The sequence below is a fragment of the Marinobacterium rhizophilum DSM 18822 genome, assembly GCF_000378045.1.
Taxonomy (GTDB): domain Bacteria; phylum Pseudomonadota; class Gammaproteobacteria; order Pseudomonadales; family Balneatricaceae; genus Marinobacterium_A; species Marinobacterium_A rhizophilum.
Map to the genome: position 1 here is coordinate 1 of NZ_KB899106.1, position 115,343 is coordinate 115,343.

Annotated in this window: 97 protein-coding genes (1 of these 97 running past the window's edge); 46 read left to right on the top strand and 51 right to left on the bottom strand. The window is 58.5% G+C overall.

Annotated features, from left to right (window positions below; genetic code table 11):
• Window positions 1-889: Re/Si-specific NAD(P)(+) transhydrogenase subunit alpha (locus F451_RS0117585; RefSeq protein ID WP_020682715.1), on the bottom strand; the 889-nt coding region annotated here is incomplete at its 3' end.
• Between the two features lie 918 nt (window positions 890-1,807).
• Here F451_RS0117585 and F451_RS0117590 point away from each other — a divergent pair.
• The 3 genes from F451_RS0117590 to F451_RS26850 all read left to right on the top strand — a co-directional run bounded on the left by F451_RS0117590 (window position 1,808) and on the right by F451_RS26850 (window position 4,566).
• A complete protein-coding gene (locus tag F451_RS0117590) occupies window positions 1,808-3,565 on the top strand; it encodes an adenylate/guanylate cyclase domain-containing protein (protein WP_020682716.1) in 1,758 nt (585 codons plus the stop codon).
• 268 nt (window positions 3,566-3,833) lie between these two features.
• Window positions 3,834-4,043, top strand: a complete 210-nt coding sequence (locus F451_RS0117595; protein ID WP_020682717.1) for a DUF6726 family protein — start codon at window positions 3,834-3,836, stop codon at window positions 4,041-4,043.
• Window positions 4,044-4,212: 169 nt separating this feature from the next.
• Window positions 4,213-4,566, top strand: a complete 354-nt coding sequence (locus tag F451_RS26850; protein WP_020682718.1) for a c-type cytochrome — start codon at window positions 4,213-4,215, stop codon at window positions 4,564-4,566.
• Between the two features lie 43 nt (window positions 4,567-4,609).
• On the opposite strand, the gene F451_RS0117605 is transcribed toward F451_RS26850, so the two are convergent.
• The 8 genes from F451_RS0117605 to F451_RS0117645 all read right to left on the bottom strand — a co-directional run bounded on the left by F451_RS0117605 (window position 4,610) and on the right by F451_RS0117645 (window position 16,869).
• Window positions 4,610-5,482: a GNAT family N-acetyltransferase gene (locus F451_RS0117605; RefSeq protein WP_020682719.1), complete on the bottom strand. Its 873-nt coding sequence runs from the start codon at window positions 5,480-5,482 to the stop codon at window positions 4,610-4,612.
• 43 nt (window positions 5,483-5,525) lie between these two features.
• Window positions 5,526-6,011 carry a VOC family protein gene (locus tag F451_RS0117610; RefSeq protein ID WP_020682720.1) on the bottom strand — a complete coding sequence of 162 codons (486 nt, stop codon included), beginning with the start codon at window positions 6,009-6,011 and terminating at the stop codon, window positions 5,526-5,528.
• A 445-nt stretch (window positions 6,012-6,456) separates the two neighbouring features.
• Window positions 6,457-10,413 (bottom strand): S8 family peptidase, encoded by a 3,957-nt coding sequence (locus F451_RS0117620; protein ID WP_156826546.1) that lies wholly within the window; start codon window positions 10,411-10,413, stop codon window positions 6,457-6,459.
• Window positions 10,392-11,336, bottom strand: a complete 945-nt coding sequence (locus F451_RS0117625) for a fibronectin type III domain-containing protein (RefSeq protein WP_156826547.1) — start codon at window positions 11,334-11,336, stop codon at window positions 10,392-10,394. The genes F451_RS0117620 and F451_RS0117625 overlap by 22 nt, the downstream gene beginning before the upstream one ends.
• A 675-nt stretch (window positions 11,337-12,011) precedes the next feature.
• Complete coding sequence (locus tag F451_RS0117630; protein ID WP_020682724.1) at window positions 12,012-13,103, bottom strand: XdhC family protein; 1,092 nt, start codon at window positions 13,101-13,103, stop codon at window positions 12,012-12,014.
• A gap of 234 nt (window positions 13,104-13,337) precedes the next feature.
• Window positions 13,338-14,858, bottom strand: a complete 1,521-nt coding sequence (gene exaC / locus F451_RS0117635) for an acetaldehyde dehydrogenase ExaC (protein WP_020682725.1) — start codon at window positions 14,856-14,858, stop codon at window positions 13,338-13,340.
• A gap of 140 nt (window positions 14,859-14,998) precedes the next feature.
• A complete protein-coding gene (gene yddG, locus F451_RS0117640; RefSeq protein ID WP_020682726.1) occupies window positions 14,999-15,955 on the bottom strand; it encodes an aromatic amino acid exporter YddG in 957 nt (318 codons plus the stop codon).
• A 155-nt stretch (window positions 15,956-16,110) separates the two neighbouring features.
• Complete coding sequence (locus F451_RS0117645) at window positions 16,111-16,869, bottom strand: AraC family transcriptional regulator (protein WP_020682727.1); 759 nt, start codon at window positions 16,867-16,869, stop codon at window positions 16,111-16,113.
• Window positions 16,870-17,244: 375 nt separating this feature from the next.
• On the opposite strand from F451_RS0117645, the gene F451_RS0117650 reads away from it, so the two are divergent.
• Both F451_RS0117650 and F451_RS25910 read left to right on the top strand, forming a co-directional pair.
• A complete protein-coding gene (locus F451_RS0117650) occupies window positions 17,245-18,519 on the top strand; it encodes a sugar MFS transporter (RefSeq protein ID WP_020682728.1) in 1,275 nt (424 codons plus the stop codon).
• Window positions 18,520-18,699: 180 nt separating this feature from the next.
• Entirely contained in the window at window positions 18,700-19,236 is a 537-nt protein-coding gene (locus tag F451_RS25910; protein ID WP_020682729.1) for a mechanosensitive ion channel domain-containing protein, read from the top strand.
• Between the two features lie 125 nt (window positions 19,237-19,361).
• Here the strand turns inward: F451_RS25910 and F451_RS0117660 are convergent, their stop codons facing one another.
• The 7 genes from F451_RS0117660 to F451_RS0117690 all read right to left on the bottom strand — a co-directional run bounded on the left by F451_RS0117660 (window position 19,362) and on the right by F451_RS0117690 (window position 26,320).
• Window positions 19,362-21,146 (bottom strand): PQQ-dependent methanol/ethanol family dehydrogenase, encoded by a 1,785-nt coding sequence (locus F451_RS0117660; protein ID WP_020682730.1) that lies wholly within the window; start codon window positions 21,144-21,146, stop codon window positions 19,362-19,364.
• A 178-nt stretch (window positions 21,147-21,324) separates the two neighbouring features.
• A complete protein-coding gene (locus F451_RS26855) occupies window positions 21,325-21,690 on the bottom strand; it encodes a hypothetical protein (RefSeq protein WP_020682731.1) in 366 nt (121 codons plus the stop codon).
• Between the two features lie 146 nt (window positions 21,691-21,836).
• A complete protein-coding gene (locus F451_RS0117670) occupies window positions 21,837-22,829 on the bottom strand; it encodes a quinoprotein relay system zinc metallohydrolase 1 (RefSeq protein WP_083928472.1) in 993 nt (330 codons plus the stop codon).
• A gap of 4 nt (window positions 22,830-22,833) precedes the next feature.
• Window positions 22,834-23,733: a quinoprotein dehydrogenase-associated SoxYZ-like carrier gene (locus F451_RS25920; protein ID WP_020682733.1), complete on the bottom strand. Its 900-nt coding sequence runs from the start codon at window positions 23,731-23,733 to the stop codon at window positions 22,834-22,836.
• A gap of 60 nt (window positions 23,734-23,793) precedes the next feature.
• Window positions 23,794-24,711 carry a substrate-binding periplasmic protein gene (locus tag F451_RS0117680; protein WP_020682734.1) on the bottom strand — a complete coding sequence of 306 codons (918 nt, stop codon included), beginning with the start codon at window positions 24,709-24,711 and terminating at the stop codon, window positions 23,794-23,796.
• Window positions 24,698-25,141: a cytochrome c-550 PedF gene (gene pedF, locus F451_RS0117685; RefSeq protein ID WP_020682735.1), complete on the bottom strand. Its 444-nt coding sequence runs from the start codon at window positions 25,139-25,141 to the stop codon at window positions 24,698-24,700. Before pedF ends, F451_RS0117680 begins: the two co-directional genes overlap by 14 nt.
• Window positions 25,142-25,483: 342 nt before the next feature.
• Entirely contained in the window at window positions 25,484-26,320 is an 837-nt protein-coding gene (locus F451_RS0117690; RefSeq protein WP_020682736.1) for an ion transporter, read from the bottom strand.
• A gap of 265 nt (window positions 26,321-26,585) precedes the next feature.
• On the opposite strand from F451_RS0117690, the gene F451_RS0117700 reads away from it, so the two are divergent.
• The 10 genes from F451_RS0117700 to F451_RS0117745 all read left to right on the top strand — a co-directional run bounded on the left by F451_RS0117700 (window position 26,586) and on the right by F451_RS0117745 (window position 41,176).
• Entirely contained in the window at window positions 26,586-27,854 is a 1,269-nt protein-coding gene (locus F451_RS0117700; RefSeq protein ID WP_020682738.1) for an ABC transporter substrate-binding protein, read from the top strand.
• Complete coding sequence (locus F451_RS0117705; protein ID WP_020682739.1) at window positions 27,851-28,828, top strand: YVTN family beta-propeller repeat protein; 978 nt, start codon at window positions 27,851-27,853, stop codon at window positions 28,826-28,828. The genes F451_RS0117700 and F451_RS0117705 overlap by 4 nt, the downstream gene beginning before the upstream one ends.
• Window positions 28,828-29,565 (top strand): ABC transporter ATP-binding protein, encoded by a 738-nt coding sequence (locus F451_RS0117710; protein ID WP_020682740.1) that lies wholly within the window; start codon window positions 28,828-28,830, stop codon window positions 29,563-29,565. The genes F451_RS0117705 and F451_RS0117710 overlap by 1 nt, the downstream gene beginning before the upstream one ends.
• The gene (locus F451_RS0117715) at window positions 29,562-30,470 is read left to right on the top strand and encodes an ABC transporter permease (protein WP_020682741.1); all 909 of its coding nucleotides are present in this window, start codon (window positions 29,562-29,564) and stop codon (window positions 30,468-30,470) included. Before F451_RS0117710 ends, F451_RS0117715 begins: the two co-directional genes overlap by 4 nt.
• 83 nt (window positions 30,471-30,553) lie before the next feature.
• Entirely contained in the window at window positions 30,554-31,954 is a 1,401-nt protein-coding gene (locus F451_RS0117720) for an efflux transporter outer membrane subunit (protein ID WP_020682742.1), read from the top strand.
• A 9-nt stretch (window positions 31,955-31,963) separates the two neighbouring features.
• Window positions 31,964-34,363, top strand: a complete 2,400-nt coding sequence (locus tag F451_RS0117725; protein ID WP_020682743.1) for an FHA domain-containing protein — start codon at window positions 31,964-31,966, stop codon at window positions 34,361-34,363.
• Window positions 34,360-35,730, top strand: a complete 1,371-nt coding sequence (locus F451_RS0117730) for a beta-barrel domain-containing protein (protein ID WP_020682744.1) — start codon at window positions 34,360-34,362, stop codon at window positions 35,728-35,730. Before F451_RS0117725 ends, F451_RS0117730 begins: the two co-directional genes overlap by 4 nt.
• A gap of 193 nt (window positions 35,731-35,923) precedes the next feature.
• Window positions 35,924-36,679 carry a peptidylprolyl isomerase gene (locus F451_RS0117735; protein ID WP_020682745.1) on the top strand — a complete coding sequence of 252 codons (756 nt, stop codon included), beginning with the start codon at window positions 35,924-35,926 and terminating at the stop codon, window positions 36,677-36,679.
• Between the two features lie 58 nt (window positions 36,680-36,737).
• The gene (locus F451_RS0117740) at window positions 36,738-39,797 is read left to right on the top strand and encodes a peptidase domain-containing ABC transporter (protein WP_020682746.1); all 3,060 of its coding nucleotides are present in this window, start codon (window positions 36,738-36,740) and stop codon (window positions 39,795-39,797) included.
• 101 nt (window positions 39,798-39,898) lie between these two features.
• On the top strand, window positions 39,899-41,176 hold the full coding sequence (locus tag F451_RS0117745) for a sigma-54 interaction domain-containing protein (protein ID WP_020682747.1): 1,278 nt from the start codon (window positions 39,899-39,901) through the stop codon (window positions 41,174-41,176).
• Window positions 41,177-41,401: 225 nt separating this feature from the next.
• On the opposite strand, the gene F451_RS0117750 is transcribed toward F451_RS0117745, so the two are convergent.
• From F451_RS0117750 to F451_RS25930, 8 genes are all read right to left on the bottom strand, one after another.
• A complete protein-coding gene (locus F451_RS0117750) occupies window positions 41,402-41,668 on the bottom strand; it encodes a hypothetical protein (protein ID WP_020682748.1) in 267 nt (88 codons plus the stop codon).
• Window positions 41,669-42,449: 781 nt separating this feature from the next.
• On the bottom strand, window positions 42,450-42,704 hold the full coding sequence (locus tag F451_RS0117755) for a hypothetical protein (RefSeq protein ID WP_020682749.1): 255 nt from the start codon (window positions 42,702-42,704) through the stop codon (window positions 42,450-42,452).
• A gap of 54 nt (window positions 42,705-42,758) precedes the next feature.
• A complete protein-coding gene (locus F451_RS0117760; protein WP_020682750.1) occupies window positions 42,759-42,989 on the bottom strand; it encodes a hypothetical protein in 231 nt (76 codons plus the stop codon).
• Between the two features lie 901 nt (window positions 42,990-43,890).
• Window positions 43,891-44,058 carry a hypothetical protein gene (locus tag F451_RS27835; protein WP_020682751.1) on the bottom strand — a complete coding sequence of 56 codons (168 nt, stop codon included), beginning with the start codon at window positions 44,056-44,058 and terminating at the stop codon, window positions 43,891-43,893.
• 60 nt (window positions 44,059-44,118) lie between these two features.
• A complete protein-coding gene (locus F451_RS0117770; protein ID WP_020682752.1) occupies window positions 44,119-44,379 on the bottom strand; it encodes a hypothetical protein in 261 nt (86 codons plus the stop codon).
• Window positions 44,380-44,453: 74 nt separating this feature from the next.
• The gene (locus tag F451_RS0117775; protein WP_020682753.1) at window positions 44,454-44,687 is read right to left on the bottom strand and encodes a hypothetical protein; all 234 of its coding nucleotides are present in this window, start codon (window positions 44,685-44,687) and stop codon (window positions 44,454-44,456) included.
• Between the two features lie 792 nt (window positions 44,688-45,479).
• The gene (locus F451_RS26860; protein WP_020682755.1) at window positions 45,480-46,364 is read right to left on the bottom strand and encodes an FHA domain-containing protein; all 885 of its coding nucleotides are present in this window, start codon (window positions 46,362-46,364) and stop codon (window positions 45,480-45,482) included.
• A gap of 23 nt (window positions 46,365-46,387) precedes the next feature.
• The gene (locus tag F451_RS25930; protein WP_020682756.1) at window positions 46,388-47,260 is read right to left on the bottom strand and encodes a PP2C family protein-serine/threonine phosphatase; all 873 of its coding nucleotides are present in this window, start codon (window positions 47,258-47,260) and stop codon (window positions 46,388-46,390) included.
• 171 nt (window positions 47,261-47,431) lie between these two features.
• Here F451_RS25930 and F451_RS0117795 point away from each other — a divergent pair, with 171 nt between their 5' ends.
• A complete protein-coding gene (locus F451_RS0117795; RefSeq protein ID WP_020682757.1) occupies window positions 47,432-48,118 on the top strand; it encodes a hypothetical protein in 687 nt (228 codons plus the stop codon).
• On the opposite strand, the gene F451_RS26865 is transcribed toward F451_RS0117795, so the two are convergent.
• Both F451_RS26865 and F451_RS26870 read right to left on the bottom strand, forming a co-directional pair.
• On the bottom strand, window positions 48,115-49,482 hold the full coding sequence (locus F451_RS26865) for a serine/threonine-protein kinase (RefSeq protein WP_083928473.1): 1,368 nt from the start codon (window positions 49,480-49,482) through the stop codon (window positions 48,115-48,117). The two genes, F451_RS0117795 and F451_RS26865, sit on opposite strands and share 4 nt — an antisense overlap.
• 73 nt (window positions 49,483-49,555) lie before the next feature.
• Window positions 49,556-52,186, bottom strand: a complete 2,631-nt coding sequence (locus F451_RS26870; protein WP_205624035.1) for a caspase family protein — start codon at window positions 52,184-52,186, stop codon at window positions 49,556-49,558.
• Between the two features lie 309 nt (window positions 52,187-52,495).
• Between F451_RS26870 and F451_RS0117810 the strand changes: the two genes are divergently transcribed.
• Window positions 52,496-53,338, top strand: coding sequence for an alpha/beta fold hydrolase (locus F451_RS0117810; RefSeq protein ID WP_020682760.1), 843 nt, complete (start codon window positions 52,496-52,498; stop codon window positions 53,336-53,338).
• A gap of 48 nt (window positions 53,339-53,386) precedes the next feature.
• Here the strand turns inward: F451_RS0117810 and F451_RS0117815 are convergent, their stop codons facing one another.
• Window positions 53,387-54,295: an adenylate/guanylate cyclase domain-containing protein gene (locus F451_RS0117815; RefSeq protein WP_020682761.1), complete on the bottom strand. Its 909-nt coding sequence runs from the start codon at window positions 54,293-54,295 to the stop codon at window positions 53,387-53,389.
• Window positions 54,296-54,559: 264 nt separating this feature from the next.
• Between F451_RS0117815 and F451_RS0117820 the strand changes: the two genes are divergently transcribed.
• On the top strand, window positions 54,560-55,819 hold the full coding sequence (locus tag F451_RS0117820; RefSeq protein ID WP_020682762.1) for an autotransporter outer membrane beta-barrel domain-containing protein: 1,260 nt from the start codon (window positions 54,560-54,562) through the stop codon (window positions 55,817-55,819).
• A gap of 417 nt (window positions 55,820-56,236) precedes the next feature.
• On the opposite strand, the gene F451_RS0117825 is transcribed toward F451_RS0117820, so the two are convergent.
• Window positions 56,237-56,617, bottom strand: coding sequence for an MmcQ/YjbR family DNA-binding protein (locus F451_RS0117825; RefSeq protein WP_020682763.1), 381 nt, complete (start codon window positions 56,615-56,617; stop codon window positions 56,237-56,239).
• A 14-nt stretch (window positions 56,618-56,631) separates the two neighbouring features.
• Window positions 56,632-57,219: a hypothetical protein gene (locus F451_RS0117830; protein ID WP_020682764.1), complete on the bottom strand. Its 588-nt coding sequence runs from the start codon at window positions 57,217-57,219 to the stop codon at window positions 56,632-56,634.
• A 114-nt stretch (window positions 57,220-57,333) separates the two neighbouring features.
• On the opposite strand from F451_RS0117830, the gene F451_RS0117835 reads away from it, so the two are divergent.
• The 3 genes from F451_RS0117835 to F451_RS0117845 all read left to right on the top strand — a co-directional run bounded on the left by F451_RS0117835 (window position 57,334) and on the right by F451_RS0117845 (window position 59,121).
• Complete coding sequence (locus F451_RS0117835) at window positions 57,334-57,708, top strand: thiol-disulfide oxidoreductase DCC family protein (RefSeq protein ID WP_020682765.1); 375 nt, start codon at window positions 57,334-57,336, stop codon at window positions 57,706-57,708.
• A 77-nt stretch (window positions 57,709-57,785) separates the two neighbouring features.
• Window positions 57,786-58,370 (top strand): rhodanese-like domain-containing protein, encoded by a 585-nt coding sequence (locus F451_RS0117840; RefSeq protein WP_020682766.1) that lies wholly within the window; start codon window positions 57,786-57,788, stop codon window positions 58,368-58,370.
• 85 nt (window positions 58,371-58,455) lie between these two features.
• Complete coding sequence (locus tag F451_RS0117845) at window positions 58,456-59,121, top strand: response regulator (protein ID WP_020682767.1); 666 nt, start codon at window positions 58,456-58,458, stop codon at window positions 59,119-59,121.
• Window positions 59,122-59,256: 135 nt separating this feature from the next.
• On the opposite strand, the gene F451_RS0117850 is transcribed toward F451_RS0117845, so the two are convergent.
• The 4 genes from F451_RS0117850 to F451_RS28635 form a co-directional block, all read right to left on the bottom strand.
• Complete coding sequence (locus F451_RS0117850; RefSeq protein ID WP_020682768.1) at window positions 59,257-61,860, bottom strand: hybrid sensor histidine kinase/response regulator; 2,604 nt, start codon at window positions 61,858-61,860, stop codon at window positions 59,257-59,259.
• A gap of 57 nt (window positions 61,861-61,917) precedes the next feature.
• Window positions 61,918-63,081 carry a nitric oxide-sensing protein NosP gene (nosP, locus tag F451_RS0117855; protein WP_020682769.1) on the bottom strand — a complete coding sequence of 388 codons (1,164 nt, stop codon included), beginning with the start codon at window positions 63,079-63,081 and terminating at the stop codon, window positions 61,918-61,920.
• 279 nt (window positions 63,082-63,360) lie between these two features.
• The gene (locus F451_RS25950; protein WP_020682770.1) at window positions 63,361-64,389 is read right to left on the bottom strand and encodes a porin; all 1,029 of its coding nucleotides are present in this window, start codon (window positions 64,387-64,389) and stop codon (window positions 63,361-63,363) included.
• Complete coding sequence (locus tag F451_RS28635; protein WP_020682771.1) at window positions 64,390-64,512, bottom strand: hypothetical protein; 123 nt, start codon at window positions 64,510-64,512, stop codon at window positions 64,390-64,392.
• Window positions 64,513-64,843: 331 nt separating this feature from the next.
• On the opposite strand from F451_RS28635, the gene F451_RS0117865 reads away from it, so the two are divergent.
• Window positions 64,844-65,293, top strand: a complete 450-nt coding sequence (locus tag F451_RS0117865; protein ID WP_156826548.1) for a hypothetical protein — start codon at window positions 64,844-64,846, stop codon at window positions 65,291-65,293.
• Window positions 65,294-65,667: 374 nt separating this feature from the next.
• Here the strand turns inward: F451_RS0117865 and F451_RS26875 are convergent, their stop codons facing one another.
• Window positions 65,668-66,378 carry a M48 family metallopeptidase gene (locus F451_RS26875; protein ID WP_020682773.1) on the bottom strand — a complete coding sequence of 237 codons (711 nt, stop codon included), beginning with the start codon at window positions 66,376-66,378 and terminating at the stop codon, window positions 65,668-65,670.
• 157 nt (window positions 66,379-66,535) lie between these two features.
• Here F451_RS26875 and F451_RS0117875 point away from each other — a divergent pair, with 157 nt between their 5' ends.
• A complete protein-coding gene (locus F451_RS0117875) occupies window positions 66,536-67,126 on the top strand; it encodes a uracil-DNA glycosylase family protein (protein ID WP_026291866.1) in 591 nt (196 codons plus the stop codon).
• Between the two features lie 37 nt (window positions 67,127-67,163).
• Here F451_RS0117875 and F451_RS0117880 read toward each other — a convergent pair whose 3' ends face one another.
• The 8 genes from F451_RS0117880 to F451_RS0117915 all read right to left on the bottom strand — a co-directional run bounded on the left by F451_RS0117880 (window position 67,164) and on the right by F451_RS0117915 (window position 77,030).
• Window positions 67,164-69,143: a transglutaminase TgpA family protein gene (locus F451_RS0117880; RefSeq protein WP_020682776.1), complete on the bottom strand. Its 1,980-nt coding sequence runs from the start codon at window positions 69,141-69,143 to the stop codon at window positions 67,164-67,166.
• Entirely contained in the window at window positions 69,140-70,108 is a 969-nt protein-coding gene (locus F451_RS0117885; RefSeq protein WP_026291867.1) for a DUF58 domain-containing protein, read from the bottom strand. The genes F451_RS0117880 and F451_RS0117885 overlap by 4 nt, the downstream gene beginning before the upstream one ends.
• Window positions 70,109-70,393: 285 nt before the next feature.
• Entirely contained in the window at window positions 70,394-71,353 is a 960-nt protein-coding gene (locus tag F451_RS0117890) for an AAA family ATPase (RefSeq protein ID WP_020682778.1), read from the bottom strand.
• Window positions 71,354-71,634: 281 nt separating this feature from the next.
• On the bottom strand, window positions 71,635-71,928 hold the full coding sequence (locus tag F451_RS0117895) for a DUF6482 family protein (protein ID WP_020682779.1): 294 nt from the start codon (window positions 71,926-71,928) through the stop codon (window positions 71,635-71,637).
• 199 nt (window positions 71,929-72,127) lie between these two features.
• Window positions 72,128-74,320: a bifunctional diguanylate cyclase/phosphodiesterase gene (locus tag F451_RS0117900; RefSeq protein ID WP_020682780.1), complete on the bottom strand. Its 2,193-nt coding sequence runs from the start codon at window positions 74,318-74,320 to the stop codon at window positions 72,128-72,130.
• 252 nt (window positions 74,321-74,572) lie between these two features.
• Complete coding sequence (locus tag F451_RS0117905) at window positions 74,573-75,055, bottom strand: FKBP-type peptidyl-prolyl cis-trans isomerase (protein WP_020682781.1); 483 nt, start codon at window positions 75,053-75,055, stop codon at window positions 74,573-74,575.
• A 222-nt stretch (window positions 75,056-75,277) separates the two neighbouring features.
• Entirely contained in the window at window positions 75,278-76,279 is a 1,002-nt protein-coding gene (locus F451_RS25960) for a hypothetical protein (protein WP_020682782.1), read from the bottom strand.
• Between the two features lie 49 nt (window positions 76,280-76,328).
• On the bottom strand, window positions 76,329-77,030 hold the full coding sequence (locus tag F451_RS0117915) for an endonuclease (RefSeq protein WP_020682783.1): 702 nt from the start codon (window positions 77,028-77,030) through the stop codon (window positions 76,329-76,331).
• A 270-nt stretch (window positions 77,031-77,300) separates the two neighbouring features.
• Here F451_RS0117915 and F451_RS0117920 point away from each other — a divergent pair, with 270 nt between their 5' ends.
• Window positions 77,301-77,576, top strand: coding sequence for a hypothetical protein (locus F451_RS0117920; protein ID WP_156826549.1), 276 nt, complete (start codon window positions 77,301-77,303; stop codon window positions 77,574-77,576).
• A gap of 297 nt (window positions 77,577-77,873) precedes the next feature.
• Window positions 77,874-78,077, top strand: coding sequence for a hypothetical protein (locus F451_RS0117925; protein ID WP_020682785.1), 204 nt, complete (start codon window positions 77,874-77,876; stop codon window positions 78,075-78,077).
• 302 nt (window positions 78,078-78,379) lie between these two features.
• Here the strand turns inward: F451_RS0117925 and F451_RS0117935 are convergent, their stop codons facing one another.
• A complete protein-coding gene (locus F451_RS0117935; protein ID WP_020682787.1) occupies window positions 78,380-80,860 on the bottom strand; it encodes a cation:proton antiporter domain-containing protein in 2,481 nt (826 codons plus the stop codon).
• Between the two features lie 425 nt (window positions 80,861-81,285).
• On the opposite strand from F451_RS0117935, the gene hmgA reads away from it, so the two are divergent.
• From hmgA to maiA, 3 genes are all read left to right on the top strand, one after another.
• The gene (gene hmgA, locus F451_RS0117940; protein WP_020682788.1) at window positions 81,286-82,590 is read left to right on the top strand and encodes a homogentisate 1,2-dioxygenase; all 1,305 of its coding nucleotides are present in this window, start codon (window positions 81,286-81,288) and stop codon (window positions 82,588-82,590) included.
• 11 nt (window positions 82,591-82,601) lie between these two features.
• Complete coding sequence (gene fahA, locus F451_RS0117945) at window positions 82,602-83,918, top strand: fumarylacetoacetase (RefSeq protein ID WP_020682789.1); 1,317 nt, start codon at window positions 82,602-82,604, stop codon at window positions 83,916-83,918.
• Between the two features lie 82 nt (window positions 83,919-84,000).
• Window positions 84,001-84,633: a maleylacetoacetate isomerase gene (gene maiA, locus F451_RS0117950; RefSeq protein WP_020682790.1), complete on the top strand. Its 633-nt coding sequence runs from the start codon at window positions 84,001-84,003 to the stop codon at window positions 84,631-84,633.
• Between the two features lie 149 nt (window positions 84,634-84,782).
• Here the strand turns inward: maiA and F451_RS0117955 are convergent, their stop codons facing one another.
• Window positions 84,783-85,319, bottom strand: a complete 537-nt coding sequence (locus F451_RS0117955) for a VOC family protein (RefSeq protein ID WP_020682791.1) — start codon at window positions 85,317-85,319, stop codon at window positions 84,783-84,785.
• A 272-nt stretch (window positions 85,320-85,591) separates the two neighbouring features.
• Here F451_RS0117955 and F451_RS0117960 point away from each other — a divergent pair, with 272 nt between their 5' ends.
• From F451_RS0117960 to F451_RS0117980, 5 genes are all read left to right on the top strand, one after another.
• On the top strand, window positions 85,592-86,053 hold the full coding sequence (locus F451_RS0117960) for a MarR family winged helix-turn-helix transcriptional regulator (protein WP_020682792.1): 462 nt from the start codon (window positions 85,592-85,594) through the stop codon (window positions 86,051-86,053).
• A 468-nt stretch (window positions 86,054-86,521) separates the two neighbouring features.
• Window positions 86,522-87,736 carry a M24 family metallopeptidase gene (locus tag F451_RS0117965; protein WP_020682793.1) on the top strand — a complete coding sequence of 405 codons (1,215 nt, stop codon included), beginning with the start codon at window positions 86,522-86,524 and terminating at the stop codon, window positions 87,734-87,736.
• Between the two features lie 148 nt (window positions 87,737-87,884).
• Entirely contained in the window at window positions 87,885-89,492 is a 1,608-nt protein-coding gene (locus F451_RS0117970) for a BCCT family transporter (protein ID WP_020682794.1), read from the top strand.
• Window positions 89,489-90,256, top strand: a complete 768-nt coding sequence (locus F451_RS0117975) for a creatininase (protein ID WP_026291870.1) — start codon at window positions 89,489-89,491, stop codon at window positions 90,254-90,256. The genes F451_RS0117970 and F451_RS0117975 overlap by 4 nt, the downstream gene beginning before the upstream one ends.
• Before the next feature lie 485 nt (window positions 90,257-90,741).
• A complete protein-coding gene (locus tag F451_RS0117980) occupies window positions 90,742-91,269 on the top strand; it encodes an ACT domain-containing protein (RefSeq protein ID WP_020682796.1) in 528 nt (175 codons plus the stop codon).
• 17 nt (window positions 91,270-91,286) lie between these two features.
• Here the strand turns inward: F451_RS0117980 and F451_RS0117985 are convergent, their stop codons facing one another.
• The 4 genes from F451_RS0117985 to F451_RS0118000 form a co-directional block, all read right to left on the bottom strand.
• Window positions 91,287-92,171: a LysR substrate-binding domain-containing protein gene (locus F451_RS0117985; RefSeq protein ID WP_020682797.1), complete on the bottom strand. Its 885-nt coding sequence runs from the start codon at window positions 92,169-92,171 to the stop codon at window positions 91,287-91,289.
• A 339-nt stretch (window positions 92,172-92,510) separates the two neighbouring features.
• Window positions 92,511-94,046: a tripartite tricarboxylate transporter permease gene (locus F451_RS0117990; RefSeq protein ID WP_020682798.1), complete on the bottom strand. Its 1,536-nt coding sequence runs from the start codon at window positions 94,044-94,046 to the stop codon at window positions 92,511-92,513.
• A gap of 3 nt (window positions 94,047-94,049) precedes the next feature.
• Complete coding sequence (locus F451_RS0117995; protein ID WP_020682799.1) at window positions 94,050-94,484, bottom strand: tripartite tricarboxylate transporter TctB family protein; 435 nt, start codon at window positions 94,482-94,484, stop codon at window positions 94,050-94,052.
• A gap of 9 nt (window positions 94,485-94,493) precedes the next feature.
• Entirely contained in the window at window positions 94,494-95,474 is a 981-nt protein-coding gene (locus tag F451_RS0118000) for a Bug family tripartite tricarboxylate transporter substrate binding protein (protein ID WP_240476510.1), read from the bottom strand.
• A 145-nt stretch (window positions 95,475-95,619) separates the two neighbouring features.
• Between F451_RS0118000 and F451_RS0118005 the strand changes: the two genes are divergently transcribed.
• The 4 genes from F451_RS0118005 to F451_RS28475 are packed head-to-tail and all read left to right on the top strand — an operon-like array spanning window position 95,620 to window position 98,762.
• A complete protein-coding gene (locus F451_RS0118005; RefSeq protein WP_020682801.1) occupies window positions 95,620-96,288 on the top strand; it encodes a response regulator transcription factor in 669 nt (222 codons plus the stop codon).
• On the top strand, window positions 96,275-97,663 hold the full coding sequence (locus F451_RS0118010; RefSeq protein ID WP_020682802.1) for a sensor histidine kinase: 1,389 nt from the start codon (window positions 96,275-96,277) through the stop codon (window positions 97,661-97,663). The genes F451_RS0118005 and F451_RS0118010 overlap by 14 nt, the downstream gene beginning before the upstream one ends.
• The gene (locus F451_RS27840) at window positions 97,660-98,421 is read left to right on the top strand and encodes an ABC transporter substrate-binding protein (RefSeq protein ID WP_240476511.1); all 762 of its coding nucleotides are present in this window, start codon (window positions 97,660-97,662) and stop codon (window positions 98,419-98,421) included. Before F451_RS0118010 ends, F451_RS27840 begins: the two co-directional genes overlap by 4 nt.
• The gene (locus F451_RS28475; protein WP_240476512.1) at window positions 98,367-98,762 is read left to right on the top strand and encodes a hypothetical protein; all 396 of its coding nucleotides are present in this window, start codon (window positions 98,367-98,369) and stop codon (window positions 98,760-98,762) included. The genes F451_RS27840 and F451_RS28475 overlap by 55 nt, the downstream gene beginning before the upstream one ends.
• A gap of 60 nt (window positions 98,763-98,822) precedes the next feature.
• Here the strand turns inward: F451_RS28475 and F451_RS0118020 are convergent, their stop codons facing one another.
• Window positions 98,823-102,266, bottom strand: coding sequence for an adenylate/guanylate cyclase domain-containing protein (locus F451_RS0118020; RefSeq protein WP_026291871.1), 3,444 nt, complete (start codon window positions 102,264-102,266; stop codon window positions 98,823-98,825).
• A gap of 610 nt (window positions 102,267-102,876) precedes the next feature.
• Here F451_RS0118020 and F451_RS0118025 point away from each other — a divergent pair.
• The 8 genes from F451_RS0118025 (at window position 102,877) to F451_RS0118055 (ending at window position 110,564) form a co-directional block, all read left to right on the top strand.
• Window positions 102,877-104,058: an acetyl-CoA C-acyltransferase family protein gene (locus tag F451_RS0118025; RefSeq protein ID WP_020682806.1), complete on the top strand. Its 1,182-nt coding sequence runs from the start codon at window positions 102,877-102,879 to the stop codon at window positions 104,056-104,058.
• 38 nt (window positions 104,059-104,096) lie between these two features.
• The gene (locus tag F451_RS27320; RefSeq protein ID WP_083928481.1) at window positions 104,097-104,252 is read left to right on the top strand and encodes a hypothetical protein; all 156 of its coding nucleotides are present in this window, start codon (window positions 104,097-104,099) and stop codon (window positions 104,250-104,252) included.
• Between the two features lie 475 nt (window positions 104,253-104,727).
• Window positions 104,728-105,903, top strand: coding sequence for an ABC transporter substrate-binding protein (locus F451_RS0118030; protein WP_020682807.1), 1,176 nt, complete (start codon window positions 104,728-104,730; stop codon window positions 105,901-105,903).
• Between the two features lie 117 nt (window positions 105,904-106,020).
• Window positions 106,021-106,884, top strand: coding sequence for a branched-chain amino acid ABC transporter permease (locus F451_RS0118035; RefSeq protein WP_020682808.1), 864 nt, complete (start codon window positions 106,021-106,023; stop codon window positions 106,882-106,884).
• Window positions 106,885-106,926: 42 nt separating this feature from the next.
• Window positions 106,927-107,886 carry a branched-chain amino acid ABC transporter permease gene (locus F451_RS0118040; RefSeq protein WP_020682809.1) on the top strand — a complete coding sequence of 320 codons (960 nt, stop codon included), beginning with the start codon at window positions 106,927-106,929 and terminating at the stop codon, window positions 107,884-107,886.
• Window positions 107,883-108,710 (top strand): ABC transporter ATP-binding protein, encoded by an 828-nt coding sequence (locus F451_RS0118045; RefSeq protein WP_020682810.1) that lies wholly within the window; start codon window positions 107,883-107,885, stop codon window positions 108,708-108,710. The genes F451_RS0118040 and F451_RS0118045 overlap by 4 nt, the downstream gene beginning before the upstream one ends.
• Window positions 108,711-108,794: 84 nt before the next feature.
• Window positions 108,795-109,505 carry an ABC transporter ATP-binding protein gene (locus F451_RS0118050; protein WP_020682811.1) on the top strand — a complete coding sequence of 237 codons (711 nt, stop codon included), beginning with the start codon at window positions 108,795-108,797 and terminating at the stop codon, window positions 109,503-109,505.
• 258 nt (window positions 109,506-109,763) lie between these two features.
• Window positions 109,764-110,564, top strand: a complete 801-nt coding sequence (locus F451_RS0118055) for an IclR family transcriptional regulator (RefSeq protein WP_169434534.1) — start codon at window positions 109,764-109,766, stop codon at window positions 110,562-110,564.
• Between the two features lie 28 nt (window positions 110,565-110,592).
• Here the strand turns inward: F451_RS0118055 and F451_RS0118060 are convergent, their stop codons facing one another.
• Window positions 110,593-111,549, bottom strand: a complete 957-nt coding sequence (locus F451_RS0118060; RefSeq protein ID WP_020682813.1) for an AraC family transcriptional regulator — start codon at window positions 111,547-111,549, stop codon at window positions 110,593-110,595.
• Between the two features lie 824 nt (window positions 111,550-112,373).
• Window positions 112,374-114,095, bottom strand: coding sequence for a peptidoglycan-binding protein (locus F451_RS0118070; protein WP_205624036.1), 1,722 nt, complete (start codon window positions 114,093-114,095; stop codon window positions 112,374-112,376).
• A 679-nt stretch (window positions 114,096-114,774) separates the two neighbouring features.
• Between F451_RS0118070 and F451_RS0118080 the strand changes: the two genes are divergently transcribed.
• Window positions 114,775-115,343, top strand: the 5' portion of a protein-coding gene (locus F451_RS0118080) for a ferritin-like domain-containing protein (RefSeq protein WP_020682817.1). The gene runs 19 nt beyond the window's last position; 569 of the gene's 588 nt are visible here — the first part of the coding sequence; its start codon is at window positions 114,775-114,777; its stop codon lies off the right edge, out of view.

Sequence of the window (115,343 nt, forward strand, 5' to 3'; positions counted from 1 at the left end):
CTTCGGCGGCCAGGTCAACGATAACGCTGCCCGGCTTCATGCTGGCAACCATGCGCTCGGTAATCAGTTCAGGGGCCGGCTTGCCCGGGATCAGTGCGGTGGTAATGATGATATCCACTTCGGCAGCCTGGGCCGCGAACAGATCCATCTCCGCCTTGATGAACTCGGGGCTCATGGTCTTGGCGTAACCGCCCTGACCGCTGCCGTCCTCATCCTTGAAGTCGAGCATCAGGAACTCGCCGTCCATGCTCTCGACCTGCTCCTTCACTTCCGGGCGGGTATCGAAGGCACGCACGATGGCGCCCATGCTCTTGGCCGCACCGATGGCCGCGAGACCCGCTACGCCGGCGCCGATCACCAGCACCTTGGCGGGCGGAATCTTGCCGGCCGCGGTGATCTGGCCGGTGAAGAAGCGGCCGAAATGCTGTGCCGCCTCAACCACGGCGCGGTAACCGGCAATGTTGGCCATGGAGCTCAGTGCATCCATTTTCTGGGCGCGGGAAATACGCGGTACGGAGTCCATCGACAGCGCCGTAACACCACGATCCGACAGTTCCTGCAGCATTTCCGGATTCTGCGCCGGGTAGAGGAAACTGATCAGGGTCTGGCCCTTGCCCAGCAACTCGATGCCGTAAAAACCCAGTTCCGGATGTGGGCTGGGCGGACGCACCTTCATGACGATATCGCACGAGTGCCACAGCTCCTTTGGATCTTCGACGATCTCGACCCCGGCGGCGCGGTATTGGTCGTCATCGAAACTCGCCTCCAGGCCGGCACCGGTCTCAATCGCCAGACTGAAGCCAAGCTTCTGCAACTGAACAGCGACTTCGGGGGTGAGCGCGACGCGCTTTTCCCCTTCGTCGATCTCCTTGGGCACACCTATTCGCATGGTAATTATTCTCCGTAATACAAATGGCTTTATTTAAAACTTATAACGAAGCCCGTCCTGGAGCTCCCCTGGAATTCCTAATGCAGCTCACCGACAGGCGTGCAAGGCGAATGCCGCGTGACTATGCCCTTTTGCTGGCACATGCACCTCACCAATAACGACACCTGGTTGTCTGTCGACGAGGCCATGCCGACGACTGCATGCCGACGACTGTCTGGCCAGTTCCTGCACTTAACTGCGCTTAATGTATTTGTTTCAATTGTTTCAGTCGAGGGGCGGAAGGTACATATTTTACATATTTTTGGTATTAAACCTATGGCTATAGTGAATTGCTTATGGATACGACAATGCACGCCTTTCTTCTCACCAGGTATTTTTCATTCTGCAGCCAGCTGGCCCGATTGATAGCGGCGTCGACACATTCGTTCATTGTGGGGGCGTTACATGACGTTATTTTTAATTGACCTTTCGATCAAGAAAAGTAATTAAAAGGGAGTGTGACTGTGATGTGTGCACATATTTTTTAACAAGGGACTACCCGTTACGAAATTACCCACCAGCGGCCAGATCAAGCCTCTGACCCTTTGCACTGCGATAACGCGATTGGCATCGCCGCATCCATGGCAAGCGACGCCGATCGGCGCACTGCACCACGGATAGTCGAAAATCTTCGATCCGTAGGCTTAACCATGAGTGTCGCGCCTATTATCTGAACTCCCGATAATCCGTGTCTTCTGTCCAGTGGGGTTCAGAGAAGTTGCCAAAAGCCGCTACCCTCTAGTAGACAACGTGCAGATTGCCTGGATACAGAAGGCGCCAGCATTGCGGCACCCAGACCACAAGTACAGCAATGAAGACCTGAACATATAGGCAGAGGTCCGTGCAATGAGGTTCTTGAAGAAAAGCCTGAAAGCCAGAATGACCGCCTATTTTCTGCTGGTATCGATGTCGGTCGTTATCGTTATGGCAGGTGCCACGTACCTGCTGTCGGCGAACAGGCTGGAAGCGATGGCGATCACCCGCTTCGAGGTCATCGCCGAATACAAGGAACAGGAAATCCAGAGCTTTATCACCGGCCAGGTCGAGACCGTTACCCAGATAGCCGCCCTCGAAGAGTTGCGCCAGGCGGGACTCTTGCTTGCTGAACAGCAGGCCGATACGCCGGAATATCAGAGTGCCTACCTGAACCTTGCAAATACCCTGTTCAATTCGACATATCGAGGTTCATGGGCCGTCATGGCCACGGACCTGATCGATATTCTGCTGCTCGATGTGACAACCGGTCGAGTGTTTTTTTCCACCAACCCGACCGACGAAAACAGCAACCGTAAAAATGTGGGTTATTTCCACTCGGGCCGCCAGGAAACCCATGTGCAGCCCGTATACCCGTCACCGGATACCGGCAAACCGACACTCACCGTAGCAGCACCTCTCTTGGATATGGAAGGAGACCCCTACGCGGTGCTCGCCGCCCATATTCGGCTTCCGATTCTGGTCGAGATCGTCAGCCGACGCACCGGCCTCGGCAGCACCGGCCAGTCTTATCTTGTCGACAGTCGCCATCAGCTCATCGCCGAGGCGCCCTTTACCAATATCGACGAGACCGGCGAAGTGCGAAGCCTGGGCATTGATAGCGCCGTTGCCGGCACCGCTGGCGCTGGGCTCTATCAAAGCTATACCGGAGAGCCTGTGATTGGCAGCTACCGCTGGTTACCCAACCTGCAACTGGCACTGCTGACGGAAATCAGCGTATCCGAGGCACTGGCACCGGCGACCCGCCTGGGCTGGTCGCTCGTCAGCCTGGGCATGCTTGCAGTACTCCTGCTCGCCATTGGCATCTATCTGATTACACGAACGATCACGCGACCTATTCTGGCGATATCATCGACAGCCCACGAGATCGCACTGGGCAACCTGACATTGCACGCGCCGGTACTGACCCGTGACGAGACCGGCGCCCTGGCAAGCAACTTCAATGAAATGATCGACCGGCTCAACGAAACCCTGAGCGCACTGTCGGACGAAAAACAAAAGTCCGAACAGCTTCTGCTGAATATTCTGCCCGCGCCGATCGCAGAACGGCTCAAACAGGGTGAAGGCACCATCGCCGACAGTTTTGCCAACGTGACCATTATGTTTGCCGATATCGTCAACTTTACGCCGCTGGCTTCGACGCTATCCCCGACCCAACTGGTCCGCTATCTAAACGAAATTTTCACCGAGTTTGATGAAATCTGCGAAATCAGGGGGCTGGAAAAGATCAAAACCATCGGTGACGCCTACATGGTGGTCGCCGGTTTGCCCACAGTGCGCGATAACCATGCAGAGGTCGTCGCGGATATGGCACTGGATATGCTGGCCGTCATTGTCGACTTTAACCACCGCCACCACATGGATCTGAAACTACGCATCGGCATCAACAGCGGTCCGGTCGTTGCCGGTGTGATTGGCGCCAAGAAGTTTATCTACGATATCTGGGGCGATGCCGTAAACATAGCATCGCGCATGGAATCCATGGGTCTGAGCGGGCGTATCCATGTTTCAGATGAGACTTATAAATACCTGCAACACGACTATACATTCGAGGACCGTGGCCTTATACGTGTGCGCGGCAAAGGCGAGATGCACACCTACCTGATGACGGGCAAAAGACCCAGAGCCCTGGTCAGTGCCTGAAAAGCCTTACTTGGACCACTGAGCCACCGGGGCACGTGCGCTGCCGGCACGTGCCATTGCGGCCAGGCTTCAGCTGCTGCGGGCTCAGCACGACGTGAGAGCCTTGCGCTTTGCTTTCGCCCGCTTCGAACGTGCAGCGAAGACAGAATAGCGGTGCATGTGCCCCATCTGCGCGCGAGATCCGTTATGCTCCATAGTTCTCGAGCATCGGCATCCGCTGCCAGTTACCCGCGTAATCCTGAAACTCCGACAATCAAGGGACTGAAGTTTGAAAACATCAAAGAAAACCGGAACTTTACCGAAACTGGCTGTTACCGCCGCGCTGGCGTTGGCGCTGAGCGGCTGTGTCTTGACCAAAATCGTGACGGTACCGATGCGCATCGGCGGCGCTGTGATTTCGATCGTGCCGGTGGTTGGCAATAGCGTCGATGAAGCCATCGATACGGCGGCGGATACCATTGACCTGGTGCCGATTTGATCAGGGGCGGCCCCTGCTGACTGGCTATCCTGCCGGAATAAGCGGTTTCGCGGCTATACTCTGAACGTTGCACTGCCGGTATCGCACAAGAACCACGTTTCAAGCTTTAGGAACCTGACCCAATAAAACGCCAATGAAACACCCAATGGAATCTCTAATGGAGCCTCCGATGGTAAGCAAAACGAAAATCGCCCTGCTGTGCCTGCTGGGTGCCGTTGGCGGCAACGGTGCAGGGGCAGAAGACGAAACCGAGGTGCCGCAGGTGGCGCAAGGCTGCGCCGCCTGCCACCAGCGGGAAGGCGTGCCCGCAATGCCCGGCTGGCCTTACCTGGCAGGCATGGAAAAAACGCGGCTTGTGGACATCCTGCGAGGTCACAGGGACAACCTGGTGCCGGGCAGTACCATGGACCAGGTGGCGACCATGCTGACAGACAGAGAAATCGATGCGGTGGCGGACTATTTCTCGAAACTCGACCGTACCGACCCGCCGCCATTTCCGGCTCTGCAGCCGGCACCGGAGTAAACAGAACCTGAATCGCACTGCGCTCTCCACGTACAGCCGCTAACTATCCAACCTCGAACGAAGTCACACCGAAAATCCGCTCCAGCGGCAGATCCGGCGCATCCCCCGTATACATTCGAGCGGTTTCGAACGATATGCTCATTCCATAGCGTTGCGCCATTGCCACCGCAGCAGGGTTCACTTCGGGCGTATCCAGATACACCTTTTCGACCGGCCCGACGCGGGATTTCAGCGCCACAAACAGTGACTCTGCCAGCTGCGGGGTGTCGGCAAACAGCGGGCCTATCTTGTAGCCGCTGCGACAGGGCCGGATAACACCGTATCCCACCAGCACGCCGGCATCGAGGATGCCGAGCGCATGGCAGTCAGGCTGTTTCACCCAGCCACGGATAAAACGGCCACGATCATCCGGGAAGAAGGGCCGGTCATAGGCCTCAAGCACATCCAGCGGCAACCGGGACAGGTTCACCACCGCCTCCGTGCCAATATCAGCCGCCGGCATGGCATCAGAAATCGCGCCGCCGATACCCTCAAAGCGAATATTACGATACGCCAGAGTAAACCCGGAGCGCCGGTAGTTGTCCTGCTGGTCCACCACGCCATCCAGACCAATATTGCGGTCCGCCAGGTAGTTCAGTCCCGCCCTCCAGATCTGGATGCCATAGCCCTGCCCCCGATACTCGGGATGAACGATATAAAATCCCAGGAAGCCGAATGTCTCGCCGTAGCGGATCACGGAGATGGCAGCGATGGGCGTGTCATCGAGCAACCCCACCAGGAAGCCATTTGGGTCGGCAGCGTAATAGCAGTCGGCATCGTGCAGGCCTGGATTCCAGCCCTCCTGCGCCGCCCAGTCGATGGCGATATCCACCTCGCTGCGGACCATGGTGCGAATGCTGTAATTGTGTGGCTGCATGGGAACCTCCGCCGAGTCTGTCTATGTATTGCCGAATTCACGGCTAGTTCGTCTGCTTGCTGGCCTGCCAGCGATCGAGAATGGCGCGGGCTTCATTGCGGGACGGGTCCATCGCCGTTGCGTGATCGGGCATTCGGGCCGCCAGTTCGATGACGTAACCGTTGGGGTCTCGAAGATAAATTGAATGAATAAAGCCATGATCGGTAATACCACGCACTTCGAGACCGGCCTTGCGGCCCTTTTCAAGCATGGGTTCAAGCTGTGCTTCATCCACCTCGAGCGCGAGATGCAGATCGAAGTCCCGCTGCGGACTGAAATCAAATGGCGTGGCGGGGTCTTCGAAAAAAGCGATATAGGAGCCGTCGTCGAGTTCGTAGAACGTATGCAGCACCGCTGTTTCGCGCCCGGTTTTGGTTTGTTGGATCCAGAGTGAACCGGCCAGCGGCAGGCCGAGGAAATCCTCGTAAAACCGTCGCGTTTGCTCAGAGTCACGGCAGCGATAAGCGCTGTGGTGAAGTTTTTGAATCACTGCTAGGTCTCCAGTACTTGCCTGCTAATTTAAGATCGACTCGAACCTTTCGTGCTGCAGCGACACGGCGAATCCATCGGTCATCTCGTACACTTCGGCTCCGTGCGCCAGCGATTTTATTCGGCTAGCCAGCACCGCATCATGGAACAATCCTCGCACCTGAAGTGTACCAGTTTCCGAAGAGCCGACATCTCAACCCACACGCAACTCGCGCATTGTCTTGTACGCAATCAGTCCCGGAAGAACATATCCGCGAACGTCCGCAGCCCCTGAGCAATAGATTCAAAAAAGAGAGGGCGGTGTCCAAAGACACCGCCCTTTCCTTAAACGGGAGCGAATGCTGCGAATATGCGGGTCCTTCCGGAGCTCGTTGCCTGCGACGAATGTTTCAGCGTCCCTGCTGTATGTATAAACCCGCCGGATTAAGAGCTTGCGGCGTGGTCATTTATTGAATCCTGTTTTTAAGATTCTTCACTTCAGTGATACAGGCCCCTGCTGTGCCTGGCTGGACTGCGCCAGGATGGTTTTTCGCATAGCGTGATCCCGCCTTAGTCCAAATTCCGGCAGTACGCCGCTCGCATGCGCCAGCACTGTTCCTGGCACTCCACCGGCACAGATCACTTCGTTTACCGTTGGTCGCCGTGACTACCTCACAACTGGCGCCGTAGCCCTTGCACAGGTTGGTGCTGGCGGCCCCGCAACTCAGGTTTGGTTTGGGTCTGCGACCCCCTTTGCCTGGATCAAAGACGGTACCGGTGTTGCCAGCTGGGCTTGGCGGAACTCTATTAACGCTGGCTTTTTTCAGGGTAAATGTATCGGCTATCGCGTTGAGTTCATTGCCGTGCATATCCCGAAGGTTGGACACTATGACTGCATATGACCTGACATTGCGTTTCCTTGTGTGGCTGTTGGCATCCCAATCGGCACCAGGACATGCAATTTCTGATTTGTTATCACCCACCAGATTGGCATCTGCGATTTTCTTAAAGCCCGGACCCGACAAGTTATTGGCGAACCAGCGCGGTTTCAAGCTGACACCGTTGCCAATACTTTGGCCAGAACCATCCAGCGGGTAAACCTTGATTGTTGGACCCTGGTAATTCGCCTGCCCACCAGCTGCCGGTGCAAGGCAGTTGCCCCCCGCGCATCGATCACTCAATGTACTGTCCATTGATACACCGAAACTGATGGAAACGCGGAGTTCTCCAGGCTTGATTGAACACTCGCTCGGTGCCGCAGGATAGGAAAACTTCACCGGAATGGCCCATACGGGATTGGTGATGCAGGCGGCGCCACTTTCCGCAGAACCCAAATCTCCCCGCAGCATCAAAGCGGATGGCGAATAATCCCGATGCTCGGTAATCCCCTGCATCATGTCTGGCGCCAGAGCAACATACTGGACCTGACCTCTGGGCCCTCCGTCCATGACCTTGGCGACGCTAGGCCCGTTTGAATAATGCGCAGACAACGTGAACTCAATATTGTCCGGCTGTCCATTGACGATAGGAATGTAGTCATTTCTGCCATCCCAAAGGGTGCTTAGCAGGGCATTCGAACCGCGGCTGATCAGCGCAGAGCCGCCACCGTCAAAATCCCCTTCACCGCCAATTCGGCCATCGGCGTTTTCCCAGGCACAAAGACCGTCATGCCATTGCGGATTTTCTGTATTCGAGTCAAATCGGCATTCGCTGTCCACGCTAAATTTGCAAATAGGTCCATCGGTAAGAATCGTATTACCTTCGCGATAGGCGCTGACGGAGGCACGCAACGCACTGACCGTTGTTATGGATCCGCCTCCCGGCCTGCTGTCATCTATTGCGACCTGGCTGCCGGTGCCGGCAAGCGCGACTTGCGCGGTACGCGTGCGACTTGCGTTGAATGCTCCTGTGGTGCGTTGCGGCTGCAGAAACCTTCCCTGTTTTTCGCCGCTTAAGGTGTAAGTGCGCACGCGGCCAAACGCGTTGCTTGACGCCGCAGCACTTTTCACGGATGCATTAAAATAGTCATAGATTTCAGCGACGGCGGTGCTTTCCAGGCTGGTGAGATAATTAAAATCGCCGTGGGCGTCTGTTCCCGCGCTCATGTAAAGCTTGCGAATAAACCTGGAATCGGGCTGTTGCTGGAAGTTATATTTCAGACCCTGTTTAAGAAACCCGACATATTCACCAACCGCGCCATTTACATCCTTGACCCAACTTGGGTTAGACACAAATCGCTGTGATGTTCCAGAGGGTGTAAATGGGTCGAAATGGTTAAGGTCACGCACCGCCAAATGACCGCCCAGCATTTCTGCGGTCGATTTGAAGTCATGTTTCTCATTCCAGACCTGTGATCCTTTAAATATAAAATCCCTGGCGTCTTTCTGCAGAATCCTGCTATTTTTTCCGCCAACGTTGTGATGGGGAGGCAAGCCGATTGCCTGTTCAAAGTACTGCTTGCTCCATCCGCTAGCAGAACTGAACGGGTGGGCGGCGTAGCCAAAGGCATCGGTATGGCTTAATCGTTCCAGAACGGGGATCAGTTCGTTCGGATTTTTAACACCGACCTGATCAGTCAGCGTTGTAAGGTCAAAACCAAGCCCTTCCGCATCCGGATCAGCCGTAAAGTGTCCGCCATGCCAGGGGCCCTCAAAGTGTGGGCCACCATACACCAAAAAGTGACTCCCTATGGCCTTCGTCATGTCTGAATGCACAGTCCGGCCTGTTCCGCGCAGCGTAACTTCCTCGCCACTTAATTCGCCAAAATGATCACGATACCATTTGAACTCATTGCCCTTGGTATTGGCCGTTGGACCGTATCCCGGAGAGGTTCCAGCATCATAGGGGTTGCGGGAGTAAAAGACGTTGTGATCGGTCGTTGCAAGCTGGTCACGAAAGGCTGTCCAATTGCCGTTTTTCAATCGTGTCTCTATGAGGCCAAGGGCATAGGCGCTCTCCGTGAGCATGGCCAGTGGCCCGCCATACGCTTTTGCCGCGGCATCTACGTTGGTCACGCCATGCCACCCCGTCTGCTCAGCGATGGTATGAACATGTGCGTCGTAGTAATGATCCGCAGAATCGAATCGTGGAAAGCCGTTGCTGCCTACCAGAACGCGCAAGACAGCATGCACATTATAATTGTGCGTTATGGACTTATCTTCGGTTTTAATAACCGTTGTCCAGTAAACACGCGCCAGCAGAAAATGCTCCCCCGCAACCCCCTTTCGGGATCCGACACCAATGCAATCAACCGGAACTTTGGCTATGTAGTGCCAGAAATCGACGATGGGCTCGTCAGTCCCAACCGTATCGCGGGCACGGCCCTCTGAATCAATGATTTCAATTTTCTTGCCGGCGCAGCTTGTCTGATCGACTCCATGAGGGACATCCTGAAAGATAAGATCCTTTTCAGCGCCGGACATTCTGTCGTAATTATGCAGCTCGATTTTCTGCAGGGTTCTTTTCTCGTTTCCTGTTTGTTCAAATTCAGGGATAAACACCAGAAAAGGCAAGTAATCCCGTATGGTTCGCCAGGGGGCATCCAGTATGATGTCCGTATCATCCGTGTCTGCATATTGCAGCCTGGCGGTGAGCTGAGGGTCCAAAGGGCTTTCTAGACCCGGTACTGTGTGGTTGATGATGGCGAGGCTTCGCTGCGTAACAGCCAGCCTTGGGTGTTGATCAATTGCTTGCGCCTGTTGACCCGCAATAACGGCTGCTGCAGGTGAACTCCCGCTCACACGGCGATAGCCCCCGCTGACATTGGCAACGTTGACGTCTTGACCCATTGCAAAGAGCGACCCGTTACCCGGGTTATTGCTGGCGTTAAGCAATTGTCCGTCTCGATCCAGTGCCGCCACCGCAATAACAGACGGAAAGGCGGCTGGATACAGTGGAGCTGCAAGCCCTTGAGTGCCCACCGGAGCGACAATGGTTACACCTGCCGCATGGGCGTTTTCGATCGCGCGCGTCAGGCTGTCATCCGTCTCGACGGCACCCGCACCAACGTAGATCAGCGACACGCCTTCCTGAACAGCGATATCAATGGCAGCAGCCACCTTGCCCAGATCGACGGTCATGCTGTCGGTTATCTTCAAGGGCATGATTTTGCAGTGGCCGCATGCTCCCGATAAATCTCCAGCAATCAGGCTCGCCATCGCCGTGCCATGACCCACTCTGTCGGCATTGGGATCGTTGCCATTCGTCAGATCGAAGCCAGGTACGAGCTTTCCCTTGAGGTCTCGATGGCCCGCATCCACCCCACTATCAACGACCGCGACAATGGTAGTGGATTGGTTCGTGGCATGTGCCTCGCCCATGTCGAGCATGAAGCTGCACGCGACCAAAACAGCCAGCGTCGTTGAGATTGCACAACGGAATTTATTGAGCACGCTGCCACCGCCTATGGTTTTGTTTTGGTGCAAACCGTTTCCGAGTAGTCGGAGACTTTCGACCGGTCAAACCCGATAAAAGCGCGCAGTCGATAACAGTAGTTGGTATTCGGGTTGAGATCGTAATCCTCGTCCGACCGTGTTCCTGTCCCCTTCACATTGGCGTCGACCCGCTCCTCGAACAGCCCGATAAATTCCCAGCTATTTGCCGGGTTACGGCGCGCTTCAACCGGATCCACCCGATACAACTCCACGCCATATTCCTGATCGGAGTTATCTATCCATGTGAGTGTCAATGTGGTTCGAGCCACGTTAGCCACTTTCAGACCCGATGGTGGAACCAAGCCTGATTCCCTGGTGCTGGGCGACTTGCCCGTTTTCAAGACATGAGGGTCACCATTCGCGACTTTACCGGGCGTCTTGCTACTGATGTTCTTAACCTCAGTGATACAGGCTCCAGCGTTTCCGGCAACGACCGCGCCGGGATGGCTTTTGGCGTACTTCGAATTTGCTGCTGTCCAAATCCCGCCAGTGCGCTTGCAGGCGTTCGCACTCGTTGTGGACGACCAGCGGCACACCTCAGTGTTTGCGCCATTTGCAGCCTTTATCACGTCACAGGTGGCACCATTTTTAGAACACATTGCTGTATTTCTGGCATCACAGCCTTGGGTTGGAATAACGACCAACTCGGACGTGAAAGAGCGCGGCCTGATTCCACTTGCCGGGGTCTGGCCGGATTGCGGAGCGAGCTCGGTGGGGGCGTCGTGGGCAACGTCGTCGTTGGTGATAGGTGTGAAGGTTGACGCTTTTTCGGTACAGACCGATGATGTCTTGGTCCCGGCGAGCCCGCCTTCCCCGCCGTCTTTGCACAGTGCCTGTTTGCAGTCGTAACAACTGTAGACCGATCCTCCGATCGTTTTGTCATACAGCGTGTCCTTGGTGCATTTTTCAGACACGCCTTTGCACGCTTCAGGCTTTGCACTAGCGATAACCGAGAATGTGAATAAAACGAATAGGATTAGGAGTTTGCTTAATTTTGATCGACAAAAGCCCATTTGAGATACCTGTTTTGTTATCGAAACGCCAGACGACATTAATGCAGGGCCAGTATGACTGCCGACTGGCTCTGAATTGCTATCCTCAAATGAATTGCCGTAATGCGACCTGGACACCGTATTGAATCCTGGTGTTGTCGCACACAGTTGTTATTTCTGTTGAGACTTGCACGCAAACGAACGTGCTGCGCGATTTCCGGCAAATTCCCATTTACCATGATGACCTCTACCGGTTACCGGTAATAATTTATCGCCGAATTAGCGCTTCACAATATTTACAGAATAAATAAAGCATAGAGTATAGGAGGCGTAAGCGCCCTTTGCCGGAAAATTAGAACCGATCACGCAGCGCGTAGGAGAGGGTCAGATTGCGTGTTTAAATAGTTCCGGCGTGTGCTGCAGGCCAGAGACGCATTGAGACTGACTAGTATCAGGCGGGTTAATACATGAAGCAGGGATGCTTCATGTATTAACCCGCAGGGCAATGCGAGCCCCACGAAAACCAGCACGTCACGCACTTGCGCCTGTTTTGTGGGGTGACGGACAATTAGATAGGGAACCTATTTGTCCACCAGGTTAATAAGTAGAGCGAATAAGCAGGTGCGAAGCGCCAGCAGCCTGGCGTGGCTGCTGCACGGACTTGCCTTCTGTGGCCAAAACTCCACTCAGTGATCGAGCACAGCAATGATGCAACGCCGCCTGGCACTCGGCGAGAATGGCAAGGGCGATGGTTTCCGGCAGCTCGCCACCGATGTCGAGCCCGGCGGGCCCCGCCAGCGGTACTCCCAGGGCACCGGGCGTCAGTCCCGCTTCAGCCAAAACCCGCTGCCGGCGGCTATCGGGCCCCAGCAGGGCCAGGTAGCCGAGGCGGCAGTCGTGCAGTGCCCTCAGCGCTTCGACATCCAGGCGAATATTGTGACTCATCAGCACCGCTGCATTCACACTCTCACTGTCGGCATAACGAGACAGCTCTGATGCGGCACCAGACAACAACATATCGGCGCTGGTAAAATACTCGCGCCGGCCATTGGCAGGACGAGGGTCCCAAATACTGATGCACCATCCCAATTGATGTCCAATCGATGCAACGGGACGTGCGTCATTTCCACCGCCCACGATCAGCAGGTGGGGCGGCGGCGTGACATGGGTATGCAGCCAGCGCTGGCCGCGTTGCGCGCATACGCTGGACGGTCTGCTCGGAGTGAACCCCGTCGAGGAAGCATCCTCCATGAAGCGTGCTGCCACCTGCCCTGCACTATCGGGCATCAACTGGTAGTAGTGGCGGTTGCCGGACTCACGCAGGGCATGCAAGACGCTTTCGAGCATCAGATAGTCATTGTCCCTGCCCACCGGCTGAAGCAGGATATGCACCGTACCGCCGCAGCCGATCCCGAGCTGATAGGAAATGTCGTCTTCATCGCTACCGTCATAGGTCAGGGTCAGGGCCTTGCGGCTGTGCATGACCCTGCGCGCATGACGGTGGATATCAGACTCCAGACAGCCCCCGCTCAACATGCCCAGTTGATGCCCTTGTGCGCTGAACAGCATCAGCGCCCCGGCCTTGCGATAGGACGGACCTTCGCTTTGGTAGACAGTCCCCAGCACCCAGTCAGTGTCATCCCGCAAAGGATGCCACTCACCCAGCAGGGCAATGAGCTGATTCGACATGCCGAGTCCTCACCGTTAAGTCTTGTCGTTCACCAGGAGCGATGGTGCTCACCACAGCATGCGCGTTAAAAAATAAATAAAATTTCAGACAAAAAAAAGCGCGGCAAGCCGCGCTAAAAACCTGAGAGTGAGAGCACTCGGTCAGGGGGGGTTGACTGACCCATAGGAAGAACCAGTCGATCTGCAAGGCAGCGTGGATGGGCCACGCTGCGGTAAAGGTCGATCCTGGCAGACTTAGAAGAAGCCCAGCGGGTTAACGTCGTAGCTCACCAGCAGGTTCTTGGTCTGCTGGTAATGATCCAGCATCATTTTATGGGTTTCGCGACCCACACCGGACTTCTTGTAGCCACCGAAAGCGGCATGTGCCGGGTACTGGTGGTAGCAGTTGGTCCAGACGCGGCCGGCTTCAATACCACGTCCCATGCGATAGGCAAGGTTCATGTCGCGGGTCCATACGCCGGCACCAAGGCCAAACTCGGTATCGTTGGCAATCGCCAGGGCTTCGGCTTCATCTTTGAAGGTCGTAACCGAGATGACCGGTCCGAAGATCTCTTCCTGGAAGACGCGCATCGTGTTGCTGCCCTTGAGCAGGGTCGGCTGAATGTAGTAGCCGGTGTTCAGGCCGCCTTCGAGTTTCTCGGAGTCACCGCCGATCAGCACTTGCGCACCCTCTTCACGGCCGATGTCAAAGTAGCTCATGATCTTGTTGTACTGCTGCTCGGATGCCTGTGCACCCACCATGGTGTCGGTATCGAGCGGGTTGCCACGCTTGATCTGGCGGGTACGCTCGATCACCATCGCAATGAACTCGTCGTAGATGCTTTCCTGCACCAGCAGACGCGACGGGCAGGTGCAGACTTCGCCCTGGTTGAAGAAAGCCAGCACGGTGCCCTCGACACACTTGCTCAGGAAGCTGTCTTCGTGGTTCATAACATCTGCAAAGTAGATGTTCGGCGACTTGCCGCCCAGCTCAACTGTCGACGGAATGATGTTGTCAGCCGCGCACTTGAGGATGTGCGCACCGACCGGCGTGGAACCGGTGAACGCGATCTTGGCGATGCGTTTGCTGGTTGCCAGGGCTTCACCGGCTTCCCTGCCAAAGCCGTTAACGATGTTCAGTACACCGGCGGGCAGCAGGTCGGAGATCAGCTCAGCCAAGATCAGAATGGACGCAGGCGTCTGCTCGGCGGGCTTGAGCACGACACAGTTGCCGGCAACCAGCGCAGGCGCCAGCTTCCATGCGGCCATCAGCAGCGGGAAGTTCCAGGGAATAATCTGACCAACAACACCCAGCGGCTCATGGAAATGATAGGCGACTGTGTTCTGATCGATCTCGCCAATGGAGCCTTCCTGAGCTCGGATACAACCGGCGTAGTAACGGAAGTGATCGACGCACAACGGCACGTCTGCGGCGAGTGTTTCACGCACGGCCTTGCCATTGTCCCAGGTCTCTGCCACTGCCAGCGTTTCGAGATTGGCTTCCAGGCGGTCGGCGATCTTCAACAGAATATTGGAACGTTCGGTAACAGACGTTGAGCCCCAGGCAGCCTTGGCTTTGTGGGCGGCGTCCAGCGCCAGCTCGATATCTTCAGCAGTAGAGCGCGGAATCTCGCAGAACGGCTGACCATTGACCGGCGACACGTTCTGGAAGTACTCCCCCTTGACCGGCGCGACCCATTCGCCACCGATGAAGTTGCCATAACGGGGTTTGAATGTAACAACGGAGCCTTCGGTTCCTGGCTGTGCGTAGATCATTTTTTCATGCCTCTTGTTGTTATCGCTGCGACGACCGTTTTATCCCGGCGCCTTATACTGTTCGACTACAACTGCATAGTAGCGATGAGGCCGGCAACCCCGGTATGCTCCCTTGGCATTGAAAACTCCTCGGTGAACTACTACTTTTGACCCTGTTTGAAGCGCCAGTCAGACCCCCTGCGCTGCAACCAGCCCGGCACGACACCCGCCACCAGGGCCCCCCCGACAATCAACAGGCTTGCCAGCAGCAACGACAGGCTCGGCTCGGCAAAACCGCTCAGCACCAGTAACAGGGTGGAAATCAGCGGCGCCCCGTAGGCCAGTACACCCAGCAAACGCAGGTCGCCGTGCTTGACGCCGTGATCCCAGGTAAAGAAGGCAATGCCCACCGGACCCAGCCCCAGCCCCACAACCGCACTCCACTGGGTCAGATTCTCCGGCCAGACCGGGCTTTCCCACAGCAGGTGGCACACCAGCCCCAACAGCGCCGTGGCACCACAGAACCAGCCAACCGCATCGGTGGGCACGCGCGCCACCAGCCGGCTGGCCACCGAATAGCCTGACCAGATCAGTGCACAACACAACGCCAGCAGATAGCCCGGCCAGTACTGCATGTCGAAACCCGTATCGCCCTTGCCCAGCAACAGCCAGCAACCGACCAGCGCCGCCACGGCACCGGCAACATGCAGCGAATGCAGCCGCTGCCCTGGCAGCAGCGCGGAAAACAGCACGATCAGCAGCGGCCACAAATAGGCCAGAAGCCCCACCTCAACCGCCGGTGCCAGCGCCATGGCCTGAAAGTAACAAAAGTGGAAGCCAAAGAGCCCACCCACGCCCAGCAACCAGGCACGGCCAGGCTGGCGCAGGACCCGCAACGGGCTTGGGCCATACAGGCAGCCTTTGAGCATCATCAGCAACCAGGCAATGCCAAAGGTCATCGCCAGCATCTGGAACGGGGGTATTTGGTTACCACTGAGCTGGGTAAACAGGGCCAGCAGACCCCACAGAAAAACCGAGATAGCGCCAATCGCCGTCGCCCTGCGCTGATGCCTTGTGTCGCCCTGCTGCAGCCTGGTGTGCGGTGTTTTTAAGTGCATCGTTTTCGCGTGCGGTGTTGGCACGTGCCTGGACATTCCGGTTTGCCTGCATGTGGAAAACGCCCAGCATAACGCCAGCGTACGCGCCGGACTTTGCCATTCAGGCGAATGAGTTTGCCAACATGGCGCACTTGTCGGCGCTCAATGGGTGGCGCTTATGACGCTGTGGCACCTGGCCCTTCAGCGGCATGTCCGGCGCCGCGAAAATAACGCGGCGATTTGCCAAAGTGACGTCGAAAACGGTCACTGAAGGCGGCCAGGCTGTTGTAACCCACCCGCTCGGCAATGCGTTGAATGCTCAGATCGCCTGATTCAAGCAACCTCCAGGCCTGCTGCATGCGCCGCTCCAGCAGGTACTGTTGGGGTGTCATGGCCAGGTATTCGCGAAACAGCGCGGTGAGCTGACGCGGACTCAGGTGGGCAACAAGTGCGAGTTGCGCCAGGGTGACTGGCTGATCCAGGTGCGCATCCAGCCAGACCTGTGCCGCCCGCACCCGTCGATCGATGCCCGGGATCCGCTCATGACGCTCGCCAAGCAACTCGATCAGCAACAGCAGCATCTGGCGCCGTACCGCCAGACTGCCGCCCTGCTCCAGCTCCGCCTGCAAAAAACGCACATAATGGCTGATGGACTCATCCAGCTCGATAAAGGCCGGCAGGCGCTCGAGCGCCGGTGCCAGTGCCACCGGTATATCGGCCACAACAAAGCGGTTGCCTGTCGCGCCGGCAAAGGCATGGTCCTCACCCGCACTGATGATCGCCGCCTGGCTGCTGTGCACCCGGCCTTCACGCGACCCTATCTGCATTACCAGCTCGCCGCTCACCGGCAGCACCAGCTGATGATAGTCGTGCTGATGCTGCCGGGTTTCACGGTCGTAACTGCGCAGATCCAGAACAAGGGGTACAGGGTTCATGGCCGGATTTTAGCACCGGCCAAGCCGTCACACAGCCATTGGCGCTAAACAATCCCGCGGCCGGACCTGTCTCGACCCGCATTCTAAAAAAGCACCGTGCTAGCGACGCAAGCGACCTGTCGGTCTGTCGGTGCTGTCGGTGCTGTCGGCCCCAGGCGACAGACGCCTGCGGTCGGTATTAAGAAAATTCGGATATTCCCGCAATCCCGCGTATTGCCTCGCGTTCAGCCCAGGCACTGAGTGTCGTAAAGTATTTTACTTATGCTGGCCGAGCCATTAGGATGCCGCCCGTGATAGCGCTAACCCTCAAGCGGTATGTCACCGTCGGTTTCGATCAACCGGCACCCGACCTGCAATAATCAAAAGGACTCATCCATGGCCGGTATTTTCAGCAACGAACTGACCGACAAAGCATCGGTCGACGCCCACACGGGCCAGAACCACCGGTTTTCTCTGGTGGTGCTGACATCGCTGTTTTTCATGTGGGGCTTTATCACCTGCCTCAACGACATCCTGATCCCCCATCTCAAGAGCGCCTTCGCCCTGAGTTACACCCAGGCGATGCTGATTCAGTTCTGCTTCTTTGGCGCCTACTTCGTCGTCTCGCTGCCCGCGGGCAGGCTGGTCCGGCACCTGGGCTACAAGAACGGCATCGTGCTGGGGCTGCTCACCGCCGCCACCGGCTGCGCCCTGTTCTACCCGGCCGCCGCCGCGCACTCCTATCCGCTGTTTCTCGGCGCGCTCTTCGTGCTGGCCTCGGGCGTGACGATGCTGCAGGTCACGGCGAACCCCTACGTGACCGCACTGGGCACACCGCAAACCGCCTCAAGCCGTCTGACCCTGACCCAGGGTTTCAACGCACTGGGCACCACGGTGGCACCCTTCTTTGGCGCCCTGCTGATCCTCTCGGTGGCGGCCCCCGGCGCCGCTCAGCTGGACGGCCAGGGCAGCGCCGATTCGGTCCAGATGCCTTATCTGATGCTGGCGGGCGCCTTTGCGCTGCTGGCACTGGTGTTCAAGCTGCTGAAACTGCCTGAGCTGCGCGATACGTCTTCAACTGCCGGCACTGCACAGAGCGCCTCGCCGTCCGCCTGGACACACCGGCACCTGCTGCTCGGCGCACTGGGCATTTTCCTCTATGTCGGTGCCGAGGTGTCGATTGGCAGCTTCATGATCAGTTTCCTGGGCCAGGAACACGTGGCAGGAATGGCGGAGCGCCAGGCCGCACACTATGTCGCCTACTACTGGGGCGGTGCAATGATCGGCCGCTTCTTTGGCGCCGCCATCATGCGTCACATCCGCCCGGGTGCGGTGCTGGCCAGCAATGCGCTGATCGCCAGTTGCCTGCTGCTGGTCGCGGCCCTGGGTAACGGCCAGCTGGCCGCCATTGCGGTCCTGCTGGTCGGTCTGTTCAATTCGGTGATGTTCCCGACCATCTTCAGCCTGGCGCTGTCGGGTCTCGGCGATCGCACCAGCCAGGGTTCCGGCATTCTGTGCCTGGCGATTGTCGGCGGTGCCCTGGTGCCGCTGCTGCAGGGTGTGCTGGCCGACCGGATCGGCGTGCAGTTGTCCTTCCTGCTGCCGCTGGTGTGCTACTTCTATATCGCCTTCTATGGCCTGCGCGGCCACCGGCCACAGGCAGCGATCTGAACCGGCACCGCCTGCGGCGCCTTGCGTCGCGGGCGGGTATTACCCCGCCATCAGGCCCGGCAGCATCGCGGGGCATCTCGTGTTTACCCGTCCACCGTGTTACAAAGGCCTCTCGTGGCGCGATCTGGTCGCCCCCATTCGCTGGCATCCTTGCCCGTCACTCACTATCGCGAGGACTGCGTGTACACACAACTGCTTGCCACCCTGGGCGTTATCGTCGGCTATTTCGTGCTGTTCGGCCTTGTCCGCAAACTGATCCGCTCGCTGGGTCAGGTCAAGAAGGTGCCCGTCCAGCGCGTCATCTATATCAACAAGTACTTCAACGGCCTCTGCATCTTCACCGCCCTGGTGATGATCTCGCTGATCTGGAGTGTTGATTACAGCAACCTGATGCTGTTCGCCTCGTCGATCTTCGCCATCGTCGGTGTGGCGCTGTTCGCCCAGTGGTCGATCCTCAGCAATGTCACTTCCAGCATCATCATTTTCTTTGCCTTTCCGGCCCGCATCGGCCACCGCATCCGCATTATTGATGATGAAGAAACCATCGTCGGTGAAATCGTCGAAATCACCTTTTTCCAGGTTTTGCTGCGGGGCGAAAACGGCGAAACCATCGCCTACCCCAACAACCTGCTGCTGCAAAAGCCGGTCATCATTCTGGCCAATCCCCATGACAGCACAAACTCGAAAACCCGTATAGAACCGTTCAAGCTGCCGTGAAAACAGCCCAGGCGTCTGTCGGTGCCAGACTGAAGACGCAAAAAAAGAGGCCGCACGGCATGCGGCCTCTTTTTTGTCGATCGTCTTGCTGCCGGGGCTAACCAGGCCCCGGCGATTACAGGCGCTTAGCGCGCTGCCACTTCTGCCGACTTCGGCAGCTTGAAGGTCCAGACGGTGCCGCCCTGGTTCAGGTGCTTCACGCGCTTGGCCACTTCGCCGCCCCACAAGGGCACCGCGCCGCCCCAGCCGGAGACAACCGACACATACTGTTCGCCATCCTGTTCCCAGGTGATGGGAGTGCCAACAATCCCGGAACCGGTGTTGAACTTGTACTTCTGTTCGCCGGTTTTGGCATCGAAGGCCATCAGGTAACCTTCGGGATTACCCGTGAACACCAGGCCACCCTTGGTTGTCATGACGCCACCCCACAGCGGGGCATAGTTCTTGTAACGCCAGACTTCCTTGCCGGTTTTGGGATCCATTGCCCGCAGTACACCGATATAGTCATCGTTCAGGGCACTGATGGTAAAGCCGGCGCCCAGGTAAGCGGCACCCTTTTTGTAGGCGGTCGCTTCATTCCAGATATCCATGCCCCACTCGTTGGAGGGTACGTAGAACAGGCCGGTATCCTGGTTGAACGCCATCGGCATCCAGTTCTTGCCGCCCAGGAAAGACGGTGCCGAGAATACGGACTTGCCCTTGTCGCCTTCGGACTCGGCCGGGTTACCGGGACGTCCTTCCTCAACCAGCAGCGGACGGCCCTTTTCATCCAGACCCGTGGCCCAGGTCATCTTGTCGACGAACGGGAAGCCGCGAATGAAGTCGCCATTCTCGCGATTAAGCACGTAGAAGAAGCCGTTGCGGTCCGCGGTAGCCGCCGCCTTGACGGTTTTTCCGCCTTCCTGGTAATCGAACGAAATCAGCTCGTTGACGCCATCGAAATCCCAGCCATCGTGCGGTGTGGTCTGGAAGTGCCAGACGATCCTGCCGTCATCGGGATCGATCGCCAGACGTGACGAGGAGAAGAGGTTGTCACCCGGGCGCATGTGCGAGTTCCAGGGCGCGGGGTTACCGGTACCGAAGAACATCAGGTTGGTATCGGCATCGTAGGTACCGCCGAGCCAGGTTGCTGCACCACCGCTTTTCCACATGTCGCCGGGCCAGGTACGACCCGCTTCGCCACCGGAGATACCGGTTTCGACTTTCTTGCCGTCCTTCCACAGGTAACCCATGTGGCCTTCCACCGTGGGGCGCGTCCAGAGGATGTCGCCGGTCTTGGCGTCGTAGGCTTCAACTTTGCCCACCACGCCAAATTCGCCACCGGAGACGCCGGTAATCACCTTGCCATTGACCACAATCGGCGCGGCGGTCAACGAATAGCCGGCCTTGTAGTCTTCCACGGTTTTCTTCCACACGACCTTGCCGGTGCTCTTGTCCAGCGCCACCAGCTTGGCATCCAGGGTGCCGAAGATCACCAGGTCGTCATACAGGGCAACACCACGGTTGATCACGTCGCAGCACGGCATGATGCCGTCCGGCAGGCGCGCATCGTACTGCCACAGCTCGTCGCCGCTGGCGACATCGATGGCAAAGACACGGGAGTAGGACGCCGTCACGTACATGACGCCATCTTTCACCATGGGCTGGGATTCCTGCCCGCGCTGTTTCTCACCACCAAAGGAGAAAGCCCACACCGGGCGCAGTTCCTTGACGGTATCGGTGTTTACCTTGGTCAGTGGGCTGTAACGCTGACCTCGCAGCCCCATGCCGTAACTGACAACGTCTTCGGTTGTCGCCTGGTCATTTTGAATATCCTGATCCGTTACACCTGCCTGGGTGATTCCGGTCATCGACATTGCGGCTACCAGGGTGGTAACAGCAAAGCCATGAATGCGGCCAAATCTCTTCATCACAGTCTCCTTTACGGATTTGTTCTTATAAGGCTCTGTTGGCGTTTGCGAATGCGCCCTGTTGTTCCGCAAACGCCAACAGAGCCTTTCGCCGATGCGGGACCAGCTCCCGAACCTGACATGAATTCTTGAATTTGAGGCCCAAACGGACAATTGCACCGCAGTAGCGGATTTCTACTCACTTGGTACTACTCCTGCGTTCAAGTACCGCCTCGGCCAGGCTCTGCAGCGGCCTCCGCACCAGGGGCAAGTCGCCGTCACCCATCCGGCAGCGCAGCACGCCCCGGGCTTCAAAGTGGCGCACGATATCGTTCACAACCTCCAGCCAGGCACGCCCGGGGCGGTGCTCCGTTGCATCCATGCACAGCGCAATGCGCGCCAGGCTGCGTTCGCCGTCACAGGCACGCAGCACATCCAGCGATACGGGATCAAGGAACACTACCTGGTGCGGGGCCTTGATCACCCAGCGCTGGTGCTGGTCGTCAAAATAGAGCCGAATGCCAGCAGCAAGACTGGGCACCCAGCGGGGGCTATCGAATGTCATGGGCGCGCCTCCATGGCCAGGCCTGGGGGAAAGTCAGGGTGTCAAACAGCAAACAGGTCTCCTTGACCTCATTCACCGTCACTTTTAACAATACAGAGCTGCATATACTGGAACGTGCGACGCTGTTCAGAAGCAGGGCTGCAGGCTCAAAACGCAGCCTCTTCATAGCCGGGGTACAGATGGGCTACGCTACGGCTGAATTCGTAGCGGGTCAGGCTGATGGCGTCAAAACGCGGATCGATGGGCAAGGCCATGACCTGGGTCATGGTCAGACCCTGGCGTGCGGCGCGACTCAGGGTGGCATCCAGCCAGGCCAGGTAATCCTGCATCTGGTTAATGGCCTGGCGTGTGTCATCAAGCGGACCATGGCCCGGTATCAGCAGGCGGTAATCCAGTTGTGCCAGCTGATCAAGCTCGGCACGCCAGTGTGCCAGGCCCGGCGTCTGTGGCGTGGTAAGGGCCCGCTGATAAAACACCAGATCACCCGCAAACAGCACACCGGTGGTTTCATCCAGCATGACCAGATCCGCACCGGTATGCCCTTCAAACGCCAGAAAGCGCAGCCGGTGCCCGCCCAGTATCAGCGGATTGTCCGGCGGTAATTCTGCCGGCACCACAACTTCAGTGCCTCGCATCCAGTCACCGGTCAGCCCGTAAAGGCTGGTCGCAAAGCTGTCTCCATTTTGCGTAATCTGCGTTGTCGTACCGGACAGTGCGCCAATCGACACATCGGCAAAGGCCTGATTGCCCAGAAAGTGGTCAGGATGCGCATGGCTGTTAATCACGAGCACCACCGGCTTGTCGGTTATTCGGGCGATGGCGTGGCGCAACTGTTGCCCAAAGCGTAACGAGGGGCCTGTATCGAACAGCACCACGCCTGCATCGGTGACGATAAAGGCCACATTGACGATATTGCCGCCATTGGTGGTCGAAAAAGACTCCCGCCGCCCCTCGACAAGCCAGGTATCGGGTGCAACCTGTCGCGGCCTGAGCTCGTAGTCGAAACGCCCTGCCACAGCGCTCTGACTCAGGACGCATAACAGCCCCACCGCCAGTAACCCCAGGCAGCCAAATACTCGAGCGACCGCGTTTAACCTCAGACCCGGCGGTAAAACAGAACGTACGCTGACCAAAGGCATCACATCATCCTCCCTCTGCCTGCGCGGACACCGCCGTTTCGAACTCGTTGCCATTGTTGTCCCGCATCCAGAGCCGCACATTGCGCGTGTTGCCGGTATCAAAGGTCAGCACCGGGTTTTCACTCACCGGGGGTGACAGCTCCAGGCGCATCAGCGCAACACCGTTCGCGCCTCGCAGTTGTGCCTGCTCGATATAGAACTCCGGAATACCGCTGACCAGTCCGGTGTCCATCGGATGAATAACGCGAAACTTGTAGCGCGCCCCGCCGTGCGCCAGCACCCCATCAGGGGCGGCAAAGCGGCGCGCCTGGATCTCGCCCAGATGACTTTCCCAGTAAGGATCACCGGCGGCCATGCTCGGTGCCGTACAGCCGCCACCGGCCGCATCCAGGTAACTGCCACCCACATGCCAGATGCCATCACGGGTCAGCACGGCGGCGCGGACCGGCGTGCCCTGCTCCACCTTGATACGCAATGACAGTTGCGGCTCAACCTGATCGCTTTGTGGGTAGGCGGTCACGATATGCTGAATGGGATTGAAGTCAGCCCAGATCACCATGCGTTCCACCCGTCCGGCCAGTGCGCGCGCATCGACACTCACGGGTACCTGGGATGGGTCTTCGGCAAAGGGGGGCACATGCACTTTAACCAGGGGATCAAAAAGATAGGTGTCATCGCCGATAAAGCGCTGGCGCAGGTAGTCCCACAATGGCGAGTCCAGAGGATCCTGCAATGCATTCGGGGTGATCAGATCCGGCGCCGCCGGGCCGGCGACGCTACTGCCCTGACCGCCGCTTGCGACGCTGCCAGGCTCCGCGGCCGGCAGCGTCGCGGGCAAGCCGAGCATCAGGCACAGGCCCAGCCGGGCAAAACTGAGGGGCCTCTGTCTAGACCGAATAGTCATGATCCACTCCTGTGCACGCCTGTTACCCGCCCGTGCCTGATCAGCCAAAGCTGTTGAGTACTAGCGTTCAGCGGTGTCCCGGTAGAAAGCCGGCAACTCGTACTGCAGACCAAGATCCGCGTAGAGCGTCGCCATGTCTCCGCTTCGAATCATGCCATCGACGACCTCTTCCACGGCGTAACCGAGCTGGCGGTTGCTTTGCTTGATTGCCATCCCCAGGTCCCAGCTCTGCTTGCCCATGTTGGGAAAGCCGTTCTCACCGAGGCGATAACGCGCCGATTCGGCACGGCTCAGTTGCTGATCGATTTCGCCGCGCATGCCCATCACCGCATCCACTTCACCTCGCTGCATGGCCGCGAAAGCCTGCGGCAGGGACGCGAAATGATGAGTGCGTTCGCGCATACGGCCCTGAAAACCGGACGTTAGATAAAACGACGGCAGGCTGTCGATCTCGACACCAATGCTGTGATACTGAAACACCGCCATGGTGCTGACCCGATCGATCTTTTCGCTGTCGTACGCGACCTGCCAGCGCTCGCTCTGGTAGGGCCCGAACATGACCACCTGCTCGTTGACGATTTCGCCCGTAGAATCGCGCATATAGGAATAGTCGCGATCGTAGGGCACCCGCATCATCACATCCGCCAGATGCTTGAGAGCCAGAGGTTGCTCGTCGTTCTTGTCCAGGTAGTGCCCTTTCCAGACATTGTTGCGCAGGTCGTCTTCGAGGTTTTCGTCCGGTGTAATCCAGTGGGGCTCAAAACGCACCCCCAACCCCTGGGCGATCCGCTTGCCGATCTCGACATCGACCCCCGCAGGGGCGCCATTCTCGAGATAAGAGTAAGGCGGAAAGTCCCGGTACAAACCGATGCGCACATAGCCGCTGGCAATGACATCATCGTATTCGCGCGCCTGCGCGGGCTGCGCCAGCAGGCAGACGCAGCCAAGCAGGAAAGCGCTGAGCCTATTGCTCAACATACTTCGTCTCCAGCCAGGCGCGGATCGCCCAGAGGGCTTCCTGGCTCAGGTAGTCTGCCATCTTGGGCATGTAGACGCGGCCATCGCGCACTGCACCGTTCACGACGCGATACTGGAACCACTCATCGCCATCGATACCGGGTTCCAGCATGCGCAGATCCGGTGCGATACCTCCAGATATACCTTCCAGGCCGTGGCAACGCGCGCAATTCTGGTTATATGCCGAAGCGCCAATCTCAACTGCCTTGGCATGATCAGGGTGATCAGTGCCATAGGGGTTGGCGTCCAGCCACTCTTCTCCCAGAGCTTCCAGACCCGCGGTATCGACGGTCTGCGGCGTGACATCGCCATGAGCCAGCAGCTGGGTGGATAACATCAGGGTGAGCATTGCGGTCCCGGCGGCGCCGAGCAGTTTCTTATTGGTTGTCATGGCTAAGACCCTTTCTGATTGGAATAACTGAACAAAACTGTCGCAAAAAACCTATTGCGCACTGTTGAAGCCATGATAGAGCGCAGCGCCTGCGCGCCAGAATTCTACTTTGGCCGCCAAGACTTACTCCGTTGGTAGTAGGTTTTTCGCCTCGAAGCGGCAGATAGCGGCACTCAGGCACCGCCAGGAGCGCGCTGAATCACCGACAATGACTGGGGATGAGAGAATAGATGCAAGAGACGGAACAAGAGGAGATGAAGAGGCAGGATTCGCGGGCAGATAAACAGCCAGGGCGCACGAATGCGCCCTGAAAAGGTTCAGCAGCTAGGTGGCCAGAGCGCGCTAGCGCCGCGGCGCCCGTTGCTCCAGCAGCGCCTCCATGCGCGACAGCTGTTCGCGCATGGCCAGCACATCATCGCGCAGGCCATGCAATTCTGCCGCCTCGCCCTCGCCACTTTCAATTTCCATCTGCACGCTTTCCTTTTGCATCACGTCCAGCACGATACCGATCATCATGTTCAGGAACACAAAGGAGTTGAGGAAGATAAAGGTGATGAAGTAAATCCAGCTGTAGGGGAAGTACTCCATGGTGGGATACAGCACCGCCGTGGCCCAGCTTTCAAAGGTTGCCACCTGGAACAGCGTCAACATGGCCAGGGCGATATTGCCCCACAGTTTTTCGTTCACCTCATGGAACAGGAAGCTGCCGATGGCTCCGTAGATGTAAAAGATAATGAACATCAGCAGTGCCACGTAGGCCATGCGGGGAATGGACTTGAACAACGCTGTCACCAGCATGCGCAGTTCCGGAATCATCGATACCAGCCGCAGTACCCTGAAAATACGCAGCAGCCGCGCCAGCAATACCAGCTCGGAATCGTCCAGCGGTATCAGGCTGGCTGTAACGATCAGGAAATCAAACACATTCCAGCCCTTGCTGAAAAAGTCCCGCAAGCGTCTCTCGCCGGCCATGCGAATCAGGATTTCCACCAGGAAGAAGGCGGTAACGCCCAGGTCCAGCACCCGCAGCGCCTGCTCGAAACGGCTGGTTTCTTCATAGGTTTTGGCGCCGACCAGCAGGGCCGAAATGATGATGATGCTGATCACCAGAGTTTCGAACAGCTTGTTGGCCCTCAGGCGCTCAAAGCGCGACTGCAGGTTCGAAATGGATTCACTCATGGGCGACTCGTCCGCAAATACAAGTAAGCGTGATCCGCCGGGGCGGCACGCAGGAAATGCGGCGGATTATCGCCTATCCGCCGAGCCATGCAAAGCACCCGCAGGCACTGGCGGATTGCCCTGGCAAGGGCGCCACCCGGCACCGCTACATGCTACTTCAGTACCAGTCGATCGGTACTTTCTGCATATTTCACCCGCATTCGCGCCATCCTATGCTGGCTTTTCATAGCGACAATAAAAATTAAACGCCAAGAATGATGACCCCATGTCCAAACTGAGTCTTCACCACTGCCAGGGCGTTAAGCTTTGCATGAGCCTGGTGCTGTTACTTGCCCTATTCAAGGCGCCCGTGCAGGCCGCAGCTGCAACAGCGTCGATTGCTGAGACTGCCAAAAGCGCAGAACTCACCGTTCGCGTCGGCTACCTGAGCTTTCGTCCACCCGCCCCGCCCGCGCTGTCCAACGTACTGCCGGAACCGCGGGATTCGGGTTTGCGTGGCGCAGAACTCGGTATCTCCGACAGCAATACGAGCGGGCGCTTTCTAAAGCACCACTATGAACTCGAACAGCTCAGCAGTGATAACCCCGAGGCGCTGCTGCAGCAGGCCATCAGCTGGCAAGCAAGCGGAATCCACCTGATCGTTGCCGACCTTCCCGGCGCCGAGCTGACCCGACTCAGCCAGGCGGTGGGTGACAGGGCACTCATTTTTAATGCCGGCAGCAGCGACGATGAGCTTCGCACCGAGCAATGCCTGGGCAATGTACTGCATACCCTGCCGAGCCGCGCCATGCTGACCGATGCACTGGCCCAGTGGCTGGCATCGCGCCAGTGGCGCGACTGGCTGCTGATTACCGGCAACCAGCCCGCAGATCAGGCCTACGCCCGCGCGCTGCACCGCGCCGCCAAGCGCTTTGGGGGCAGGATACGCGACGAAAAGAGCTGGAGCTTTGACACCGACCTGCGCCGCACCGCGCAAAAGGAAATGCCGCTGTTTACCCAGGGCAAAGACTATGACGTGGTTCTGCTGGCCGATGAACGCGGTGATTTTGGTGAATACGTGCTCTACAACAGCTGGCTGCCACGCCCGGTGGCCGGTACCCAGGGGCTCACGCCCGTGGCCTGGCACCGGGTGGTGGAACAGTGGGGGGCAGCCCAGCTGCAAAGCCGCTTTGAAGCGCTCGCCGGGCGCTGGATGCAAAGCCGCGACTATGCCGCCTGGGCGGCCGTACGCTCAGTTGCCGAGGCCGTTACCCAGCTGCAACGCACAGAAGCGCCGATACTGCGTGATTATCTGCTGTCCGATCGTTTTGCGCTGGCCGCCTTCAAGGGCCGCAAGCTCAGCTATCGTCCCTGGAGTGGCCAGCTGCGCCAGCCCATTGCCCTGGTGCACCCAAGGGCACTGGTGTCCCAGTCACCACAGGAAGGCATTCTGCATCCGGTGACAGACCTCGACAGCCTGGGCTACGACGCCCCCGAAAGCCAATGTAGTACGGCCTATACCACGCCCTACACTATGACTGGAGACACACAATGACACTGAAAAGCTCCCTGCTCGCACTGGCCGTCAGCGTGGCAACACTGGGCTTCCAGGCCACCGCCCAGGCCGAGGTCGTCTATGTGTCCAATGAGAAGGACGATACCCTGTCACTGATCGACCTGGACAGCCTGGAAGTCATCGACACCTTTGATGTCGGCCAGCGACCCCGCGGCATCACGCTGTCCAAGGACGGCAGCAAACTCTATATCTGCGCCAGCGACTCTGACACCGTGCAGGTGATGGATATAGCAACCCACAAAATCATCGCCAGCCTTCCCTCCGGCGAGGATCCCGAACAATTCGTGCTGCACCCCAATGATCAGCTGCTTTACGTGGCCAACGAGGATGATGCGCTGGTCACCGTGGTGAATGTGAACAGCCATGAAGTGCTGGCGCAGATCGATGTGGGCGTCGAACCCGAAGGCATGGCGGTCAGCCCCGATGGGAAATGGGTTATCAATACCAGCGAAACCACCAACATGCTGCACTGGATTGATACAGCGACCCATCAGCTGGTTGATAACACCCTGGTCGACCAGCGCCCGCGTCATGTCGAGTTCAATCAGGATGGCTCCCTGCTGTGGGCCAGCTCGGAAATCGGCGGCACTGTTGCGGTGGTCGATGTCGCTTCGCGCCAGATCATCCGCAAGCTCAATTTTGATATCAGGGGCGTGCACCGGGACAAAATACAGCCGGTGGGTATCAAGCTCAGCTCGGATGGCCGCTATGCCTTCGTGGCCCTGGGCCCTGCAAATCATATCGCCGTGGTTGACGCCAAAACCTACGAGGTCCTCGACTACCTTCTGGTGGGCCGGCGTGTCTGGCACCTCGAATTCAATAGCGACGAATCGCGCCTGCTCAGTGCCAATGGCGTCAGCGGCGATGTCTCGGTCATTGATGTCAAAAAACTCAAAGTCATCAAGTCAATCAAGGTGGGCCGCTACCCCTGGGGTCTGGCGGTGAAATCCTGATGGCCATCGTCGTTGAGGGACTCGGTTTCAACTATGGCCGGCGTACGGCGTTGACAGATCTGAGCTTTCAACTGCACCCGGGCAGCTTCAACGCACTGCTGGGGCCCAATGGCGCGGGCAAGAGTACCCTGTTCGGGTTGCTGACCCGCCTGCTGGCATTGCAACAGGGTGATATCCGCCTGTTCGGCCTGCCCGTTCGCCAGCATGCCGGTGCCGTGATGCGACGTCTGGGTGTGGTGTTTCAGCAGGGTACGCTGGACCTGGATCTGAGCGTAGCCCAGAACCTGGCCTACCATGGCGCACTGCAGGGTCTGGCGCGGCACGAAGTGAATGCACGCATGTGCGTCGAACTGGAGCGCCTCGGCCTGGGTGACCGCCTTCACGAGCGGGTGCGCAATCTCAACGGCGGCCATCGCCGCCGTGTCGAGATTGCCCGCGCACTCCTGCACCGGCCATCGGTATTGCTGCTCGATGAAGCCACCGTGGGACTCGATACGCAGACGCGCGCGGCACTGAACACCTATGTGCGCCGGCTGTGCCAGGATGATGGCCTTACCGTGCTCTGGGCCACGCACCTGATCGAGGAAATCAATCCGCAGGACCGGGTTCTGTTGCTGCACAAGGGCCGGTTGCACGCCGATGACAGTGCAGCCGCCCTCTGTCAAAGCACAGGGGCGGCCAGCCTGACGCAGGCCTTTGCCGACCTGACCGAATCAACGCTGGAGCCGCAGTCATGAATAGCCGGTTTAATGCTGCTGCGCCTGATCACAACAGCTGCGACATCAAGACGGCAACCGCTTCCAGCCGGGCACCTGAACGGGCGCATCCGGACAGCAGCACAGGCGTAGCCGCCTACTGGCATTGCTTCACCGGTATTCTGCTGCGCGAGTATCTGCGCTTTATTCAGCAACGCAGCCGTTTTCTCAGCGCCCTCGTGCGCCCGCTGCTATGGCTGGTGGTCTTTGCGGCCGGATTTCGGGCCGCACTGGGTGTCGCCATCATACCGCCCTACGAAACTTACATTACCTACGAAACCTATATAGCGCCGGGGCTGTGCTGCATGATCCTGCTGTTCAATGGCATGCAGAGTTCGCTCTCCATGGTGTATGACCGCGAAATGGGCAGCATGCGCGTGCTGCTCATGAGCCCGCTGCCCCGCAGCTGGCTGCTGCTGTGCAAACTCATGGCCATCGGCCTGATATCCCTGACCCAGGTGTATGCGTTTCTCGCCCTCGCCTGGCTCGCCGTTGACCTCGAGCCGCCCCTCATGGGTTATGTAACCGCCCTGCCGGCACTGTTCCTGACCGCCGTGCTGCTGGGCGCCATCGGGCTGTTTTTATCGTCCCATATCCGCCAGCTCGAAAACTTCGCCGGCGTAATGAATTTCGTTATCTTCCCGATGTTCTTTATTTCGTCGGCACTCTATCCGCTGTGGAAGATGCGCGAAGCGAGCGAATGGCTCTACTGGCTTTGCCTGGCCAACCCCTTTACCCACGCGGTGGAGCTGGTGCGACATGCACTCTATGGCCAGCTAAACCCGGTTGCCCTGGCCATCACCGCAGGCGCAACCCTGGTGTTCGCCCTGCTGGCGGTACTGGGCTTTAATCCCGAGCGCAGCGCGAGAAACAGCGGGGGAAAATAGATCCGCGCCAACCGCGTCACCTGACACCGGACGACAGGCCTATACTTACCCCACACGCACCTTTACGACATGGGGTCGTTGGCATGAGACTGTTTGCTCCGGGCGCCGCCTACTGCCTTCTTGCCGGCATCATGCTGGCCGGTTGCAACGCATACGAAAAGGGCCACACCGAGTACCAGCGCCCCGAGTTGCCGCAAAAATCCGACTGGGTGGGCCCCGAGGCAGCCGTCCAGGTTTCGGCCAACGAGACCATCCAGCCCGACTGGTGGACCGGCTTCAACGACCCCTATCTTGACCAGCTGATCGAAACGGCCCTTGCTGGCAATCTTGATCTAAAGATACTTGCAGCGAGGATCGATGCAGCAGAAGCGGCCATCGGCGAGGAACGCAGTACTCTGCTGCCCAGCGTCGGCGCCAATGTGTCGGCCCAGCTGCAGGCCAGTCCGCTGGGCACAACGCAACAGTTCGGCGCCCAGGCCTCCGCAAACTGGGAAATCGATGTCTGGGGCAAGGCCCGCAAGGGCGTCCAGGCCCAAACCGCCGAGTATCAGGCCACCGAAGCAGACTGGCGCGCCGGATACCTGACCATGGCCGCGGACCTGGCAGACACCTACTTCGCAATCCGCCGTCTGGACGAACAACTCCAGCGCCAGCGCAGTGCCCTGGACAAAAACCGGCGTATTCTCGCTATCTACCGGCAGCAACATCAGGCCGGCCTCATTCCCGATACCCGCATCCGCCAGCAGCAGGCCGAAATCCACGGCCTGCAGGATACCCAGGTGGATCTGGTGCGCCTGCGCCGACTGGCGGAAAACCGCCTCGCGACCCTGCTGGGCCGGCCGGCCGGCGATTTCCGCGTGCCGCCAGCGACGCTCACCGACACCGTCTCGCTGCCGGTGGTTCCGGCGGGACTGCCCTCACAACTGGTGTCACGTCGCCCGGATATCATCGCCCGGGAATATCGGGTGCTGCAGGTACACCATCTCGTCGGTCAGGCACATCTGGCCAAGCTGCCGGGTTTCAGTCTTACCGGCAACGGTGGTTTCGCCAGTGCCGTGCTCTCCGGCCTGCTGGGCAACTGGAGCCTGGGCCTTGCGCCGGCCATGAACATTCCGATCTTTGATCCGGGCATTGAGGCACGACTCGCGACCCGCGAGGCTCAGGAACGTATCGCCGAGGAGGAATATCGCAAAACGGTTTTGCTGGCCTTCGAGGAAGTCGAAAACGCGCTCACCAACCTGGCCGCCCGCAAGGAACGACTGAACGAGGTACGGGCGCAGATCGACCAGCTGGCACAGGTGCGCAACCAGATTGACCGCCAGGTACAACTCGGGATGGCATCACAGCTGGAGGTGTTCGAATCGGAGCGTTCGGTACTGGCGGCGCAGCAGAATCTGCTGCAGCTGCACGGCCAGATCCTCAGTGATACGGTCACACTCTACAAGGTGCTGGGCGGCGGCTGGCCCTCCACCCGGGTTCATTAGGCTCGTCCAATGAAAGTGATTCTCAAGGCCCAGTCCCACCCCGAGATCGGTGACATCCGGATCGACGACAGTCTGTTCGCAATTGGCCGCCAGGAAACCCCGTTCAGCGCCCACGAAACCGAGGCGGTGGCCAAGCTCTCGCGTCGCCACGCCCGCATCTTCGAGCAGGACGGTCACTATTTTCTGGTCGATACCGGCAGCCTCAACGGCACCCGGCTTAACGGCAAGGCCATTAACCAGCAAGCCGCGCGGTTGCGCCACGGCGACGAAATCTGCTTCGCCGGTCAGCTGCAGTTCCGGGTGGAGCTGGTGCAACAGCCGCCGCCGGAACAGACCCCATCTGCCGATCTGACCCTGACACCCTGCGACGCCGGCTCCGACCTGGATACCCTGGTGATCAGCCAGTTCCCGTTCCTGATCAGCCAAACCGAGGGCGCCTTTGCCCGCTACCGTGCACGCCATGGTGACGACCTCTCACTCCTTTCGCGCCGCCACGCCCACATCTTCCTCAGGCACGGTCTGCCTCAGATCGAAGATCTGGGCAGTACCAACGGTACCTTCGTCGGCGAGCAACGGCTCGACGAACACCCGGTACCCCTGCACGACGGTGACCAGCTCACCTTCGGCTGCCCGACCTTTTGCTACCGTGTGGAGCTGACAGCCGCCGACAAGCCGCCGCAGCCCACCCGGGCAGCTGCAGTCACTGCAGCTACCGATGAACCCAGAACAACCTTCATCACCAGCGCCAGCCCGTTTCTGGATATTTTCTGCCAGCAGCAGGAAACGCCATCGCAGGCCGCGGATGATCGGGAGGCCGTAGCGAAGGCACCGGCCAGCCATACAGCCCGCGGCCGGCTGGGCCGAATGCGGGTATTCCTCGGCGAGCTGCGCCGCGCCCTCGGCTTCGGCGAAAAGCCCCGCTCGGCGAAAAAGCGCTGGCTTGCCGCCGTCGTCGTGCTGCTACTGAGCGCTGCAGCCCTATTGCTTTATCAGCGTGGCGCCGAGGAACGCGAGATCCGGGCACTGATGGCTCAGGCGCAATATAGGGAGGCCAGCCAGCAGGCCAGCCGCTATCTTGAGCGCCAGCCGGACCAGCGCGAGATCGAGGCCCTCGCCAACGAGGCGCTGCTCAAGGGCACCGTCCCGGGCTGGCAGCAGCAACTGGAAATAAAAGCCTACGACACGGCCCTGGAACAGCTCAAGGTCGCCTCCCTGAGTGACATCCACCCGCAGGGCCGGCAACTACTTGCGCTGCTCGGCTGGGTCACCGAACTTGACCGTTTTTTCGCCGAGCGCCCGCCGGACAACGGTCTCGAGCTGTATCACCATGAACAGCAGATCCGCGCGCTGCTCGAACACTGGGAGGCCCAGGACAGCGACGGCCGCCGACTGCTGGATCAGGTGCTCGACCAGGTACCGACGTTCGCGCCGGTACACAACCACACCTTCAGCCAGCTGCGCCAGCTGGAGTACGAAAACGCCGTCTATCTAGCTGCCATCGACAACTTAAATCAACGCCTGCAAAGGCTGTTGGCGGACAACCAGAGCGAGGCCGTGGCCGTACTGTTTGATGAATTCCAGCAGCAGTACCCCAACATCCAGGGCATCGACCGGCTGCGTCTGGACCTCGCAGACTTCGAGACATTGCAGCGGGCGGTCGAACGGCACGATCTCGATGCGTTGCAGGACCTCGAACAGCACCCTTCCATGCGCACGCCACCCTTTCGGCAGGCCAGTCAGGCACTGTTGCAGCGCAACGCACCGCCCGCGGCCATCGTCGAGCTGCATCGTCGTGCCCGACAGGCCTGGCTGGCGGGCGACGCGCAGCAGGCCATCGCGCTGCTCGAGGCAGGTAGCAGCGATCCCGGGGGCGAGGCGCTGGCGTCTCAACTGGCACACTACCGGCACATCCAGAGCGGTTACCGGCGACTACAAACCGGCGAACAGTCTGCCAGGTACGGTCCAGCGCTGATCGCCTTTTATGCTTCGCTGGATCCTGTCCAGGACCGCCATTACCTGGACACGCTGGCGCAGACCGTCCAACGTTACGCTGACGACGCGCGCCGCGATGCCGACGAGGCGATGGCCGCTGCCGATGACTACTGGCAGCTATATCAGCAACAGGGTGGCATCGGCAGTGCGCTGCGACTGGAGGCTGTGGTCTCCGAGCGCTTTCGCCAGCAAGCGGATCTGCTGAGCCGGGCCCACGACCAGGTCCGCATCGGACTCAACCTTTACGGCTTGCTCGAGCAGACGCCGGATGCCGCAACCCTGGCCTTGCAGCAGAAAATTATCAGTGAGATACAGGGCCAGCGGCAGTGGCTACAGGACCTGAGCACGGTACTGGATCCGCCGCTGCTAAGGACCAAGTTGCAGCTACTGGCGACACCCGAGGAGCAGGTCCCATGAACGACCCCGAATCCCGCCCCCTGCAGGCAGCGCTGCACGATCACAGTGCCGAAGGCATCGGTATCCTGACGGCCGAGCCTTCCCGGCTGATCGGCCTCACCCTCTACCTGCTGTGCGCGCTGATGGTTGCCGCACTGGCCTGGTCCTTCGTCGGACGTGCCGACGTCGTCGTCAAGGTACCCGGAGTACTCGGTCCCGAGTCGAGTGTGCGTCGTATCTATGCTCCCATCGAGGGCGAGCTGGTGGATCTCTATATTGCCGAAGGGACGCCGGTGTCCGAGGGGGACGTGCTCGCCCGTATCAACGCCCGCGGCGCTATCCAGGCGGCCACTGCGGCGCTGCAGGCCGAACTTGAGCTGACCGAAGCACAGCGCGCCTCCAGTCTCTTTCCGGCACGCCGGGCACTGCTCCAGAGCAAGGCCGACAGCCTGCAGCAGAAACTGGAGCTGGAACAGCAACTGCACCAGCAGCGTGTGACCGAGGGGCTCGGCAAGTTGTCGGAAGCACACAAGGCCAGCCTTGAAAGGGCCCGTGCCGAGCTGGACCGCAGCCGCACCCTGCTGACCTCGGCCCGCAACGAAATGAACGCCTTCGACCGGCTGTTCAACTCGCCGGGCGGTGGCGGCGTTTCGCGTAACCAGGTACAGGAGAAACGCAACGCCTACGCCATCGCCCGAAGCAACACCGTGTCCGCCGAAGCCGCACTGAGCGAACTGGAGCTGCGGCTGAGTTCACAGCAGCAGCAGAAAAGCCGAGAAATCGCACAGAGCGCCCAGCAGTTGCGCGAACTGAGGATCCAGTACGAGGAGGCACTGGAGGCGATCCGCCAGGCCGAGGACAGGGTCACGATGGCGTTGCGCGCTGCCCGTCTGCGCGCCGAGGGGGCCGCCCATATCCGTTTCGACAATATCGACGAGGACAACTTCCTGCGGATCCTGGCCCCGGCGGACGGCATCATCACCCGCATCAACTTCAATCAGCCCGGCGACAAAGTATCGGCCGACCGGCCACTGGCCACACTCGCGCCAGCCGATGCCCAGACAGTACTGCATATCGAGATTCCGGAGCGCGACCGGGGCTTCCTGTACGAAGGCTTGCCGGTGAAACTGAAGTTCAATGCCTTTCCGTTCCAGCGCTACGGCTTTATCAGCGGCTCCCTGCAGTACATTTCGCCGGGCACGGTGGTATCAGAACGCGGCGGACAGCCGGCCTATCAGGGACGGGTGAGACTCGAGCGGCACTATTTCAGCGACAGTGGCCAGCGCCATGCGCTGCGCTTTGGCATGGAGGCCGAAGCCGAGATCCAGGTGCAGAAAAGGCGCCTGATCGACCTGGCGCTGGATCCATTCCGCCGGCTGCAGCAATAACCACAGGGAGTCTGACAGTATGCAACGCCCTGGCGCCATCCCCACTTCTGGAGGAAACGAAACGCGACGACCAAAAAATGGCTATACCTAAAGAAGCTTGTACCAACACGATTTCCGATAGGGCCACGGCTCCAGCGGAGCCGGGCCCTTAATTTGGGCTATCGCCCCTGTTCAACAGCCAGGAGGCACCGATATGAGCAATATCGCCCGCATCGATGAGGAATACATCAGCACCGACGACTTTATCAAGATTCTGAAGTTCAAGGACCGCCTCGAAGACCTGCTGGAGGAAGTCCTGAGCGACAAGCTGACCGTCCTGGAAGCTCGCAAACAGCGCCTGGACGTCAGCCCCGAAGAGCTTCAGGAACGTGCCGACAACCTGCGGCGCGTGGAAGGACTGCACCGCGCCAAGGACATGTTCAACTACCTCGAAGCCATGGGCATGACCCTGGATGACTTCGAGCGCTACCTGACCGATACCCTGTACCGGGAAAAAATGATGGCACAGATCTGCAGTGATCAGGCGATCGAGGACTATTTCAGCCTGCACTCGCCCAAGTTCGACGCCGTCGAAATCAGCCATATCCTGCTCGATTCCGAGGACAAGGCACGCGAGATCGTGGCGCTGCTCGAAGACGATCCGGACAGCTTTACTGAACTCGCCCAGGAGCACTCGCTTGCCGAGGAGAGCCGGGAACAGGGGGGAGTCCTGGGCCGAATACTGCGCGGAGCCCTGTTCGGCGAGGCCGAAGCCAAGGTGTTCAATGCGGCCGTCAACGAGGCCCTGGGTCCCTTCCCATCCGACGATGGCCGGCTGTTCGAGATATTCATGGTCACTGCCCGTCACCCGGCCAAGCTCGACGACAGTACCCGTGCCGAAGTGAAAAAACTGCTGCACCGGGAATGGCTACAGGCCCGCGCCAGCGAACATCGTATCGAGTATTTGTGAGGGAAGGCTCAGAATAAGCTGCAGGCTAAACGCTAACGACTTGAAAGGGAGAACGATTTTGGAGAGCGATGAACTGGTCGAGTTTCTCGCCGGCATCGATTTTTTCTCGACGTTCAGCCATGAGGAATTGTCGGAACTCGCTGCCCGCGCCGAGCCGAGCCAGCACGACTTCGGCGACACCATTCTCAGGGCCGGCGAACCCGGCCTGGGCCTCTACGTCATTATCAAAGGCACGGTGCGGCTGTTCACCGAGGAACAGGGCAAGGAAACGAGCCTTGGCGTGCGCAAGAGCGGCGAGGTGTTCGCCGAACTCGCAGCGCTGCGCGAGCACCGGCTGGAGTATTCGGTGCGCGCCTCGGCCAAGACCCAGCTGGTGCATTTTCCCCGTGCCGCACTAGCGCCGCTGCTGCAGCGCAATCCGGCGGCCGCCGACTACATTGCACGCCTGACGGCCATCAGCACGGCCGGCGGCTTTGTCACCCGCCTGTTCAACCTGCGCGGCAAGGTAGCCCCCGGGGAGCTGGAGGAGTTTATCCAGAGCATCGGTGTCAAGCCGGTCAAGGCGGGTCAGACCATCCTGACCCAGGGTAGCCGCGAGGATCGGCGCCTCTATATCGTGCGCCAGGGCAAGGTGCAGCTGAAATACCAGGAGGCCGACAACGAGTACCCGCTGGCCACCCTGCAGCAGGGTGAATCCTTTGGCGAAAAGGCCTGCCTGCTCAAACAGGAACAGCCCGCCAGCGCCGTAGCAGAGACAGACACCGTACTGCTGGTTATCCCCGAACAGACCATCAACTTTATCCTGGAACGCAACCCGGCGGTCGTTACCGTGCTGGAAGAGCGAATCCAGTTCATCGAACGGGAGCTGCAGCGCCAGAAAAAGCTGGCCGAGCGGCGCAACCGCCGGATACTGCTCGATCTGTTCTCCAAACCCGGGCACGGCGAGCGCATTATCCGGCGCTTTCCTCTGGTGGAACAGGCCGAGGAGATGGACTGCGGCGCCGCCTGCCTGGCGATGATCTGTCGTCACTACCACATCAATCTGACCCTCGGAAAACTGCGGGAACTGGCCAATGTCACCACCGAAGGCGCCACCCTGGAAAGCCTGGCACGGGTTGGCGAGTCCCTCGGATTCAGCACCCGTGGTGTGCAGTGCACCTATCAGGCGCTGCTGGGCTTCGAGCTGCCCTTCATTGTCCACTGGGAGGGTTACCACTACGTTGTGGTCTATGGCATCTCCAAACACCATGTCTGGGTCGCAGACCCGGCACTGGGATTTCGCAAGCTGACGGTGGCGGAGTTCGAACGCGGCTGGAGCGGCACCTGCCTGATCTTCACGCCCGGCGAAAGCCTGGTTCAGCTGGCCGCTGGCCGTTCTCCCTGGCTGCGTTTTATCGCCTACCTGCAACCGTTCAGGAAACTGCTCGGTTACCTGTTCCTGGCCACCCTGGTGATAGAGGTGCTCAGCCTGGCGCCGCCAATCATCATGCAGAACATCCTCGACCGCGTGGTCGTGCACCAGAGTGTCGAGCTGCTGCACGTGCTGATCTTCGGACTCATCATCGCCCAGGTGTTCACCCAGCTCACGGTGCTGATGCGAGCGCTGCTCGCCAACTTCCTGATGCGCAATCTGGACTTCAGCATGATCGCCGGTTTCTTCAAGCACTGCCTGGCGCTGCCGGTGTCGTTTTTCACCAAGCGCCGCACCGGCGACATCTTCGCCCGCTTCCAGGAAAACCACAAGATCCGTCAGTTTCTCACTGAATCCACCATCAGTACCCTGCTTAACCTGCTGATGGTTTTCATCTATTTCACCGTGCTGTTCATCTACAACGTGCAGATGACCTTGCTGCTGATTGCCATGGTGGTACCGATCGCGCTGCTCACCGTACTGGTTACGCCACGCCTAAAGCACTATGCCCGGGAAGCCTTTGAAGCCTCCACCGACGCCGAATCGGTGCTGATGGAAACCCTGAGCGGGGCCGAAACCATCAAGGGCATGGGCATCGAGCGCGCCGTGCGCCTGAAGTGGGAGCGCAAGTATGCCCGCTCGCTGGATGTGCAGTATCGCGCCGGCCGCTTCCAGGCGCAGATCCAGCTCGGCGGCCAGCTGTTGAGCGCCGCCACCACCATCGTCGTGCTCTGGGTCGGCGCTACCCTGGTGCTGCAGCAGGAATTGAGCATCGGACAGCTGATTGCCTTCAACATGCTGATGGGCAGCGTCATGGCGCCGCTGATGGGGCTGGTCGGACTCTGGGACGAGCTGCACGAGGCAGGCATCGCCATGGAGCGGCTTGGCGATGTGCTCGACCTGGAGCCGGAGCAGAAACCGGAAACCCTGTCGTCGCGCATCCTGCTGCCGGACCTGCAGGGCGATATCCGGCTGGAGAACGTCTATTTCCGCTACGGTGGCAACGAAACGCCCTACGTTCTCGAAAACATCAGCTGCGAGATCAAACCGGGCCAGCTGGTGGCGATCGTCGGCCAGAGCGGATCCGGCAAGACCACCCTGGCCAAGCTGCTGGTCGGCTTTTATCCGCCATCCGAGGGGCGGATCCTAGTCGATGGCTACGACCTGGGCCAGATCGACATGGAATATTACCGCGCTCAGGTCGGTTACGTGATGCAGTCAAATCTGGTGTTTTCCGGCACCGTGGCGGAGAACATTGCCATCGGTGACGACAATCCGGACAGGCGCCGCATTGTCGAGGTGGCGAAAATGGCCGATGCCCACGGCTACATCAGCAACCTGCCGCTGGGTTATGAACAGGTCGTTGGCGAACGCGGTGTCGGCCTGTCCGGCGGCCAGGTCCAGCGATTGTGCATTGCCCGTGCCCTCTATCACAACCCGCGCCTGCTGATCTTCGACGAGGCCACCTCGGCGCTCGATACCCAGTCCGAAAGCAATATCCTCGGCCACATGCACGAGATTCTGAAGGGCCGCACTGCCATCGTGATAGCCCACCGTCTGAGCACCGTGATGAACGCCGACAAGATCCTGGTACTCTACGATGGCTGCATTACCGAACAGGGCGGCCACCAGGAGCTGCTGGACCAGCGCGGCATGTATTACCAGCTGGTGCAGAAGCAGCTGTCCGGCGCGGCACTGACGCAATAGACGCAGGAGCGGCGCCTCGCGACGAAGGCATTAGGTTAGAAAATGCAGGTTGGGCCTTGACCCAAGAGGGCGATATCCTCCGAATTGCCAGGCGACACCTTATGAAAGCACTAAACCTCAAACCGCTCTCTTCCGCCTCCTACGGCGGACTGCTGGAAAAAATCGAAGTGCTGCGATCGAGCCTGCGCTGGATGCCGGGGCTCTCATCAGCCGACAAGCAGAAACTGCAGCTGCAGCTCAACGAAGTGCGTAGCGGCCTGATGCTGCTATCGCGCCAGGCCCGGCTCCAACAGTCCAGTGAGGAAACGGCGCCGCCGCGTGAAGCAGACAGCGAGGAACAGGCCCCCGCACTCTCGCGCCAACAGCGGCGACAAGCTCTGCTGGAACGTGACTTCGTATTCGAGGGAGTTTTTGGCGAAAGCCCGAAACTGCTTGATGCGCTGGAGATCGCCGAACGGGCGGCACCGACCGATCTTCCGGTGCTTGTCGAGGGCGAAAGCGGCACCGGCAAGGAGCTGATGGCCAAGCTAGTGCATGTCAACGGCAGCCGGGCCGACAAGCCCTTTATCTCGATCAATTGCGGCGCCATTCCGGAAAACCTGCTGGAGTCGGAACTGTTCGGCCACAAGCGTGGAGCCTTTACCGGTGCCAGCAACGATCGCAAGGGCAAGTTCGAGAGCGCCCACCACGGCACCATCTTTCTGGACGAGGTGGGCGAGCTGCCGTTAGCCGGACAGGTCAAGCTGCTGCGGGTACTGCAGGCCAACGAAATCCAGCGTGTGGGCTCCGACGAGATCATCGAAGTGGATACCCGCATTGTCGCCGCAACCAACCGCAACCTGCTGCAGATGGCCCGTGAAGGTACCTTTCGCGAAGATCTCTATTACCGCCTCGGCGTCATCCATGTCACCCTGCCGCCGCTGCGCGAACGTCGCGACGAGATTCCGCTGCTGATCGATTATTTCTGCGACGAGGCGGCGGAAAAGCTCAGCCGCGCGCCCGTACGCATGACCCCTGCGCTGCGCAGTTTCCTGCTGACCTACGCCTATCCGGGTAATATCCGGGAACTGCGCAACCTGATCTACCGCCTGTCCTGCCTCGCGGACGAGATCGCCTCCCCCGCCCAACTGCCTGAAGACATTAGGCCGAAGTCGAAGGCCAAGGCCAGTGACGCAGACGAGCTACTGTCGCTGAGTGACATCAGGCAGCAGGCCAGCGATGCGGCGGAAAGGGCTTATCTGGAACAGGGATTGCAAAAGGTCAATGGGAAGGTCACGGAACTGGCACAACGGACCGGCATGAACCGGTCCTATCTGCAGACGCTGCTCAAGAAGCACGCGCTGCATTCCAAGGATTATCGCCAGCCCCCGGAAAAATGACCGGGCGATGCCCGCGCATCAATTTCCTGACAGTTCAGCGAACAGCACACCAGCGGTGGCTGAAAGGCCGAGCATGGCGATAAGTAAAACCAGTTGACGTGTGTGATGAATCAGTTCAAAAGCGGACACTGAAGCGGACTCCTCGCGGTGTTCATTATCACTCTACAGGTGAACGCTAACGGATCAATACGTTGCCCCCGGGACGAAACCCGGGGGCAGTGGGACTCAGTACTGAATGACCGAGTTCGAGTTGCCCTGGCTTACATAGGCACTGCCTACGGCAATATTAAGCTGCTCGCTGATATTGGTCAGGCTTTTCTTCACAAAGGTACTCGGATAGAGCGAGGGCTGATGCAGTTTCAAACCACTGTAGGGGCCCATGGTAGTAACCAGGGTGTTGGCCATTGCGGTATAACCGCCGCGTACCTGGGTCATGGCTTTGCTGTCGAGGTCTTTGCTGTCGTGCAGGTCGTTGATGGTCAGTCGAGTCATGATGGTATCTCCGCTATTTAACATCTTGGATTAAGAGCCGGTTGGCTCTTGTCTTGTATATTGCAGACCCCATGCCAGGTTCGTAATTTTTATTTTGTTTAATGGTAAATCGTTGAAAAAATAAAACTTTTATTTATCAAGCGCAATCAAGTTACATATCCAAAAAGGCATTCCTCACAAATAGTTATTTAAAATAAAACATTTTACGAAGAACATGTTTTCAATGGCCAAACAATAGTGGCCCGCACACGGCGCAGAATTTAAACGATAGCTTGTTATATATAGAAAAAGCCCGATCCACTGGAACACTCATTCATACCCCTCCGATTGACCGGCTATACAAAAACCACCATTACATTCAAGCCTGTTTATGACTTAAACCATAGGACAATCAGGTTTCCCTGGACCCTCAACCCATGAATATGGCTGCCGGTGCATGGACATGACAAGTGCTGCGGGGCTCGCATTGTCCTGCGGCCAATAGTAAACATCTCTGCGTTAGCAGATCCCGGGTTAATAGTCCACCTACGTAAAATAGCTGGCATTTCAGGAACAAATGACAATTGTCGCCAGCGGTGGCGGAAATCCTGATATTGCAGGAGAAAATGCCAGGGACCGTTCATTCTGAACATCACCGCTTATGCGCATCCATGCGCTCGCGGTATACCGTTCATCCTGAACATCACCGCTCATGCGCATCCATGCGCCCGCGGTATACCGTTCATCCTGAACATAATAAAAAACCGGCCGCTGGGGCCGGTTTTGAATCGGAACAAGTTTATCAGAACTGCATCACAGTATTACTGTTGCCCTGACTGACGTAGGCACTGCCTACGGCGATATTGAGCTGCTCGCTGTAGTTGTTCAGGCTCTGGTGCGTAATGTTGCTCGGGTACAACAGACCGTAGCCCGGCATTTTCGGCATCAGCTTGAGTCCCTGACTGGCGACCAGGGTGCTGTAGCCACCCCGTACACCGGCCATTGCCTTGTTGTCCAGTTCGCTGTTCTGCTGCAGATCGTGGATGATGATAGTCATGGTCGTTTCTCCGGAAAATTGGGGGGTGGATCCGGGGCCCTCAGGCCCCAAAGATCAGGCCTGACTTACAAAGTTGGAATTATTCTGAAATACGCCCTGGCTCAGTACCGCGATATTGAGCTGGGTATTGATATTGGTCAGTTCCTTGATACTGGAATTAACCGGGCCAAACCAGTTTTTAACGCCCTGCTGGTAGCCCCAGCTGAAACCGCCGCGAATTTTCGCCAGAGCCTGGTTATCCAGAGCCTTGTTTTCGTTCAGGTCATTGATGGCAATATGAGTCATGATGGTATCTCCGGTTGTAATCTGAAGGTTCAGGCAAGAGTATTGGTTACTCTTGTCTTGTTGAATGCAGAGCTTGTGCCAATAACTTACAAAAAAACCTAAGTATATTTAACAATTTGAAAATTAAAGATTTTTATTTAATGGCATTGTTTACCCAGAATAATCGAATTCGCTCACCGGAGAAATTAGTCTGCCAGCAGACAACATTTGATTTCGATCTGTTATTGCTTCAACAACAATAATAGTGTGTCGAATTAACGCATTGATCCAATGCTATTGGCATAGTACGAAGCCCTGCAGCCAAGCGAGAACGAAAATCCCCGGACAAACAAGCGCTGTGCAAACCCATTTTCAGTGCAGCATTACAACGCTACGGGTGATTATGTCAAATACATGTAACAGGGACATTTCATCATTGGGTCTTCCGTTGAACAGATGGCCCAGTGCAAACGCCCCCTTCCCCCCGGAAAAGTCCAGCGTGACCACTGACATGCATCCATGAGTGCGCGCCATAACCGTCAGGGATGACGGAAATCCTTATATCGCAGGAGCAAATGTAAGGGACAGTACTTCCTGTACATAACGGACACGTAGGCAGGGAAACCATTGGTCCGAGAGGGGTTAATAAAGGCACCAAAAAGCCCATGGACTCCCTGCACAGCCGATGTACAGCCCAATGGAAGCTGAATGGTGAGATTGAGCGGGTGTGAAGGTGCCGCGGCTGCATTTCATCGCGAGCCGCAGGCGCAGAGGGCTTCGAGATGAGCGACAACAGACCGACCGCCACGGCTAGGGGAAGGATCTGGAAACTGGAAACTGAAATCCGTTGCGCAGAAAAGACAAGACCGGTCAGTTGACCGGTCTCAGGGTGATCGCGACATGTGGATGAACACGCGGTCTATCAGGCTGCGAGTTTTTGCCACAGCTCGGCATTGCGCTGATGTTCGGCTGCCATGGGGTCGATACCCAGATCGCGCAGTGTATGTTTGCCCAGTTGTCTGGCGCCGGAAACACGGGGCGCGAACGGTTGAATCAGGCGCTGCATCAGTTGTTTGAAAAAATTCATCATCGGATTCTCCTGTTCGTGGCGGGAGCGAGTCCGTTTCATCTCCCGCGTCATGCCTCGAAGTTAAAACTGGATCACAGTGTTGCTGTTGCTCTGAGTCACGTTCTGACTGTTGACCACGATATTGAGCTGATTGGACACATTACTCAGGCTCTGGTGGAAAAAATTGCCGGGCAGGATCACCGCCGGCCCGTGGCCTTTGGGCCCATGGGGCAGCATATGGAACTGACCGTTGGCAAAGATCGCCTTGCCGCCCTGCACTGTGGCCATGGCACGGGCATCCAGCTGTTCGTTCTGTACAAGGTCGTTGATGAGGATTGTCATGTCGTACTCCTGAATGTCGTTCTCTAATCGGTATGGATCAGCTAGTGCCCCCGCCCCGCAGGGGCACTTTGCAATCAAGCCTGGGATACAACGTTGCTGTTGCCCTGGAAAATGTCCTGGCTCAGAACCGCAATGTTCAGCTGGGTATTGACGTTGGTCAGCTGCTTGATGCTGGTGCTGACCGGGCCGAACCAGGCCGGCTTGGGCATCAGGTATCCGGGGTTGAATGCGTAACCGCCACGGACGCTGGCCAGTGCCCGGTTATCGAGTGTTTTGCTTTCGTGCAGGTCGCAGATGCTGATAGTCATGGCAATATCTCCAAGGGTTCAGGGTCGTAAGAGCGGCTTCCACTGTGGCTGTTCGCTCTGACCTGTGTATTGCAGCCCCTGTGCCAACTCCCCGAAAATCTGCATATAGACAAATTAACAGCTTGATTTAAATGGATTAATTTATTGACCACAAAAAAATCCGGGCTGCCTGCCCGGGTTTTGAAGTGGATATACGTTTGGTGTTATTCAACAATGTTAAGGATAATTGTTTGCTGCTACAAAACAGGTTTCACACTATCTTTCTGCGCTCAATCAACGGTTAAAGGATCCGCCTGAAGAGTGGACATGGCCATACAGAGACTGCACCTAACCGGCTGCTGACAAACGACCTGCGTTGCTGATCACGGCGTAAAAATAACGGCGTTAAAAATAACGGCGTTAAAAATAACGGCTTACAGGCTTTGCCTGAACGCACTTTACTGCAGCCTCGCAGGGTGGGCGACGCGAATGAATCGGTCTTTTATCGGCCATAAACTCTTTCATTTCGACGATTTTTGTCCGGGTGGCGCACCGCTTGCGCTAGCTGCCCCGCTAACGCTTTTCAACAGCCTGCTAAGCGGGTCCCTGCGCAGGCGGACACGACGACCACCGACAATGGTCCTCATCGCTTTGCTGTCCAGTTCCCTGTTTTCCTCGAGATCCTTGATTACCAGAGTAGCCATGTTCGTTCTCCCCTGCGGGTCAGAATCGACTTCGCAACTGCCTTTCTTTACTGCATCAGTATAGTGCCAACGGTCGGGTACTGGCCGACGGATGCCAGGCTGCTGGAAGCTAACCCGAACGCGGCATCAGTAACAGCACCAGGACGGCGCAGGTGATCAATACCAGCAGCCCGAACCACAGCCAGGGAGATTTTCGTCGCGGGTTACCGCTGCGCTGTCCAGCCCTTGGGGGCGCGTCTCGCGGCTGAGCGTGCGAATCCAGCACGAGCTGCATGTCCAGCTCGCCGAAACGCACCCGCGCGCCGTCGCTCAGCTGTGCCTGCTCAACGGAGCGGCCGTCAACACAGGTGCCGTTAGTGGACTGCAGGTCGGTCAGGATCCATTGCCCCAGCTGATTCGAAAGCTCGGCATGGTGCGACGACACTGAAGGGTCATCAAGCACAAGGTCGTTGTCCGGCGCTCGTCCAATCCGTATCCGCCCCGCTGCGATTTCGCAACGCTGGCCGTCAGTCATAACAAACCAGGCTTTCCCTCTACGCAGCACCCGGGTGTGCTCGTTCTCATCACCATCCCGATGCCGCATTGCGGTACCGACAGCCACATGTAGCGCTGTGGCGTCAGGATCGCGCAACTGTGTCGCGTCAAAATCGCCGGATTGAGGCCCGGTCACCCGAAATACCAGCTGATCCAGCCAGATTTCGTCACCGTGATGTGCCTCAGCTTGGCTAATCCTTTCGCCGTTGAGATAGGTGCCATTGGCCGACCCCAGGTCCTCTACCTGCAGACAGGTGTCGGCAACACGGATGGCGGCATGCCGGCGTGACAGATGGGAATCGTCGATGACCAAATCGCAGTCCGATCCCCGCCCGATGATCAATGCCCCGGTCAGCGCCAGGCAGCCACCTTGCAGCTTGTCGGACTCCAGCGACCAGCCACTGACGGTAACCTGCGCTGGCGGCTCCGGCGCCGGCGATTCGCCCTTGTTGTGGTTCATATCCTGCTCCTGCGAGCCTGCCGTTATACCAGGAAGAATGCCAGAACGATCAGAAGTACCCCGAGCACTGCAGCTCCCAGATATCCAAGCCGGCGATCGAACTTCGGCGATGCTGACCTGGGCGCAGGGGCCGGTTCGGCGCGCGGCACGGTCGCATCCAGGTTTAGGGCTTGCGGCGCATCCTGGGGTGCCGCGACCACGATGGCGCTGATATTATCGCGCCCGCCATGGGTCAGCGCGGCCTGAATCAGGCGATCCGCCTGCACCTGCTCATCAACGCCGGAGCCCAAAATCTGGCCCAATTCGACGGCATCCAGTTCGCCGCTAAGGCCATCGCTGCAGAGCAGAATGCGCTGCCCGCGCTGCCACTGCCCGCTGCTGCGGCTCACCCGCAGTTCGTGGCGTTCAGGGACGCCCAGTGCCTGTAGCACCACATGCGCCTGGGGATGACCGACTGCCTCCCGTTCGCTCAGTACCCCTCTGTCTACCAGCAGCTGAACATAGGAATGATCGTGACTGAGCTGGCTCAGGGCAGGTTCCGCGGAATCCCAAAGGTAGGCCCGACTGTCGCCGACCCAGGCGATCTCGTAGTGCAGATCCCTTGCGTGCAATGCGACCAGGGTCGCTCCCATCCCCTTGATGCCATCGCCCTGCTCGGCCGCAGCCAGAATGGCCAGATGCGCATCCTGAATAGCCTCGCGCAGCGACAGCCCCCCGGCAACGCGCTGGTGCACCACCAGGCTCGCAATGGCGCTGGCCACCTCTCCGCCGCTGTGTCCGCCCATGCCATCGGCAACCAGCCACAACCCGAGTTGCGGATCGACCACGAAACTGTCTTCGTTATGGTTCCGAATGCGTCCGACGTCGGATCCATAGCCACAGGAGAGGAAAGCCATGCTGCTCCTAGAACGATGATAAAGTAGCGACGAAGGTACCGCTGAACGGCAGCGTCGATTGGCACATCGGCAAACGCCCGGCGGCGGCGACGCCCTCTGCGCGCCGTCCGGTTCGATACTCTACTCTGAAGTTAAGTGTAGTCAGCCGTGCCAGTATCGGAGGGTGCTGCCGTGATCGATTCCAGACCGGATGACAAGAAGCCCACAGACCTGCGGACCCAGGTGCGACGGCCATCAGAGCACCGTGCCGATCTTGAACCTACGCGCCCGATCACTCCCGCGGCCAACCTGGTCGCACCAACCCGCACCCTTCATCGGCGGAGACTGAATCCCTGGCGGGTTGCCGCCACCGCGGCTGTAGCCGCACTCGCGGTGCTCTGGTGGCCGCCGCTCAATCATGAAGAGCCCCCAGCTCCTGCGACCGAGCGTCATTTACCCGTTCCAAACGCACAAACCGGTGCCCTGTCCGGCGAGCCGGCCAACGAAGCCATCAACGAATATCGGCTTCGACTGCAGGCCCTGAGCGTTCAGGAGCAGCCCGCCCTCACGGACAGCGAGCGTCACCAGCAGCTGACGGCCCTGTTTGAGCGTTTCACCCAGGCCCTGGCGACCGGCAATATCGATCTGCCCGCAGCGGATAGCGCGAGCGAATACCTGATACAGATGACCCTGCTCGATGCACAGCACGCGCAGGTTCTGGAGGCCCGTTCAATGCTCGTCCAGACGTTTCTGCAGCGTGCCCGCGATGCACGGCTGGCCGGGCACTGGGACGAGGCGGACCGTCTGCTGCAACAGGCGCTCGAGATTCGCCTCGGTACCGGCGATCCGGGCACCCGGCTCGAACCGCCCATCGACTAACGCGTCCCCGACTGGGCATCCAGCCGTTGGCGCAGCGCCAGCAGACCGTTGTGAGCGGGGAACAGTTCCAGCCCGCGTGTAATCTGCCCTCTGGCCGCCTCCAACTCCCCCGCCTGCCACAGTTGCAGGGACTGCTCCACCAGCCGGTTAGCGACCATCTCCACCCCCTGTTGTGCAACGGCATTAGCCGGATCCATCTCCAGCACCAGCTGGTAGGCATCGTAGGCATTGCTGCCCTGGGGCAGAATCAGCCGGCCCACCATCAGGTGCGCCCTCGCCACGGCCAGCAGCCGCGCGACTTTTTCCTGCTCGGCCTGGCTCAACACAACCGGTGTACCCTGGCGTTGCGTAGCAACCGGCGGTGCCAGGCCCGGCACCGCCGGCAGTCCTTGAGGTATGGACAGTTCCACCGGTTCCGGCGGCACTGCCCTCCCTTCACGGTACCACTGATAGGCATGTTCGCCGATCAGAAAACCCGCCAGCGCCATGATTGCCATCCAGAGACGAAAGCGGGGCCTTTTGTCCGTCCTGCGGCGCCGGTCCTTGAACCCGTTGATGGCGTTACGGAACTCCGTGGCGCTCTGGAAACGCTTTTCGGGCTTCTTGGCCAGGGCTTTCTTCACCACTGTGTTGAAGAACCGGATTACCTCTGCGTTGGAGGTATCCGGCTTGCCGGGCATATCGTGAATGATCCGGTGGATCACCGTATTGGACAGGTCGCCGGGAAAAGCCTTGTTACCGGTCAGCAGTTCGTACAGAACGATACCGGTGGAAAACAGGTCGGTGCGAGCGTCCACCGGCTGTCCCAGACACTGTTCCGGCGACATGTAATTGGGCGTACCCAGCACACCACCGGTCTGGGTCAGGTCGGATGACTCCAGCCTGGCAATGCCGAAATCGGCGATTTTTACCGTGCCGTCCGACAGCAGGATAATATTAGCCGGCTTGATATCGCGATGAATGATACCCAGCGAGTGCGTATATTCCAGCGCATCCAGCACCTGGGACATGATATTCAGCACCTGCCTGAACGGAAAACGCGTGCCTTCGCGCAGATAATCCTTGAGCTCGCGCCCTTCCACATACTCCATAACGAAAAAGGGCGCGCCCTGCTTCTCGTCCTCTTCATATTCATAAATGGCAACGATGTTCTGGTGCGTCAGTCGGCCGACGGCCTGGGCTTCGTGACGAAACCGCTCCAGCAAGTCTCGTCCAAGTTCTCCTTCCAGTAGCTCGGGATGGACGGTCTTAATCGCAACCGTGCGGGCAATATGGGGATCGAACGCCTGGAAAACGACCCCCATGCCGCCTTCGCCGAGAATCCCGTCGATCCGGTATTTTCCTAGGTATTGCTGTTGCGACATAGGGGGTCACCTGGATGGTTGGTGCCCTTGTCGGGCGGCCGTACCGGCCCGCAATCAGAGCGCCGGCCTGGTCTCAGAGGGGCCGGAAAAAGAACTCCCCGGCTTCATGCCCGGCATGATGAATCGGCGTATATTCCGGCACCTGCTGTAGCTCCGGCCCGAGCTTGCGCTGCTGCACCCGTTTCAGCACATCGCGATAGAGGGCATGGCCTTCAAGTACGCGCCGATTGCTATTCAGCGTATCGAGAAAAGCCTTGGCAAACACCGAATGATTGCCACCGGCCGAATCCGGCACCGGTTGAACACCACCCGAGGTCAGGACAGTACGCGCCCGCACCTGCGCCAACGTCATGATCCATTCGTTGCGATTCTCCTCGGGAATACTGAGTTCCAGCCGCGGCATCGACGACACGCTGAGAGTGCCGGAATAGCAGGAATCGGCCACCACCATCACCTGCTTGGCACGGATGGCATTGAGGATATCGGTGACATCGACGTTGGAGATCCAATTGGCACTGTTGCCGGGCTCCGCGTCCACCGGGAGCCAGTAGCCGCGGTCGTTAACCCGGTCCAGTTCACCATGGCCGGCATAGTAGATCAGCAGATTGTCCTGCTCGGTGAGTTCCTGTCGCAACCGGTTCAGCGACGACAGGATCGCGTACCGGTCAGCGTCCAGCAACAGGGTCGTCTTGAATCCGTACCGTTCACGTAGCAGCCTTGCGGCCTCGCTGGCATCGTTTCTGGCGGTATTCAGACTCGGAAAATGGCGATACTGGTTGTTGCCGATAATCAGCGCATAGTAGTTCCCAAGCGCCAGCTCAGGTCCCCGAGTCGCTTGTGCGGCGAGCGCACCGCTGACTTTGCTGACGGCCGGCACATCGGTTATCAGCGAAAAAGCGGCCACCACCCGACGCCCCTGCCGGTCGACCGCGACGATCTCAACTGGCGTTCGGTCCGAACGAATCGGCACCTTTACCTGGAACAGGCCGTTGTCCCCCACCACCGCCGCCTCGCCATTCACCTGGAAACTGAGCAGGCCAGCCGGCGCCACCACCTTGCCGATCACTTCCCGCTCCAGCAGCGGCGTCTGCAGCCGCACGCTGGGTACGCCGCGCATCAGCACCACCGGAGGCTCGATAATCTCGATCGAGGGCGGCTCCACCATCGTTGCCGGCTCGACCTGCGTCAGTTGCGTCAGCTGCCGTTTATGCTGCTGCACTTCCAAGCGTAACTCATCAATACTGGACTGCTGTGTGCTAACCAGCTGCCGCCGCTCCTGCAATTGCCGCTCCAGCGCAGCAATTTCGTGCTGGCGACGCTGCCTCTGCGCCTGGGTTTCCTCGGTAAACAGTGCCAGTTCGGACTCATAACGGGCCCGGCTCGCGGCGAGGTCGGCATCGCTCTGCCTTTGCTGCTGTTGCATTGCCTGCAACCGCTTCTCCTTGTCGTCGAGCTGTTGCTGCAGTACCTGCTGCTGTTCGCGATATTGCTGTAACTGCTGCTGCGAAACGCTGCGCTCGGTTTGAAGATCATCGAGTGCCTGCTGCAGCCGTTGTTGTTGCCGGCGGCTGCGGGCAATCTGCTGTTCATAGCGCTGCTGCTGCGCCTGAAGTGTTCCATTGCGCTGTTCAAGCTGCTGTAGCCGCGCCTGTTCCTCGCTCTGCACTGAACGTTCGGCACTCAACTGCCGCTGCTGTGCCAACTGACTGCGGCTAAGGTCCAGTTCCCGTCGGGTCGACGACAACTCCTGCTGATGGCCGGCCAGCTCCGACTCGGCTCGCTGCAGCTGGGTCTGCAGCTGGTCGAGTTGCCGTTGCTTGTCCTCCAGCTGACGTTGCAGGGCTGCTTCGTTCTGACCAATGCCATCGAGTTGCCGCTGCAACGCCTGTTTGTCGCGGGACAGCGTTGTGAGCCGCTGCAGGTCGGCGTTCACCGCCGGTGTCGGCGGACGGGTCGCGTCACCCGGTGACGCCTTCATCTGCTCCAGCTGGCGTCGAATCTGTTCCATCTGCTGCCTCGCATCCTCGAGCGAACGCTGTCTGGCCCGCAACTGCTGCTGGCTGCGCTGCACCTCGGCCTCTAATCGTTCCTGCGCCTCGCGCCGCTCGGACAACTCGCTGCGCAGCGTTGTCAGCTCCCGTTCCTGTTCGGCATATTCCGCCTTCAGCGTTGAACTGAACTGAAGTTCATCACCGGTAAGGCCGGAGGCCTGGCGATACCAGTTAAGTGCTGCCTGCCTGTCCAGCGGCACCCCCCGCCCTTTCTCGCTCAGATGGCCCAGGTTTATCTGCGCCGGAGCATGCCCCTGTTCAGCCGCCAGTCGGTACCAGTGAGCCGCCAGCCGGTAGTCCGGTGCCAGCCCGAGCCCCTTTTCGTAGATCTCGCCGACATAGTTCTGGGCGATTGCATCACCTAGCTGCGCCTTGGGCAACCAGACTTTCAGTGCACTGGCATAGTCAGCGCGATCATAAGCCACATACTCGCCACCGCGGATCTCGCAGTTAACGGCCGAGGTGCGAATCGGGCGCCTGGCCGTCTGATAAGTCAGCTGCTGGCCCAGCTTGCGCACTTGCCCGGGGAGCAGGCAATCCACGATAAGAAATTCGTTGGCGTTCCGGGCGGCGGCTTCAGGCAAGGGCGCCGGTGTCATCGAAGCCCCGCCCTGGCAGCCCGTCAGCATCAGCGCCAGCAACAGTAGAACCAACGTATTGAACCGCCCGTACACCCCTGCCCACATCAGAAACGCGCGCCCCCGGAGATCGAACGGATACCCACGCCTGCAGCCTGCTGTCATGGCTCTCCCCTGATTGGCTACGTCACCACCACCTTCCTACAATAATAGTTCAAGCCGCTCTGTAGCCCAGCTGCGAACATTGCCGGAACCGTGGCATTGCCCTGTCGCGACCCTCGGTGGACACAGCAGTTTTCAAGAGTCCCGGGCGGCACAGCGAAACCGGGTGCCTGGCGGCACCCGGGACAGGCATACCATCAAAGAAAGCCACAAGGATTTGCTTTGTCTGCGACCAAAAGATTTTGGCGCCAGCTGACCGGACCGTCCCTGCTGCTGTGGCTGTGCGCCTGTACTCTGGTGCCCGCCGAACGCTTCGAGCAGCAGGCCCAAGAGCTCGGCTTCGAGAGAGTGCTGCTGGCCGGAGACGGCTTTGAGCATGCCGTCTATATGCATGCGCCCGACGCCGCCACCCGGGGATCGCTGCTGCATGTCTACCTCGATGGCGACGGCTCACCCTGGTTGGCCGGACGCTGGGTTGCCGCCGACCCTACCCCCGCACCGTCACTGACGCTGAAGTTAATGGCGCTGGATCCGGCGCCTCGCCTCTATCTGGGAAGGCCGTGTTACCACGGCCTGGCAACTCATCCGCAGTGCAATGAAAGCCTCTGGACCGATGCGCGCTATTCCCAGCGCGTCGTTGACAGCATGTCCCGGGCACTGGGCACACTGCTGTTACAACGGCACTCCAACGGTCTGGTGCTGATCGGCCACAGCGGCGGCGGTACCCTGGCCATGCTGCTGGCCGAACGTCTGCCACAGACCCGTGGCCTGGTCACGGTTGGTGCCAATCTCGACCCGGACCGCTGGACAACCCTGCATGGCTACCGGCCGCTTACGGCCTCGCTCAACCCGGCGACACGCCCACCGCTTTCAGCCGGGATATACCAGTTGCACCTGACCGGAGGCCGCGACCGGACGGTTCCCGCCGATCTGGTGACGGGCGTTCTGGTGGCGCAGCCCGGCGCCGAGCATTGGCATTTCCCCCAATACGACCATCGCTGCTGCTGGAGCGAGATCTGGCCCGCACTGCTCGAACACCTCGCCGAGCGCATCAAAACCGACTGAGCCGAGGATTGGCAGTAATTCGGAATCAGCTCGGCTGACCCGTCAACGTCAATCCCTGCCCTCTTGGTCCGTGATGATATAGCGAATGGCTTCCGGCGAGTCGCTTTCGGGCGCCTTGCCCAGTCCGATAAAACCCCCGCCGTGGAGGGAGAGAATATCCCGTCGCACGAAGGATTCCTCGCCATCCGACTCAATCAGGTAGGTACCGTTAGTACTCTGGTCGCTGAGCACGAATCGCCCCTGATGGTGTTCGATGCGGGCATGGAGGCGCGACACCAGGGTCTGATTTACGACCAGATCGTTCTGGTCCGCGCGCCCCATGGTGACGGCCGTCCGTTTGGCGCTGACGTCGATGGTCTGGCCCTGGTATTCGAGCACGAGCCGTGTCCGCGCGCCCCGCTGGCGAACTTCCGGATCGGGGGGCGCCATGCTTGTCAGGTCATCTCGTTGCCACAACAGCTCCCAGAGTTCCACTTCCTCGCGCTTGCCTTTCACCGCTGCTCTGTCGATCCTTCGAATCGAATCGGCCCATTGCGACCCAAGCCGGTGGACAGCATCGGACGACGTCAGCACCTGGCCCGCCTTGGACTGCGCAGCCAGGCGCGCCGCCAGGTTCACCGTATCACCGAAGACATCGCCGCTCTCAAGCAGAACCGGCCCGAAATGAAAGCCGGCGCGAATCGCGATCGGCTGTCCCTCGATGACCAGTGCACCACTGATTTGCGTCTGCATCTGCATCGCCGCCGTGGCAGCAGCATCCACGGAATCGAAGGTGACCATGACCTCGTCTCCAATCGTCTTGATCAGAGTTCCGCCATTGTTGTGGGTTACGGCCGTCATCCGTGAGATGCAGTGCGCTATAGTCTGGCGCGCCTTTGTGTCGCCTATCGTTTCGTACAGCCGGGTACTGCCGCAGACATCGGCAAACAGGACCGTCAGTTTCTGTTCCTTCGCCATGTCGAATTGCCTTGAGTTCGCGGGCGAGCACTGCTCTTGCAGCTATCGATTGCACCATAGCAGATCCTGGCGGCAGTGGCGCTGTACCCCCAACGCGCATCAGATGCCACCTTTCGCCTCCGTTAGGCGTCGTTACAGGGGGACTCTTTTTAGCCACGGCCTGTGTCGAGCAGCGGCCGATGTTGTCTCGTTCAAAAGGAAGCTGTCCTACACTTAGAATTCGTCAAATCCGCTGATTACAACCTGACCGAGGGGGACCTATCTATGGACAGCAGGATATCGACTTTAGCGCGTGGGCCAGCAATCCGTTTTAAGGCGGGAGCTGCCCTTGGACTCTGTTTTCTGGCGATAAACGGGTCTGCCGTTGCCCAGACACCGGCCGAAGAACTGGACCAAAGCTGGTTCGACATTTGTGAAGGCGCTCCGGAAGGATCCGATCTCGATAGCAAGTGTGAACTGCTGGTGCGCGCTGGCGGGCCTGGCTCCGGAGGAAGACGATCTGCCGCTGCCGTCGGTAACAATCTGGGTATCACCAGTGCTCAGAGCCGGGCTTCGGCTACCGGCGCACGCATCCAGGCGACCAATATCGAATCCCGCCTCGAAGAGGAAGATGACGAAGAAAATGGCGCAGGTGCGAGCGCCGAAATGAATTTCGGACGATTGAGCCTGTTCGTGAACGCCAACTATACCGACACGGAGCGCGATCAGAGTGATTTCGAAACGGGGTTCGACCAGGACCTTTACGGCGCAACCTTCGGAGCCGATTATCGCTATTCTGACCAGGTCACTGCCGGTCTGGCGCTGGGGTACTCCAACAGCGACACTGATTTCGACGCCAATGCCGGCGAACTCGATACCGACTCCCTTTCGTTAATCGCCTACGGCAATTTCCGGCCTGGCGCTGACCTCTATATCGATGCCTATCTGGGATATGCGTCGCTCGACTACAAAAGCACCCGCAATATTAGCTATGAGCTGGTATCCGACGATGTTCTACTTGGTACCGTATCTGAAGTAGCAAACGGCAAGACCGATGGTGACCAGTGGTTCGGCGGTATCAATCTGGGGTACGACCGGGCCTATGGCCAGTGGACCCTGAGCCCTAAAGCAAGTATCGATTTCATTGAAACCGACATAGACGGCTATGCCGAAAGCGGCGGCGGCGGCCTTGCACAGAGCTACCGCGACCAGTCCATTTCGTCGCTCACTACTAATATCGGCGTCCAGGTCAGCTATGCGTTGAGCCGAAGCTGGGGTGTACTGCTGCCCCAGGCTCAGGTGCACTACATCCACGAATTCGACGACGACGCACGAACCCTGACCTCAAGCTTTGTCGATGACGCCAATGCTACTTCGCTGAGCTATTCCACGGACAATCCGGATCGTAACTACTTTACCGCAGGCATTGGGGCTACGGCCGTACTGGCCAACGGCGTTATGCCTTTTATCGATTACCAGTCCCTGCTGGGACACGATTTCCTCGACGAGCAGGTTATCACCATCGGCGTAAGGATCGAACTCTGAGCGACACAAAGCAGCGGACCAGACGGACGGGAATTGGGTAGCACTAATACTCTGTCAATGCCAATCTTCACGAGACAAGAGAATCGGTATTGCGGCAGGGAGGCCGCAAATCTTGATTAGCGATACAGGCTGTCACAGGCGTCAGGGCCTCGGTATTTAGCAACGGGAAATCACGGTGGTTGATTACCCGGGGCAATAGCAAGGCACTGCAGGCACTAGCAGCCTGTCGGGCTTAACACTGATCTACTGCGGAAAAGCCGATTCTCTCCGGTAAAAAGGGGTCATTTTTTGCACTCTTCCTCGTTAAACAGAACCACTATTCGCCTCAGAAGAGTACAAAAACCGCCTCAAAACGGTCTTTCCCTCGTTACGACCGGCCACGTTTGACAGGCTAGTTCGGTGAATCAGCAAAAGGAGTTAACGGTATAAGGCATCCGGCCCCCAGGACAGTTCCAGCGCACGTCGCTCCACGCCCTTAAGCCCCCGTACCACCAGGGTGTAGGAATGGTCGATCATGCGCTGTATTTCTCCATCCGGCAGTGAACCATCCAGCAGAACCGTGTTCCAGTGACGCTTGTTCATGTGATAGCCCGGTTGCACGGCCTCAAACACATCCCGCAGCATCTGTGCCTGCACCGGATCGCATTTCAGATTAAGCCGCACACCGCTATTGTCCGTCATCAGCAGTGCAAACATCTTCTGCTTCACCTTGAAGACCGCGGGCCCCGGTCCAAACGGATAGTCCTCCCAGGCTTCAGGCTTGCTGAGCAGGTAGTCACGGGTCTGCAGCTTGTCCATTCCGGGTGCCTCGTCTACAGGATTTCAATGGATTCAACATACACCAGCTCGCAGGCGCCCTGGCCAACGTCATCACGGGTAAGAGAACTCTGCCAGCGCCACCCATCGGGGGAAGTAGCCCGCACCAGATAGCCGCTGATACGCACCACATCCCCGGTTCTGACGGCGGAAATCTGCCGTTCAATGTAACTGTCGGCGGCAATCATGTGCATGTTGGCGCTGCTGTGCTCGATCTCCTGCCGAGGAATGGGCAACTGTTCAGTACGCCAGCGATACCAGCGTCCGGACTGGCGTATCTCGATACGATCCAGCACCCGGCTGTCGGACATTGCCCCCCACCCCAGTGCCAGGTCATATTTGGACAGGTCCGATTCACGATCCAGCCAGTAACGCTCCTTGCCCAGTACCCGTGCATCGATCTCAAATTCCGCCAGTGCCTCGATACGGTGTCCATCAAGTTCGAACGGGGGGCGGCTAACCGGGTTCTGCCGCGGCGCCTGCTCAACCAGCACGCCGTCGTCCCGGCTCCTGTCGCCCTCGGGGAAGAAAACGACGGTCAACACGATCACCGCCAGCAACCCCAACCATTTTTTTGCAGCCATACCGGCTCTCCCTGCTTACTGCCGCGCGACGGTACTAGCGCGAACGGCGCACCTTCGTGACCAGGCTTTGTCTAATAGACTTAGATTACAGATACTCACGGACAATCCAAACCCATGGTACCCGATAGCCACCAGAATCCGCCCAGCATCACCGTCTATTATGATGGCGCCTGCCCCCGCTGTCGGCGCGATCGTGCCCGCTACGAAAAACTCGCAGGCTCCCGGGCAGACACCATCTGCTGGTTCGATATCACCGGGAAGGATGACGAATTGCGAAGACTCGGCATAGACCCGCGTCTCGCACTGACCGAGCTGCATGTACGGGATGCCGACCAGCGCATTTATAGCGAACTGGATGCCTATATTCTGCTCATGCGCCGCGTGCCTTTGCTAAAACCACTGGCCTGGCTGATTGGCCTGCCAGGGCTCAGGCCCTGGCTATCCCGCCTGTATCACCGCCAGGTCATGCGCCGACTCGCAGGACGCTAAAAAGCAGTACTTTAGTACTGGTTATTAAGCGCCATGGTAGGATTTTTCCTGCCCGACGAGCACGTTCTAATTAGGGTATGAATATAAAAAGCTTGTTCCTCCCCTGCCTTATCGGCCTGTCGGTAGCCACGACATTGCCAACGGCTGCGGCGCAAAGTCCCACGACAGCCAGCGAATCAACGCTGTTTTCACCCGATGGCTATCGTATAGCGCAATATCGCAGCCCTACGCCCGCGGATATCGCCCAGGCCCGGACCCTCGATACCGCAGCATTGCAGGCCCTGCTGCTGCAGCGTCCCGATACGGCGCTGCTCAACGTGCAGGCACTGGACTGGCGCAATGGCGTCTTTATCAACCTGAAAGAGCGCCTGCAGATACCCGGCAGTTACTGGCTGCCCAATGTGGGCAAAGGCGTGCTGGAGCAACCCTGGGAAAACTATTTTAGAATCCAGCTCGACACACTGCGCCGCGATGATGCGACACGGCCTATCGTGTTTTATTGCCGTGCCGACTGCTGGATGTCCTGGAACGCCACGCGACGCGCGGCACAGTGGGGCTACAACCAGGCGTTATACTGGTATCCAGAGGGCACTGACGGCTGGCAAGACGCGCTGCTGCCGGTGGAACGCGCGATTCCCGTACCATTGGCCGAAACAAACTGACACTGGCGAGCCAAAAGCGCGCGTAGCGGTTAAGATAGCATCGTAACCGAGCGCTAGCGGATAATAACTATAACGGAGAGACCCCGTGTACAAGATACTGATTGCCGATGATCACCCGCTGTTCCGCGAAGCCATTACCAATGTCATCCGCACCAGCCTGCCAGGCTGTGAAACGATCGAAACCGAGAATCTGGAAACGGCACTCGCCCTGACACTGGAACAAGACGATCTGGACCTGATTCTGCTGGATCTGAACATGCCCGGCATGCACGGCCTGAACGGCCTGATTACCCTGCGCAACGAAGCACCCACCGTACCGGTGGTGATCGTTTCGGCCGAGGAGGACAAGCAGATCGTGCTCCAGGCCATCACCTATGGGGCAGTGGGCTTTATTACAAAGTCGTCCCCCCGCGAACAGATGACCGACGCCTTGCAGCAGATTCTCGATGGTAACGTCTATCTGCCCTCAGACATTATTCGTGCCAGCAAGCCTGAAACCCGGCGCAACCGCAGCGATGAAAACCGCATACCGGTGGAGCTGCTATCCTCACTCACACGACGCCAGCTGCTGGTACTCGAACGCATGGCCACCGGTGAATCCAACAAGCAGATCGCCTATAACCTCAACATCGCAGAAACCACCGTCAAGGCTCATGTCTCGGCGATCCTGCGCAAGCTTGGCGTACATAACCGCATTCAGGCCGTGCTCTCGGCCGGCAATATTGATTTCGCCCAGTACCTGCGCCGTTAAGCGCAGCGGCTGGCAACAACGAATCGTCGCAGGGACGCGCACTCCGTTTCGTTACGCCGAACAGCTCCCCTTGGTGCCCAATACAGGACAGCGGCTGCCCAGCCTCTGGATGGCCAAGAGCGCTGTACTCAAGCGTCAGGGCCGCGTGTTCAACAGATGGTTCAGCGTGGTCTTGAGTTTCATGGGGCGCACGGGCTTGTGCATCAACAGGTAACCCAGATCCCGAATCTGCTGCTTTAGCTCGTGACTGTAGTTGGCGGTCACCATCAGCACCGGCAACTCATCGCTGCGCCGACGCTTGATCTCGGCGACCAGGTCAATCCCGTTGTCATCATTATCAAGGTGGTAATCCACGATCAGCAGATCCACCTCCCCGTCTGACACCGATACCTTGCGCTCGAGATCGTCCAGAGAGAGCGCCGTGATGACATCGCAACCCCAGCCCTGCATCAGGGTGGCCATGCCATCGCAGATGGCCTGATCGTTATCAACCACCCACAAGCGCGCATTTTCAAGCCATGCCTGGACAGGCTCAGCACTGACCAGCACGTTGTCATCGCGCGGTTCAAGGGTGCCCAACGGCACTTCCACCGAGAAGACCGAACCGCGACCCGGCACCGAGGTGACCGCCACCTGATGCCCCAGAATGCGTGAGATCTTGTCGACGATCGCCAACCCCAGACCCAGCCCCTTGTCATGATGACCGCCGCCCGGCGGCAGAATGCGCTTGAACTCCAGGAAGATTTCGGTGAGTTTTTCCTCGGCAATGCCGATACCGGTATCCCAGACCTCGATCACCAGGCTGTCACGACGGCGGCGGCAACCAAACAGAATCCGTCCGGTTTCGGTATAACGCAATGCATTGGAAAGAAAGTTGCGCAGAATTCGCGCCAGCAGCTGACTGTCAGAACGGATCACTGCATTGCTGCAGACAAAGCGCAATTGCAGGTTTTGCTTGCGCGCCACCTGGCTGTATTCATTGGCGATATTCTGCAGCAAGCCTCGCACGCAAAAAGCGTTGATATCCGGTGTAATCACGCCGGCATCCAGCTTGGAGATATCCACCAGGGTACTGAGCAGGCTTTCGACATCGGCCAGGGAGTTACTCACCGATCCCACCAGCCGTGACGTCCCCTCCGCCATCTCCTGCTCCTGCAGGGCGCCGGTAAACAGGCGCGCGGCATTCAGCGGCTGCAGCAAGTCATGGCTCACCGCTGCAAGAAATTTCGTCTTGGACAGGTTGGCCTGCTCGGCTTCTTTCTTGGCTTCGCGCAGCCTGGCCTCGATTGCGACCCGATCGTGAATTTCCTGCCTTAGCTGGTCATTCAGCGCGGTAAGTTCTGCCGTGCGTTCATCAACACGATGCTCAAGATGCTGATAGGCCTGCTCCAGCGCATGGGCAGTACGACGCCGTTCCGTGATATCCCGAATCATGACGAAGATGCCCACGGCCCGTCCGTTACTGTCCAGGTTCGGCACATAGGACTTGAGCATGCAGCGCGTTTCACCGTGCAGGTTTTTCTCGTCAATTTCGAACGTCACGCTTTCCCCGGCCAGCGCCCGCTCCATATAGGGGCGGATCTTGTGGAACTGAGCCTCGCCCTGCACCTCGCTGATCAAGCGGCCGTTAAGCTGGCCGCGCGGCCAGCCGTACCACTCGTCGTACACCTTGTTGGTGAACTGGTAACGCAGATCCTCACCCACATAGCCGATCAGGGCCGGCACATGGTCGGTGATCAGGCGGATCCACTGCTCGCTTTCGCGCAGCGTCTCGGCGTAACGATGTCGCTCGGTAATATCGGTGTACGTATTGACGTAGCCGCCGGTGGGCATGGGGTGGGTACGGATCTCCAGCACTCGGCCATCGGGCAGCGTCTGCTCCAGCGCCTGGACACCGTCGGGACACTGCAGTGGCAAAATGGGTGCCAGTACCGTGGTATTTCCACCCGCCAGCAGCTCGGCAAACAGTCGCTGCTGCGGCACTTCGGTGGGGTCTATGCCGCCGAGCTCGATGAAACGATGATTCCAGACCTCAAGCTCGCCCTGCCCATTGACCAGTGCGACGCCCTGGGACAGGTGATCCACCAGGCTTTGTAAAAGCCGCGATTTTTGCGCCAGGGCCCGCTCGCGTTTCGCCTCCTCAAAGGCCTTGAGCTCGGTGATATCGGTATACAGCACCACCAGGCCACCATCGCGGGTGACCTTTTCGTTGACCTGGATCCAGTGCCCGTTGGCCAGTTTCATGACCGGGCTGCCGGAGCCTGCCTGAGACCCGCTCTCCTCCTGAATCAGACCATGCTCATGGGCCAGGCGTTTGAGATCGGATATGGTCGTGCCATCTTCAATACTGATTCCGGTACCGTTCCAGAAGGCACGAAAATGACTGTTGGACAACAGAATGCGGCGGTTGCTATCGAACAACACAAAGGCATCGGAAATGCTTTCAATGGCATCGATCAACCGCTGTTGGGACATTTCGGCTTCTTCACTCGCCTGCGTCAGCGCCCTGTTACTGCGCTTGAGCTGCAACAGCGCGCTGTTGAGCGCCTCGGTGCGTTCGCGCACCTGCTCGGCCAGTACCACCGAATGCTCAAAGGCGCCGTAAGGATCCGCACGGTGACCACCGCCTGACTCGACCCGCTCGACCAGGGCGCTATTGATCTTGCGCAGCTTGGCATTCTCCCGCTCCAGCTGAGCGAGACGATCCTGCAATTCCAGCAACTGCCCAGGCGAAGTCATTGCCGATGCGCCACAATGCTGCGCGCAGGGCACTTCGGCCAGAGCCCAGACCTGGTATCAGCGCAGTTCATGCCGCACGCCTCCAATTGCAACACCGGTGAACGTTTGATTAAGGTGCATGCCGTTGAACTGCTCGCCATAGGTATTGAATCCGATCACGCGGTGGGCCTGCAGGTAGTCTGAGGTTGCCACATCAAACCCGGTGTGTTCGGCTTCCAGGCGACGCAGAAAGCAGTCGCACCCAATCACCAGCCGTGGCGTGCCGATCGCCTGTTCAATACGGGCGAACTCGGCGTCGAGATTCGCCAACATCGCCCCCGGGCGCATGGCTGTCAGCACAATGCCCTTCTCCACCGCACAGTAGAACGTCATGCTCAGGTCAGGATTAACCCGCTGAATAGAGCGCACATAGTAGTCTTCGCCGATGCGCACCGCCACGGGATGAAGTGCAAAGGAGTGAAAATCCAGTGCTTCCACCGGCACACCCAGCACTCGGGCATACTCCAGCGCAGCGGGTTCGGCGTTCAGTTCGATCACCGTACGGCTGTCAGGATCGGCGCTGGTAACGACCATTTTCTCACCCGGGTGTTCGATGTGGTGGCTCGAAAACACCTCGAAATCACAGCGGGTATTGAACAAGAGCACCACGGCGGCATCGGTATGAAAGCACCCATCAAAAAACACATGGGTATTGGCCAGATGGATATCATCACCGGCCGAACCACCGAAATTGGGAATACTGCCCAGCGCCGAATTCAGCGCCACCAGGAACAGTTCTTCCTGGCTCGACAATCCGTCCAGCAGCGTGAGCGCAAAAGTATTGCGCTTGATCGGCGCCAGGTTGCGGGCACGGCAGCCCGCGGTCAGGCTCTCCACCACAGCCTGGGCATCTGTCAGCGAAAAGCGCCCGATCTGCTTTATTAACTGCCCCTCAATGGCGAAACAGCGGGCATCAAAACCGATGGCCGTCACACAGCCCTGACCATAGCCCTGCGGCGTAATTTCACCCGCCGTGGTACAACCGGCCAAGCCGACGCCGGCAAACTCGGCCTGCAAGGCAACACCAAGCGCCTGAAGATCATATTCGGCCGAACAGAAAAAAAGCACGAAACCCAGTTGGGGGCCTCGCAATGCCTCGCGCAATTCGGCGGATGCCGTTGCGGGATCGGTACTGTAACTCACTGCTGTCAACGCAGGTGACAGGGGGTCATCGAGCTTCAACGTTAGCCTCCCCGGGAGTATCAACGTCAGAATTGAAGGCAGTTTTCATTGTAGGCGCTGCCGGCGCACCCCTAAATAGTACTTGGGTGCTGCCTGACTAAAAAGCACTAATCAGTTGATTAATAGAGAGTTAAAAGAACCGACAAGAGGCAGAGTAACGCAACCTGCCACGACTAACGGTACTTAAGTACAATTTCAGCAGGCAATAAAAACGCGGCTGCAGGTACTGGAGAAGGGGTAACCAGTAACCACAACCGCGTCACCGCGACCTGTTCGGTATTACCAGGTCAGTACTGCACCGACTGCGATGGTGTCGGTATCCTCGAAGTCTGAACCACCCACGGTGACTTCGGTACGATTCAATTCGGCAACCAGTTTGAGATTTTCGTTTACGTCGTGAAACAGCGCAACGGCGCTGTTGGCATACTCGGCATCTGCGCCCATCAGCAGCGGATCATTGCTGCTCTCGTTTTCACCATAGGACAAAACAAAACGGTTTGCACCAACAGTATAAGATGCCTGCGTCAAATAACCCTGCACGTCATTGTTTTCAGAGGTCACCAGATTGCTCAACCCGGCCACGGTACCCAGGCCCTGCCCGTCCACAGCAGAGGCGGTGAGCGACAGTCCACCGAACTTCACGTTCACCCCGCCCGACACCCCACGGGAGTCCACGTTGCTGCCGCCCGATTCCGAGCTCTGGTACAGGCCGCCTATCCAGGTTTTAAAGGCAACGCCGTTAAGGTCGCGCTGATAGGTTAACTCGGTTTCAAAGCGCGGCATTTCTTCTGACGAGGCTGAGTCGGGCTTGCTGGGATCCATGATACCGCCGGCAAACTGCAGGCCACTGACTACAGGAGAACGGTAGGTAATCTGGGCCACCGGAAACGGATAAACGTATCCACTGCCGATATTGCCGAAGGAGACATTACCGCCATCCAGCAGCCCAAGGGTATCTGACACCTGTCCGTGCCCCAGCAGCAACTCATCGGACATGATATTGCTGCGACTGAAAAGACCGAAATCCTTGCCGATCAGCACCTGGCCAAAATCGCCATCCACGGTACCGTAAAATTGGCGAACGTCGATACCGCTGCGGGTTCCCAATCCTTCAGCACCCCGAAACACATCGGTGTCGTTGACCGTGACCCAGAATGAAGACCGCGCCCCCAGTTTCAGGTCACCGGCCTCCTTGGTCATATTGAAGCCGATCCAGTTGGGCAAAAAGCCCATCCGTACACGAGACTGATCCCGATCGCCCATGGGGCCACCATCGACACTGCTCTGGGTGTAAAAAACGTTGATCATTCAATCCGTGCTGAAGGTTGTACCCTCGGTGTCGTAAAGGGCAATTGCGGCTGAGGCCTGGCCTGACAACAACAGCGATATGGCCGCCGGCAGCAGTTTCACAAGCATGTTTTTATTTTTCATGGCGTTTCCTTGGATTGGCTTCGGTTTGAGGCTGTCGCCATTATCCGTACCGGCAGCGCAGCCAAAAACAGCCTGTATGACCATAAAAAACAGTACATTAGCGTTGTTATCTGGAGTTTGGTGTCAAGTACTGCATGGTGAGCGTGCCGGCACGATACGCCTTATGTCCTACCCGGCATCCCGCTATTGGTATTGGTTTTTACCGCAGGCGCAACAACACAGTTGCAACAAAAGCGCATGTGGCTTCTCTCGATGCTTTAATGCGGTTTCAGCTATTCTGTGGGAAACATCAACGGCGGGAACGCCTAGCAGATGCAGAGGAAGTGGACCCATGAAAAGAGTCATTATGCTGCTGATCAGCGCGAGTGCGGTGCTCTGGGGCATTGCACCCCAGGCGTCGGAACTGTCGAATCAACTGATCAGGGACGCGCGCCAAGCCTGTGCCGCCAATCAGGACGGACAGCTGGGTTATCAACCCGGGACCATTCGCGTCATCGACCTCAATCGCGATGGCATAGACGATGAAATCGTCGACGAAAGCACTTACACCTGCACCACATCGGCCAACCAGTTCTGCGATGCCACCGGCTGTGGTCTCAAGGTCATCGTCAACAACCAGATCCTGCAGCGTCATGTGCGCCAGTGGCAGATTATCGACTGGGACAATGACCGCATGTTGCTGCTCGCGCTGCACGGCTCCCAGTGCGGCACCCAGGCCCCCAAGGGCTGCTATGAAGCGATAACCTGGGTCGATGGCGGCTTTCGCAGTGTGCGCCCATAACGGCTAAGCCGTATTTGAGTGGCCTGGGTGCTGCGCCAAACAGAACCGCATCATATCCACCAGAATCGCCACTGGCACTGTAAAACCAGCGCCATGAAAGATAACGGTATAAATTCCTGAACACTAGACAAGCGACACAGGTTGCACCGCACCATGCCGAAAAAGGCCTGTAAAACTGGCTCATCAGCAGCCTGTCGTGCTTGGCCGGTCGTAGCGAGGGGAAGACCGATTTGAGTTAGTTTTTGAACTCTTTTGAGTCAAATAGTGGTTCAATTTAACAATAAAGAGTACGAAAAATGACCCCTTTTTACCGGAGAGAATCGGCTTTTCCACAGTAGATCAGTGTTAAGTCCGACAGGCTGCTGAGCCCCATATCACCATTGCAGCCAGCAGCCCCGCTGGCGGAAATAGTCCTGCAACGGCCTGCAGTCCGGGCAGTGGTGCTCAACCAGGCGCCAGAAACGTGCCGAGTGGTCAAAATGACGCAAATGGCACAGCTCATGAATCAGCACATAGTCCGCGGCTTCGGGTCGTGCCATGACAAGCCGCCAGTTCAGTGAAATCCGGCCGCCACTGTCACAGCTGCCCCAGCGACGGCGAAAGCTGCGTACCGAAACTGCCGCCGGCATGAGCCCGGTCTGCCGACTCAGTTCCAGCAGGCGCGCGCCAAGCAGCTGCTCGGCCTGCTGTATCAGCCACTGCTGCAACAGTGCGCTCACCGCCTGCTCAGCGGGCCTGCGGATACGCCTCGACAACGTCACCACGACTTCATCACCCGCGATTACGACAGCACTGGCCCCACCCGACTGCCAGCGCAGTCGATAATCACGGCCACGCCATGGAATAAGCCCGCCCTCGACGATCTCGATACCATGGGCAGCCTGCTGAATCTGTTGTCGGTCCAGATGACGCAGCACCCACTGACGTCGACTTTGCACAAACTTATCAACCCACTGCGCACTGACCCATTGGGGAACCCGCACCAGAACGGCGTCTGCGTTTACCTGGATGGCGGCACTCTTGCGCTTGCTGCGCACCACCTGATAGTCAAACGACACTGGTGCCTGGTCGTGAATGTCAGACATGAAACTCCGCACAGACTTAATAATGTGATTTAGTTAGGACTACGGCGACTAAGCGGCAGGCCTGTCTGGCCTGACGTTATTGCTGGGCCGAACACATATAGCCGAACACATGTCGAAATAAAACCAGACCGACGGCCATTATACGGAAGATTGCACTGTGGAACCGATCCCCACGAGAGATTGTGAAGCGCTGGTACAGGAAATACGCCAGTGCCGACACTGCCAGGGCCTGCCGGAGACTGCACACCCCATCGTGCAGGCGGCCCACGACGCCCGGATTCTCATCATAGGGCAGGCCCCTGGCCGGCGTACCACAGCCCTTGGCCGCCCGTTTGACGATGCCAGCGGCGATCGGTTGCGAGACTGGCTCGGGCTTGACCGGCAACAATTTTACGCGGCCTCCTGCCTCGCCATCATGCCGATGGGATTTTGCTATCCAGGCGCATCTGCCAGTGGTGACAAGCCACCCCGCCGGGAATGCGCACCGTTATGGCACCCGCGCCTGCTCGACGCCCTGCCGAATATCCGTCTGACGCTGCTGGTAGGTCAATATGCCCAGCGGCATTACCTGCCAGGCACCTTTACCACCCTCACCGACGCGCTATTGCGCTGGCGCGAGCTGCCACCCCACTGCCTTCCACTGCCCCACCCCTCGCCGCGCAACCAGCGCTGGTTCAGGAACAACCCCTGGTTCGACACCGAGCTGCTGCCAGAATTACGCCTGCGTGTACAAAGCGCTTTGGCATAAGCGTCGTTACTGCTCGGTCATCACGGCCATTCAGGCATCAGAGCTGTCGTAGGCAGGCACGTACAGCCGCCAGATAAGCGCGCTGCAGTGCCGGACCCGCATCTTCTGCATAGCGCAGCTGCACGTACAGGCGCGCCACTGTACCGATCATGGGCGCCAGATCGGGACGGGCCAGTGCAACCCGCTGCGCATAGGTACCTACCGGCTCACCCGGCCGACGCCCAAGTCCGCGACGCTCAAACTTGCTGCTCAAACGCAGCAGCGCCGCATCCACCGGGTTTTTCGTCCTGGGTCTGCGCTGGCGCAGCAGGCCGAGCGCGACCCAACCCAGCACGACACTGAACGGGATCAGCAGTGCCAGCGCCAGTTTCCACAACGCAAGATCACCGAACAGTTTCTGCAGCAACTCACCCTGGCGCAGCTGGTAGCTGAGTACCCAGCGGTGCCAGACAAAGTTCAGCGCATCGGCCCGCAGTCGCAAGGTCGTAATCCAGCCGATATGACCAAAACGCACCGGCGACAACGGTGTATCAGCCAGAAATCCCGGCTGGCTCGCCAGCAGCTGTTCGGCACTCTGCTCGATACGCTCTGGCGCCACCGCCGCGGTCGGATCGACGCGCACCCATCCTCGGCCCTCGTACCAGACCTCAGTCCAGGCGTGAGCCTCAAACTGGCGTACCACCAGATAGGACTCATAGGGATTCCATTCCCCCCCCAGATAGCCACCGACAATGCGGGCGGGCACCCCTGCGGCCCGCAGCAAAAAGGTCAGGCTACTGGCAAAGTGGCCGCAAAAGCCCTCGCGCGTATCAAACAGAAAATCATCAATGCTGTCGTCGCCCAGGCGCTCAGGTGTCAGGGTATAGCGAAACTCCCGCGCATAGAGTGCCAGCGCCCGTGCCACCAGCGCTTCAGTGGAACTGTCCTGGGCCCGCCAGGACAACGCCATCTCTCGGGCGCGGGCATTACCCTGCTCCGGCAGCGCGAGGTAGCGTTCGCGCTGGGCAGCCGAGAGTGGCTGATAGCTGCTGGCCGACAGGCGCGATGCGAGCGAAAAATCCACCCGCTGACGGATCCTGGCCGGCGCCCTCAGTGTCTGATTGGCCAGCAAGCGCAATGGCCAGGGCGCCGACACTGGATAATCCAGTGCATACACCCAGGACCGGCCACTCGGCTCCTGGGTAATGCGGTAGCGCAACAGCGCGCCTGGCTCCGGCGGCAGTGGTTGCGCTGACTGCGACAGGGTACGGCGGCCTTCGGCTTCCCAGCGCCGGCCGTCGAACAGGTCATAGGTCAGGCCGCGCCAGTATAGACTGGACGGCGGCGGCGACCGGCCGTTATCAAATTCGGCCCGAAATACGATCTCACTGGAACCGGTTAAACGACTCACGTCCCCGGGCGACAGCGTATCTGAAAGCCCCGTACGGGCCTCCTCCTGTGCCAGCGGAGCGTACCAGATCGGGCCGATGCGCGGCATCAGCACGAACAGCACCACCATCAGCGGCAGCGCCGGCAGCGCCAGTCGCACCGAGGCCCGCAACGGACGCCAGAAGTCGGGATGGCGTTCACTCTGGTAAACCGCATTCAACGCCGCCGTAATCAGCACGATCAACAGCGCGACATAGAGCGCGTGCAGCAAAGTCTGACCGAACAGCAACTCCGTGGCAGCGAGAAAATAGGCCACATAGATCAGCACCAGCGCATCGCGCCGCTTGTAAATTTCGAGCAGTTTGAGCGAGAAACCGGCGAACAACAATGCCACGGCGAGCTCAGGCCCATTGCCGCGGCCGATCGATGCGATCACCCCGATGCCGGCGGTCACCGCCATCATGAATTTTACGCTCCAGTGCGGAAAGGACGTGCGGCCCAGGTGCACCCACAAACGCCAGCCCAATGCCCCCAGAGTCATCAGCGGTAGCCACCAGGGCAAGCGCAGGCTGTGGGGCAACAGCACCGCGACCACCATCAGCAATTGCCACAGCAACGCCGGGCGAGTCAGCTGGTACGCGGCCTTCACTGCGGTGCCCGCCCATGCAACGCCAACGCGCGCAGCACCTGATGGCGGTGCCGGCCGCCCCGCCCCGGAGCAATTTCAAGCCCAGGCAGGCGCAAGCCGTACTCCAGCCCCTGGCGCGCCAGTTTCAGGGTCCAGTAGCACAGCCTGGACAAGCGCTGCTCGGTATCAAGCTCAGGCCAGAATGACCAGTCAAGCCAGAGTTGCTCATCAGCATGATCGACAAACTGCTTGGCATGCAAACCCTGGCCAGCAGCCAGCTGCTTCCAGGCGATATGGCGCGGTGACATGCCCCGCTGATAGGCTTCAAGGCCCGCGAAATCCTCGCTACCCTGAATGCTGGCGACTGCGCCCCGCTCACCGCGGCCGGCGCCGTGCGGCAACAGGCCGCCTTCCAGTGGTCGAGGGTACGCCAGCGCCTTGAGATCGGTCTCGAGCCAGGTCCAGGCCCGCAGCAGCCCAAGCGGATACAGCGTCTCGATCAGCAAGGCACCCGGGCTCCACCAGCCCCGCTCAACAGCCGGGGCGTAGAGCCGCACACGCCTTTCACTGTCATCGATAAGATCACAGCTCACCGGCGCCTGCTCCACCCAGGACAGTTGCAGGGCTTCGTAATTGCGCCGCCGGCCGGCCCGCAGCAGCAGTTCAAATTCTGCGCTCTCCCCCACCAGGCAGGGGCGGGCCGAGAGCGCAGTGATGCTGAGCCCGGCCAGGTTGCTGTACGTATGCAAAATGGAGACGACAAACAACGACAGCAGCAAAAAACTGACGGCATACACCAGGTTGTTTTCGTAATTGATGCCCAGCAGCAGGATCACCAGTGCGGCAAACAGAAACCAGAGCCCTGCCGGGGTCGGAAAGATGAAAATGCGGTTTTGTGTCAGGGTCAGGCTACGGGCCGGCGCATGGCGGCGCAAAGCCCAGCGCCGCGCCCTGGCCCCGAGCCGACGACGCCAGGACTCAGTCACGCCGCCCCCTGAACAACCACTGCGGCCCCAATCGCCGGCGAAAGCCGCCAAGCAGCCTGTCGGGCTTGGCCGATCGTAGCGAGGGAAAGGCCGATTTGTGGCGTTTTTCGAACTATTTTGAGGCGATAAATCGGCAGGATGGCCGATTTACACAGCGATAGCTGCCCACAGGGCACGCTACAGGGATGTAGCTTGTGAATAGTGGTTCTATTTAACAAAAAAAAGGACATAAAATGGCCAAATTCGGATTCTCCGCAGTAGATCAGTGCTAAGTCCGACGGGCTGCTACCCAACCACATCAACCTGTTCCAGCATCTGCCGGATCAACGCCTCGCTGCCATGCCCTCCTACCTGTTCCGCGGCGCGCAGGCGATGGCCCACCACCGGTTCAAGCAGCGCTTGCAGGTCTTCGGGAACGACATAATCCCGCCCATGCATGTAGGCCCAGGTACGGGCACACTGAAGCAGCGCGAGACTGCCTCGCGGCGACACGCCATAGGCAAACTGAGGGGCTTCGCGAGTGTATTGCACCAGGCGCTGCAAATAGTCGATCAGGCTGCTGGAGACCCTCACAGCCTGGCACTCTGCGCGAATCGCCCCCAGGTCGTCCTGATCGATACACACCGGCAGCGGACTGCGCCGGCTGCGGCTGTGGCCCTCGGTGAGCAGCTGACGCTCGGCCTCGGGCGCGGGGTAACCCAGCTCTATGCGCATCAGAAAGCGGTCAAGCTGGGACTCCGGCAGCGGAAAGGTACCGAACTGTGTATTCGGGTTCTGGGTCGCGATAACAAAAAAGGGTTCGGGCAGCGGATGGGTCTGGCCATCAAGCGTAACCTGTCGCTCCTCCATGGCTTCCAGCAGCGCACTTTGCGTCTTGGGTGTCGTGCGATTGATTTCATCAGCCAGCAGCATCTGGGTGAACACCGGCCCGGGATGAAAACGAAAGGCCGACGTGCTCTGATCGAAAATCGAGACACCCACAATGTCGGCCGGCAGCATGTCACTGGTGAATTGAACGCGCTGAAAACTCAATCCCAACACCTGGGCCAGACCATGGGCCAGGGTCGTTTTCCCCATACCCGGAAGATCTTCAATCAGCAGGTGCCCCTGGGAAAACAGGCAGGTCAGCGCCATGCGGATCTGGCTCTCCTTGCCCAGAACCAGCGTGCCGACGTTGCTGACTGCAAGCTCGACCTTGTCCCTCAGGGCGACACTCTGTTTGTTTATTGCAGACGATACCTGCATTAACCCTACCTCAAAATCGGACGCCTATACGGACCTCCGCACGCTGTTGTTAACCTGGCGAACACCCAAGCTCCCTGCCTGACAGTACGTTACCCCAAATAGCGACACATGGGCATGAAAGTGCTGGATTTTATGACAGGCTAACAATAATGATAATGCATAATGATCGACGGCTCGCCAAACTGGCTGATGCAAGAAGCTCTACACATTAAAACACCCGCCGTTGATACAACCGGCAGGTGTTTGGGAAGCCTCGCGCCACCGCTATAAACGGCGACGCCTTAGAATTTGAGTGGAATGGAGTCGCGGTGGTAATCCATCACGACATCGGCACAGGTTTCATCATGGGGGACGATCTGCACCAGATTGGCCTCATGCACCCCGGCACGATGACAGACGTCATAGGCCTGCGTCACGTTGGCACAAGTGATAACGGTACCACTTCTGTCCTTGATCAGATCCTTGCCGCCTTCGTACTCCACCTCTACGACCATCGGGCCACAGCCGGATTCGATAAAATTTACCGTTTTCAGCTTGTGGCTTGCAGCCAATGCCTTGAACTCGGAAATTTGCATGTACGCCCTCCACGGATTGCACGCTTGCAACAGCTTAGAGACACAGCGCCTCCACAGGTTCATTGCAACCCTTCGGCTTTAACCAACCCCGTGCGAAAACCGGACCATCCGGCTGACCGCCTCTGCTGTCACTGCAGTATAGGAGCATAAGCGCCGCAGGGTATGATCCTGGGCGGGTGACGCGGTCAGAGACATTCGGTTATGACGCCACACTGGCAGCTTGCAGCGATAACAAATTCGTATTGGGTATGGCGCCGATCAGCGGCTTTCCATACAGGTACCCCTGTACCCGGCGACAGCCAAAGGCATAGAGCAAATCACGCTGCGCCAACGTTTCCACCCCCTCTGCAATAACCTCCAGATCAAGCTGGGCTGACATGGCAATGACTGCCTGAATTATCTGGCGGTCTTCTTCATCCTCACCGATATCCTTCACAAAGCAGCGATCAATCTTCAGCGTATCCACCGGCAGCTGCTTGAGCAGCGCAAGCGATGAATAGCCGGTACCAAAATCATCGATGGAGATCCGTATGCCTAGCCGCTTGAGGGCGTTAAGAATGGCGATGGTCGCCTCCAGATCATCCATCAGCGTACTTTCGGTAATCTCGAACTCCAGCAACTCCGGCGCAACGCCGGACTCGCTCAGGATAGTCTGTACTTCAATCATGAAATGCTTGTCACGGAACTGCTGCGGGCTGATGTTCAGCGCCACCGGCACAACATCCAGTTGCGACTCGATGCGCGCTACCAGCCCCTGGCATACGTTACGCAATACCCAGAAGCCCAGCGGCACAATCAGCCCCGATTGTTCCGCCGCCGGAATAAATTGGCCTGGCATCAGCAGGCCCTGCTCGGGATGATGCCAGCGTACCAGCGCCTCAAAGCCAGCCACTCGATCATGCTCAATATTGACGATCGGTTGAAAGGCCAGCGACAGTTGCCGGTTCGCGAGCGCATGGCGCAGGTCTTCCTCCAGCTGCATCAGCCGCGAGACCTCGCGCTGCATCTCAACGTTAAAAAACGCGACGCAGTTTTTGCCACGGCGCTTGGAGGCATAGAGCGCCATATCGGCATTGCGCAACAACTGGCTGGCAGAGTCGCCATCATGGGGCGCCAGCGTTATGCCGATCGAGGTACTGATTACCAGATCCCGGTTGTTAAGACGTACTGGCCGACCGAGTTCCTGGACTATTTTTTCAGCCAGCCTTAGCAGATCATGCTGCCCACCGCTGATAAACAGCACCACGGCAAATTCATCGCCGCCCAGACGAGCGACAATGTCATTGGCCCTGACCTGAGCCCGCAAACGATTGGCAACCGCCACCAGCAGCTGATCGCCGACCTCATGGCCCATGGAGTCGTTGATGCGCTTGAAATCATCCAGATCGAGATACAGTAGCGCAACGGCACGGCCGCTGTAGGATTGCTCGCGCAGCGCCTGACCGAGTTGTTCGTTCAGCAAACGCCGGTTAACGAGACCTGTAAGATAATCATGGTAGGCCAGATCATGCAGCTCCCGCGTGCGCGCTTCCACCAGCCCGCGTAACCGATAGGGCTCGCGCAGAACATAGTGCACCAGCCAGGCGATAATCAGCGCCGCAAACAGGCTGAGAACATGGCCAAAGCCCAATACGAGGCCGCCGCCATCATGGCCACCGTGACTCATGCGCAACAGCCAGCGGTCATTGGGCACCCGCACATCCAGTGTCTGCATGTTGTCACCGACAAGCGGGCCTCCCCCGCTGAACACGACCTGCTCAGGCGCAGCGGGGCTTGCAGGGCTGACAAGCTCGTACTGATAGCCATTTTGGGCCAGCTTCTGCAGGTCGGTCACCGACAGAAGCCGATCAATATCAATGACCGCCGACACAAAACCCCAAAACTCATCCTTGGCACCAGGCCCCGGCAGATACACGGGATTACGCCCGATGACCGCTCTGCCGCCCTGCACCAAAGCAAGGGGGCCATTGATGGTCAGCCGATTATCATCCCGCGCCCGGGCGGTAGCGATGGCTGTTGGGCCATGTTCGAATACATTCAGCCCCAGCGCCGCTTCGTTAGCCGCAAATGGATATATCTGGCTGTTAACGCCAGCAGGTGCAAGCTGCAAACTTGAAACCGCGGGAAAGTCACGCAGTATCTCGGCCGCACGGGCAACGAAATCCGCAGGTTCCCCATTACTGCGGCGCACCTCGTGGGCCAGCAGTTCGGTTGAAAGCAGAGAAAGATTGAGCAAACGCTCGACGGAGCTGACCTGGGTGTTGATCAGATCACGAATCAGGGAGGCCTGTTCACGTTGCTGCAAGGTCTGATTGAGCTGGTTCCAGTAGAAACCGAGCGCCAGTACGGCCGCGAAAACGCAGAAGGAAAATACAGAAGTTTTACGCAGCACCCAGACCCCTTTAGCAATTACCGGTGATACATCCTTGCATCGGTAGCCGCATAATCAACTTCACCCGCGTTGCAATCTCAACGTCGCGAAGCCTGTCTCAGCCCAGACGCAGGCAACCGGGGAATGTTATCTAAAGTCAGGTGTCATCCGTAACAGAGTCAACATGCGTGAAGGGCTCACGCATAGACAACCGGATACCGGGTATCCGGTTGCCATGCCGGCGAGGCAGCCTCGCCGGCTGGGCGCAACGGCTTAGTGGTGGTGACCACCTTCACCGTGGGCATGGCCGTGCTGCAATTCTTCTTCACTGGCCTCGCGCACATCCACTACTTCCACCGAGAAGTTCAGTGTTTCACCGGCCAGCGGGTGGTTGCCGTCCAGCTGCACGCTATCGTCGGCCACGGCGATAACTGTTACCGGCTGTTCGCCCCAGGGGGTCTGAGCCAGAAACTGCATGCCGACCTCGATTTCTTCTACGCCGACAAAGTTGCTGCGCTCGACATCCTGAACCAGGTCTTCGCGGCGTTCGCCATAACCACGCTCGGGTTCAACGGTGACATCCAGCTTGTCGCCGACCGTTTTGCCAGCCAAAGCAGACTCGAGACCTTCAACGATGTTGCCACCGCCGTGCAAGTAGGCCAGCGGTTCCTGGCCTGCGGATGTATCAATCACGTCGCCTGCGGCGTTCTTAAGAGTGTAGTGAATCTGCACCACGGTATTTTGAGCTATCTGCACTGGTATTACTCCGTTCTGTCGTCACAACTGACTCAGATCACCATCGGATTTCCCGCCCGGATAGGACATTCGAGACCTGGCACTGAACAGCAGACATTTAAGTATTTGAAAACCTGTGTGAGCCACCCGCAGACAACGCCACCAAGCATTCCCCGCGCATCCTAACGTGCCGACAGACGACTGTCACCCCTTGCAGGGTTCATCTGGCGCCACAGGCACGTATCAGTCGCTCCGCGTCAGCTCCCTGGTCGCATAGTCCCAGCGCCAGATACCACTGCCGCTGAAGTTGACCCCGCCGATCCAGCGGTCGATCGGCTGCTCCGCCAGCCAGTCGCGCTCTTCATCGAGCACTTGCCGCCCCTTTTGCGTAAGGGAGAAACGCAGCGCCAGGAAAGCGTCATCGCAGCCGCTCAGGCCCGGTCGAACAAAACGGCCGCCTTCAGCATGCAGCAGCGCACAGGGCGCCCGAAGCAACCCTTCGAGCACACGCCAAAAACTGGCGTCGCCCATAAATGCGATCTCCTCTTCGGCACGCACTGCCCGAAACAAGCCCGCAGGATCTTGCACGCCATCGCGCACCGACTGCAGTACCTGCCTTTCAGTACGGTTGACTCCCCACGGGCCCGGATATTCCTGCAACAAACGCTCAATCGCGCTGGCAAGAAACGGTAACGCCGACAAATCCTGGCGCAGTATTTGTGCCAGCATGCGGGGGTTAGCGTTACAAAATGCCTGCCAGGCATCCACGGCCAGATTCATCTGTCGCTCGGTCACGCGCTGCCTCGTAGCGAAATAAGCAGCCGCACGCGCCGCTTGGGCCTGCCCCAGGTCGGCCTGCCCCAGGAGGGCCTGCCCCAGGTAATCCGCCACCAGCACCAGCTCTGGCCACGCCAGGCCCTGACCTTCCTCGTGATACCAGCTCAACAGTTGCAACAGATGCAGCTGATCAAAGAGTTCAAACGAGTTCCATATAACAACGCCACCCTCGCGTGCAGCGCGTCTGAACAGCGCATCCCGGGCCTGAAAATGCGTCTGGGCTTCGAAGTCGGTCGCCCAGCCGCAGCTGGCGATAAAGGCGGCGCGCACGCGGGACAACTCATCCAGGCTCAGCCCGCCCGGCACCGGGCCCTCATGCAGCACATCACTCCAGGCCAGGTATTCACCACCAATACCGGCGCATTGCAGCCACTGATTCGCCATGTCGCCGTTCGTTATATGCAGCATGAATCTTGTCCTCCTTACTAAAGCGGATTACGAGACAACGAACACTTCATTAGGGCTGGCGATTCCTGACCAGCATACCTTCGGCGGCTTCCACATGGGGGTTGCCGAAACCCTGCACCGTGCGAATACGTCGATTGCGCTCCAGTTCCCAGCTATCGACGGGGTCGGCACGGTTCCAGATTTCCAGCAGGCGTGTCTCGCTCTTGCTCAAGCGCAACTGGTAACGGTCACGCATGTAAAAATAAATGCGCGCAATATCGCCCCGAACCGCATCGGTAGGCTCCACCATGCGCCCCTTGAAGTCGACCTCAACATCACAGGCTCCATAGGCGCGCGGCTCGCCGGAAATCATCCCGTAAGCGTAGTTCGAACGATCACCGTTGACCTCGCCAATGGCCGGCACCAGGTTGTTCATGTCAGCTTCCATGCGCTTGAAGTCGGGGTCTTTACTGCATGCCCGACGACCGCCCTGCTCCCAGCACTGACGCTGGTGCCCGAATACCCAGGCCGGCATAACGTGCTCCCACTCAATACGTCCGGCACGGTTGGCATTCTTGCGTGCCTGATAGCCACAACTGGCCAGATCCGGCTCAAGGCGCTTGCCCCGTGCGCCGTAGCGGCAACCGCAGTAAAAGGATTGAGGGTTATCGGCATAGATGGTTGCCAGTTCGCGCTTTGCCGCACTGAAGGACGCCGGCGGACCGGCAAACGCATAAAGTGGCAATAACAATGCCACCCACAACATACGCATAAGAAAAGTTTCCGCACTGCAAGCCTCCTGCTGTTACAACAGACATCCTGTCTGCATTGAGAATGGGCATCGCCCGAACCATAAAGTGAACATTCGGAATATTCAGCAAAATTTAGGACTAACTCCTAAATATTTTTCGCATGACGTTCGCTACAGTTATTCCCAGCGTAACTATGCCCGGCATTGGGTTGCCCGGCATTGGGTATAGAACAACATTCGGCGCATCGGATGCGACCCGAAATCACAACCGCACCAATTGAGGCAATCGAAATGGAAAGCACCTGCCCCTCATGCGAACTCCTGATCACCCAACAACGCCTCCATCCCTACCTGGTCAATATCAGCTCATTGCAGGACAGCCAGTTATATAAATGCCGCTGCTGCAACAGCTACCTGCATCGTTATCTAAACCAGTGGGAAATCATCAGCATCGGCTATTACGACGAACGCCAGAATCCGCCGGTGCCCAGCGCTGACGCCGGTAGCGACACAGCCGCTTCTGGCCCGTCTGCCAGCGACCGAACATTGGTTCCCGGCCGCCAGTAGAACACCCGGCGCAGAACTATACGCCCGCAGGGCCGGATTCATCAATACAGCCATCACGGGGGCAAATATCTCCATGCCCAATACGTTCAGCTTTATGCAAGCAACCATCGTGACACAACGCCTGACAGTTACGGACCTGCTGGAACCTGTCAGGTTACCTGCGTGCCGCTCATCGGACAGCAAGCCCGGCGCTGTCCTGGCTGCCGGACTCCAGAGTAAGAATCTGTCAGTTAATGCATGCCAAACGAAACAGCCAGGCCTCAACCGCCGGCGTTTCCCGCAGGATCCCGGTATACGATGAACGCTCCTTGCCACTGCGCCACCCTGATGAGTGCACCGGCCCCATCCGTTATCGATATCGATCAGTTCAGCATTCTGTTTGACAGTGACAACCTCTGCATTGCGCGCTGCAATATCTGTGGTACCTGGCTCGCCAACGAAACAGGCTGCTGGGAGCCGCTGCTGCGCTATCAATGCATTCAGGCGAACGAACGCGCCTAACAAATCGTTGAAAAGCGTGTTCGAAGCAGCCAAGACAAGGAAAAATCCTCGAAGAACCGCTATTTTCGTGGAGTCAATGAGGACTTTTAACACAGGGTTAGCCCTGCAGGCGGAATTTCAGCAGCCTGTGCAGGAACCTGTCAACCTGGCGTACAAACAGGCTGGGCGGGAATTCAATAATCCGACAATAAGCGCCACACTCCGAATTAAGCGTAACGGCTGCTGAACGCCAGGGCATGCGTCCATGCAACGGGAAAACGTCGCCTGCGTAGCGCCTTCGCCCGTTTGAAAGTTGAATTCGATCAGGCGTGGGCCCTTTTGCGATCCTGGGCCGCCTTTTCCAGCGCAGCATGAATAGCGGGGTATTCCTCCAGCGTGCGAACCAGGTCATCACGCCGCAACTCGTATAACGAACAGGGGGTCACCGCCTTGACGGTGGCACTGCGGGTCTCCTGGTTCAATAACGCCATCTCACCGCAGAAGTCTCCGGCCATCAGGGTTGCCAACTGGCGTTCAACGTCCCCTTCCTTGCGGATAACACGGACCACACCGCGTGCAATCAGATACACGGAGTACCCGGTATCACCCTGGGTAATGATATTTTCGCCCTCCGCCACCGTGACTGATCGCATTCGGGTTGCCAGTTGTGCGAACGCAGATTCGGGTATGTCCTGCAGAAAGGGCACCTTGCGCAACAGTTCCGACGGCTCGACCCGCAGCTTTTTGATTTCAGCCCCACGAAGCTGCTTCAGCTTTGCCTGCATTTCGTGCTCCAGTGTCTCGGCGATACCCTGCGGCAGGGTTCCACGCATCAGCTGCTCATCGATCGCTTCACCTTCTGCCAGCAGGATCAGTCGCTGTCCCAGGCGCTCCTGCATATCGGCGACGAATTCTGGAAACTGTTCGGCCATCTGATCGAGCTGCGTGCAGGCGGCGCTATGCCACGCTTCATACTGCTGCCTGACCTCGGCAGCCACCTGCGGAGAAATGGATTCCATTTCCACCAGCTCGTCAAACCGCTCGAGTACGCGACCACAGCTCTGGTAGCGCCCCCAGGCGATCTCATAATCCTTGGCCACCCGCCGGATCCGCAAGCGCTGTGCGTAGCCTGCCAGCACGCCAAACCGATCCAGCAGACGCAAGCGTAACTGCTCCAGCACACTGGGCTGTCGCGTACTGAACGCAATGTGTTCAAGGTTGCTCTGAAAGCGCACCGTATCCAGGTCCAGCGCAACGCGTTGTCGCAATTGCCAGAACGCCGCTTCGCAAATGTGCCCCTTGTTGAACATGTCTATAAACAGCGATTGTTCTTCGGCGAAACCACGCAGATAGAGCAGTCGACGCTCCTCGTTGGTGTCCAGTTCCGCGAGGCGCAGCTGATCCAGCTCCTCACGGATACTCAGCAACTCGCGGTCGGAGTTGAGCTGCAGGCGTTGTGCGATGGAACCCGAGAAAAGCCCGCCTTCCATCAGCTCCGGAATACGACTGCGGGCGCGCCCCTTGGCCAGCAAATTACCTTCCACCCGGGCGAACCGGTCCGCCAGGGACGGGCGATCCAGTGCCAGGCGGTGTACCAGCGCATTGATCGAGAGCCCCTGCACCAACAACGTAAACAGCACGGCGCCCATGACCAGGGTGGTAAAGATGGCGGAATACTCAAAGGGCGGCAAACTCAGCACGATTGCCAGCGCAATCGCACCGCGCAAGCCACCCCAGTAGATCACGGCCTTGTACCCCAGCCCCACCGGTTGAGCGCCCGGCAGACGCTCAACCAATGGCATGAGACCGAACACCACCACCAGGCGGGATAGCAGCATGCCCAGGATGACCCAGACCAGAAGCGGCATGGCATCGAGCAATGCCGTCACCTCTGCCTGCATGCCCACCATCAGAAAAATCAGCGCGGTTGCGATGAATGCCATGTATTCCCAGAAATGTTCCAGGTATGCACGCACCGGCGGGCTTACCTTAATCCAGCCCCAGCCGCTGAATGTCAGCGCAGCCGCTACCGTGGCCATCACCCCGCTGACATGAAACACCTCTTCGGCAATCAAAAAGGAGGTGTAGGCCAGGATGGTGGTCAATGTTATCTCGATGAAATGATGACCCTGCAGCAGCGTCAGGAGATAACCCGTGACCAGTGCCATCAGCCAGCCCACGATCAGCCCCCCGGCGAACACCACCACGAAGTCCAGCACGCCTTCCAGCACGCTCTGGACCGACACGGCGCCGGCGACCAGAATGCCCACCAGCACCCGGGCCAGCACAATGGAGGTGGCATCATTGAACAGGCTCTCACCTTCAACCAGTACCGTTAGCCTTCGCGGTGCGCCCAGTCGCTTGAACAACGAGATGACAGCCACCGGATCGGTGGCGCTCAGTATGGCACCCAGTAACAGCGCCGCCGAAAATGACACCGGCGTCGCCAGCGCCATAACGCCGCCAATGATAAAGGTGGACACCAGCAGGCCGGGCACGGCCAACATCACAACCGGCGCCAGATCACGCCTTAACTGGCGGGAATCAAGGTGAAAGGCGGACTCGAACACCAGCGTGGGCAGAAAGACGTACAAAATCAGACCCGAGGATATTTCAATGCCATCCAGCGGGCCCAGCGCCTGTGGGTAGGATTGCGCGATCTCCGCCAGGGCCGCACCCACGAGCACCAGCGCTACCGTAAAGGGAAATCTCAGCCGTTCGGTAACCGCCAGCGTTACGGCCGCAATCAGCAACAAGGCAATAATGCCGGCCACAAGATGGGCGATATGCAGAGCAGACTCCATGAGCATGCCTCGGCTGAACGATGCTGATTGTTATATTAAAGGAGTCGAAACATCAGCTGGTCAAATTATAACCACAAGTTGATTCCTTGTGCCGCACAGCCCACGCCCACCGCATCGGGCTTAGACGCGCGCAATGTCACAGTAAAAGGCTAAAAACAAAATACCCCATAGTTGCAAAAGATACTGAACATTGGCGAAACATATATATTTTACTCGCCAAAAACACCTAAATAACAGGGTAAAAGGTTGAAATAGCCCGCGCCTGCCTGTAAATTTAGTTTCATATAAGAATATCAACAAAGACTGCACTCTTGCGTCAATACCCTCGGCATCGCGACACGCGGCGCAACAGGCCTGCGGGATTGGCTTTAACGTAACGAGTGTTGATTCGTGTTCTAAAATAAGACTGTGCAACGGACTCCAATATGATCAATCCGAGCGAACTCCAGTACCTCAGCGGCTTTGGCAACGAGCACGAAACCGAGGCTTTGCCCGGCGCCCTGCCCCGGGGGCAGTTCAACCCTCAGCGCTGCAATTACCAGCTGTACACCGAACAATTCAGCACTACAGCGTTCACCGCACCGCGCCACAGCAACAGGCGCACCTGGACGTATCGCATACGTCCTTCCATCGCCATGGGTGATTTCGGCCCCATGGACAAGGGACTCATCCGCACCGCCCCCATCACGGAAGTAGACTGCCCACCCAATGTCATGCGCTGGGACGCCCTGGCAATGCCCGACACCCCTACCGATTTTATTGACGGCATGATCACTGTCGCGGCCAATGGTGATGCGCGTAGCCAGGTCGGTATCGGTATACACGTTTATCGCGCCAACACCGGCATGGGCCAGCGTGTGTTTTACAACGCCGATGGTGAAATGCTCTTTGTACCGCAGCAGGGCGCGATACTGGCCTATACGGAACTTGGCATCCTGCATGCCAAACCGGGTGAAATCCTGGTGATTCCGCGCGGCATCAAGTTTCACATTGAGCTGCCGGACGGCCCGGTACGCGGCTATATCTGTGAAAACTACGGTACGGTCCTGCATCTGCCAGAGCGCGGTCCGGTCGGTGCCAACGGCTATGCGAATGATCGTGATTTCCAGTATCCGGTCGCCTGGTTCGAAGACAAGGACGGCGATTACGAAGTCGTCGCCAAGTTCTGCGGTGGATTGCACCGCGCATCCATCAACCACTCGCCCTTGGATGTTGTGGCCTGGGTGGGAACTTCGGCGCCCTACAAGTACGACCTGGCGCGTTTCAATGTCATCAACACGGTCAGTTACGACCACCCGGACCCGTCGATATTTACCGTGCTGACGTCACCCAGCGAAAGCGCAGGCGTTGCCAATGTCGACTTCGTCATCTTCCCGCCACGCTGGATGGTGGCGGAAAACACCTTCAGGCCACCCTGGTATCACCGCAATATGATGAGTGAGTTCATGGGACTGATTGAAGGCGTCTATGATGCCAAGGAAGAGGGCTTCGAACCCGGAGGCATGAGCCTGCACAACTGCATGACACCCCATGGCCCGGAGGCCGCCGTATTCGAAAAGGCAAGCGCAGCTGAGCTCAAGCCTGAGCAGTACAAGGACACCCTGGCGTTCATGTTCGAGTCGCGCTATGTGATCGCACCCACGCGCCATGCGCTGGAATCCGACGCACGCCAGCACAACTACGTTGACTGCTGGTCCGGACTGAAAAAATACTTTAACGGCGAGAAATAAAGGCTGGAACAATGACCACTCTAAACGAAACCCACGACAGCACGCTCACCAGCTGGGTCACATCCGCCAACGACGGCGTAACCGACTTCCCGATCCAGAACCTGCCCTTTGCCAGTTTCCGCCACAAGGGCTCCAATGAAAGTTTCCGTGGCGGCGTCGCCATTGGCGATCAGATACTCGACCTGGCCGCGGCGCGGACTTCCGGCCTGTTTGACGGACTCGTCGCCGAGGCCCTGAATGCCGCAGCCCAACCGACACTCAATCACTTCATGGGCATGGGCAAGACAGCCTGGTCGTCGCTCCGCCTGGCCCTTTCCCGGGCATTGCGCAGTGGCAGCGAGGCCGAAGAAACGCTCAAGGACTGCCTGATCGCCCAGTCCAGAGCCGAATACAGCCTGCCATGCAGCATCGGCGATTACACCGATTTTTATACCTCCGTGTACCACGCCACCAGCGTCGGTTCGCTATTCCGCCCGGACAATCCCCTGCTGCCGAACTATAAATGGGTCCCCATCGGCTACCACGGGCGCGCCTCTTCCATTGGTGTATCGGGTCAGACCTTCCACCGCCCCAAGGGCCAGACCAAGGCGCCGGATGCAGCGCAACCCAGCTTTGGCCCCTGCAAGCGTCTCGACTACGAGCTGGAGATCGGCATTTTTATGGGAACAGGCAACAGCCTGGGCGACCCGGTGAGTATTGATGAAGCCGACGATCACGTGTTCGGCATCTGTCTGTTCAACGACTGGTCGGCACGCGATATCCAGGCCTGGGAATACCAGCCGCTGGGCCCCTTCCTGTCAAAGAACTTTGCCTCCACCATTTCGCCCTGGCTGGTGACGATGGAAGCCCTGGCGCCGTATCGCACCGCGTTCAGCCATCCGGCCGAAGATCCGCAGCCGCTGCCCTACCTGAGTTCCGACGCCAACAGCCAGCAAGGTGCCCTGGACATCCAGCTCGAGTGCCTGCTGCAAACCGAGCAGATGCGCATTGAAGGCCAGGAACCGACTCGACTGTCGCAATCCAGCTTCAAGCACTCCTACTGGACTATCGGCCAGATGGTGGCGCACCACACGGTCAATGGCTGCAACCTGCAACCCGGTGACCTGCTGGGCTCGGGAACGCAATCGGGCCCTGCGCATGAGGAAGCCGGCTCCCTGCTGGAGCTAAGTGCTGGCGGCAAGCAGCCGTTTACCCTGCCCAACGGCGAGACCCGCACCTTCCTTGAGGATGGCGACGCCGTGGTCATGCGCGGTCACTGCACCAAGCCCGGTGCTGCCCGCATCGGATTTGGCGAAGTGGTGGGTACGGTACTGCCGGCCCGTCGCTAATACGCGCCCGGACTGAACAGCAACCCCGGCGCCGGCAACGGCCCGGGGTTTTGGCTATCAAGCTTTTGCAACAGGATGCACGATGGAACTTTTTACCTATTTCCGCTCGTCCGCCGCCTATCGCGTGCGCATCGCCCTGAATCTAAAGGGCATCAAACATCGACTGACGCCGGTGAATCTGCTGAGCGGCGAAAACCTGGGGGATGCTTACAAGACAATCAACCCACAGGGCCTGGTACCCACGCTGAAACTCGATGATGGCCGCCTGTTGACCCAGTCGACCGCCATGCTGGAATACCTCGAGGCCGAATACCCCGCGATTGCGCTGCTGCCGGCCAACCACTATGAGGCCGCAAGAGTGCGCGCCTGGGCCAATCTCATCGCCTGCGATATCCATCCGGTCGATAACCTGCGAGTGCTGAAGTATCTCAAGGGCACGCTGAATGTCAGCGATGATGAAAAAACCGCCTGGTACCACCACTGGATCCAGGAAGGCTTTCGCGCGCTGGAACCTGAACTTGCAGCCGCGCCCTACTGCCATGGCAGCGAGGTCACGCTGGCGGACCTGTACCTGATTCCGCAGGTCTACAACGCGCTGCGCTTCAACCTGGACATGTCGGCCTACCCAAAGATTCAGTCAATCTGGGAGGCCTGCAACGCGCTGCCCGCCTTTGATGCCGCACGCCCGGAAAACCAGCCGGATTCAACGATCTGACGCGGCACCCGTGCGACAAAATCGTCTTCGCCCGCAGAGCGAGTCCCCGCTACAACGCCCTCTTGATCAATACACAAAGCCCCCGCCACGGCTGAGCAGTGACGGGGGCTTTGTTTTAACCAGGCTTAAGTATTTAGTGGCTTGCGGAATCAGCCGGTAAACTCCTCGACGTGCAGCCAGGCGGCATGGTCGACGGCCTTTTTGGTCTTGCTCCAGGCCGCGAGCATTTCCGGCGCCAGCGCATGCAGGCGGTCTATCTGACCCGGTTTGTCGGTGCGCACCGTCAGTTCCAGCCGATGACCGTTGGGATCGAAGAAATAGATCGACTTGATGATTTCGTGATTCGTCGGCCCCACCACCTCGAGCCCCTTGGCCTCAAGCTCCGCCTTTGCTTCCAGCAGCGCCGCCTCGCTCTCAAGCTCGAAGGCAATATGCTGCACCCAGGCCGGGGTATTGGGGTCGCTGCCCATCTCGGGCGAATTCGGCAACTCGAAAAACGCCAGTATATTGCCGTTACCCGCATCCATGAACAGGTGCATGTACGGGTCCGGCTCCTTGGTCGAGGGCACCTTGTCTTCTGATATCGCCAGAATGAAATCCATGTTCAGGTAGTGCTGGTAGAACTCCACGGTTTCCCTGGCATCTTTGCAACGGTAGGCAACGTGGTGAATCTGCTGGATCTGCATGGCGGTCTCTCCTGGCTCTTCAATTAGTTTCAGATGAGAACAAATATATTCTCACATGAGACTATAATCAATCCCTTTTTATTCATAAGGCTATTTGTTGAGCACAGGAAGTGCCGTACCTGTGCGAAAAACACGGCTATAAGCCAATAAATTCGAAGGATTTCGCCATCACAGTGATTTCATCCAGGACTCAGACCCGCCACAAAACGTTGAGAAAACCCCTCTCAGGTGAGAGAATAAACACATTAGCAAGCAGTCCCGGATGCACCGCCATGCCAGAACAGTCCTACAAATCCCTCATTCTGCAACAGTTCATACCCTACCGCATGGTCAACACGGCAAAGCGGATCAGCGACAACCTGTCACAGATCTACAGCAGCGAAGCCTTCAATGTGACCATCCCGGAATGGCGCATACTAGCGCGGCTGGCGGAGGACGAACGCCTCAATGCACGTGATATTGGCCGTATTACCCAGATGGATAAATCCAAGGTCTCACGCGCCGTGAAGCAACTCGACGACAAGGGTTATCTGATCAAGCAAAAGGACGAACAGGACAATCGCATTACCTACCTGTCGCTGTCTGCCGCGGGCCGTCGGCTCTACCATGAGCTGGCACCACGGGCGCTTGAATGGGAAAGCAATCTGATCAAGGCACTGGATACCAGCGAGTACCGCGACCTGATGCGCATTCTTGAGAAACTCGACAAGCAGCTTGACGCCATGGAGCCCTGAAACGGTTGCTGTCGGCACCAGTCGACAGCGATGCCCGGACACTCGCTCTTCGCTTAGGTGATAACACCGACAGAGCATCGCCCTGTTGCACAGCATCCCGGATTGACTGCGGTCGGCTCCCCCGCATTGGCGCCCTGCTTGAGCCGTGACAGCAACGGGCTAGCCAACAGCTGCTCACCACTGTCACGCGCCCCGCTTGATCTTCTCACCGCACTTACCCTGCCCAGCGCCCTCACGGCCCCGCCACACCGTAGCGCAGCAGCGCCGTGCACTTGGTGCCGCCTGCGGTAATCGGCCATCACATTTAGATTATAAATAGTTCCATTTCTACTATTGATTTTTAATATGACCACGCCAGGGATAGGATCAGTTGAAGCCAACGTAACGCCCATGTCCCGCGCCTGTTCAGCCGAAGCGGACGTCGTCTGGCCCTAATGATTGAACAAGAATAATCAGGAGAAAAAACCGATGTTAACCATGCCTCAGACCCTCCAGCTGGCTAACGGCGACAAGGCCCGCCCGACTTTCAGCCAGGCTGAACTGCAGTCCCGCCTCGACAAGCTGCGTTGCTACATGGCAGAGAATGATGTTCAGGCCGTGCTCTTTACCTCCTACCACAACATCAATTACTACAGCGATTTCGTGTACTGTCGTTTCGGCCGCGACTACGGCCTGGTAGTTACCCAGGACAGCTACACCACCATCACCGCCAATATCGACGGCGGCCAGCCCTACCGTCGCAACCAGCTGGGCGACAACGTCATCTACACCGACTGGCAAAAAGACAACTTCTTCCACGCCGTCAAGCAACTGATCAGCAATGGTGGCAAAGTCGGCGTCGAGCACGATCACATGCCACTTCAGAATCTGCAGAAAATGCAGGCTGCGCTGCCGCAAGCCAGCTTCGTCGATATCGGCGTGCCGACCATGCAAATGCGCATGATCAAATCCGCCGAAGAAATCGCACTGATCAAGCAGGGCGCTCGAGTGGCAGACGTCGGCGGCGCCGCCATCCGTGATGCCATCGCCGTTGGCGTGCCCGAGTATGAAATCGCGCTGGCCGGCACCCAGGCCATGGTGCGCGAAATTGCCGGCACCTTTCCCCACGGTGAACTGATGGACACCTGGGTCTGGTTCCAGTCGGGCATTAATACCGATGGCGCCCACAACCCGGTCACCACCCGCAAGGTGCAGGCCGGCGATATTCTGAGTCTCAACACCTTTCCGATGATCGCGGGCTATTACACAGCACTGGAACGCACCCTGTTCGCCGAACACGCTAGTGATCGCCACCTCGAATTGTGGGAAATCAACTGTAAGGTACACCGTCGCGGTCTGGAACTGATCAAACCCGGTGCACGCTGCAGCGACATCGCCGCCGAGCTCAACGAGATTTTTGCCCAGCACGATGTACTGCAATACCGCACCTTTGGTTATGGCCACTCCTTCGGCACCCTGAGTCACTACTATGGACGAGAAGCGGGCCTGGAGCTGCGCGAAGACGTCCATACCGTTCTGGAGCCCGGCATGGTGGTATCGATGGAGCCGATGCTGATGATCCCGCAAGGTCGCGCCGGTGCCGGCGGCTACCGCGAGCACGACATCCTGGTCGTTGGCGACACCAGTGCCGAAAACATCACCCGCTTCCCGTTTGGACCGGAGCACAACATCATCAAAGGTTAAGCAGATGAAATCCGGCAGCTTTGACGATAAGCTGCCGGTCTTCTCTGGGCAAAATTGGCATACGACAATCGAATACCCACCCACCGGGCACTCGATACACAATAATAATATCTAGCGTGGGGCCTCGTCCCCGCATGAGGTAGCCATCATGGTGCTTACCAAAGGCCCTTTTAAGGGAATTAATCCGTATATTGTGATTATCTCCCTGGCCGTGACATCCCTGTTCATCCTCTATACGCTTCTACTGCCCGAGCAATCCGCAACCATCATAGACGCAGCACGGACTCTCATCACCCTCACGGCCAGCAGCTGGTATGTAGCACTCGCCGGCGGTTTTCTGGCGTTTTGCATCTGGATCACGTTCAGCCGCTATGGCCAGATACGGTTGGGTGACGATGGTGAAAAGCCCGAGTTCAGTTTCTTTGCCTGGTTTGCCATGGTCTATGCCGCCGGCCAGGGCATAGGCATCATCTTCTGGTCCATCGCAGAGCCTATGTTTCACTTTTCAGGCGGCACGCCCTTTTCCGCCGCAGTTGGCGACGCGGAAGCAGCCGAAGTCGCGATGAAAGTCACCTTCTTCCACTGGGGCTTTAATGCCTGGGCCATATACTGCGTAGTTGGTTTGGCCCTTGCCTTTGTATCCTACCGACTGAAAAAACCGCTCAGTATCCGCTATACCCTGTATCCGTTGCTCGGTGACCGCATCCACGGCTGGATAGGCGTACTTGTCGATATCATCGCCGTTTTTGCAACCCTGTTTGGCATTGCAACCTCGCTGGGTCTTGGCGTACAGCAGATCAATGCCGGACTGAACGCTATCTGGGATGTACCTCAGAATACCGGCATCCAGCTGCTGCTGGTTGTCATCATTACCCTCTGCGCACTCGTTTCGGTACTTACAGGTCTCAAACGCGGCATAAAATACCTCTCGATCAGCAATATGTGGCTCACCTTGCTGCTTCTGGCATTTTTCATTGTCTTCGGCCCGACACAATATATTTTCAATCTGCTCTTTGGCGTGTCGATAGACTATCTCGTTGACCTGGTATCAATGAACATTTTCCTTGAAGCGCCCACCCAGTCCATTGGCGATGCTGATGCCAGCTGGAAAAGCATGTGGCAGGGCTGGTGGACGGTATTTTACTGGGGCTGGTGGATGTCCTGGGCACCCTTCGTCGGCGTCTTCGTTGCCCGCGTATCCCGTGGACGCACCATTCGTGAGTTCGTGCTCGGCGTTGTCGGCGTCTCCAGCCTGTTGTCCTTTGTATGGCTTGCCGCCTATGGCGGTACCGCATTGAACATCGACCTTTTCGGAAATGGCACTATTGCTCAAACTGTCAGTAACAATGTCGCCGACGCACTCTATGCCACTTTTGAGGGCATGAACCTGGGCACCCTTGGCGATATGGCCGCAATTGCAGGCACACTGCTGGTGGCGTCATACTTCATTACCTCGTCCGACTCGGGCACCCTGGTGCTAACCACGATCATGAGTGAAGGCAATCAGCACCCACTCAAACGCCACCGTACCTTCTGGGGCATCATGCAGGGCGTTGTCGCCGCGGTGTTACTGGTAGCCGGTGGCAACGCAGCACTGAGCACTCTGCAAACGGCCTCCATCATCGCTGCCCTGCCGTTTTCTGTATTGATGGTGCTAATGTGCGTGGCACTGATCAAGGGCGTCCGGCAGGAATATCAGCGCATAGAATCTGCAACCTTAGCCGGGAAAGTACCCGCTGGAGAGTTACCGCAATGACCAGACTCGCAAACCTTAACTGGAAGACCTATGAGCAGCGAGTCGCAAAAGGGGACGCGACCATACTCCTGCCTATAGGCGCCATCGAGCAGCATGGACCCCATATGTCGATGAATCCGGATGTGCTGATTCCCGAAGGCATCTCGGATGGTGTTGCCAATGAGCTGGCCAACGTTCTTATTGCTCCGCCGATTTCGTACGGGTACAAATCCCAGGTGAAATCTGGCGGCGGGAACTTCTTCCCTGGCACAACCTGCGTCAATGGCAAGACCCTGATCGATACCGTAAAAGACGTTCTGGTGGCCTTCGCACGCCACGGTAATCGCCGCTTCGTGCTGATCAATGGCCATTTCGAAAATTCAATGTTTATCATTGAAGGTATCGATCTGGCGCTCGAACACCTGCGCCATGAAAATATTGATGCCAAGGTTATGCTGTTGTCATACTGGGATTACGTCGACAAGGAGACCATTGCGACCGTATTTCCGGATGGCTTCACCGGATGGGACGTGGAACATGGCGGCGTTCTGGAAACATCCCTGATGCTGCATCTGCACCCGCAGCTGGTCGATATGGAGAAGGTGATCGACCATCCTGCGGCCAGCTTCCCGCCTTACGACGTCTTTCCCTCCGACCCCACTTGGGTACCGAGCAGCGGCACACTGTCATCGGCCAGCAAAGCGACGGCGAATCACGGCAAGCTGCTCTTCGATGTCTGCGTTGATGGCATTGCAAAAAGCATAAGATCGCATTTCAAGGACTGACGCCAACCGCTGGCACCCGTAACTTCGACGATGCACTGAAACGACGTACAACACTGCAGTCACCGTGATTATGACAGTTGCACCGAATACATCCCCCGTAATCCGCTGTAACCGGCTCACAACATAATTGAGGGCTAAAGCCCACCTGCGCAACGCGAGCGCTCTCCCCCACAGGGCGCTCTCGCCGGGACTTTCGAGCCCCGGAGCACCTTCGGTGCCTTGGCCTGCGAGTACTTGATGTCTCGCAGGTCGAGGTCCGAATTTTCACCACAAAATCAAACTCTTGCACAAGAGCACTGATCCCCAACCAATAAACCGACAGTACAGTGCCCAACAGCAACGGCTGCGTTATCAAGACCAGCCCCGGACTGAACTTAAGGGCCAGTTCGCAGCAACGACTAAAACTTTAGTAGATTCGACTACCGAGTTCACAGGGCCCGCTCGCTTGCAGCGGTCCTCCCTGTTTGATAACGGATATTAAACCCATGCATACCATCTGGCTGATTACCCTGGCAGGACCTGACTGCCCCGACATGCTGCACAAATTCAGCGAAACCATTGCCCTGGGCGAGGGCGTGATACTGGACCGCCAGCTGGCAATCCTGGAGGGCAGAGTCAGCGGACTGATGAAGCTACAGCTGCACGAGAGTTGCGCACACTGGGTATGGCAACGGCTGCAAAGCTTCAGCGCGCAGGGGTTGCATATCGTGACCCGCCAGGTGATTGAGGACCCCGCGCCTGTCGGACAGCAACTGTCGCTGGCCATTCGCGGCAACTTCCGGCTGGGCCTGGATCACGAAATTCGCCAGATTCTGGAAAGCCACGGCGCACTGATCGAACAGTACAATCAGCATTTTATCGGTGCGCCCCTGCTCGGCGAACAGGGCTTTCATGCCCGTATAAGAGCGCGCCTGACGCGCCGGCTCTCACCTGACAACCTGACCCAGGCCCTTAATCGTCTGGCACAGGGTCTGGAGTTCGACATCAATACCGAGCACCTGTACCGCGCCTGACGGCGGGCTGCAGGTTGTCAGATTCGCTTGGGCGGATGATACAACTGGCTCTGCTGCAATCCCTGGCGAAGGTGCTCCAGCAGACGTTTACCGGCCGCCGACAGGTTTGCCGCATCGTAGTTGAAACCGATGGTGACATCCCCCAACGGAGGCAAGTGGCCAAGTACCTTGTCGGCCTTCAGCATGCCGGGCACCGTATTGTTGGCCAGCGCACTGATACCGAGCCCTGCCTCGATTGCCGACTGTATGCCCAGCAGACTAGAGGTGCAGTACAGAATGCGCCAGGCAATGCCGGCCTGGTTCAGCGCCTCGGTGACGTGATGGCGGTAAACGCACCCTTTGGGATAGAGCACCAAAGGCACAGGCTCTGCTGGGTCGAGGTGAAAATCCGCGCCGCTAATCCAGGCCAGCGGCTCGACGATGGCATCATCGGCAAGAATCTCGGACGACGGATGCTCATCCATGCTCATCACCAGGTCGAAGGCGCCGCGCAGATAGTCCCGGCGCAAGTGTACGCTCAGGTCACTGCTGACATCGAGCATCACATTGGGATAGGCGCGGGAAAACTTCGACAACAGCACCGGCAGGAAAGAGACTTCGAAATCGTTAGGAATCCCCAGCCGCACCGAGCCGCTCACAGCCGGGGTCATCACCCTCGACACGGCGGTATCGTTAAGATCCAGAATCTTGCGGGCATAGCCATAGAGCATCTGCCCTTCTTCCGTCAGGCGCAGCCCCTGGGCGCGATTGAACAACTGCACCGACACGAGCTCCTCAAGCCGCTTGACCTGCAGGCTGACCGCCGGCTGCGAACGCCCGAGCACCTCTCCCGCCTGGGTAAAGCCCCCCAGGTCATTGATGGTTACAAAGGTGCGCAGCAAATCCATTGGCAGGTTTTTCATAGGTTTTGGCACCCGAGAAACAAGAATACAGAGCCTTTCATGCTAGCGCAGGCCATTAAGGATATAAATACATTCCAACTCCTTATTGGATTAACAAATCTTTGGCTGATTCAACGGCCGCCTCCGCCCGCGGTAACGCTCAGACCATACTTGCGCAGGCGCCGAATCGGCCCCTAAATGGCCAACGGGCCCTGGCAGATGCACTGCACAGGGCCCGCAATGAATGAATGACGCAGGACAACCCGCAGCGTCGCGCCGAACCCTAATGGGCCGGCGCAACGTTGAGGTCGCACAGCGGGCAAAAGCTCTGCCAGGTGCAGGACCCGGCAGAATTGAAGCTCAGTCGTCTTCAGCGAGCGGCGCGCCGGTCACAACAGTACGGGGCCCCGATTTTTTGTACCAGCGCCACAGGCTCGGCACCAGCAGCGCGGCGGCCGTGGCACCCGCCAGGGTATAGGCCATCGGACCGTTGAACAGAATTCCCCAGTCACCGCCACTGATCGACAATGCACGGCGCAGGTTTTCTTCCAGCACTTCACCCAGCACCAGACCCAGAATCACCGGAGCCAGCGAAAAGTGCAGCTTGCGCAGCAGGAAACCAAAGACACCGAGTACAACCATAAAGAACAGGTCAAAACTGTCGCCATGGATTGAATAGATGCCCACGAAGGTCAGCATCACGATCACCGGTACCAGGTAAGCCTGGCGAATCGACAGCAGCCGAACGAAGAGGCCAATCATCGGCAAATTCATCACCAGCAGTGCAATATTGCCGATAAACATCGATGCAATCAGTCCCCAGGCAATCTCTGGCTGCTGTTCAAACAACAGCGGTCCCGGCGTGATGTTGAACATCATCAGGGCACCCAGCAGTATCGCCGTTGTACCACTGCCCGGAATCCCGAGGGTCAGCATCGGCACCATGGAACCGGCCGCCGATGCGTTATTGGCGGCTTCCGGTGCCGCCAGGCCACGGATATCACCTTTGCCGAACTGCTCATCGTCACCTTCGGCAATGCGCTTTTCGGTACCATAAGCCACCGCGCTGGCAATCGATGCGCCGGTCCCCGGCAGAACACCAATCAGAAAGCCAATGACCGTGGAGCGCAGCACCACCCACTTGACCGCCAAGAGATCGGCAACGCTGACAAAACTCTTGCCCACGGGGGTAATGACAAAATCATTGCGCGCCCACTGTTCCAGCAGGGCCAGTACTTCGCTGATGGCAAACAACCCGATCACCACCACCAGAAAATCCACGCCATCGAAGAAGTTGGGAATGCCCAGGGTAAAGCGCAGCACACCGGTACCGGAGTCGACGCCTACAGTCGCCAGCAGCAGGCCAATCATGACACCCACCATGGTTTTCACCGGGCGACTGCCCACCATCGTCGCCAGACAGGTAAAGGCAAACACCATCAGCCAAACATATTCAGTCGGCCCGAACTGTATGGCGAACTGACTAAGTAAGGGCGCCGAGACGACCATCATCAGCAACGCCCCCATGCTGCCGGCAAAGGATGAAACCGCCGACAGCGCCAGGGCACGGCCGCCTTCACCGCGCTTGGACATCGGATAGCCATCAAGAGTTGTCATAATGGCACCGGCATCGCCGGGTACATTCAGCAGAATGCTTGAGATCCGGCCGCCGTATTCGGCACCGTAATACACCCCGGCCAGCAGTATGAGCGCGGACTCCGGTGGAAAGCCCATCGCGTAGGCCAGCGGCAGCAGGATCGCAACGCCATTAATCGGACCTATACCCGGCAGGGAACCGATCAGAGTACCAACGAAGCAGCCCACCAGCACGAGCATCAGATTCAGGGGCGCCAGGGCGACCGAAAAACCGGTCGCCAGAAAATTCAGTGTTTCCATTGGTTAACCTCCAATCAGAACGCCGGCGGGAACATTAAGCTGCAGCAGTTCCTTGAGCAGGAAGTAGCTGCTCAGACTCATCACCAGCGCATAGCTCCCGGCGCGTAGCGGCGTTTCGCCGAACAGCCAGCTGAACAGGGAACCCACCACAAAGGTGGCAATAATAAAGCCGACGGGTTCGAACAGCACGGCATAGGTCACCATCAGACAGAGTCCAGCCGCCAGCTTTGCCAACACCGCAGCGTTGGGATGCCAGTCATTCTTGCCTGGGCGATACATCAGCCAACAGGCGGCAATGGCCAGCAACGCGGCGAGTATCACAGGGAAGGCCTTCGGCCCCAGGGGTTCGTACTGAAAGGGTACGTCCAGGCTGAGCGCTGCCCAGGCGACAAGCCCGGACAGCAGCAGCAAGGCGCCCGCTAAAATGCGGTCATACATGCTTCAACCTCACTGAATCAGGCCGGCTTCACGGGCCAGATTGCGCATATAACCCACCCGCTCGCGGACATAACTGTCAAGCTCGGCACCCTGCATCTTGAACGGCATCAGCCCCTTGTCGGCCACGGTCGCCATGAAGGCTTCGCTTTCATACGCCTTGCTGAACTGGTCAGCCCAATATTGATAGGCTTCGTCGGACACCTTTGGCCCCAGGTAAAAGCCGCGCAAGATCGTCCACTGCGCATCGATGCCCTGCTCCAGGGCCGTCGGGATGTTGGCAAATTCGCCCTCCAGGCGCTCCGGTGACATGACCGCCAGCACCCTCACCTTGCCGGCCTCAAGCTGGCCTTGCATCTCGCCGGCATCCCCCGGATACACCTGTATATGCCCGCCCATCAATGCGGCCAGCGCTTCACCGCCACCTTCATAGGCCACGTAGCGCATTGATTTGGGATCCACGGCCGAGGACTTCATCAGGATTGCCGCTTTCATCCAGTCCTGGCTGCCCACACCGCCGCCGGCACCGACAACAAACTTGGTCGGATCTTTCTTGATATCCGCAACCAGCTCTGCCAGCGTGTTCCACGGAGCGTCTGCCTTCACCATGATGGCGCCGTAATCGACCCCGGCGGCACCGACCCAGCGCGCATTGCTTTCATCAAGATCCTTGCCGAACTTGCCCTGGGCGAGGTTCAGCAACGAACCCGAGCTGAACGCCACCAGCGCATTTCCGTCATCGGGACGCACGCCGTTGATGTGGTTATACGCCACGGCACCGACACCGCCTGGCATAAAGGTGACCGCCATCGGTGTCTTCAGGAGACCCGCTTCGGCAAAGCCATTCGATACAATACGGCAGGTCAGGTCGAAGCCGCCGCCGGGCTTGGCCGGAGCGATACACTCGGGCTTGGACGGTTCGAACGCCATCGCGTTCATGGCCAGTGTCAGGCCACCGGTCAGCATCAAGGCAGCAATGTTTAACTTCATCATATTTCTCCGCTTATATTTTTTATCGCCCGGGAACCTGTCCAGGGCAGCGGAGCCATACTAGGCCTCCAAACTGACACCAGCCTGACAGACGCGCACAATTTCAATCTTTGCCAGACAACGCCGTTTCAGGGACAATCGCCCACATATGCGCATGCTACTCATAGAAGACAACGACACCCTCGCCGACGCCTGCCGCGAGTATTTCTGCAACCTGGGCCATCCGCTGGACTGGGCAGGTTCTGTCGAACAGGCGGAGCGCAACCTGTCGTTCGATGATTTCGACCTGCTGATTCTGGACATCAACCTGCCGGGGCGCAGCGGATACCAGTTACTGCAGAGCCTGAGGTCCCAGGGCAAAAGGATTCCGGTGCTCGTGCTGACGGCCCGGGCTGAGGTGGACGACCGTGTCAGTGCGCTGGATCTCGGTGCCGATGACTACCTGGTCAAGCCGTTCGATTTTCGAGAACTCGCAGCCCGCTGCAGGGCCCTGCTCAGACGCGAACGCGGCGACGCCAGCAACCAGATCCAGTGCGGCAATCTCACCTACGACCTGGCCGCCCAAAGCGCGCAGATCAACGGCCAGCCCATCGACCTGCGTCCGCGGGAAATACAACTGCTTGAGCTGTTTCTGAAAAACCTGGACCGGGTCCTGACCAAGGACGATATCGCCAACCGGCTTTATACCTTCAACGAAGCCTATACCCCCAATGCGATCGAGCAGGCCCTGACCCGCCTGCGCAAGCAGCTGGCCGATTCCACCCTGATCATCAAGACCATTCGCGGCCTGGGGTATCTCGCCCATGTCAACGACTGAGCCGGAATATTCACTGCGTCGACGCCTGGTAACGCGCACGGCTGTACTGCTGACGGTGGTATTCCTGATGCTCAGTTACGGCGTCTGGCATTATGCTCGCCAAGCCGCGAACTATTCGTACGACCGCCTGCTGAACAGCGCCAGCCTGTCGATCATGGAAGGAGTCTTCGTGCGCAACGGCGAGCCCGATCTGGACCTGCCCTACGCCGCCATGGAAATGATGCAGCTGGCACCGAGTGACAAAGTCTTTTACCAGGTGACTGATCAGGCCGGCATGCTCATTACGGGTTATTCGGATTTGCCCCGGCCGCCCGACTTTGCCCCCTCCGAAAAGCCCCACTTTTACAACGCCCGCTACAACGGTGAAGCCCTGCGCCTTGTCATGCAGAGCAAACGCCTCACCGAAGCCGGCGTTTCCGGCTGGGTTCATGTCACTCTGGCCCAAACCCGGAACGCCCGACAGGAACTGTTGGCCGACATTCTTTACAAGGCGCTGCTGACCCTGATTGGCGTCATGCTGCTTACCCTTGTGATCGTCTGGCTCGGCATTAATCGCGCGCTGCAGCCGTTAAGCCTTATTTCACGCACCCTGCGGCGGCGCCGCCCCTCCGATACGAGCCGGCTCAGTGCAACCCCGATCCAGGAGGTCGCCCCGCTGGTCGAAGCGATCAACAGCTACCAGCAGCAGTTACTGCACAACCTCGACACCATGAAAGTATTCATTGCCGACGCCAGCCACCAGATCCGTACCGCCCTGAGCGCCACTCAGGCACAACTCGATATCGCCGCCCAAGTCGCCGACCCGGCTACACTGCCACACAGGCTTGAAACGATTCGGCGGGAACACCTGCGCCTTACCCGCCTGACCAACCAGCTGCTGGCCCACGCCATGGTGGTACATCGTGGCGACACCCAGCAGCTGGCGCCCATCGATATTGATGCCCTGCTCAAACAGATTCTCACTGAATGTGTTCGCGACCATGCCCATTCGGATATCGAGTTTGGCTACCACTGCACCAGCACACAGACGCGAGTGCCGGCCGACAGCGTCAGCCTGCGCGAAGCCATCCGCAATCTGCTCGACAATGCCGTGCGCTATGGCCCCAGCAACAACCTGATCAGCCTGGCGCTGGAGCCTGCACCCAACGCGGGACTCGATATTATCGTCGATGACAGTGGCCCCGGAATTCCTCCCCATCTGCGTCGCCAGGCCCTGCAGCGTTTCAGCCGGCTAGCCTCGACGAAGGAAGGATCCGGCCTGGGCCTGGCCATCGTAGACGCCGTGGCCCAGGCCCATGGCGGCGAGCTGTTCATCGAAAGCAGCCCGGCGGGCGGGCTCAGAATCAGGCTGCGCCTGCCTGGACAATCCACATGAAAACACTCCTGCTTGGCCTTGCATCCCTGGCGCTGCTGGGTGCGCTTGTGCTTGGTCTATGGAAGCTCAATGGCAGCGGCCCTGAAAGCGACCTGACAACGGGCGAACGACAGTCGCTGTTAATCTACAGCGCCACCGATCGCACCGCCATCGCCCCGCTACTGGACGCATTTCAGGCCCGCCATCCCGCTGTCACCCTGGACTACCGGGAATTCAACACGATGGAGCTTGACCAGAAAATGCGCCAGCTTTCCGGCGACGAGTTCCCTGACCTGGTCATCAGTTCCGCCATGGACCTGCAGATACGGCTGGTCAATGACGGCTTTGCCCAGGCCTTTGAGAATCCGGTACTGAATGAACTGCCCGGCTGGGCGAACTGGCGTAACGAAGCCTTTGGCTTCAGTTATGAACCCATCGTGTTTGTCTACAACAAGGCGGCGTTCAACGGCAGAGACCTGCCCAGAACCCATGAGGACCTGGCCACTGCGCTGCGCAGTGACGGGCCTTTTTCCAGCACAGGGTCGGTTCCTACGATGTCCGCACATCCGGAGTTGGCTACCTGGTGGCATCACAGGATGAAGTCACCTCGAGCCTCAGTGGCCGGCTGCAGGAAAGCCTTGGGCGTGCCTTCACCCAGGTCTACTGTTGCACCGCCCAGATCCTGGACGCCATTAGCTCCGGTGAACTGGTGCTGGGTTACAACATGCTGGGCTCCTATGCGCTGGCCCGCGCCTACGCCGATCCACGCCTCGGCGTGATCGTGCCGCAGGATTATGCGCTGGTCGTCAGCCGCGTCGCCTTTATCCCCGAACAGGCGCCCAACCCGTCAGGCGCCAAGGCGCTGCTGCACTATATGCTGTCCCTCGAGGGACAGCAGGTGATTGCCCAGCATGGCGCCCTGGTCGCCATCCATCCCCAGGCCACCGGCCCCTACTCGGTCACCGCAGTGCAACAGCAGCAGACGGTAAGACAGCAGACACTCAACTTTCACCCCATTGCGCTGGGGCCTGCGCTGATGGTGTATCTTGATCAGTCAAAACGACGTCGTTTCGTGAATGAATGGCAAAATGCGCTACTGTATGACCCGATCGTTCCCTGACCGGCCGCCGTGCCGGCACCCACCGCCGCTTCTTAACGCTGGTACCGCTGAATCCTCTTTTCAGCCCAGGGTATCCAGCAGCGCCCTGGCGGCTTGCAAATCAGCGCTATCAAGACCTTCGCTGAAGCGCTGATAAACAGGCTCCAGCTGCTGCCGGGCAGCCCCGGTTTTTCCCTCACGCTGCCACAGGCGGGCCTGTTCCATTACCGCGCGCAGTTCAAGCATGCGGGCGCCCTGTTGGCCGGACAGGGCAATGGCCCGTGCAAAACAGCCCTCGGCTTCATCCATGGTCGACACTGTCAGCTGCGTACCTTTGCCCTCCTTCACTGCACGCTCCAGCCTGAGTACGCCACTTAACCGGTGCAATTCGGCCTCGAAATAGCGTTCCCCGTTATTCTGTGCCAGTGACAGCGCCTCGCTCACTGCCGTCTGGGCCTCGTCATACAGACCCGCCCTGATGAGGGTGTCGGTCAACAGGGCCATCAGGAAGGTACAGCCCAGTTCAGCGCCGTTGGAACGATAATCTGCAATCCCCTCGCGGATCTGCCTCAGCCCGCCATCGACATCGCCCGCTTCGGTGTGTACCCAGCCGAGCATTACGCTGGCCTGGGCAATCCAGTACGGAAAACCCTGTTCTGTCGAAAGCGCCACAGCGGCCTCGGCATGTTCCCGTACGCGCTCGACTTCGCCCAGCAACAGGTGAAACTCAGCGGCATAACCCAACGCGAATGCCAGGCTGAATGGATGGGCAACTTTCTCCGCCAGCGACAACATTTGCGCGCAGCGCACGCGGGCCTTATCCGGCTTGCCCGAGAACCACAGCACCCAGGCCATGAAATTGTGCGCCAGCACACCTGGGTCCATACCGTAGTCAAAACCGTGGCGCCCATGGTGCTTCGGGTCATAAGTGAGGCTGACGGCTTCGAGGTGGCGTCTGGCCTCGTCGAACTCACCAAGGAAAAAGCAGGTGGCGCCGATCGCGGCATGGGCTTCCAGCAACTGATCCGGTTCGGCGCTGCGCCTGGCTTCCTTGAGCAGCAGCAGGCCGACTTCGTGGGCACGCTGGTAGTCGGCGCGCAGATTGTAAAAACGCCTTAGCCCCACCAGCACGGAAAACAGCTGCGGCGCCTCGCCCAGTCGGCGCGCGAGGGTCAGTGCGCGGCCATAGGTCGCTTCCACCTCCGGCGCAACATACCCCATGCTGGCCATGTAAATGGGGCCCAGCAGGATCTGCAAGGCAAGTTCCTGATGATCACGCTGCGGCGATTCGGGCGATAGCAGCAGTAATTCCAGCGCCCGGCCAAGATGCGCCATGGCCTCCTTGTTGGCCGATCGCTGCGCGGCCTGATATCCCGCCCGTTGCAGATACTCGATCGCCTTTGCCGTGTTATCACTGTGGCTGTAATGCCAGGCCAGCTCACTGCAGTGCTGCTCAAGGTTGTCCTGAAACAGGGCTTCAATGGCCTGGGCCGTGCGCTCATGCAACTGGCGACGCCGCTCCCGCAGCAGAGTGCCGTAGGCGACCTGCTGTGTCAGTCCGTGCTTGAAGGTATATTCAATCTCTGGAAACGCCGGATGCTGGTAGATAAACTCCCCCGCCTGCAAGCGGGCAAGACCCCGGCGCAGCTGGTCTGCAGGCTGCTCGACTACACGCTGCACCAGGCTCCAGGTAAAATCCTTGCCCATGACGGCCAGCGTTTGCAGCAGTATTTTTTCCGCTGCCGACAGGCGATCAATACGCGCGCACAGCACCCCCTGTACCGTCGTCGGTATATGCAGATTCCCGGGCGCCTGCTTCAACCGGTAGTGCCCTGCGTTGCCACTGAGCAGCTGTTCCTCCACCAGCGTCTGCACCACCTCCTCGATGAAAAATGGATTGCCGCCGGTTTGCGCCAGAATTCGGGGCTTTAGCGTATCCAGGGATGCATCCTGCCCCAACAGCGCATTCAGCAGTTCGGCCGTCTCCTGCTGTCCCAGGGGCTCCAGTCGCAGCTCGGAATAGTTGCCATCCTGCACGGTGTCATGACGGTACTCAGGACGGTAATTCACCAACAGCAACATGCGTGCAGACAGCACTTTCGCGCGAAGGTAGTCCAAAAACGCCTCCGTTTCCTGATCCAGCCACTGCAGATCCTCGAACACCAGCTGCAGTGGCCGATCGACACTCTCGCGTTGCAGTACACGCCATAGCGCATCAAAGGTCCGGCGACGACGCAGCGCCGCATCCATCTGAGCGAGCGCCGAATTGGCTTCCGCCAGCCCCAGCAGGTAAAGCAGATAAGGCAGGCTGTCTTCCAGCGTACGATCCAGGGTGAGGATTTTTCCGGCAACCACCTCACGCTGGCGACGTTCATCATCCTGAGGGCTGAACTGCAGATAGTTACGCAACAATTCGATCAGTGGCCGGTACGCAAATGCCTTGCCATGGGACACCGAGAAGGTTTCCAGCACCAGGCAGCTTTTTTTGGATTGCAGCGTAAACTCGTAAAACAGCCGCGATTTTCCGACGCCCGGTTCACCAACCACCGCCACAACCTGGCCCCGCCCCGCACAGGCCTCATCAAGGGCGCGCTGCAACTGGGCAAGTTCCTGTCGGCGGCCGACAAAGGGCACCAGGCCTCGACTGGCCGCCACCTGCAGGCGGGTACGCAAGGGGCCGAGCCCCAGCACCTCGAACGCCTGTTGAGGTTCGGACATGCCTTTGACCGGCGTCACACCCAGCGGCCTGAAAGCCAGATAGCCATCGGTCAGCCGATAGGTCGACTCGCTGACGACGATGGAACCCGGTATGGCGATACCCTCCATTCTCGATGCGATATGGATCGTCTGCCCCACAGGGTCGTAATCGGTCTGCAGGCTGTCGGTGCGAATGGCCCGCACCACCACCTCGCCGGTATGAATACCGACGCGAATCTGCAGCGGTATGCCCTGATCCAGGCGAAGCCGGTCGGCATACTGGCGCATCGCATCCTGCATTCGAAGGGCCGCATAGAGTGCCCGTTGCGGGTGATCCTCATGCGCGATAGGCGCCCCGAACAGCGCAAGAATGCCATCGCCCAGAGACTTGGCCACATAGCCCTCGTAGTGATGCACCGCTTCCATCATCAGTGCCAGCACCGGATCAATCAATTGACGCACCTCCTCCGGATCCAGCCCCTGAATCAGTGCTGTGGAGCCGGCCATGTCGGCAAAGAGTACGGTGATGGTCTTGCGCTCGCCGCCCGCCGGGGCGCGGGCCTTCAATGCGGCCTGTTCTGCAAGGATACGTTCGGTAAGATGGGCCGGCGTGTAGCCAATGGGAGCTGACCGCGCGGCTTCGCGTGCACCAGAATCAGCAGGGCGTACGCTTGCACCGCCCAGAGGTGCACCGCATTCACTGCAAAACTTCGCCGATGGCGCGACCTTATTGCCACAGGCCGGACACACAGCATCCAGCGGCGCAGCACACTGACTACACACCCGTGCGCCCGGGGGATTCTCAAAGGCGCATTGACTACAGATCATAGGACCTCTCAACTACCCGGTAGCGCCGTAAACGACGGTAAAACCGGTACACAAGCCTGTGTCTGTCAGTCCGTTGAAAATGCGGCGCCTCTGCTCGCACAGTGGCACTATTAACCCGGCGGGTTGCTACATAAAGTGCGCGGTATCACCGTCCGGGATGACGAAAACCTTGCATTGCACGACCCAATGCAAGGGGCCGTACTTCCTGTAGATAGTGGTAAACGGGTCGAAAACCTATTTTCCCACCAGGTTAACAAGCAGCGCCTTCAACAGGATGTCGATCTCGGCGCCACAACCGCTAACCGGGCGCTAACGATTGCTCTAACAACGCCCTGTCAGTCATTGAAAGCATAGTCCCTATCACTGCCGCACAGTACAGCCCCTGTTTTCTTTATCCATTAATCATGCGGTAACTGTCGGGCCCCTGATCAAGCGCTGCGCGATCCGCGTACCGCTCCACCGACCCCGACAATAGTCTAAACGGACTTGATTTGCCGGCCGGAACAGCCTGTAATCAAGCCTCCCCAACGGCTACTGGCACCTCATTTTTAACTGTGCCCGGCGCAAACGCCAACCGCCAGAGCCCGCATCCAGGACTGGAGAACAGACCATGAGTCATGATGTTGTTGTACTAAGCGCAGCCCGTTCCGGCATTGGCACCTTTGGCGGTGGACTGAGCCAGATCGAACCGGCGGAACTGGCCGGCCAGGTGATGAAGGCTGCGGTGGAACGCTCCGGCGCCGACCCGCAACAAATCAACTATGTGACCGCAGGCCACTGCATTCCCACCGACTCGCGCTTCGCCTATGTGGCGCGCGTGGCCTCGATTCAGGCGGGTCTGCCGATGGAGTCGGTCGCCATGGCGGTCAACCGCCTGTGCAGCTCGGGCCTGCAGGCCATCGTATCCACCTCCCAGTCCATCATGCTTGGCGACTGTGAGTACGGCGTCGGTGGCGGCGTTGAAGTGATGTCCCGCGCCGGCTACCTGTCGCCGGCCATGCGTTCCGGTGCGCGCATGGGCGATACGACCATGATCGACATGATGGTCGCGACCCTCAATGACCCCTTCGGCGTCGGCCATATGGGCATTACCGCCGAGAACCTGGCGGAAAAATGGAACCTGAGCCGTGAAGACCAGGATGCCGTGGCCGTGGAGTCCCACCGTCGCGCAGCACTCGCCATCGAGGAAGGCCGCTTCAAGTCCCAGATCGTGCCGGTGACGCTGAAGAGCCGCAAGGGCGATATCACGTTCGAGACCGACGAGCACGTTAAGCCCGGTACCACCCTGGAAGGCCTGGCCAAGATGCGCCCGGCGTTCAAGAAGGACGGCACCGTCACCGCCGGCAATGCCTCCGGACTCAATGATGGCGCGGCCTTCATGGTGCTGGCCAATGCCGAAACGGCTGCCAAAGCCGGCCAGACACCGCTGGCCCGTCTGGTGTCCTACGCCGTTGCCGGCGTTCCTAACCACATCATGGGTGAAGGCCCGATTCCGGCCTCGCGCCTGGCACTGAAAAAAGCCGGCCTCAGCCTCAACCAGATGGATGTGATCGAGTCCAACGAAGCCTTCGCCGCCCAAGCCCTGTCCGTGGCCAAGGGGCTGGAACTGGACCCGGCCAAAACCAACCCCAACGGCGGTGCCATCGCCCTGGGTCACCCGATCGGCTGTTCCGGCGCCTTTATCGCTACCAAGGCCATCTATGAGCTGCACCGTACCGGTGGCAAATACGCCCTGGTGACCATGTGCATCGGCGGCGGTCAGGGCATCGCAGTGATCTTCGAGCGTCTCTGATAGGCAATTAGGTAACCAAACCGCGCCGGCATAAGCCAATCGGCTGTTCCGGCGCGGCTCTCCAATTCAAGACGACCACCAAGGCCATTCATGAGCTGCACCCCCATCCCCATCAACGAACCGGCAAGTACGCCCTGGCAAGCAGGTGCATCGGCGGCGGTCAGGGCATCGCAGTGATCTTCGAGCGTCTCTGATAGGCGATTAGGTGACCAAACCGCGCCGGCATAAAGTCAATCGGCTGTTCCGGCGCGGCTCTCCAATTCAGGACGACCACCAAGGCCATCTATGGGCTGCACCGCCCATCCCCATCAACGAACCGGCAAGTACGCCCTGGCAAGCTGGTGCATCGGCGATAGTCAGGGCATCGCGGTAATCTTCGAGCGTCTCTGATACACAACCTGATCTGGCCCAAAAACAGCTTCCCTGCTATTCCCGCCGCAAAACACATCTCTTAAGTAATCGAAAAATAACTATTTTATCGACACTACACCGTCGATACAGCCGTATCTTGGCGTTATCAACGTAAGCGCAAGGTAAACAGGAAGCAGTGCACAGCGTGGTTTGCATGTAACGGATAAAACGGTGCAGACAATGGCTATTGCCGCAACCGCCCTCCATTCAACAATAACTCTCCCGCTATAAAACGAATACTCAAGGGAGTCTTCCGCCATGCAAAACAAAAAAAACAGACTGCGCAACCTGGTGACAACCTGCGCGACCGCTGGCCTGATCAGTGCCGGGGCCGCCATTGCCGCAGAGCCTGTCAAAGTCGGCGTCATGCTGCCCTTCAGTGGTGTCTATGCCGCTCTTGGCGACGCCGGACGCAATGGTTTGAAAATGGCGCTGCAGGAAAATACCGCCCAGCTGCACGGCCGCAAAATTGAATTTCTGGAAATGGATACCGAAGCCAAACCAGAGCGCGCGCCGGAACTGGCCTCTTCCCTGCTCGACAAGGACAAGGCCGACTTCATTATCGGACCGGTGCATTCCGGTGTTGCCATGGGCATGTCCAAGGTACTGCGCAACAAGGATGCGATCATGATCATTCCCAATGCCGGTGCCGCGGCAGCGACAGGCCCGCTCTGTGCGCCCAACGTATTTCGCACCTCGTTCTCGTCCTGGCAGCCGTCCTACCCCATGGGCAAGGTGGCGCTCGATGCCGGCTACAAAAAAGTCGTCACCATGAGCTGGAACTACGGCATGGGCAAGGAAAGCCTGGACGCGTTTGAAGAATCCTTCACCGCCGGCGGTGGTGAGATCGTCAAGAAGATCCTGGTACCCTTCCCCAAAACCGAATTCCAGCCCTACATTACCGATATCGCCGCGACCGCGCCGGACGCGGTGTTCGTGTTCTTTGCCGGTGGCGGCGCTGTCAAATTCGTCAAGGATTACGCGGCCCTGGGCCTTAACGGCAAGATTCCATTGCTGGGGTCGGGCTTTTTGACAGAAGGCACCCTGGAAGCCCAGGGCGATTCCGCCGAAGGCATTCTCACCACCCTGCACTATGCCGACAACCTGGATAATCCGGCTAACAAGAAATTCCGCCAGAACTACCAGGACAGCTTTGGCAAGCCGGCCGATATCTATGCAGTACAGGGCTACGACGCGGGCCTGCTGATTGCCCAGGCCATAAACACCCTGGGCGGCGATATCAGCGATCGCAAGGCACTGATTCAAGCCATGGAGTCCAGCACCATCGACAGCCCGCGCGGCAAATTCACGTTTTCAAAGGCGCATAACCCGGTGCAGGATATCTATCTGCGCAAGGTTGAGCACGGCGAAAACCAGGTGCTGAGCATCGCCGCCCAGGCCCTTGAAGATCCGGCCCGCGGCTGCAAACTCTAAGCCCCCTTTCCTGCAATCAACCTGAGCGAGCCCCCTTGCGGGCTCGTACAGGTTACCCGTTGCCGCCATGCCTCAAAAAGGCCATGCGCGGGCAGCCGGACAACCTGGCGCACGACGATGGATATAACCCTGTTTCTGTTCCAACTTATGAACGGCGTGCAGTATGGTCTGCTGCTGTTTCTGATCGCCTCAGGCCTGACACTTGTGTTTGGTGTCATGGGCATTCTCAACCTGGCTCACGGCTCCATGTATATGGTTGGTGCCTACCTGGCCTACTACTTCGTCAACACGACCGGCAGTTTCGGTGTGGCGGCGGTGATTTCAGCCATTATTGCGCTTTTGCTCGGCATTCTGATCGAGCGCACCCTGATCATCCGCCTGTACCGGCGCAATCACCTTGACCAGGTACTGCTAACCATCGGTTTGATCTTCGTGTTCAATGCGCTGCAAAGTCTGCTCTGGGGTAACGACCCTCTGGGCGTGACCGTACCGACTTGGCTCGACGGCGCCATCCCGTTGACTGACATGATCGAATACCCCGTATACCGACTGTTCGTGTCACTCCTGTGCATTCTGATTGGCATTGGCATGTACCTGACCATCAACCGTACCCGACTTGGCATGCTGATTCGTGCCGGCGAGTCCAACCGCGATATGGTTGAATGCCTGGGAGTAAACATCAACCGCCTCTACACCCTGGTGTTTGCCACCGGTGTGGCGCTGGCCGCCATCGCCGGCATCGTCTCGGCACCCATGGTCTCCGTTGTGCCCGGCATGGGCGAACACGTGCTGATCGCCTGCTTTGTAGTGGTGGTCATCGGCGGCATGGGCTCCATCAAGGGCGCTTTTGTCGGTGCCCTGATGGTGGGCATTGTCGATACCTTTTCCTCGATCATGCTCCCGCAGTTGTCCAGCATGATGATCTATATCCTGATGGCGGTTGTGCTGCTGGTGAAGCCCAAGGGGCTCTTTGCGCATTGAGCGCGTCAACTCAGCTCGCCAATCAAGTCTGGAGAAAATTGCATGTTTACCAATCGCGCGGAAAAACTGTTTGTCTGGGTGTTCTTCCCACTGGCGTTGTTAATGCCACTGCTGCTGGAACAGAACACTTTTTATGTAAACAAATTGGCGACCATCCTGATTCTGTCAATCTTTGTCATGTCGCTGGATTACCTGGTAGGCCGTTGCGGCCTGGTTACCCTCGGCCATGCGCTGTTTTATGGCCTGGGCGGCTATCTATTCGTGATGCTAACGCCCGAATATGAAGCGGTCAATTTCTGGGTTTATACCTTCTATGTACTGGCAATCGCCTCGCTGATCGCCCTTGTCGTTGGCTTTATCGTGCTGCGAACCAGTGGCATCTACATGATCATGATCACACTGGCACTGGCGCAGATGTGCTTCTATTTCTTCTCGGATTCAACGGATTTTGGCGGTAACGACGGCGTATTTATTTATATCAAACCCGAGACCGACGTTTTTGGCCTGAGTCTGTTTGATCTCGATAACCCGGTACATTTTTACTACCTGTGCCTGTTGTCGCTGTTTAACGTGTTGCTGTTTTTCAAGCTGGTCATGCGCTCCAAGTTTGGCCGCATAGTCGATGCCGTGCAGGAAAATCCAGAGCGCACCACGGCGCTCGGCTACAACGTGTTCCATTTTCGCCTCGCCAGCTACGTGATTGCCTCGGCACTGGGTGCCTACGCAGGCTACCTGTTCGCACTGCAGTACGGCTTCGTGAACCCGTCGATGCTGTCGTGGCAGACATCCGGCACCGCGCTGGTGATGTCGATACTCGGCGGCATGGGGACCCTCTACGGTGCCATTCTCGGTACCTTCGTCTACGAGGGGCTGCATTATGGCTTCGAACACCTGACCGAGAACTGGATGCTGCCCATGGGGGTGCTGATCATCCTGATGGTACTGGCATTCAGGCATGGCCTGGCCGGATATCTGGAATCCCTGGTGGAGAAACGCAAATGACCAGTCATACCCCATTGCAACCCGCCGCCCTCACCGAATCCCTCACACCACGGGGCCTGGCGAGCGAAACCAAAGTGGTGCTCGAAACCGAAGGCCTGTGCAAATACTGGGGCGGACTCAAGGCCCTTGACGACCTGTCGCTGCAGTTTCGCGACAGCCAGTTGCATGGCATTGTCGGCCCCAACGGGGCCGGCAAGAGCACTCTGCTCAACCTTTTATGCGGCACCTACAAGCCAACCCGGGGGCGAATTCTGCATCTCGGTGATGCCATTGATTCGATCAAGCCCCATGAGTTCAGCCGCCGTGGCATTGGCCGGGGGTTTCAAAAAACCAATATTTATCCCAGCGCGACCTGCCTGGAAAACTGCAGCATCGCAGCGCAGCGCCGCGTCGGGGGCAGCTTCAATATTTTCCGTTCGCGCCACAGCGAAAAACTCCTCACCGAGATGGCGGAACAGGCACTGGCGAAAGTGGGGCTGGAACATCGGCGCGATGCGGTAGCTTCGCGCATCAGCTACGGTGAGCAGCGACAGCTGGAAATCGCCACGGTGCTGGCCACCGCCCCCTCGGTACTGCTGCTCGATGAGCCCATGGCCGGTATGGGCCATGAAGAGTCGCAGCTAATCATCGCCCTGCTCAAGACCCTGAAGCAGGACTACTGCATCGTACTGGTGGAACACGACATGGACGCGGTATTTGAGCTGTCGGATCAGCTCACCGTGATGGTCGATGGCCAGCACCTGATCACCGGCACGGTAGACCAGGTGCGTGACGATAAACGAGTCAAAGAAGCCTATCTGGGCCAGGGCGACGAGGTGATATGAGATGAGCAATTTTCTGGCGAATTATCATCAGCGTAATCTGCATACGCTTTACGGTGACAGCCTGGCGGTAAGAGGCATTCGAACATGAGCAATTTACTTGAAGTACGGAGCTTGCATACCCTGTATGGCGCCAGCCACGTCTTGCACGGTGTTTCATTCGACATCAAGCAGGGCCAGGCCGTCAGTTTGATGGGACGCAATGGCATGGGCAAGACAACCACGCTCAAATCCATCCTTGGCGTACTGACACCGCGCAGTGGTCAGGTTCGCTTTCAGAATGAAGACATCGACGCCCTGCCCACCTGGCAGCGCATGCGACGCGATATCGCCTATGTGCCCGAAGGGCGTGGCATGTTTCACAATCTTACGGTGAAAGAGCACCTGCAGATGGCGGCGCGCCCCAACCGCCGGCGTGAAGTGCTGTGGGATTACGACCGGGTACTGGCAACCTTTCCCCGACTGCAGGAACGCCTCACCAATCTCGGGACCCAGTTGTCCGGCGGCGAGCAGCAGATGCTTGCCATTGGCCGCGCCCTGATGACCAACCCGGACCTGCTGATTCTTGACGAAGCCACCGAAGGGCTCGCACCGCTGATCCGCAAGGAAATATGGGATGTCATCCGCACGATCAAGGCCAGCGGTGTCTCCACCCTGATTGTCGACAAAAACATCCAGGTGCTGGAGAAAATATGCGATCACCATATCGTGCTGGTAAAGGGTCGTGTCGTATTTGAGGGCGACAGCCAGCAACTGCTGGCAAAACGCGACGAAGTGGAATCGCACCTGGGCGTGTAACACCGCGGCGGGGCGCAGGCCTTGGTCGCCTCGCCAACGGTTGACTGCAGCAGCATCTGCATTGCAGACTGCGCACCATTCAGAGAACGGTGTTATTAATCTGGCGACAAAACAGACCTTGCTGTGCTGTTGCATTTTGTGGGGTGACGGACAACCAGGTAGGGAACCTATTTGTCCACCAGGTTAATACTACTATGCTGCGATACACGGGCGTTTGACAGCAACGCAAAGGACGAAGGTAAAAAGATGCCAGCCAAGATGTCAGAAGCTTCGGACGACAAGCACAGCCGCCAGGGTATCGGTTCACTGGAAATCGGGCTGCGGGTACTTAACGAAATCGCATTTTCCCCCAAGCCGTTGAGCCTGAAAGAGCTGTCCGATCAACTGGAGCTATCTTCGAGCCGGCTGCACAAGTACCTTATCAGCCTCAGTCGCATGAATTACATTGTGCAGGTTCAGAACGCGCGTTACACCCTGGCCTCCGCCAGCCTGACGCTCGGAATGGCGGCGCTCAAGCGCATTGATCCCATGCCCATTACCTTCGATGCTGCGACAAGGCTTAACCTTGCCACGGATCGCACCGTATCGGTGGCGATCTGGAACGGCAACATGCCACTGATCGTCAAATGGCTGGATTCCAGCCAGGTACTGGCGGTGAACATACGCCTTGGTAGCGAGCTATCGCCCTTCTTCTCCGCTGCCGGCCGGCTGTTTCTGGCCCACCTGCCCCACGACCGGCAGCACCAGATCATCGACGACTATTACCAGTCTCCCAAAGCTCTGCCCCGTCTCAAGGGCAAACAGCTGAACAGGGAGGAGTTTTACACGCTGATGGAAGCAATAAAGGATGACAACCTGTCCTGCTTCTACGGTGACTTTCTGCCGGATATCAACGTTATCGCCAGTCCGGTATTCAATCTCAGCGGGCAGATACAGGCGGTGATCAGTCTGATGGGGATGGCCAGTGACACCGACGTGCGCCCCGGGCAGCGCCTGGAACGCCTGCTGTCCGCCACGGTGCGCGGCACCACCAAGCTCATTTGTGGCACTGCCGTATGAACGCTGTTCGCCGCTATATATACCGCGGCTAGCGTACCCGGCGCAGGGTTTCGGATGGCAGCTCACCGAACATCTTGCGATAGTCCGATGAGAAGCGCCCCAGGTGGCTAAAACCGTAATCCAGGGCAACCTCGGTTACGTTGCGTGCATTAATTCCCTGCTTCAGGTCGGCATGCAGGCACTGCAGTTTCATCTGCTTGATAAATAGCTTCGGGGTAACGCCCACCTCGCGGGCGAACACGTTGTAGAGGCTGCGCACACTCACGTTACACAGCACAGCCAGCTCTTCGACGGTCACCTCGTCGCGGATGTGCTCCTGCAGATAACGCCGAATAAGCGCCAGCGATCCATCTGCACCACACGCGGCATTGTCTTTTGCCAGATTACAGGGGAACACCGTCAGCAGCTTGTTGGCCAGCAGGTCAGCGTAGGCGCCGGATACGCTGGCAGTATCGCTACCGCTCTCGGACGCCTCTTCATACACCGCTTCAACCAGACGCATAAACGCCATGGACGCATCCAGGTTCATGACCTGACGCTGAAAACGCAGCCCATCGCGGGGCAACGCGCGGCCATTTTCAACGCAGGCGGCCTTGAGAACGGACTCGGGAATTTTGACAATCAGCTTCTGGCAATCTTCGGAATAGGTCAGATCACTTCTTTCGTGTGGATTCATCATCAGCGCCTGTCCGGCGGACAATGACAACCGATCCTCATCGAAATTCCAGATGCAGTAGCCGCTGGTAACCACCTGCAGGTGGTAGACCTCTTCCAGATCCGGCGAGTGGACCCGCACCTTGCCGCCATATGAGATATGCGACAGGCCCAGGCGGGCAAAACTGGCATAGCGCAGCGACGACTTCATCTTGCCCGAGCCTAGCAGCGCAAGACGATGCTGCCCGATATGGGTGTTGACGTAGTCCGACACGTCCTCGGGGCACACACCCTTGCGTACGACACTGTTGGACAGCAGGTGATTCAGCATCCGTAACACCTTATTTATCATTATTGTAATTGCGTTAATTATATGTGAATGATCAAATCGACTCAACCGCGCCCGCCATGAAAACGCTTCACGCCGGGCATGTGCGGATTCGAGGCCGTAGCTGTACTTAACACAGAAAAGTCTGGATGCCCTCTGTGCCCCTTCTGACCTGCCCCACAATTCTTAACCACTTCGTACTGGAAAATCAGATAAAAACTCTATTTCCTGGTGTCAGCTTCCTAGTCGTCCCTAAAAACTGCATTCTGAATACATAAGCGCACTTGTCCGCCGGTCGCATCATGAATGCATCACCACAAGGTGACGTTCAAGCGGCAAGCACCCGCCCGGTGAGCGGTAAATTGTGCTTAGGGGATAGGCCTATCGGTGGGTCACTCTAGAACCGGGTTAGGTGGAGAGTCTGGTTCACTGCCGCAACGCGGCGAGCTCTCACTCAGGCAAATCGGACCAGACAAACTCCACGGGTGAAACAGTGGGAATTGCAACATTCTGCGAGTACGCGTCGGTCGGTGGTTCGCGGTGCAGGACTCCCTCAATCTGGACTCGGCTGCCAACGAGTTCAGTCCGTTCGTCTGCAGACCGACCGTTCTTGTGCTGCCAGAAAGAGTTTAGAAGGATAGAGGTGCCGTCGTTTAGTACCACCACTGGCCAATGCACAAACACTCGGCCTTTTTTATTCTCGAAGGGCATTATCTCGTAGCGTCCCTCCACGCGGCAGCGTCGGCCATAGGCCGGCTCCAGGTGTTCCCGTGTAAGCAGTAACGGCAGTGCGGTATTCAAACTCTTTCAATTCCCGGTGGTTGACGCTAAGCCGGCTTTATACGAACGGTGATCGGTTTGTAGCCATACTCTGGTGTCGCAACGTCCGACTGCAGCCGTTTTTTCTGCTCCATATGGAACGACTGTGCTCCACTTGTGGCGTACATCTGGAAATCCCAGGCATGGGAGCCACTCCCTGCAAAATTTTCCAGCGTGACGTTGTCCGAACCGGAACGCATGATGACGGCGCCCCAGTGCCAGTTCCAGCCCACGCTGTCACCACGCACAATACTGTGTGACTCGCCGGTCTGCACTTTCGCGTACTGGTTGATCTCAGCATCTTTGTCGATTTGATCCCGCTCGGCGGCTGATTTGCTCCAGTACTCGCTCAATGCCGCTGCAGCAGTCGATTTGCCCATGATCTTCTTGATCACGTGGTCCCGCACCTGCTTCGAGGTGGTGAAAGTAGGCGTCTGGTACAACACGCCGCCAAGCCGGTAGAGGCCCTTGATATTGTTGCCCCCTTGAGGCGCAGATGTATCGAATCCAGATTTGGCGCCCATCATGATCGTCTTGGCCGCGCCACCACAATCGTCGACGATGGTCATAGACAATCCGCTAGTGCCGGTGTTCACGTTGCTGGCACTTATCCGGTGGAGTACCTTGGCCGGTACTGCGGGCTTGGGACCGCCGCCGAAGGCCTTATCGAGATGTCCCATCGTGGTAGGCCCGACGACCCCGTCCACCTCTTTGCCGACCAGTCCGACCGAACGCTGAAACGATTTAATCGCAGACTTGGTCTCGCCTTTAGCGGTACCATCCGGACCGTACTTCGGGAGCGGGTGGCCCGCGTCGATCAGCGCTCGCTGAACCGTTTCTACCGAAGTGCCGGTAGAGCCCCAGCGAATATATTCGCTGCGCACCCCCTGCAGAATCGCTTGTAGTCGTGGGTCCCCTGAGAAGCGTGGAGAGGTCAGTGTACCGGTGATCGCCGGCTGCCCCGCCTGGATGGTCAGCGTGACCGCTTCCCGGCCCAGTGATATGGCAGATTTCTGACCCTGCAGCCTGGTATCTGCTGCGGTGATTAAACCCGGCTTGGCATAGAAGTGCTTTGAGCCGTAAAACGTGTGCCGAGCGACCAGGTTGGTGTCCTGTCGCACCGCCATTTTCTCATCATCGGAAAGCCGGAACTCCTTGCCGCCAAAGTTCTTCTTTGAGTAGAGGCTTAGGCGCGGAACCCGGTTGGATGCTTGTTCTACCGGTTGGGGGATGACACGCCCCCCTGTTGCGGCAAAATGACTGGCATTCGTTTCCTCCGTGGTGTCACTCGCTCTGACTCTGCTGACTTCGTTATCCATGGGAACGCGACGCTGGTTGGCCGCATGCCACGTCTCATGGTCCAGTACGTGCTGGTCAACACCCGAAGCACCCAGTGCGATATCTCCCTGGTAGCTGTACGCTGGCGTATTCAACATCCTGCAAGCGTGAGCGGCCGTCTCATCGCGGTGGACTCCCACCGCGTCCACTGCAGGGCCGAGTGTACGGCGGTAGCTCATGCGATTCTGCACCGGGGTAGGTGCCCCGGATACGCCAAATTCCGCGGTTTGTCGCAGCTGTTGAGGATTTTCCGGAGAGCGCGACGTTGCCGTGCGCAGTATTTCTGACACCGAAGGGTGATGCCTGCAGGAGACATAGGCCTTGTTTCCCTGCCTGATTTGGTCGTTTGTGGGCTGCCGCCCCTTTTGTGAGGTGAGGGTGTGGTAGACCATCCGTATATCTCCGAATTCGCTCGGGTGCATCCGGCGCATTCGGCCCGGAGCCACCGCTTACTGCCCTGTACTTTAATCGCCGGATGACTAAGACCCCAAGAGAGGCGGCAATGATCAGGCCCTCTTCGGGTAGGTAAATCCTTTTAACCAAGTCTAGTATAACTGAATGGAGTTGCCCTGCTTTCGCGGACGCTTCGTCTGATTCTTCATGTTTCGAGAACTCCCCCAAGACCTCCGAAGACTTCATCATTTCAGGGTTGTAGTTTCCGGTAAAGCCAAGGCGGTTCACTCTCTACTTTCCAGCAGGCTTCCCATCCATTTTTAAGGTGGCTACCGGTACGGTCACCAGGAGTCGTTGGCTGGATTCACCACCTGCCGCTAGGCGGGCTCAGACCAAAAGGCACAATATTTCTCTTTTGAACTTAAGGAGGATCACATTGTGTCCTGGGACGATTTTCGGCAAGACGACATTACCAATTCGAACCTCGATGCGCAGAAAAATGCCCGTACCGGGCCGGTACAAGCATAATTCTTCTCAAGTATTGGGGTCACAGGTATTGGGGTCAGACAGCAAAGCCGATCTCGCCGCCGTCGAAAATCTTCTTGTCGCTTGTCACCTTTTGCCGCCTGCCTGCTTCTAGGGGTTAAACAAAGCGTTACACCCAGCAGGAGAGGAACCATGAAAACAGTCGAGACCTACCTCAACACGCAACGTCGCGGCCTTCTTGTCCGGGGCGCCGGCCTGACGCTATCGGCGGCAGCCGTCGCCATGCTTGCCGGGTGTAGCCAGAGCCGGGCCCGCGCCGGTACCGGCGACTATAGTGATGGCAGCAGGACGCAAGACCTCAACATCCTGAATACCGCCCTCAGGGCCGAATTCGAGGCGGTAGCCGCCTACCAACTCGGGGCCGACAGTGGCTTGCTGTCCCGGGCCGTGCTGCCTGTCGCGGTGCAGTTCCAGGGGCACCACCGTGAACATGCCGATCTGCTGAGCCAGACCATCCGCACGCTCGGCGGCAAGCCGGCCGAACCGCAGGCGCAGTACCGGTTTCCGGTCGACACGCTTGCTAGCGAGCAGGACGTGCTGACCTTCGCCGCCGGACTCGAACGAGGCGCCGTGAGCGCCTATGCCGGGGCCATCCCGCTGTTCGCGAATTCGGACCTGGCGGGCGCAGCAGCCAGCATCCTGGCGGACGAGGCCATGCACTGGGCGGTGCTGCGACACAGCATCGGACTGGACCCGGTGCC

Excerpts from the sequence above, each read along its gene's own strand:
- F451_RS0117590 (WP_020682716.1), top strand. The coding sequence starts at position 1,808 with ATGACCGCCTATTTTCTGCTGGTATCGATGTCGGTCGTTATCGTTATG.
- F451_RS26850 (WP_020682718.1), top strand. The coding sequence starts at position 4,213 with ATGGTAAGCAAAACGAAAATCGCCCTGCTGTGCCTGCTGGGTGCCGTT.
- F451_RS0117605 (WP_020682719.1), bottom strand. The coding sequence starts at position 5,482 with ATGCAGCCACACAATTACAGCATTCGCACCATGGTCCGCAGCGAGGTG.
- F451_RS0117630 (WP_020682724.1), bottom strand. The coding sequence starts at position 13,103 with ATGTCGAATCAGCTCATTGCCCTGCTGGGTGAGTGGCATCCTTTGCGG.
- exaC (WP_020682725.1), bottom strand. The coding sequence starts at position 14,858 with ATGATCTACGCACAGCCAGGAACCGAAGGCTCCGTTGTTACATTCAAA.
- yddG (WP_020682726.1), bottom strand. The coding sequence starts at position 15,955 with ATGCACTTAAAAACACCGCACACCAGGCTGCAGCAGGGCGACACAAGG.
- F451_RS0117645 (WP_020682727.1), bottom strand. The coding sequence starts at position 16,869 with ATGAACCCTGTACCCCTTGTTCTGGATCTGCGCAGTTACGACCGTGAA.
- F451_RS0117650 (WP_020682728.1), top strand. The coding sequence starts at position 17,245 with ATGGCCGGTATTTTCAGCAACGAACTGACCGACAAAGCATCGGTCGAC.
- F451_RS0117660 (WP_020682730.1), bottom strand. The coding sequence starts at position 21,146 with ATGAAGAGATTTGGCCGCATTCATGGCTTTGCTGTTACCACCCTGGTA.
- F451_RS26855 (WP_020682731.1), bottom strand. The coding sequence starts at position 21,690 with ATGACATTCGATAGCCCCCGCTGGGTGCCCAGTCTTGCTGCTGGCATT.
- F451_RS0117670 (WP_083928472.1), bottom strand. The coding sequence starts at position 22,829 with ATGCCTTTGGTCAGCGTACGTTCTGTTTTACCGCCGGGTCTGAGGTTA.
- F451_RS25920 (WP_020682733.1), bottom strand. The coding sequence starts at position 23,733 with ATGACTATTCGGTCTAGACAGAGGCCCCTCAGTTTTGCCCGGCTGGGC.
- F451_RS0117680 (WP_020682734.1), bottom strand. The coding sequence starts at position 24,711 with ATGTTGAGCAATAGGCTCAGCGCTTTCCTGCTTGGCTGCGTCTGCCTG.
- pedF (WP_020682735.1), bottom strand. The coding sequence starts at position 25,141 with ATGACAACCAATAAGAAACTGCTCGGCGCCGCCGGGACCGCAATGCTC.
- F451_RS0117690 (WP_020682736.1), bottom strand. The coding sequence starts at position 26,320 with ATGAGTGAATCCATTTCGAACCTGCAGTCGCGCTTTGAGCGCCTGAGG.
- F451_RS0117700 (WP_020682738.1), top strand. The coding sequence starts at position 26,586 with ATGTCCAAACTGAGTCTTCACCACTGCCAGGGCGTTAAGCTTTGCATG.
- F451_RS0117705 (WP_020682739.1), top strand. The coding sequence starts at position 27,851 with ATGACACTGAAAAGCTCCCTGCTCGCACTGGCCGTCAGCGTGGCAACA.
- F451_RS0117710 (WP_020682740.1), top strand. The coding sequence starts at position 28,828 with ATGGCCATCGTCGTTGAGGGACTCGGTTTCAACTATGGCCGGCGTACG.
- F451_RS0117715 (WP_020682741.1), top strand. The coding sequence starts at position 29,562 with ATGAATAGCCGGTTTAATGCTGCTGCGCCTGATCACAACAGCTGCGAC.
- F451_RS0117720 (WP_020682742.1), top strand. The coding sequence starts at position 30,554 with ATGAGACTGTTTGCTCCGGGCGCCGCCTACTGCCTTCTTGCCGGCATC.
- F451_RS0117725 (WP_020682743.1), top strand. The coding sequence starts at position 31,964 with ATGAAAGTGATTCTCAAGGCCCAGTCCCACCCCGAGATCGGTGACATC.
- F451_RS0117730 (WP_020682744.1), top strand. The coding sequence starts at position 34,360 with ATGAACGACCCCGAATCCCGCCCCCTGCAGGCAGCGCTGCACGATCAC.
- F451_RS0117735 (WP_020682745.1), top strand. The coding sequence starts at position 35,924 with ATGAGCAATATCGCCCGCATCGATGAGGAATACATCAGCACCGACGAC.
- F451_RS0117745 (WP_020682747.1), top strand. The coding sequence starts at position 39,899 with ATGAAAGCACTAAACCTCAAACCGCTCTCTTCCGCCTCCTACGGCGGA.
- F451_RS0117750 (WP_020682748.1), bottom strand. The coding sequence starts at position 41,668 with ATGACTCGACTGACCATCAACGACCTGCACGACAGCAAAGACCTCGAC.
- F451_RS0117755 (WP_020682749.1), bottom strand. The coding sequence starts at position 42,704 with ATGACTATCATCATCCACGATCTGCAGCAGAACAGCGAACTGGACAAC.
- F451_RS0117760 (WP_020682750.1), bottom strand. The coding sequence starts at position 42,989 with ATGACTCATATTGCCATCAATGACCTGAACGAAAACAAGGCTCTGGAT.
- F451_RS27835 (WP_020682751.1), bottom strand. The coding sequence starts at position 44,058 with ATGATGAATTTTTTCAAACAACTGATGCAGCGCCTGATTCAACCGTTC.
- F451_RS0117770 (WP_020682752.1), bottom strand. The coding sequence starts at position 44,379 with ATGACAATCCTCATCAACGACCTTGTACAGAACGAACAGCTGGATGCC.
- F451_RS0117775 (WP_020682753.1), bottom strand. The coding sequence starts at position 44,687 with ATGACTATCAGCATCTGCGACCTGCACGAAAGCAAAACACTCGATAAC.
- F451_RS26860 (WP_020682755.1), bottom strand. The coding sequence starts at position 46,364 with ATGAACCACAACAAGGGCGAATCGCCGGCGCCGGAGCCGCCAGCGCAG.
- F451_RS25930 (WP_020682756.1), bottom strand. The coding sequence starts at position 47,260 with ATGGCTTTCCTCTCCTGTGGCTATGGATCCGACGTCGGACGCATTCGG.
- F451_RS26865 (WP_083928473.1), bottom strand. The coding sequence starts at position 49,482 with ATGTCGCAACAGCAATACCTAGGAAAATACCGGATCGACGGGATTCTC.
- F451_RS0117815 (WP_020682761.1), bottom strand. The coding sequence starts at position 54,295 with ATGGCGAAGGAACAGAAACTGACGGTCCTGTTTGCCGATGTCTGCGGC.
- F451_RS0117820 (WP_020682762.1), top strand. The coding sequence starts at position 54,560 with ATGGACAGCAGGATATCGACTTTAGCGCGTGGGCCAGCAATCCGTTTT.
- F451_RS0117825 (WP_020682763.1), bottom strand. The coding sequence starts at position 56,617 with ATGGACAAGCTGCAGACCCGTGACTACCTGCTCAGCAAGCCTGAAGCC.
- F451_RS0117830 (WP_020682764.1), bottom strand. The coding sequence starts at position 57,219 with ATGGCTGCAAAAAAATGGTTGGGGTTGCTGGCGGTGATCGTGTTGACC.
- F451_RS0117835 (WP_020682765.1), top strand. The coding sequence starts at position 57,334 with ATGGTACCCGATAGCCACCAGAATCCGCCCAGCATCACCGTCTATTAT.
- F451_RS0117840 (WP_020682766.1), top strand. The coding sequence starts at position 57,786 with ATGAATATAAAAAGCTTGTTCCTCCCCTGCCTTATCGGCCTGTCGGTA.
- F451_RS0117850 (WP_020682768.1), bottom strand. The coding sequence starts at position 61,860 with ATGACTTCGCCTGGGCAGTTGCTGGAATTGCAGGATCGTCTCGCTCAG.
- F451_RS25950 (WP_020682770.1), bottom strand. The coding sequence starts at position 64,389 with ATGATCAACGTTTTTTACACCCAGAGCAGTGTCGATGGTGGCCCCATG.
- F451_RS28635 (WP_020682771.1), bottom strand. The coding sequence starts at position 64,512 with ATGAAAAATAAAAACATGCTTGTGAAACTGCTGCCGGCGGCCATATCG.
- F451_RS0117865 (WP_156826548.1), top strand. The coding sequence starts at position 64,844 with ATGAAAAGAGTCATTATGCTGCTGATCAGCGCGAGTGCGGTGCTCTGG.
- F451_RS26875 (WP_020682773.1), bottom strand. The coding sequence starts at position 66,378 with ATGTCTGACATTCACGACCAGGCACCAGTGTCGTTTGACTATCAGGTG.
- F451_RS0117890 (WP_020682778.1), bottom strand. The coding sequence starts at position 71,353 with ATGCAGGTATCGTCTGCAATAAACAAACAGAGTGTCGCCCTGAGGGAC.
- F451_RS0117895 (WP_020682779.1), bottom strand. The coding sequence starts at position 71,928 with ATGCAAATTTCCGAGTTCAAGGCATTGGCTGCAAGCCACAAGCTGAAA.
- F451_RS25960 (WP_020682782.1), bottom strand. The coding sequence starts at position 76,279 with ATGCTGCATATAACGAACGGCGACATGGCGAATCAGTGGCTGCAATGC.
- F451_RS0117915 (WP_020682783.1), bottom strand. The coding sequence starts at position 77,030 with ATGCGTATGTTGTGGGTGGCATTGTTATTGCCACTTTATGCGTTTGCC.
- F451_RS0117920 (WP_156826549.1), top strand. The coding sequence starts at position 77,301 with ATGGAAAGCACCTGCCCCTCATGCGAACTCCTGATCACCCAACAACGC.
- F451_RS0117925 (WP_020682785.1), top strand. The coding sequence starts at position 77,874 with ATGAACGCTCCTTGCCACTGCGCCACCCTGATGAGTGCACCGGCCCCA.
- F451_RS0117935 (WP_020682787.1), bottom strand. The coding sequence starts at position 80,860 with ATGGAGTCTGCTCTGCATATCGCCCATCTTGTGGCCGGCATTATTGCC.
- hmgA (WP_020682788.1), top strand. The coding sequence starts at position 81,286 with ATGATCAATCCGAGCGAACTCCAGTACCTCAGCGGCTTTGGCAACGAG.
- fahA (WP_020682789.1), top strand. The coding sequence starts at position 82,602 with ATGACCACTCTAAACGAAACCCACGACAGCACGCTCACCAGCTGGGTC.
- maiA (WP_020682790.1), top strand. The coding sequence starts at position 84,001 with ATGGAACTTTTTACCTATTTCCGCTCGTCCGCCGCCTATCGCGTGCGC.
- F451_RS0117955 (WP_020682791.1), bottom strand. The coding sequence starts at position 85,319 with ATGCAGATCCAGCAGATTCACCACGTTGCCTACCGTTGCAAAGATGCC.
- F451_RS0117960 (WP_020682792.1), top strand. The coding sequence starts at position 85,592 with ATGCCAGAACAGTCCTACAAATCCCTCATTCTGCAACAGTTCATACCC.
- F451_RS0117965 (WP_020682793.1), top strand. The coding sequence starts at position 86,522 with ATGTTAACCATGCCTCAGACCCTCCAGCTGGCTAACGGCGACAAGGCC.
- F451_RS0117970 (WP_020682794.1), top strand. The coding sequence starts at position 87,885 with ATGGTGCTTACCAAAGGCCCTTTTAAGGGAATTAATCCGTATATTGTG.
- F451_RS0117975 (WP_026291870.1), top strand. The coding sequence starts at position 89,489 with ATGACCAGACTCGCAAACCTTAACTGGAAGACCTATGAGCAGCGAGTC.
- F451_RS0117980 (WP_020682796.1), top strand. The coding sequence starts at position 90,742 with ATGCATACCATCTGGCTGATTACCCTGGCAGGACCTGACTGCCCCGAC.
- F451_RS0117985 (WP_020682797.1), bottom strand. The coding sequence starts at position 92,171 with ATGAAAAACCTGCCAATGGATTTGCTGCGCACCTTTGTAACCATCAAT.
- F451_RS0117990 (WP_020682798.1), bottom strand. The coding sequence starts at position 94,046 with ATGGAAACACTGAATTTTCTGGCGACCGGTTTTTCGGTCGCCCTGGCG.
- F451_RS0117995 (WP_020682799.1), bottom strand. The coding sequence starts at position 94,484 with ATGTATGACCGCATTTTAGCGGGCGCCTTGCTGCTGCTGTCCGGGCTT.
- F451_RS0118000 (WP_240476510.1), bottom strand. The coding sequence starts at position 95,474 with ATGATGAAGTTAAACATTGCTGCCTTGATGCTGACCGGTGGCCTGACA.
- F451_RS0118005 (WP_020682801.1), top strand. The coding sequence starts at position 95,620 with ATGCGCATGCTACTCATAGAAGACAACGACACCCTCGCCGACGCCTGC.
- F451_RS0118010 (WP_020682802.1), top strand. The coding sequence starts at position 96,275 with ATGTCAACGACTGAGCCGGAATATTCACTGCGTCGACGCCTGGTAACG.
- F451_RS27840 (WP_240476511.1), top strand. The coding sequence starts at position 97,660 with ATGAAAACACTCCTGCTTGGCCTTGCATCCCTGGCGCTGCTGGGTGCG.
- F451_RS28475 (WP_240476512.1), top strand. The coding sequence starts at position 98,367 with ATGCTGGGCTCCTATGCGCTGGCCCGCGCCTACGCCGATCCACGCCTC.
- F451_RS0118020 (WP_026291871.1), bottom strand. The coding sequence starts at position 102,266 with ATGATCTGTAGTCAATGCGCCTTTGAGAATCCCCCGGGCGCACGGGTG.
- F451_RS0118025 (WP_020682806.1), top strand. The coding sequence starts at position 102,877 with ATGAGTCATGATGTTGTTGTACTAAGCGCAGCCCGTTCCGGCATTGGC.
- F451_RS0118030 (WP_020682807.1), top strand. The coding sequence starts at position 104,728 with ATGCAAAACAAAAAAAACAGACTGCGCAACCTGGTGACAACCTGCGCG.
- F451_RS0118035 (WP_020682808.1), top strand. The coding sequence starts at position 106,021 with ATGGATATAACCCTGTTTCTGTTCCAACTTATGAACGGCGTGCAGTAT.
- F451_RS0118040 (WP_020682809.1), top strand. The coding sequence starts at position 106,927 with ATGTTTACCAATCGCGCGGAAAAACTGTTTGTCTGGGTGTTCTTCCCA.
- F451_RS0118045 (WP_020682810.1), top strand. The coding sequence starts at position 107,883 with ATGACCAGTCATACCCCATTGCAACCCGCCGCCCTCACCGAATCCCTC.
- F451_RS0118050 (WP_020682811.1), top strand. The coding sequence starts at position 108,795 with ATGAGCAATTTACTTGAAGTACGGAGCTTGCATACCCTGTATGGCGCC.
- F451_RS0118055 (WP_169434534.1), top strand. The coding sequence starts at position 109,764 with ATGTCAGAAGCTTCGGACGACAAGCACAGCCGCCAGGGTATCGGTTCA.
- F451_RS0118060 (WP_020682813.1), bottom strand. The coding sequence starts at position 111,549 with ATGCTGAATCACCTGCTGTCCAACAGTGTCGTACGCAAGGGTGTGTGC.
- F451_RS0118070 (WP_205624036.1), bottom strand. The coding sequence starts at position 114,095 with ATGGTCTACCACACCCTCACCTCACAAAAGGGGCGGCAGCCCACAAAC.